Genomic DNA, 113,412 nt, shown 5'->3' with positions numbered 1-113,412 from the left:
ACGAAGACGGACGACGCCAAACCCGCCAAACCAGTCCATCGCTCGGGCTTCGCGGCCGCCGCCCGCGAGTTCGTGCTGATCGTCGTCGGAGCGCTGATCGTCTCCTCGATCCTGCGGGCCTTCGTCGGCCAGATGTTCATCATCCCGAGCGAGTCGATGGAGAACACGCTGCTGATCGGTGACCGCGTCGTCGTCGAGAAGATCACCGACGTCAAGCGTGGCGACGTGGTCGTCTTCGAGGATCCGGGCGGCTGGCTCGGCGCCGAGGAGAGCGGCCAGAAGCGCGGCTCGGTCGGCCGGTTCTTCGAGGTCGTCGGCCTGCTGCCGGACTCCAGCCACGGTCACCTGATCAAGCGCCTGATCGGGATGCCGGGCGACAAGATCGAGTGCTGCGACACCAAGGGCCGCCTGCTGGTGAACGGCAAGCCCCTCGAGGAGACCCCCTACCTGTACCCCGGTGACGCCCCGTCGCAGCTGGAGTTCCAGGTGACGGTCCCGGCCGGCCGGATCTTCGTGATGGGTGACCACCGGTCCGCCTCCGGCGACTCCCGCGTGCACCTGCAGGACGTCGACGCCGAGGGCGGCAACCCCGGTGACGCGGCCTTCGTCCCGCTGGACAAGGTCACCGGCCGCGCGATCCTGGTCGTCTGGCCGGCCGGTCGCTGGGCCAAACTCGGCGTACCGGACACCTTCAAGGACGTGCCGGCCGCGGCTGGTCCGCCGCCCGCGAAGCCCCTGATCTCGCTGACACCACCACCCAAGTAGTCCCGGCGGCACCGCGCCGACCGGGTGCGGTGTTCGTCGGTGGAAGTGCCTAGGGTGGTTCGTGTGATGCGGAGGGTTGGATGAGCGTGTTGCCCCGGGGGAGCACGGTGCGCCGTGACGCCGGGTTGTACGGGTACGAGCGGGCCTTGCGGCGCGTCGGCCTGGAGCCGATCGCCGGCGTCGACGAGGCCGGGCGCGGGCCGTGTGCCGGTCCGCTGGTCGCGGCCGCGGTGATCCTGCCGGAGGGCAAACGCGGCCAGATCCCCGAGCTGGCCGATTCCAAGCTGCTCACCGCCAAGGCCCGCGACCGCTGTTACGAGGAGATCCGCAACCGCGCCCTGGCCTGGTCCGTGGTCTCGATCGAGGCCGCGGAGTGCGACCGCCTCGGGATGCACGTGGCGAACCTGCAGGCGCTCCGCCGGGCCCTGTTCCGCCTCGACCTGCGCCCGTCGTACGTGCTGACCGACGGCTTCGGCGTCGACGGCCTCGGCGTCCCCGGCCTCGCGATCTGGAAGGGCGACCGCGTGGCGGCTTGTATCGCCGCCGCGTCCGTGATCGCCAAGGTCACCCGCGACCGGGTGATGCAACAGTGGGACCTGGAGTACCCGCAGTACGGCTTCGCCGTCCACAAGGGCTACAACACCCCCGAACACCAGGCGGCACTGGACGAATACGGCCCGTGCCCACAACATCGACGGCGGTTCGAGAATGTCCGCCGCAGTCTGCGGCCCGATATGGGACAGAATGTCACCAGTCCCACCGGAGTGGAGAGCGGTAGATGAGCGAGCGTAGCGAGCGAACAAAAGGAACAGTGCACCCTGCGCTCATGACGGAGCCGAGCGCTAGCGAGGTGGAGGCGTGAGTGCAGATGATCTCGAGAAGTACGAAACCGATATGGAGCTGCAGCTCTATCGGGAGTACAAGGACGTCGTCGGGATCTTCAAGTACGTCGTAGAGACCGAACGCCGCTTCTACCTGTGCAACGCCGTGGACCTCAAAGTCCGCACCGAAGGCGGCGACGTCTACTTCGAGGTGACGATGGCCGACGCCTGGGTCTGGGACGTCTACCGTTCCGCCCGCTTCGTCAAGAACGCCAAGGTCGTCACCTTCCGCGACGTCAACATCGAAGAACTGGCGAAGTCCGACCTGGAAGTCCCGAAGGACTCCGACTTCGGCCGCTGACGCCTCGGTTTCTGCCGGACCCTCCGCGGCCCTAGCCTTCAGTCATGAAGTCCACGTTGGCGGCTGCGGCTGCCGTGCTCCTGGCCGTGTCGGCAACGGCCTGCTCCGGCTCCTCCGAGAAGGCGTCGACCCCGCCGGCGCCCTCGACCCCACCGACCTCGGTGGAGGTCTCGGCGACTCCCGTGACAGCCACGTCCGCCCCGAGCACGGCCCCGAGCACGACGCCGAAGCCGACCCCGTCTGCCGACACGCGTCCGCTGAGCGCCTACCCGATCCTCGCGACGCCGTGCAAGTACCTCGGAAAGGTCCGCTTCATCAAGGCCGCCGGCGCCCAGAAGTGGGTCGCGCGGGAAGAGAAGAAGACACCGAAGAGCAAGGACTGGGCCGACTTCACCCTGGACGCCTCGATGGCGAAGACCGCCGTCTCCGGCTCCCGCTGCGCCGCGGTCGTCAACGAGAAGCGCGCCATCGTCCTCAACGTCTACGCCTTCGACACCGTCGCCAACGCCTCGGCCCAACTGGCCTCCGACCAGAACTGGCCCGGCCTCGGCGACCAGGCCGACCTGGGCAACGTCGCCGAAGGCGGCTCCGGCTTCGTCCGCGTCGGCCGCGTGATGATCGACGTCACCGTCCTCTACGACAAACTCGGCGGCCCCAAGGGCCGCACCACCGTCCACCAGATCATCACCGACCTCCTCCCCGGCCTCCCCAAACCCTGACCCCCCCTCGGCTGTTGATCGCGCCTTTGCGGGGACCTGCTGCCGCTCAGAGGCAGTAGATCCCCGCAGACCGGCGAATAGCCACCGCAGACGGGCCACCTGACAGGCCTCCTCGTCACTGGCGGCACCCGAAGCCCGGAACCTCAGGCAACAGGAACCTCGATCGCCGACCGCACCATCCCCCTCAGCCACAGACCACCCCAGCCACACCGCTTCAGCTAATACCGGCCGCAGCGGCGACCAGCCACTGCGTACTCCACCGGCCGAATCCGAGCGGCGGACGAGACGAGCACATTCGGGACGGCGGGGTTCCTGGCCAGCCGAAGTGCCCAGCCACCGCGACCGAACACCTGTTGCGACCTCGCTCCCGGGCTACGGCTGCCTCAGGCGCCGCGTGGTGCGGGGTGCCCAAGGGATCAGGCCACAACGTGGGGGTGCGTACCCCAGGCGGTGGGTGTGAACAGGTCGTACCGTGTTCGTGCCCACCGGTTCCTGTTCACGGCCACCGGTTCGTGTTCGTGCCCACCGGTTCGTGTTCACGGCCACTGGTTCGTGTTCACGGCTACCGGTTCTTGTTCGTGCACACCGGATTGTGTCTGGGGCGCTGGGCGGCGGCTTAGTCGGTGGTGGGGAGGGTGAGGCACCAGCCGGTGGGGCTTGGGTGGACGAGGTGGAGGGCGGCCAAGGCTTCCAGTGCGGCTTGGGTGGTGGGGAGGTCCAGGCCGGCGGTGACGGCTATGCGTTCGGTGGGGACCGGAGTGCGGACGGGGACGGCGTCGAGGGTGCGGCGGAGGTCGTGGGGGAGGTCGTCGATGGGGGATCTGGGGGAGTGGCGGTAGGAGGTGAGGCCGCTGCCCAGGGGTGACACGGCCTCGATGATCTCGGGGACGTCGGTGACCAGTACGGCGTCTCGCTCGCGGATCAGCATGTGGCTGCCTTCGGACATGCGGGAGGTGATGGGCCCGGGGACGGCCATCACCGGGCGGCCGCATTGCTCGGCCCAGCCGGCGCTGTTGAGTGCGCCGCTGCGGACGGCTGCCTCGACGACTAGGGTGCCTTGACTCGCGGCGGCGATGAGGCGGTTGCGCGCGAGGAATCGCAGCTTGCTCGGTGAGCAGCCCGGTGACAACTCGCTGACCACCAGCCCCTGCTCGACGATCCTGCTGAACAACGCCGAGTTGCTCTGTGGATAGCTTTTGTCCACCCCGCACGCCAGCACGGCGACGGTTGTCCCCGCGACCGCGAGCGCCCCACGATGCGCCGCCGCGTCGATCCCGTACGCCCCGCCTGAGACCACGGTGTACCCATCACTCGACAGCCCCGCGGCAAGCTCCCCAGCGACATGCGACCCGTATGACGAGCAGGCCCGCGCGCCGACTATCGCCACCGACCGCTCGAGGACCTTCCGCAGGTGCGCCGGCCCGCGCACCCACATCCCGAATGGCACCCCAGCGCGCCGAGTCAGTTGTCCGGCCTCTGCTAGCACCTCCACCTGCTCCGGCCACTCGTCATCTCCCGGAATCACAAACCGGGCACCGATCGCCGCGGCGCGCTCCAGATCTCGCGCGGGCTCGACCGCCGCCATCCGCGTCGCCCATCGCTCGGTCCCCGCTTCGCTCCGGCGCAAGCGCTGCCACATCTCCACCACGCCGACCCCCTCGAAGACCTTCAAGGCCGCCAGATCACCCGGCTCGATCACGCGTCCCAACCCCACCCGAGCCAACCGCTCGGTTTCGCCGCCTTCGCCGATAGCGGCGGCTGTGCTGCTGACTGCTCCGCCCGAACCGTCGGTGCTGGTGGCGGGCGGTGCAGAGCCGACCAGCGGGGTGCTGTCGTCGGCGAGAGTCGGGGTCATGAGGCACGTCCTTTGAGGGGGCGGGTGTCGGACAGAGGGGTGAGGGGCTCGCCGGTCCGGAGCTGGAAGGCTTCGTGGGTCAGCTCGAGAGTTGGTTGGGCGTGGCCACGAAGGTCGGCGAGCGTCCAGGCCAGGCGAACCACGCGGTCGAAGCCACGGCCCGTCAGCCGGCCGGTCGAGTAGTGGTCTTCCAGCAGCTGCTGGGCTTTGGAGTCGAGGGGGAAGTCCCGGCGCAGGACCGCACCAGGAACTTGGCTGTTGAGGAGCCACGGACTGTCGCGATAGCGGGCGGACTGGCGATCTCGCGCCGCCTGGACGCGCGCGGCGACGGCAGCGGTCGGCTCGGAGGATTCGGCCTCGCTCCCGCCGCGGCCGGCCGGAAGGATCTGGCGCTGGATGTCGAGGCGATCCTTGATCGGCCCGCTGATGCGCTGCCGATACCGGGCGAGCGCCTGAGGTGTGCAGCTGCAGACGGCATGCCGAACACCGGACATCCCGCAGGGACAGGGATTCGCCGCCAGCACGAGCATGAAGCGGGCCGGAAACTTCGCGACGGCCGCCGATCGATGCACCTCGACGAATCCTGACTCCAATGGTTGCCGCAAGGTGTCGAGAGTGAGCGGATGCATCTCCGGCGCCTCGTCGATGAACAGGATCCCGCGATGCGCACAGCTGATCGCCCCCGGTCGCGGGACACCCGAGCCGCCACCGACCAAACTCGACAACGAGGCGGTGTGGTGTGGCGCGATGAACGGCGGCCGCGACACCAGCTCGGCGTCGCCGGTCAGCATGCCGGCCAGCGAATGCACCGCGGAGACCTCGAGCGACTCGTCGGTGCTGAGATTGGGCATCAACCCGGCCAGCCGCTCCGCCAGCATCGTCTTGCCGGACCCGGGCGGACCGTGGAGGAACAGGTGATGACCGCCTGCGGCCGCTGCCTCGATCGCCCGGCGGCCCTCGTGCTGCCCGATCACATCGTGCAGATCGACCTCGGGCACTCTGGTCAGTGACTCCGACAGCAGCCGCGGCTCGGCCAGCGGTGGAGCCTCGTCCGGAATCTCGACCCCCCGCAGCAACGCCAGCACCTGCCGCAGGGACCGCACGCCATAGACCTCGATTCCTGGCACCAGCCGGGCCTCGCCCGCATTCAGCTCCGGGACGACGATGCGCTCGAACCCGGACCGGGCCACGGCGAGCGTCATCGCGAGCGCACCCCGAACCTCCCGGATCCGGCCGTCCAGCCCGAGCTCACCGATGATCGCCGTCCGCCGCGACGGCACGGCCTCGACCACCCCTGCGGCCGCGAGCAGGGCACAGGCGATGGCCACGTCGTAATGGGAGCCGGTCTTCGGCAGGGTCGCGGGCGAGAGGCCGATGGTGACCTTGCGGTCGGGGAACTTCTCGCCACTGTTGACCACGGCTGCCCGGACTCGGTCCCGGGCCTCCGACAGCGATGTGTCCGGCAGACCGATCAGCGTGGTCTTCGGCAGGCCCTGGGCGATGTCCGCCTCGACCTCGACCAGGTGCCCTTCGAGGCCGACGAGTGCAACCGACCACATCTGCGCGAGCGTCATCAGGCCGCCCCTCGCAGATGGTCGACCTGGGGTGGAGCGCCCTGATCGATCAGCACGGAGACGATGTCGATCCGGACCCCGGCCGGTCGGACCTGGTGGCTCCGTAGCCAGGCACCGGCCAGCTTCCGCAGCGTGGTCAGCTTGCGGTAGGTGATCGACTCCAACGGGGATCCGTAGCCCAGGCCGCGCCGGGTCTTCACCTCGCAGATGACGAGGGTGTCACCCTCCCGCGCGACGATGTCGATCTCGCCGATGTCGCAGCGCCAGTTGCGCTCGAGGACGACGAGCCCCTGGGTCGTGAGATACCTGCTGGCGAGATCCTCGCCGAATCGCCCGACGGCGTTCTTGGTCCGCATCGCTGACCACCTCCGACAGAGAAGATGCCGGGATCGGGCCTCGATTTCGGGACGACTTCGCCGCCTGTGGAAAACCACAGACGGCGAAGGTCGAGCATTGCAGGCTGAGCCAGTGCTGGTGTCAGTTGCGCATGTGTTTGCCGCGGGTGGGCTTGGTCGGGTTCTGGTTCTGCCCTGGGGTCCGGATCGCCTTCAGCTCACCGGTGCGCTCCGTCTCGGGACGAATGGCCTGCAGGCCGCCCGTCCCGGGGTCGGTGTCGCCGATGTCGAAGTCCCAGCTGTCCTCGTTGGCCAGTCGGCTGTGCCAACGGCCGTAGAGCCCGTAGATCGCCAGCCCGACCGCCATCCAGATGCCGAACTTGGCCCAGGTGCTGGTCTTCAGGTTGAGCATCAGCCAGACCGTCGCGGCCAGCGAGACGAGCGGGATCAGCGGCACCATCGGCACCCGGAACCCACGCTCGAGATCCGGTTCCGTCCGGCGCAGTCTGAGCACGCCGACCGCACAGAACGCGAAGCAGAACAGGGCTCCGATGACGAGCAGCTCCTCGAGCCCCAGCACGCTCGGATACAGCGTCAGGGCCACCGCGGCCAACCCGGCCACGCCCGCGGCCCGCGCGGGGGAGGAGTAGACCCGGCTGACCCGGCCGAGGCTCTTCGGCAGGAGGCCGTCGCGGCCCATGTTGAACAGCACTCGGCTCTGCGCGATCAGGACCACCATGATGACGGTCATCAGCGCCAGCAGAGCGCCCAGATTGACCACCTTCGCGGCCCAGCCGACCCCGACCGCCGACAAGGCGCTGGAGACCGGTGCGCTGCCGCCGAGCTGACCGTACGGCCGCATGCCGACCAGGACCACGGCCATCGCGATGTAGAGGATCGTGACGGCGCCGACACCGAGCAGCATGCCCTGCGGGACCGTCTTGCGGGGGTTCTTCGCGTCCTCGGACGCCGTCGCGATCAGGTCGAACCCGATGTAGGCGAACACGATCGTGCTCGCGGCGGTGAAGATGCCCATCGTCCCGAAGGTGCCGAACGACGAATCGAGTATCCAGCTGAGCAACGTCGGACTGGCTGTCGCCGGCGCGGCCCGGGAGATCGGCACGAACGGCGTGTAGTTGTCCCAGTTGATGTGCGTCGCGCCGACCACGATCACGAGCAGGATCACGGCGACCTTCGCGACCACGACCACGGTCAGCACCCGGGCGGACAGCTTCGTCCCGGTGACGACCATCGCGGTGAGCAGAAGCAGCAGCAGCGGCGCGACCAGGTTGACCTTGGCCTCCGGGCCGAAGTACTTCGCGACGTTGTCGGGCAGCGTCAGCCCGAACCCGTCCAGGGTGGCGAGGAAATACGCCGACCAGACCCGGGCGACGATCGCGGCGGCGGTGACGAGCTCGAGCACGAGGGCCCAGCCGACCAGCCAGGCCCACATCTCGCCGAAGGTCACGTAACTGAAGGTGTAGGCGCTTCCCGAGACCGGGATCGTCGAGGACAGCTCGGCATAACAGGCCGCGGCCAGCAGGCACACGATCGCCGCGATGACGAACGACAGGATGACGGCAGGACCGGCGGTCAGTGCCGCCTGGTTGCCGCTGATACTGAAAATGCCGGACCCGATCATCACGCCCAGGCCGAGAACGACCAGGTCGCGACGACCGAACAGGCGCGGCAGACGGTGCCGTGCATCCTCGACTCGAGTGAACGCCGACTCGACCGGCAGGCGCCGGCCTACGGTCTGTCCGTTCGCTGAGGGGGCCATGGTCAGGGGTGCCTCCGTTGCTACTAGGGCAATCGGGCCGAACAGTAGTCGACCGTCGGTCTATCGACCAGACCTCCTCTTCCCGACGTCCGCGCGGTGGCTTGCGATGCCGGTCCCGCTCCCGCATGGTCGAGGCATGACGCCGGGCGAAGTCAGCGCGAACACCGCGGCCGGACGGGAAAACCCAACCCGGCCTGAAGGTTTCACGGTGTTACTGACCGACTACGAACGGCATCTGACGGCGGAAAGAGACCTCAGCAAACACTCTGTCAGAGCCTACCTCGGTGACATCGCGGATTTACTCGATCATTTGATTCGGCTTGGTCACAACGAGCTCGAGACGCTCGACATCCGCGGCCTGCGGTCGTGGCTGGCCAAGCAGCAGAGCCTCGGCAAGTCGCGCAGCACGATGGCTCGCCGGGCGACCGCCGCGCGCGTCTTCACCGCCTGGGCGAACCGGACCGGGCGGATCACGACCGACCCGGGCGCCCTGCTGGCCAGCCCCCGCCCGCACAAGAGCCTGCCGGGCGTGCTCAACCTGACCGACACCCGAGCCGTGCTCGATGCCGCCGCGGTCGGCGCCGACGACGGCAGCCCGGTCGGATTGCGCGATCTCGCGATCATGGAGTTGCTCTACGCAACCGGTATCCGGGTCGGCGAGCTCTGCGCCCTGGACATCGACGACATCGACACCTCTCGCCGGGTGGTCCGCGTCTTCGGCAAGGGCCGCAAGGAACGCTCGGTCCCCTACGGCGTGCCGGCCTCGCAGGCCCTCGATCGCTGGCTGGCCGAGGCGCGCCCGCAGTTGGCGCGCTCCGGCAGTGGGCCGGCGGTCTTCCTCGGTGCCCGAGGCGGCCGGATCGATCAGCGCGCCGTACGGCGGCTGGTGCATGAGCGGATCGCGGTCGTCGAGGCACCGGACCTGTCGCCACACGGCCTGCGGCACACAGCGGCGACGCATCTGCTGGAGGGTGGAGCAGACCTTCGTAGCGTGCAGGAGTTGCTCGGTCACGCATCGTTGGCGACCACGCAGATCTACACGCATGTCTCGACCGACCGGCTCCGCAAGGCCTACGAACAGGCCCATCCCCGCGCCTGAATCGGAGCCTGCCGCCAGGTGTGTCTGGGCACCGGATGCGGCGACGTCCGACCCGGATACGGCAGACTGCGGACCATGCGGGTTTCGGCGAAGTCTGACTATGCGTTGCGGGCGCTGATCGAGATCACCCAACGATGGGTGGCCAACGACCCCTCGGTTGTGTCGGCCGAGGAGCTCAGTCGTGCGCAGGCCATCCCGCACGGCTTCCTGCAGGGCATCCTGGCCGACCTGCGGCGGGCCGGCATCCTGGCCAGCCAGCGCGGGCAGTCCGGCGGCTGGAAGCTCGCGGTGGATCCCAACGAGATCTCGGTCGCGGACGTGATGCGGGCCGTCGACGGCCCGATCGTGAGCATCTCCGGCGTCCGGCCGGAGAGCGTCGCCTACAACGACCGCGCGGTCGTCCTGCAGCGGGTCTGGATCGCCGCGCGGGCCAGCCTGCGCGATGTCCTCGAGCACACCACGCTGATCGACCTGGCCAAGAACAAACTTCCCGCCGGGGTCGAGCGCCGCTCGAAGGACGACGACGCCTGGCAGGCTCGCGTCCCCGGTAGCTGACAGCGGCAGCAGCCGGACCGGTCGCTCCGGGAGCAGGCTCAGCGGATCGAGATAACGCTCGCCCTCCAGCAGACCCCAGTGCAGGCAGGTCGCGGGCGCACAGTGCGAACCGGCCGCTGACAGATGCCCGATGGCCGTGCCGACCGTCACCACCGTCCCGGCCCGGACGGACGGCACGACGGGCTGGTACGTCGTACGGCGTGGGCCGGTGGCGATCGTGACCACCCCGACCCCGGCGACCGAACCGGCGTACGCGACGGTTCCGGCGGTGGCAGCGAGGACGGGCTGGCCGGGGGAGCCGGCGAGATCCAGCCCGCGATGGCCTGGCAGCCATGGCTCGGCGGGGTTCTCGAAGCCGTGGACGACGGCCGGGCGGGGAGCGAGCGGCCAGGCGGCCGACGGGGTGCTGGGAGCCGGTCCGAGGACGGTCGGCAGGGCGAGGATCAGGCAGCGAAGATTCATACCTGGAAGAATGCCGTCGGAACCGCCGATTCCGGCCGTCGAGTTGCCGCCTGTGGACAACCTGTGCCCGGTTCGCTTCCGGCGGGGTCGGTCCCGTAGACTTCCGGTGGCGTCCCACCTCGCGTGGGGCGACTACGCATGCCCGCACCACTGTGCGGCCCCCTCGGTCCAGGCTTCAACGCCCGGATGGGGCCGGACGACGGGCATCAGGCACGACGGACCGCCCGGTCCGTCGTGAAAGAACCGAGAGTGCGTTGCCCGGGGCGATACCTGGGGGCGCGACAGGAGGAACACCTCATGGCCGTCGTGACCATGAAGCAGATGCTCGAGAGCGGTGTCCACTTCGGGCACCAGACCCGGCGCTGGAACCCGAAGATGAAGCGATTCATCCTCACCGAGCGCAACGGCATCTACATCATCGACCTGCAGCAGTCGCTGTCCTACATCGACCGCGCCTACGAGTTCGTCCGCAGCACCGTTGCGGCCGGCGGCGCGATCCTGTTCGTCGGTACCAAGAAGCAGGCCCAGGAAGCGATCGCCGAGCAGGCGACCCGGGTCGGCATGCCCTACGTGAACCAGCGCTGGCTGGGCGGCATGCTCACCAACTTCCAGACCGTCAACAAGCGGCTGCAGCGCCTGAAGGAGCTGGAGCTGATCGACTTCGAGGATGTCGCCGCCTCCGGCGTCACCAAGAAGGAGCTGCTGCAGAAGCGTCGCGAGCACGACAAGCTGCTCAAGACCCTCGGCGGTATCCGCGACATGGCCCGGGTCCCGGCCGCCGTGTGGATCGTGGACACCAAGAAGGAGCACCTCGCGGTCGACGAGGCGCGCAAGCTGAAGCTGCCGATCATCGGCATCCTGGACACCAACTGCGACCCGGACGAGGTCGACTTCCCGATCCCGGGCAACGACGACGCCATCCGCTCGGTCGGCCTGCTGACCCGCGTGGTCGCCGACGCCGTCGCCGACGGTCTGATGTCGCGTGGTGGCCAGGGCGCTGCCGCGGCCGGCGAGGAGCTGGGCGCCGAGGAGCCGATGGCCGCCTGGGAGCGTGAGCTGCTGGAGAGCCAGAACGGCGCTGCGGAGGCCCCGGCCGCCGCAGTGACCGAGACGCCGGCCACCGAGGCTGTCGCCACTGAGGCCCCGGCCGAAGAGGCACCGGTCGCCGAGGCTGCTCCGGCCGCCGAAGACGCGCCCGTCGCCGAGGCTCCGGTTGCCGAGGCTCCGGCCGAAGAGGCTCCGGTTGCCGAGGAGACCCCGGCCGCCGAGGCCCCGAAGGCCGACGAGGCCTGAGATCCGCTGATCCCTGCCGCCCGCCTCGCGGGCGGCAGGGCATCGGACCGCTCCGCCCATCCAGCCGCATCGAACAGACGAGAGAACGAGGAATGGCGAACTACACCGCCGCTGACGTCAAGAGGCTCCGCGACACCACCGGTGCGGGCATGATGGACGCGAAGAAGGCGCTCGAGGCCACCGACGGTGACTTCGAGAAGGCGATCGAGGAGCTGCGCATCCACGGCGCGGCCAAGGCGCAGAAGCGGGGCGCCGAGCGCTCCGCCAGCAACGGCCTGGTGGCCGCGGCGGAGAACGCCCTGGTCCAGCTGAACTGCGAGACCGACTTCGTCGCCAAGAACGAGCAGTTCCAGCAGCTCGCGGCGGACATCGTCGCGCACGCGTCGGCCAGCAAGGTCGGCGACGTCGAGGGCCTGCTCAGCGAGAAGCTGTCCGACGGCAAGTCGGTCGCCGAGAACATCGAGGCCCTGGCCGCGGTGATCGGCGAGAAGCTCGAGCTCGGCAAGGTCGCCGTGTTCGACGGCAAGGTGACGGCGTACATGCACAAGCGCGCCGCTGACCTGCCGGCCCAGGTCGGCGTGCTGGTCGAGTTCGAGGGTGACGACGTCGAGGCCGCCCGTGGCGCCGCCATGCAGGCCGCCGCGATGCGTCCGCTCTACACCACCCGCGACGAGGTTCCGGCCGACACGGTCGCGAACGAGCAGCGGATCGCCGAGGCGACCGCCCGCGAGGAGGGCAAGCCCGAGGGCGCCCTGCCGAAGATCGTCGAAGGCCGGGTGAACGGCTTCTACAAGGAGGTCGTGCTGCTCGAGCAGCCGTCGGTCACGGAGAACAAGAAGACCGTGAAGGCAGTCCTGGACGCGGCCGGCGTGACCGTGAAGCGGTTCGCCCGCTTCGAGGTCGGCGCCTGAGGCCTGAAGGACCGACCACACACAGCACGCAACGAGGAGAGGCCGGAATCGTGACGGAAACCCTGGGTACCGAGACGAATCCGGCCTCTTCGCCGTATTCGCCCGCCTATCGGCGGGTGCTGCTGAAACTGTCGGGTGAGGTGTTCGGCGGCGGCAAGCTCGGCGTCGACCCCGACGTGGTGAACTCGATCGCCAAGCAGATCGCCGAGGTGGTCCGGGCCGGCGTACAGGTTGCCATCGTCGTCGGTGGCGGCAACTTCTTCCGCGGTGCCGAGCTGCAGCAGCGCGGGATGGAGCGCAACCGCGCCGACTACATGGGCATGCTCGGCACGGTGATGAACTGCCTGGCGCTGCAGGACTTCCTGGAGAAGCTGGGCGTCGAGACCCGGGTCCAGACCGCCATCACGATGGGTCAGGTCGCCGAGCCGTACATCCCGCGCAAGGCCGAGCGGCACCTCGAGAAGGGCCGTGTGGTCATCTTCGGCGCCGGGTCCGGGATGCCGTACTTCTCCACCGACACGGTGGCCGCGCAGCGCGCGCTCGAGGTCGGTGCCGAGGCGCTGCTGATGGGCAAGCAGGGCGTGGACGGGGTCTACGACTCCGACCCGAAGACCAACCCGGACGCGGTCAAGTTCGACCAGCTCTCGTACGACGACTTCCTGGCCCGCGGTCTGCGGGTCGCCGACGCGACCGCGATCAGCCTGGCCCGTGACAACGCGCTGCCGATCGTGATCTTCGGTCTCGAGGAGGGCAACATCGCCCGCGTCGTGCACGGGGACAAGATCGGCACGGTCGTCGCACCGGGGTAGTCCCCGATTCGGGGCCGCCGTACCACTAGGATCGTTGCAAACGGGCCGCAGGGACGCGGTCCTGAGGAAGCGAGGAATGTCGTGATCGACGAAGCACTCCGCGAAGCCGAGCAGAAGATGGCGAAGGCCGTGGAGGTCGCCAAGGACGATTTCGCCGCGATCCGGACCGGCCGCGCGCACCCGTCGATGTTCTCGAACATCGTGGCGGACTACTACGGTTCCCCGACGCCGCTGCAGCAGCTGGCCGGTTTCCAGGTCCCGGACCCGCGCACCGTGCTGATCTCGCCGTACGACAAGGGTGCGATGCCGGCGATCGAGAAGGCGATCCGCGAGTCCGAGCTGGGCGTGAATCCGGGCAACGACGGTGTCGTCATCCGGGTCACCATGCCGCAGCTCACCGAGGAGCGCCGCAAGGAGTACATCAAGGTCGCCAAGACCAAGGGCGAGGACGCCAAGATCTCGGTGCGCAGTATCCGCCGGCACGCCATGGACTCGATCGGCAAGTCGGTCAAGGACGGCGAAGCGGGCGAGGACGAGGGCAAGAGTGCTGAGAAGCGGCTGGACGGGATGACGAAGAAGTACGTCGACTCGATCGACCAGCTGCTCAAGCACAAGGAAGCCGAACTGCTCGAGGTGTGATGGGCGTCGAGAGCACGCCCCCACCGAGTCCGAAGCCGGCTTCGGATCCTGGTCGCGCGGGGCGGAATCTGCCTGCGGCGATCGGGGTCGGTGTCGGCCTCGGGATCGTGATCATCGGATCACTGTTCTGGTACAAGTTCCTGTTCATCTTCGTCGTCCTGGCTGCGGTGCTGCTGGCCGTCGACGAGATGATCAAGTCGCTGCGGACCGGCGGTGCGGTGATCCCGCGCGTCCCCGTGGTCGTCGGTACGGTCGCGATGATGGTCGCCGCCTACTTCGGCGGGCCGATGGCGCTGCTGACGGCGATGGCGGGCACGGTGCTGGCCACGATCTTCTGGCGGATGCCGGGTGGCTCGGTCGGTTTCGTCCGGGACACCAGCGCCGGCGTCTTCCTGATCGGTTACGTCCCGCTGCTGGCCGGTTTCGCGATCCTGCTGGTCCAGCCCGACGAGGACGGTGCGCTACGGGTCCTGACCTTCTTCCTGGTGGTCGTTGCCAGCGATGTCGGCGGTTACGTGGCCGGGGTCCTGTTCGGGAAGCACCCGATGGCGCCGACGATCAGCCCGAAGAAGTCCTGGGAGGGTTTCGCCGGTTCGACGGTGTTCTGTGTCGGCGCCGGTATCGCCTCCGTGGTCTTCCTGCTCGACGGGCACTGGTGGGTCGGTGCGATCGTCGGCGTGGTGGCGGTCGTGACCGCGACCGTCGGCGACCTCGGCGAGTCGATGATCAAGCGCGACCTGGGTATCAAGGACATGTCGAACCTGCTGCCCGGTCACGGCGGAGTGATGGACCGGCTGGACTCACTGCTGGCGACGGCGCCGGCGGTGTGGCTGCTACTGCATCTTCTGGTGAAGGGGTGAGGGCATGACGATCGCACCGGACGGACGTTCGCTGGTGGGAGCGGTAATCCGGCTGGATCGCCTGCAGGACAACGACTACGACGAGCTGTACGCCGCGATCGGCAACGAGCAGGTGTATGCCGGTGGCTTCGGCGGCGGCCTGATGCCGAAGAGTGCGGCGGAGATGCGGGCGACCTGGACGCCGGTGGCTGCCAGGCAGTTCGCGTACGGCGTCCGTTTGGTTGCCGACAGCCCGCTTGGAACGGCCGGCACCTTGGTCGGTACGTCGAGTCTCGCCGACGTCGACCAGCGCAACGAGCGCATCCACCTCGGCTTCACCGGCTACGCGCCCGCAGTCTGGGGCACAGCGGTGAACCCGTCCGCGAAGCTGTTGCTGCTCCAGCACGCCTTCGAGGACTGCGGTTTCGGCCGGGTCAAGATCCAGACCGGCCTGAAGAACACGCGCTCCCAGGCGGCGATCGCGAAGCTCGGTGCGACGCGTGAAGGTGTCCTGCGGCGGCACATGCTGCAGAGCGATGGCTCCTTCCGCGACACCGTCGTGTTCTCGATCCTGGCCGACGAGTGGCCTGAGGTGCGCAAGCGCCTCGAGGAGCGGATCAACCGCTAGTGAGCTCCGCCAACGCGGTGTAGGACGCGACCAGGTCACCTCGGTCATACGTGTTCGTGGTGACCAGGACCTCGTCGGCGCCAGTACGGCGTACCAGCCCGCCGAGCGTGGCGTCGATCTCGGCCGGGGTTCCGTAGAGCTGGCCGGTCAACGCGTTGTCGAAGATCTCCCGCTCCTTCGCGGTCATCTCGGCCGGGGGAGAGGACTCCAGCGGCGGGAACACCCCGCGCGTCCGCGTGTAGGCGGTCGCCCACGCTTCCGGCAGCAACAGTTGCCTGGCCTGCTCGGTCGTCGGTGCGACCGCCGCGGTCGCCGCCAGTACGACGTACGGGCGCTCGTTCGACGCGGAGGGGCGGAACTCGGCGCGGTACCGCTCGATGAGCTTCAGCAGGTCTGCCTCGCCTTTGATGCCGGCGATCACCAAGGGCAGCCCGAATGACGCGGCGAGCCCGGCGCCTTCGCCGATCGCCAGGATGAAGGCCGGGATGCGGAGTCCTTCGCCAGGGCGGGCGTGTACCTGCGGGTGTGCCTGCTGGGTTCCGTCGAAGTACCCGAGGAGTTCCTTGAGTTGGTCCGCGAAGTCCTCGGCCGCGTCCTTCTCGACGCCCAGCGCGCGACGGATCCCGTTGGTGAAGCCGACCGAGCGGCCGAGGCCCATGTCGATCCGGCCGGGGTACAGCGACTCCAGCGCGCCGAACTGCTCAGCCACCACGAGCGGCTGGTGGTTCGGCAGCATCACTCCGCCGGTGCCGACGCGGATGGTTTCGGTGCGCGCCGCAACGGCTGCTGCCAGCACTGTCGGCGCGGATCCGATCACGCCAGGCACGCTGTGGTGTTCAGACACCCAGAAACGCTTGTAGCCGAGCTTCTCGACCTCCTGCGCCAGGTCGACGGTCGCACGCAGCGTCTCCGCCTCTGACTCGCCGACGCGTCTCCGCGAGCGGTCCAGAACCGACAACGGCACTCCTGACAACAGGCCCATACCTAAGGCCAACGGCGGCCGCGAGCACCTCATTCCCCGCACTCTTCGAGCAAGATCGAAAAGATCAGAACCTTCTGCGAGCCCTGCCGACGGCCTGCCGCAGGCCGCTGACCTGCGGAAACACGCGAATGTAAGTATTCAACGGCGTGTTTGCCCAGAATGGGCAGGGGTTTACATTCTCCCGAGATGGGACTGCACTCGGTGCTGGAGCGACCACCCCGGGTCACTTCGTGAGGCTGAGGGAGTTGACATGAGACACACCCCGCCGAAACTCAAGGCCGCGCTCTGCGGTCTGGCTCTGGTCGCCGCGACCGCACTGCCGATGGCGTCCACCCCCGCCATCGCCGGGCCCGCGCCGGCGCCGGCGACCGCGGTCTCCGCCAAGGCGGCCGCGATCGCCAAGCTGGCCAAGTCCGGCTATGCGCCCCAGACCGTCAAGACGCTGAACGTCGATTTCCAGTACCAGCAGACCGGCTACTGGTGTGGCCCGGCCTCGACCCGGATCGCGCTGTCGGCCCGGATCTCGCCGCCGAGCCAGCAGCAGCTGGCCAACGAGCTGCCCACCGACGAGGACGGCACCGACTGGATCGGGCAGGTCACCCGGGTGCTCAACAACCACGTCGGCACCGGCTGGTACGAGACCAAGGAGATGCCGAACGACCCGCCGACGCAGTCGCAGCGTGACCTGCTGTGGCGCGACATCGTCCTCGACATCGACAACAACTACCCGATCGTGGCCAACATCGTCGCTCCGGCCAGCAACCACCCGCCGGGCTACCCGAACTACACGATCTACCACTACTTCACGGTGATCGGGTACGACTCCGGCAACATGACCGTACTGATCGCGGACCCGGCCGGCTTCGCCCCGACCCCGACGTACTGGCTCACCTTCAACCAGCTCGCGACCCTGATCCCCCCGAAGGGCTACTCCGCCTGAGCCAGCTCGGTGAGGATGGCGTCCACGTGCTCCAGGCGCAGGTCGCGAACCTCTCGCAAGCTGAACGCGCCACCACGGTGTGGGCTGAGCACGACATTCGGCAGCTCATGGAACGGGTACGTCGATGCGGTGACTCCGGTCACCGCATCGGCCGCCCGGGCCTCCTCCCACCAGACATCCAGCCCAGCGGCGACCCCTCCGGCGCGCAGACGCTCGTACAGGGCACGTTCGTCGACCACAGTCGCCCGGGCGACGTTCACCAGGACGCTGGGCTCCGGCAGCCGAGCTATCAGGTCGGCTCCGAACAGACCGTCCGTCGCAGGTGACCCAGGAATCGCCAGTACGACGACCCGCGATCGGCTCACGAGTTCGGGCAGCTCGGAGCGCGGGTGGATGCGGATGTCGCCGTCCGTACCCGTTTGCTCGGTCGAACGGACGACCTGAACCGCCATGCCCAGCCCGTGCAGTGCACGGGCAATCCGGCGCCCGACTTCGCCGTACCCGATGACCAGTGCGGGATGTCCGCCGAGGATCATGGTCGGATTCGGCGGAACGTAGCGGGCGGTCCAGTCTCCGGATCGCATGCCCTGGTCGGCCGGGATGATCGCCCGCGCTGCGGCGAGGACCAGTGCGACGGCGAGCTCGGCGGTCGGACCGGCGTTGTGATGCACAGTCCGCAGTCGCACGGCAGGGAACTCCTTGAGCAGGTCGCGGACCTCCTGGCGGACTCCAGCGAACGGGACAATCAGCGTCCGCAGGTGCGGGCTGGCGGCAACGAGTTCACGCGTGGGGGAGCGAGCGACCAGTACGTCGTACGCGGCATCCGCCGGTGGTGTGCCGTCGGTGAAGCGCCAACCGGGGTGCCGTTTTGTCAGACGCTCGGTGGCTTCGTCTTCGAGGACGCCCACACCGTGGACCCAGAAATGCTCCATGAGGTGGAAATGTAGTTTAAGGACGTGAGCACAGAGCCGCGGTTGGAGATCGTTTACTGCACGCAGTGCCGGTGGTTGATGCGCGCGGCATGGACCGCGCAGGAGCTGCTGACGACCTTCCCCAAGGAGCTGGGCGAGGTCGCGCTGGTGCCGTCGACCGGCGGGATCTTCGACATCTCGCTCGATGGCGAGATGCTGTGGTCGCGCAAGGCCGAGGGTGGCTTCGTCGAGCTCCCGCTCCTGAAGCAGATGGTCCGCGACCGGATCGCCCCGGACCGTCAGCTCGGTCACTCCGACCGCAAGGAGACCTGAGGCGACTCCGCGGTGGCAGGTAGTGGCCGGTTGGCTCGCCCGGACCCGGTTTGCTGAGACCCTCTACGGATGCCGAGCGTGCGCACGATCCTCAAGGGGACGGTGGGTGGTGCCGCGTTCGTCGCGTCGGTGGGGGCAATCGTCTACCTGGCGGCCTGCGACCCCTATGAGACGAAGGCTTCGGACGAGAGTCTGGCGGAGCTGTGCAAGCCGCTCAGTCGGACCCTGATCCCGAACGCGCCGCCGTACGAGGGACCTGTGCCGCACCCGATCATGCTCTTCGGCGGCGGCGCTCCGTCGCTGGCGAGCGGGAAACAAGGGTCCGCAGCCTGGGATCCGAAGCCGGCGGATGTTCAGCTGGTCGCCTGCTACGGGACGTCGACCGACGGTCGCGTAACCGAGCACATGTGCCACTTCGATCTTCCGTCACCCAAGGATCTTCGTCTGCAGGGGAAAACCGAGCACGTCAGCGTGTACGAGGTGCGCGGTCGCCGGAAGATCGGTGAAGTCGCCGTCGAGGCAACAGACTGCCCGTCCGAGGCTTTGACGATTGATGGCAGTGGTACGGCATGGGGCGTGGCGTCGTCGGCGGCTGTTCGCCGGGCGCTCAGCGCCTTTGTCGGGGACTCGGGGTGATCCTGGGCACGTTGGGGATGTGAATTTGTGAATGGTTGGGGCGGCAAGCGACAATGGATCGGTTATGACTACCTCCCTGCCTCTCGTTTTCGATGAGCCGCGCCGTGCCAAGAAGCCGCCGCGGCATCTGGCCGACCTGTCCGGGGAGGAGCGCCGGGAGGCGGTCGCCGCGCTGGGGGAGCCCGCGTTCCGGGCCAAGCAGCTGTCGAACCACTACTTCTCCCGGCTGACGTCCGACCCGGCCGAGATGACCGATCTGCCGGCCGCGAGCCGCGACAAGCTGGTCGGTGCGCTGATGCCGCCGCTGCTGACCAAGGTTCGCGACATGGAGTGCGACAACGGGACCACGCGGAAGTCGCTGTGGAAGCTGCTCGACGGCTCGCTGGTCGAGTCCGTGCTGATGCGCTACAAGGACCGCACCACGATGTGCGTCTCGTCGCAGGCCGGTTGCGGGATGGCCTGCCCGTTCTGCGCGACCGGCCAGGCCGGCCTGACCCGGAACATGACCACCGCGGAGATCGTCGAGCAGGTCGTCGACGGCGCCCGCGCGCTGTCCCGCGGTGAGATCGCCGGCGGTCCGGGGCGGGTCAACAACATCGTCTTCATGGGCATGGGCGAGCCGATGGCCAACTACAAGGCCGTCATCGGTGCCGTCCGCCGCTTCACCGACCCGTCGCCCGAGGGGCTCGGGATCTCCGCCCGCGGCGTGACCGTGTCGACCGTCGGTCTGGTGCCGCGGATCAACCAGCTCGCCGACGAGGGCATCCCGGTCACGCTCGCCGTGTCATTGCACGCGCCGGACGACGAGCTGCGCGACGAGCTGGTCCCGATCAACAACCGCTGGAAGGTCGACGAGGTTCTCGACGCGGCCTGGGGCTACGCCGAGAAGACCAAGCGCCGGGTCTCCATCGAGTACGCGATGATCCGGGACATGAACGACCACGCCTGGCGCGCCGACCTGCTGGCCGAGAAGCTCCGCGCCCGCGGCGACTGGGGCTGGGTGCACGTCAACCTGATCCCGCTGAACCCGACCCCCGGCTCGAAGTGGACCGCTTCGGACCCGGCCGACGAGCGCGAGTTCGTCCGCCGCCTGCAGGCCGGCGGGATCTCCACCACCGTTCGCGACACCCGCGGCCAGGAGATCGACGGCGCCTGCGGCCAGCTCGCCGCCGCCAACCAGGCCTGAGGTGGACCAGCCCCTCTTCACCCGCGTGCGCTGGCGTGAGGGGTACGACATGGCCGAGGTCGACGCCTTCCTCGAACGCCTGCTGGCGACCGTCGAGGGCCGGTACGTCGAGCAGCCGGTGACTGCTGACGAGATCCGCGAGGTGAGCTTCACACCGGTCCGCCTGACCCACGGCTACTCAGTCGACGAAGTGGACGTCTTCCTCGACTCAGCCGAGAAGCTGCTCCGCGGTTTCTAGCCCCCGACACGCTCCGAGGGCTCTCGAACAACTGGCTCGCTTGGTCGGGGACTAGGGAGTCTTGTCGACCTTGAGCACGGTTCAACCATGTTCCGGGACGAGAAATGGTTGATGGGTGCCCAAGGCCGAACCGGCTGGGCTGCGGCGCTAGGCAGTTCGGCGAGCTGGGTCAGGGCGGTGGGTGCGGAAGCCGTCGGTGTCAGAGTAGATCTCGTACAGCTGGAACACCCTGGGATTCGCCACCTCCCGGAAGGAACGGAACTCCACGCAGCCCGGCTCCCGTCGTACGGCGGTGGTCAGCGTCGCGATGGCGGCGGCGAGCTGCTCCTCGTGACCGGGGACCGCGTGGACGACGGCGATCATCGGTCGCTCGCCGGCTGGGAGGGTCACGGTCAACGGCGCACTCATGCCGACGCTCCAAGGTCGAGCAGGGCGCCGAGGAGTTCTTCGGGCGTCTCGAGCTGCGGCAGGTGGCCGGTGCGGGGGAGCAGCGTGAAGGTCGACAGCGGGATCGCGGCGGCGAAGGCCCGCCCGTACTCCGGTCCGGCGATGCCGTCGCTTTCGCCCCACAGGACGTGGACCGGGATGTCGACGTCACCGAGCCGCTTGACCAGCGTCGGGTCGAGCATCGCCGGGCCGGTGTAGCCGATGAGCGCCTTGACGTCGGGGCTCGGGCCGGTGGTGCCGGCCGGTGGCACGGGTGCCTTGCTCGGGTCGTGGAAGGAGAACGCCCGGAGCTCGGCGACGGATAGGCCGCTGACATCGGTGATCGGGTGGCCCTCGACCTCGATGCCGATCCCGTCGACGATCACCGCGCCGCTGACCCGCGGGCTGTGCTGCAGAGCGATCTCCGCGGCCAGCCAGCCACCGAAGGAGTTGCCGACCACGGTCACGTCGGTGAGATCGAGCTCGTCCAGCAGAGCGACGTACAGGCGAGCCAGCTCGGTGACGCTGTTCAGTCCTTCGGGCTTCGGCGTGCCCCCGAAACCGGGGTGGGTGGGCAGGAGCACTCGGGAGTGGATGCGCTCCGCGAGCAGGTCGGCGAAGCCGGCCATCGTCGCCACGCCGCCGCCGCCGTGCAGCAGCAGGAACGGCCGGGTGCGGTCGCGGTCCTGGACGGTCACCTCGACCTGACCGGCAAGCGTGTGGGTCTCGGTGTGAACCGGCCGAAGCGATCCGGCCTGGGGGAGTGTCGTCATCGTGCTGTCCTCACGTTCAGGAAGGTATATATAAGGAACCTTAGATCAGCTTCCTGATATAAGCAAGCTGGTCTAAGCTGGGGATATGACATATCGACCGGCTGAGGTCGGACTGGCCGTCAAGCGGCTGCAGTACCGCCACCACCGAGCGCTTAGCCAGGCGCTGGCGCCACTCGGGCTCTCGCTCGTGCAGTGGGACACGCTGCACCACCTGCACCGCAAGCCGGACGCCTCACTGCACGACCTGGCGGTCCTGACCTTCCAGACCGACCAGTCCTTCGGCTCCCTGGCCACCCGGATGGCCGACCGCGGTCTGATCGAACGCGTCGCCGGCCCCGGCCGCGCCGTACGCCACCAACTCACCGAGGAGGGCGCCCGCCTTCGCGCCGCCGGCCAAGACGCCGTGGACGCCGTCGTCGAGTCCTCGTTCCACGACCTGTCACCCGCCCAACTCGACCAACTGGGTGAGCTCCTGGATCTGGCTCTGGGCGCCGACCCGACTGCGTAGCTCCCGTTACGATCGATTCGTAAGTAGGAGTCCTTCGGCGCGTTGCGCACCAGGCGGGAGCGATGGAATGACCGGTACGGCGAAGTCGGCGCGACGGGTCGAGCCCGGGTCGTACGAGGCGTACATGCATGACTGTCCAGCCGTGGCGCTGCTGTCGACGATCAGCAACCGCTGGGTCAGTCTGACGGTGTGCACGCTCGGAATGACCGGCACGCCGATGCGCTACAGCCACATCAGCCGCGAGATCCCGGGGGTCAGTCAGAAGATGCTGACGCAGACGCTGCGCATGCTTGAGCGTGACGGCATGGTCGAGCGCACAGTCACACCCACCGTGCCGGTGCGGGTCGACTACGAGCTGACCCCGCTCGGACAGGGCCTGTACGGCGTGCTCTCGCACGTACGCGACTGGGCTGCGGACAAGGCCGACGAGGTCGATGCCGCGCGCGAACTGTTCGACGCGGCCAAGGTCAGTTAGCAGCCAGGGGGCGTAACGCACTTTTTAGTGCCTACTTACTAATCGATCGTAACTCACCTAGCGTTCGTAGTGTTCAGGCACTCGAAGCCGCGAGGAGAAGTACGACATGCGTGCAGCAGTTGTCAGAAAAGCTGGTGGACCCGAAGCGGTCGAGGTTCTGGAGGTTCCCCTCCCGGAGCCGGGTCCGTTCCAGCTCCGGATCAAGATCGCGGCCGCGGCGCTCAACCCCGCGGACCGGGCGGTGTGGGCCGGCGTCTTCCGCCCGGCCGAAGGGGTCGAATACATCGGCCTCGGTCTGGATGGTGCGGGGACGGTCGACGCCGTCGGGCCAGGCGTTGCCCTGCCGATCGGAACCCCGGTCATCGTGTTCGATTCGGGTGTTCTGAATGCCACGAAGACCCAGGCCGAGTATCGGGTGACCGACCTCAACTCCATCGCGCTCGCCCCGGTGGGGATGGATCTGACGCTCGCGGCGACCATCCCGCTCAATACGATGACCGCCTCGCTGGCGCTGGACTACTTCCCGTTGCACCCGCGCGACACCCTGCTGGTCACGGGCGCCGCCGGAGCCGTTGGTGGCTTCGCAGTCGAGCTGGCGCGGACGCGCGGTGTACGGATCATTGCTCAAGGGCGGTCCGGGGACGAGCAGTTCCTCCGCGACCGTGGCGCCGCCTCGTTCGTGTCGCGCGACGAGGACCTGAATGAGGCGGTGCGCCGGTTCGCACCGGACGGTGTGGACGGCGTGCTCGATGCGGCGGCACTCGGTGCGCCTGCCATGGCCGCCGTGCGCGACGGTGGCGTCTACGTGAGTGTGCGGGCCGATGTGCTGCCGCAGTCGGAGCGCGGTGTGGTGGTGCGGCTCACCACAGCTGGCCCGGAACCGACGCGCCTCTCGTACCTCTCCGCGCTCGCCGAGGTCGGCCTGCTGACCCCGCGGGTTGCGCAGACCTTCCCACTCGAGCAGGCGGCCGAAGCCCACGCCCTGCTCGCCCAGGGCGGCCAGCGCGGCCGTATCCTCCTCGTCCCGTGACCGCTGCCCCCGCAGCGACTGCCGTCACGAGAATTGCTGCGCCGATCGAGGACGTCTGGCGGGTGCTGGTGGCGTTCGACCAGTACGCCGACTGGCACCCGATCCTCGCGCTCGACGCGAAGCCGGAGCACGCCGTACCGGGAGCCGAGCTTCCCGCCCGCGTCTCCAGCCCTGACGCGCCTGACCAGCACGTCATCCTCAAGGTCCTCACTGTGGCCGCCCCGACGCAGCTGACCTGGGAGGGTGGATCACTCGACGCCGTCCTCGGCAGGCACTCGTTCACCCTCAAAACCCTCGCCGATGGCACCACCGAACTCACCGACACCGAAGAGTTCTACGGTCCCGGGGCAGCCGAGGTAGTACCAGACCTAGATCAGCTCGCGGCCGACTTCGCCCGCTATGGCGCAGCCCTCCAAGCACGCGCGACAAGCTAGCTGCAGACTGGAGGCCATGCGCGGCACAGTACGGCGGTATGTGGAGCGGGACCGGCAAGCAGTGCTCGACTTGGCGCCCAGGCTGACCGAAGGGGTGGCGCGCTGGCGTCCGCCCGCCGCAGTGCGCGCAGCCGTGATCGGGTGGGTGGCCGAGGCCGTGGAACGGGCAGGTGAACCCGACCGGTTCCTGTACGTCGCCGAGGTCGACGGCGAGGTGGTTGGGTTCGTGTCGGGCCAGGAGCGGACGCACTGGGCCGGCCAGCGGGAGGTGTACGTCGGCGAGCTCGCCGTGTCCCGCGAACGCGAAGGCGTCGGCCGTGCGCTCATTGACGCCGTCACCCAGCACGCCGCCGAGCTCGGCGTCTCCGCCATCACCCTCGACACCGGTGCCGCCAACACAGGCGCACGCGAGTTCTACCGCAGTCTCGGGTTTGCCGAGGAGGATGTGAAGCTAACGCGGTTGATCGATTAGTTCTGCGGAAGCTTAGGCTGGCCGGGTGAAGATCCTCTCCATCCAGTCCGCGGTCGCCTACGGGCATGTGGGCAACTCGGCCGCCGTTTTCCCGCTCCAGCGCATCGGAGTGGAGGTGCTGCCGGTCTACACGGTGAACTTCTCCAACCACACCGGGTACGGCGCCTGGCGCGGGCCGCTGATCAGCCCGGACGACGTGCGTGAGGTGCTGCTGGGGATCGAGGAGCGGGGAGCCTTCCCGCAGATCGATGCGGTCCTCTCGGGCTACCAGGGCGGTGAGGGGATCGCTGACGTCATCCTGGAGACGGTGCAGCGGGTGAAGGCGGCGAACCCCGCAGCGGTCTACTCCTGCGACCCGGTGATGGGCAACGCGAAGTCCGGCTGCTTCGTCGCCCCGGCGATCCCGGTGCTCCTCAAAGAGCGCGTGGTCCCGGCCGCCGACATCATCACGCCCAACCAGTTCGAGCTGGGCTTCCTGACCGACACCGAGCCAGACACCCTGGAATCCACGCTGGCGTCCGTGGAGCTCGTCCGCGCTACCGGACCGCGCACCGTCCTCGTCACCAGCGTCGAGCGACCGGACCGCGAAGAGGGCACGATCGAGATGCTCGCCGTCGATGACAGCGGCGCCTGGCTCGTCCAGACGCCCTACATCCCCATGAAGGCCAACGGCTCCGGCGACGTCACCGCTGCCCTCTTCACCGCCCACTACCGCCGCACCGGCGACCTGGCCGACGCCCTGGCCCGCACCACCTCCAGCGTCTTCGACCTGCTCACCAACACCCACCAGTCGGGTGAGCGTGAGCTGCAGCTCGTGGAGTCGCAGGAGGCCTACGCCAACCCCCAGATGCAGTTCAAGCCGCGGCAAGTCAGCTGACGAGCGAGGCCGCCTCATCGATGGTGTCGACCAGCTGAATCGATGACACCATCGGGCGGTCCGCGGCCAGGGACTGCAGGAGCGGCCAGACCGGCAGATCCACGGTCCAATGCGAGACGCCGACCAGGATGAGGGGGATCTGGGTGGCGTGGTCGCCGTAGTAGTTCGGGGTGACCGCCTGGAAGACCTCCTGCACGGTGCCGGCCGCACCGGGGAGGTAGATGATGCCGCCGCGTGCCTGGGACAGCAGCACGTCCTCACGCTGCGCATTCGAGAAGTACTTGGCGATCGAGGACGCAAACACGTTCGGCGGCTCATGGCCGTAGAACCAGGTCGGAATCGAGACTCCGCCGTTCCCCGGGAACTCCCGCCGTACGTCGAGTCCGGCGGAGGCCCAGTCCGCGATCGACGGCCGGAACGACGGTACGGCGGTCAGCGCGTCCAGTGCGCGTTCCACCGCGACATCGTCGTACGAGGCCAGTGAGGCGCCCAGGTTCGCTGCCTCCATCGCACCAGGTCCACCACCGGTCACGACAGTCAGACCGGCCCGTGACAGTCCCCGTCCGAGCAGAACAGCGGACCGGTACGTCGTACTGCCCCGGGCGATGCCATGTCCGCCCATCACGCCGACCCAGGGACCGGTGTCGGGCAGCTCGTGCAGCGCGTCCGCGATCGCATGGTCGTGCAGTGCGGCGGCCAGCGTGCGGCTGGTGTCACCGCGCTCGTCGTGCTGCCGGGACCAGGCGTAGATGCGTGCATCCGGAGTGGCGTCGTACCCGCTGTCCAGACCGGCGTACAGCTCCTCTGCGTCGTACAGGGTGCCGCGGTAGGCGTCGAACGGCAGCTCCGGGATCGCAGGGAACACCAGCCCGCCTCCGTCCCGGATCCAGCGGTCCGCCTTCTCCTCCAGCAGACAGCCCAGGAACAGCGCGCCGAGCGGGCTCAGCCCGAGCAGCGCCGCCGTACGGGAGGTCAGGTCCACGGACTGCACCCGCCACCCGGCCATGGTGGTCGCACCGGCGGCCACGACGCTGTCGAAATGGGTCAGGGACTCGATGTCCACGTGCGGGATGCTGGGCAATGTCACGCAGAGCACCCTAATCCTCAGAGGAGCCCTCTATCAGCAGGCCGCGCTTTGAGGTAATGCTTAGGACATGACACATGCGGAGCTCTGGGAGCGTCACAAGGCCGTCATGCCGGACTGGCTGTCGTTGTACTACGAAGAGCCGATCGAGATCGTGCAGGGGTCCGGCCGTCGGGTCACCGACGGTGAGGGCAAGAGTTATCTCGACTTCTTCGCCGGCATCCTGACCAACGCGATCGGCTACGACATCGCGGAGATCTCCGACGCGGTGCGCGAGCAGCTGAGCACCGGGATCGCGCACACCTCCACGGTGTACCTGATCCGCAAGCAGATCGAGCTGGCCGAGCAGATCGCCAAGCTGTCCGGGATCGAGAACGCGAAGGTCTTCTTCGCCAACTCCGGCACCGAGGCGAACGAGGCCGCCCTGCTGCTCGCCACCCAGAACCGCCGTTCCAACCAGGTCCTGGCGATGCGGAACTCGTACCACGGCCGCGCCTTCGGCACCGTCGCGATCACCGGCAACCGCGGCTGGTCCGCGAGCAGCCTGTCGCCGGTCAACGTCCAGTACCTGCAGGGCGCGTACCACTACCGCAGCCCGTTCAGGAACCTGTCGGACGCCGACTACATCAAGGTCTGCGTCGACGACCTGCGCAACGTCATCGAGACCACCACCGCCGGTGACGTCGCCTGCCTGATCGCTGAGCCGATCCAGGGCGTCGGCGGCTTCGCCTCCCCACCCGACGGCCTGTACGGCGCCTTCAAGGAGGTGCTCGACGAGTACGGGATCCTGTTCATCTCGGACGAGGTCCAGACCGGCTGGGGTCGCACGGGTGAGCACTTCTGGGGCATCCAGGCGCACGGCGTCGTACCGGACGCGATGACGTTCGCGAAGGGCCTCGGCAACGGCTTCGCGATAGGCGGCATGGTCGCCCGCCCCGACCTGATGGACAGCCTGACCGCGAACTCCCTGTCCACCTTCGGCGGCAACCCGATCTCGACCAGCGCCGCCAAGGCGACCATCGACTACCTGCTCGACCACGACCTGCAGGCCAACGCCGCCAAGCGCGGCGCCCAGCTCGCCGACGGCCTGCGCGGCATCGCCGAGGAGTTCCCCGAGCTCGGCGACGTCCGCGGCAAGGGCCTGATGCTGGCCACCGAGATCGTCAACCCCGCCGACAACACCCCCGACGCGGCGACGACGGCGAAGCTCCAGCAGGAGACCAAGAACCGCGGTCTGCTGATCGGCAAGGGCGGCCTCTACGGCAACGTCCTCCGGATGGCGCCGCCGATGACGCTCACCGAGGACGAGACCACCGAAGCCCTCGAGATCCTCCGCGACTCCTTCAACACCCTGCGCTGAAACAACTTGGGCCGAAACAACCTGCGCTGATATCTGCCGCCGGACGGCCGCCTTCGGTCGGTAGGGATTGCCGCTAATGGCAACGCGGATCTACTGACCAGCGGCCGGCCGCGGCCTAGTCTCGGCGCCATGGAATTCCAGCTGTTGGGAGACGTAGCCGGATTCAGTCGGGGCCGGTCGGTCGACCTCGGCCGGCGGCAGCAGAAACTGCTCCTGGCCGTGCTGCTGCTGGAGATCAACAAGGTGGTGCCCACAGATCGCGTGTGCGCAGTGCTGTGGCCGGACAGGATGCCCGATCGGCCGGCGCGGACACTCGCCGTCTACTCCTCCCGTTTGCGTCGTGCCCTGACTGCCGCGGACGAGGTGGACAAGGCTCCGGTGCTGCTGCGGAGTGGTGACGGCTACGTCCTGGAGTACGACCCGTCCTCCGTCGACGCCCACCGGTTGGTCGACCTGGTGGACCGGGCACGCTCGATCGCCGATCCGTTGGAGCGGATCAGACTGCTCGAATCGGCCCGGGAGCTGTGGCGTGGCAGACCGCTGGGTGCGGTTGTCTCGCCCGAGTTGGGCGAGCGGCTCGGTGCATCCTTGGTCGAGACACATCGGCTCGGCCTCGAGTTGCGGCTCGAAGCCGAACTGGCGGCGGGCCGGTACGAAAAGGTCGTTGTCGAGGGGCGGGCGCTCGTTGCCGAGCTCCCTGGCAGAGAGCGATTCGTCAGAGTGTTGATGACCGCGTTGTCGCGCACCGGCCGCAGGGGCGAGGCGCTCGGCGCCTACCGTGATCTGACCGCCGGCCTCAACGAGGACCTCGGCATCGATCCGAGCCCCGAGCTCCGCAGCCTTGCCGAGACGATAGCGGGTGGTGGTCAGAATCCGGCGAACCAGGCGCCCACCCCCTGCATGAATCAGGCTCGCCAGCTTCCCCCGGACGTGGGACTGCTGGTTGACCGCAGCCTGCTCGTGGCTCGAGGTGAGCATCACCTCATCGGCTCCGGCCGGCGGACTGCCCCGGGCGTGCTCTGTCTGTACGGCGGAACTGGCATCGGCAAGTCCGCTACCGCGATCCGGCTGGCGCATCGTGTCAGCCACGCCTTTCCGGACGGTCAGTTCTTCCTCAGGCCGGCTGATCCGGCCGGTGCTGAGCTGTCCGCCCGAGATGCCGTGGGCTGGGTCCTCCGTGGTCTGGGAGTGTCACTCGACGACGTCCCCGACTCGCTGGCGGGGCGCGTGGCGGTACTGCGCGAAAACACCGCGGACAAGGCGGTCCTGGTCGTCGCGGACGACGTCGGGCAGATGTCGCAGGTGGCACCGTTCCTTCAGCTCGGACCGCGCTGCGCGGTGATCGCGACGTCGCGTGCGGCGGTGGCGATCCGCAGCCGTGACGTCATGTGCTGTGAACTGCCTGCCCTCGGCGCCGACGCGAGCCTTGAGCTCCTGCGGGCGGTCTCGGGACGCGAGTTCGATTCCCGGCAGACCGGGGAGCTGGCGGAGATCGTGGCGGGCTGCGCGGGCCTCCCGCTTGCGCTCCGCGTCGTCGGCGCCCGACTCGGCCCACTGACCAGGACAACCGTCGCCGAGGTCGCTGCGGCGCTGGCGGACAGCGGTCGTCGGTTGGATACCTTGGCGATCGACGATCGCGCGGTGCGCGCCAGTCTTGACCTCACCCTCCGGATGGCGGAGGCCAGCACAGCGAAGCTCCTGACCATGCTTGTCGAGTTGCGGCTCGACGATTTCGCCGCCTGGGTCGCTGCGCCGTTGCTGGATGGTGATGAGGCGATGGCCGAGCGGGAGCTGGATCGGTTGCTGGCGCTCGGGCTGGTTCAGCTGCGTTCGGAGCAACCGCGCCGCTTCGGAATCCACGACATGGTCCGCGCGTATGTTGCGGAGTCGTCGGCGAGCTCGACCGGCGTACTGCGCCCTGCTGTTACCGGTGTCACCCAAGCAACCGGCCGTTACCTGACGGCGCTCGTCCGGATGGTCTCGCTCGCCGATACGGGCATCGATCACGGGTTTGTCCAGGTGGAAGGCCTGGCCGTTCCGGACGAACCGATTCTGCCGCTCACCGAGGCGGCGATCCGCGCCGCGCCCGACGCCTGGCTGGCCGCCGAAGCCACTGGTGTCCACGTAGGCGTACAGCACGCGGTTCGCCGCGGCGATGCGGCGACCGCGGCCGTTCTCGCGCTCCGCCTGCGTGGCCACTTGACCTTGCAGGACGACAGCGAACGGGCCCACGACGTGCTGCACGAGGCGATCGGCGCCGTCGAGGCCGATGACCTGCACCTGCCCGGACTCGAGGCCCGCCTCCTGCAGTCGTCCTTCACTACCATCGCGCAACACGGCGATCGGATCGATGAGCTGGCACCGCTCGCCGACCGCTCGTTGCAGCTGGCGCGCAGCAGCGGCTCACCGCTGCTGCAGATGGCGGCGTACTGGCAGGTCGGGTACGCCGCCATCGAAGCCTCCGAGTTCACCCGGGCGGCCGAGGCGTACGAGGCGGCACTCAGGCTGGTCGAATCCGACCCGAGCCTTGAACTGCACCGCGGAAAGGCGCTGTCCGGTCTCGGCGACACGGCCCGCCTGGCCGGAGATTCCGTCCGGGCGGTCGACACCCTTCGGGCTGCGCTCGAGCTGGATCGGTCCCCGACCCGATGGCGGGCGACGATCTTGTTCGATCTCGCGATGGCACTGGTCGATGCGGACCGCGCGACCGAGTCGGAGGCACCGATCGTGGAGGCTCGCCTGATCTTCGACGGGCTCGGTGACACGTTCGGAACGGCGTACATCGACATCGTGGACGCTCGGCGGGCTGTCCGGAGCCAGGACTTCACCCTGGCCAGGGTGCTGCTGGACTCCGCCGCCCAGTACTTCCTCGCGATCGACGATGTCTCGTCCTTGTCGGAGGTCCGGCTGGCGGAGGCGGAGTTGTCGATCGCTCGCGGTCGTGACGACGAGGCCGGCGTGCTGCTGACGGCCGCGGTTGCCGAGGCGCTGGCCGCGGGTGATTCGCGGAGTGCCCACCAATGCCGGAAGTTGCTGGAGTCGGTCGCCTCAGGGGCGGCGAGCCGACTCCAGCGGTCCGTCAGCTGGCGCTCATGTTGATGCCGACATAGCTACGGGTGTAGTCGGCCGGGCAGTCCTTTGTCGAGTAGAAGCCGGGCTTGACCGCCTTGCCGTAGAAGTACTTCCGGCCGGCGTAGATGTTGTAGCAGGCAACCACCACCTGGTAGAACCCGCCACCACTGGCACAGTATGCCCATCCACCGCGCGGAGCGATGATGTCGTAACTGCAGTCCTCGGGCCAGGCTGACACCGCCTGGGTACCGGGGACCGGAGTGGCGGTCGCTGGTGCGGCGTTCATAACACCGGTCAGCAACGCCGTACAGGCGAGGGTTGTCGCCAGTGCTGTTCGGCCCCTCGGCATCAGTAGCTCCGCAGGTTGATGCCGACGTACCGGAGGATGTGCGCCGGCGGGCAGTAGCGAATCGATTTCGTGCCCTTGTAGACCCATTTGCCGTAGAAGAAGTCGGTGTCGCCCGTGCGGAGGCTCCTGCAGTTGACGATCACCTGGTAGGCGCCGGTGCCGGTCGTACAGAGCGCAAAGGCGCTGGCCGGCTCGGTCCCCGGATAGGTCTCTTGGTAGACGCAATTGTCCGGGTAGCTGGCCGGTGCCGCGACAGTCTGGGCCGCGGCCGGTGCCGGACTCGCCTGTGCGGCACTGACTCCACTCAGGCCGGCAGCGATCGTGAGGATGGCGATGGCGGCGGTTCGTCGTACAGATGACATGACAAGACCCCTTTCAGGTATCCGTGAACGGTTGGCCGGACGCTCAGCTGGACTTCAGTTCGATCCCGGCGTACTGGAGCTTCTCGGTCGCTTGCGGGCAGTACCGGATGGACCACTGGCCGCGCGTCTTCCAGCTCACGCCGGTGTAGAAGGTGACCTTTCCGGTGTCACGGTCCTTGCAGTTGATGACGACCCGGTGGTAGCCCGAACCGGCATCGCAGATGGCCCATCCGGAGCCGTCGCTGGCGGTGTAGTACCGGCAGGCGTCGGGCCAGCCGGCAGGCGTCGCGGCCGCTGACGCAGCCGGTAGGGTTCCGAGCGTTGCAGCGGCCGCAACCACCAGGCCCGCCGCAATGGTGAAGATCTTCATGTGGTCTCCTCGTCGATCCGTGACGATCGCTGGTTCGGCGCGACTGTCGTTCGCCGCAGTTGACCAGGTGTCGCCTACCCGAGGACTACCAATGCGTTACCACACCGCCACCAACGACAGGGCCGCCGCAACTCCTCACATCGAGGTGTTGCGACGACCCTGTGAACCGCCGTGAACGGGGTCTTCGTCGTGGGTCAGATCGGGCCGACTCCGGCGCCGGGATCGTTGGACAGCGGCAGGGGCGGCGGGGCGCCGGTGATCTTGCGGCGGCGCCGGGAGCGGCCCTCGAGGTACTTGGCCAGGATCGACAGCAGTGAGCACAGGCCGATGTAGATGACCGCGATGACGATGTACGTCGGGATGTAGGGGAAGCCGTACTGGAGCCGGCCGCCCATCTGCTTGCCGACGTACAGCAGTTCGCTGTAGGTGATGACGAAACCGAGCGCGGTGTCCTTCAGCAGGACGACGAGCTGGGAGACGATCGCGGGCAGCATCGCGCTGACCGCCTGCGGGAGCAGGACCAGCCGGACGACCTGGTTCTTGCGCAGACCGATGGCGTAGGACGCTTCGCGCTGACCCTTCGGTACGGCGGCGATCCCGGCCCGGAAGATCTCCGCGAGCACCGAGCCGTTGTACAGCGTCAGACCGAGCACGACCGCCCAGAACGGGCCCAGGCCCCACTGGAACTGAATGTTCGCGAAGTAGAAGAAGATCATCATGATCAGCAGCGGGATCGCGCGGAACAGCTCGACGAGGTACGTCGCCGGAACCCGGACCCACTTGTGGTCACTGATCCGCGCCGCGGCGAAGACCGCCCCGAACAGGATCGCGAGGACGGCGGCCGTCCCGGCCGCGCGCAGCGTGTTGAGCAGACCGTGGAGCAACTGCTCCTGGATCGCGGTGTACTGGAACTGGCGCCACAGCCGGCCCTCGAACTGGCCGTTGACGTAGAGCCGGTTGATCAGCCAGGCGGCGACGCCGGCCACCACGATCACGACGACGACGTTGGCGATCCGGTTGCGGAGCTTGCCCCGGCGACCGGGGACCTCGTACAGCACCGAGCTCATCAGGCCACCGCCGTCCGTCGTTCGGCCCACCGCTGCAGGAACATCAGCGGGACAATGAGAATCAGGAAGCCGATCGCGATCCAGGTCAGCGTGAGCAGCTGGTTCTCGCCGCGCTCGGACATCGCGAAGGAGATCGCACCGGCCTCGGCGAGCGAGAAGCCGGCCGCGATCGTGGTGTTCTTCAGCAGCGCGATGAACACGCTGGACAGCGGCGGGACGATGGCCCGGAACGCCTGCGGCAGCACGATCAGCGTCAGCACCTGGAAGAACGTCATACCGACCGCCCGGGCGGCCTCGGACTGGCCGGGGGAGACCGTGTTGACCCCGGACCGGACCACCTCGCAGACGAACGCCGAGGTGTAGATCGTCAAGGCCCCGACGCCCGCCCAGTACGGCGACGGCAGCGCCAGGTCCATCTTGGCCGCGCCGAAGAACAGGAAGGCGAAGACCAGCGTCAACGGGGTGTTCCGCAGGGTGTTCACGTAGCCGGTGCCGACGGCGCGCAGCGCCGGGACCGGGGAGACGCGGAACGCGGCCAGGATGGTGCCGAGCACCATGCTGAGCACGGCGGAGACCAGGAACAACCTGATCGTCAGCCAGAATCCGTCCCGGAACAGATCCCAGTTGTCGGTGAGAACCGAGAGCATCGCGACCTTCCTCGTACTAAGCCTCGTACAGAGCCCGGCCGCGGCGCCGGTGAGGACGCCGCGGCCGGGGTGTTGATCAGTACTTCTCGAGCGGCGGCGGGGTGCCCGGCGAGCCGGACTTGCCGAGCGTCTCGTCGTAGATCGACTTCCAGGTGCCGTCGGTGGCCGACTTCTCCAGGATGGTGTTCACCTGGTCGCGCAGGGCCTTGTCGTCCTTGGGCAGGCCGATGCCGTACTTCTCGGTGCTGAACGGCTTGCCGACGACCCGGAGCTGGTCGGGTGCGGTGGCGGCGTAGCCCTTGAGGATCGCGTCGTCGGTGGTGACGGCGTCGGTCTTCTTGTCGAGCAGCTGCGAGACGCACTCGGAGTAGGTTTTGTACTCGGAGATGTTGCTGGCCTCGGTGAGCTGCTCGTCCTTGACCCGCTGGATCGGGGTCGATCCGGTCGCCGAGCAGACCTTCTTGCCCTTGAGCGCGGTCTTGCCGCCGTCCAGGGAGGTGTCGTCCTTGCGGACCAGAAGGTCCTGCCCGGCGATGAAGTACGGGCCGGCGAACGAGACCTGGGTCTTGCGCTTGTCGGTGATCGAGTAGGTACCGACGTAGTAGTCGATCTCGCCACCGGCGATCGCCGTCTCGCGGTTCGCGGACGGGATCTCCTTGTACTGGATCTTGTCCGGGTCCAGGCCGAGACCGGCCGAGACCATGCGGGCGACCTCGATGTCGAAGCCGCAGCGCTTGCCGTCGGCGTCCTTGTAGCCGAGGTTCGGCTGATCGGCCTTCACGCCGACGATCAGGCTGCCGCGGGTCTTGGCCTTGGTGAAGGCGGGGCTGCCGGCGATGTCGACGGCGGACGCGGTGGTGAACTTGTGCAGCGTGCCGCAGGAGTCGGACGCGGCGGGCTTGTCGCCGCCGCCTCCGCCGGCCGCAGGCTCTTCTTTACCGCAGGCAGTCGCAGTCAGCGCGAGCGCCGCGACGCCGAGACCGGCGACGAGGTGACGCATTCTCATGTTCAGGTTCCCCTTTGTGATGTGTGTGCTGGTACGGCCGCGGGCGGAGATCAGTGCTTCAGGATCTTCCCGAGGAAGTCCTGGGCGCGCCGGGAGGTCGGGCTGGTGAAGAAGGTCTCCGGGTCGGCCTGCTCGACGATCTCGCCGTCGGCCATGAAGACCACCCGGTTCGCCGCGCTCCGGGCGAAGCCCATCTCGTGGGTGACCACGACCATCGTCATCTGCTGCTTGGCGAGGTCGATCATCACCTCCAGGACCTCCTGGATCATCTCCGGGTCGAGCGCCGAGGTGGGCTCGTCGAAGAGGATCACCTTCGGGTCCATCGCCAGCGCGCGGGCGATCGCGACGCGCTGCTGCTGGCCGCCGGACAGCTGCGCCGGGTACTTCGACGCCTGGCTGGCCACCCCCACTCGTTCCAGCAGCTCCAGGGCCCGCTTCTCGGCCTGCTTCGGGTCCGTCTTGCGGACCTTCAGCGGGCCGAGGGTGACGTTCTGCAGGATCGTCTTGTGCGCGAACAGGTTGAACGACTGGAACACCATGCCGACGTCGGCGCGCAGCGTGGCCAGGGACTTGCCCTCGCTCGGCAGCGGCTGGCCGTCCAGCTCGATGGTGCCCGAGTCGATCGTCTCGAGCCGGTTGATCGCGCGGCAGAGCGTCGACTTGCCGGACCCGGAGGGACCGATCACCACGACGACCTCGCCCTTGGCGATGGACAGGTTGATGTCCTTCAGGACGTGCAGTTCGCCGAAATGTTTGTTGACGCCGGTCAGGGCCACCAGACCCGTTTGCGTCAAGGTGCCGGAATCGCTCATGTGCCAGAACCTAGCGGAGGCCGGGGGGCGGTCGCATCGCCGGTCGGTTCCGTGGTGGTAACGATCTGCGATGAACCGGCGCGTATCGTGACGGCCCGCTCACGCTGAGCATGATGCTGCGCGTCAGTGTCCGGAACCTGCCGTGCCGCAACAACCACCCGCAGGAAGTGCTGACGCCGACGCCGGGCCCTGTACGGCGGCCTCCACATCTGCCAGCATCTTCGCCCGCGCGGCCGGACCGATCACCCGTCCGCGTGTGATGACCGTGTGGATCCTCCGGGTGTTGCGGATGTCGGTCAACGGATCGGCGTCCAGTACGACGAGGTCCGCGATCTTGCCGGCTTCGACGGTGCCCAGGTCGCGCGCGAGTCCGAGGAACCGAGCAGGTTCGGCGGTGGCGGCGTACAGGGCCTGGCGTGGAGTGGCGCCGGCGGCGACGAGGTGTTCGAGTTCGTCGTGCAAGGCGAAGCCGGGGACGCTGTACGGCGTTCCGGTGTCGGTGCCGGCCAGGATCGGGACGTCGTGGGCGAACAGTTCTTTGACGAACTGCTGGTGCCAGACCCACATCTCGCGCTGGTGCGAGATCTCCTCGGCAGTCCGGTTGGCGCCGTACAGGTTCTCGATGACGTAGTCGTAGGTGCCGATCGCGTCGGGGCCGAGGTACTTGGCCAGGTTCGGGTCGAGGCGGGTGTAGTCGATCTGGTCGAGCACGTTGTGCATGGTGAGCGTCGGGGTCACGCGGGTGTTGTTGCGGCGCAGCGTGCCGAAGACGTCGGCGGCGCGGGTCTTGCTGTAGGTGTTCGCGGCGATCCACTCGATCGGGTGCATCTGGCGGAACCACGCGTTGTAGTCGCCGGCCCGCACCTTGATCTCGCTGATCATCCGCCGTACGTCGGCCTCGCGCGTCGAGACGGACAGGCCGAGCGAGTGGATGTGCTCGATGCTGCGCTGGCCGGCGTTGCTGACGTCCTTGGTGGTGATCTCGTCCGGCCCGTGGCCGTGCACGGTCAGACCGAGTTTGTGGGCCTCGTCGATGATCGCGAAGTACGCCGCCCGGTTCAGCCGCGAGTAGACCTTGACGAAGTCGGCGCCCTCGGCCTTGACCTGGCGGACGGCGGCGCGTGCCTCGGCGGCGGTGTCGACGGTCAGGACGTGCAGGAGGTTCGGGTCCCAGAGAGTCGGGTCGCCGTCGATGATCTGACTGGCCACGACCATCCGCGGACCGAGCAACGTGCCGGCGTCGATCCGGTCCCGCCAGTCGTAGACGATCGGGTTCGTCGCGGCCATCTCACGGACGGTGGTCAGCCCGTTGGCCAGGTAGAGCGGGGGAGAGACGTGCTCGTCACCGAGGCTGTGGACATGCATGTCCGCGAGCCGGTACGACGTACTTGCCGGACGCGTCGATGACCGTCGCACCGCGGGGGACCGGCAATCGGCCGACCCCGACGATCCGGTCACCGGCGATCAGCACGGTCTGGTGGTTTCGGCGCTGACCGGTCACGACGTCGATCACGGTGGCGCCGGTCAGCGCGGTCAGGGCGCGTGGTGAGCCGAGCGCCGGGCCTGCGGTGGTGAACGATCCGCCGGCGATGACAGCGGCTCCGGCGGCGGTACGGGCGAGGAACTGACGACGAGAACTGTTCATGCCCATCACTATTGTCTGCGCCGCGCTCGTCGTCAGGGGTGCAGCCCCGTCGGTCCCCGGTAGGGATTTGTCTACTTCGCGCCGTACTCTTGGTGACTGTTATGCGTACTTACGAGGTCCGCACCTACGGGTGCCAGATGAATGTCCACGACTCCGAGCGGCTGCGCGGCCTGATGGAGGACGCCGGCTACCAGCGCGCGCCCGAGGGCGACCAGGCCGATGTCGTGGTCTTCAACACGTGCGCGGTCCGGGAGAACGCCGACAACAAGCTCTACGGCAACCTCGGCCACCTGGCGCCGGTGAAGGCGAAGCGGCCCGGGATGCAGATCGCGGTCGGCGGCTGCCTGGCGCAGAAGGACAAGGCGACCATCACCAAGAAGGCGCCCTGGGTCGACGTCGTGTTCGGGACCCACAACATCGGCTCGCTGCCGGTGCTGCTGGAGCGGGCCCGGATCGCCGAGGAGTCGCAGGTCGAGATCCTCGAGTCGCTCGACGTGTTCCCGTCCACCCTGCCGACGCGGCGCGAATCGGCGTACTCGGCCTGGGTCTCGGTCAGCGTCGGCTGCAACAACACCTGCACGTTCTGCATCGTCCCGGCGCTGCGCGGCCGTGAGAAGGACCGCCGCCCGGGTGACGTGCTCGCCGAGGTCGAGGCGCTGGTCGCCGAGGGCGTGCTCGAGGTGACGCTGCTCGGCCAGAACGTCAACTCGTACGGCGTCGAGTTCGGCGACCGGTACGCGTTCTCGAAGCTGCTCCGCGCGTGCGGGGAGATCGACGGGCTGGAGCGGGTCCGCTTCACCTCGCCGCACCCACGCGACTTCACCGCCGACGTGATCGAGGCGATGGCCGAGACGCCGAACGTGATGCCCTCGCTGCACATGCCGCTGCAGTCCGGTTCGGACCGGGTGCTGAAGGCGATGCGCCGTTCGTACCGGCGGGACCGCTACCTCAAGATCATCGAGGACGTGCGCGCCGCGATGCCGGACGCGGCGATCACCACCGACATCATCGTCGGCTTCCCCGGTGAGACCGAGGAGGACTTCGAGGGCACGCTCGACGTCGTCCGCCAGGCCCGCTTCGCCGGCGCGTTCACCTTCCAGTACTCCAAGCGCCCCGGAACCCCGGCGGAGTCGATGGAGGACCAGGTCCCGCGCGCGGTCGTCCAGGAGCGCTACGAGCGTCTGGTCGCCCTGCAGGACGACATGGCCTGGGCCGAGAACAAGCTGACCGTAGGCCGCTCCCTTGAGGTGCTCGTCGCCGAAGGCGAAGGCCGCAAGGACGCCGCCACCCACCGCCTCAGCGGCCGCGCCCGCGACAACCGCCTGGTCCACTTCGCCCTCCCCGAAGGCATCGAAGCCCCCCGCCCCGGCGACCTCGCCACCGTCGAGATCACCTACGCGGCTCCCCACCACCTGGTAGCCGACACCTTCGGCTCGATCCGCCGCTCCCGAGCCGGCGACGCCTGGGAACGCCTCCAGGACGCCCCGCCGTCATCGGCCCCCGGCGTCATGCTCGGCATGCCCACCCTGGGCGCCAAGCCCCTGGAGCCGGCCGTCGGCGGCTGCTCGATCGCGTGACCCCACCCGACGCGGAGGTGCCTGGCAAGGCGGCGCCAGGCCCGGCCGCCTCCTGCACCGACTTGGCGGGGGCGGGGAAGTTGCTCCCGGAGGGCGCTGAGCCGTTCGCGGCGGGACGGGACGCGGAGGTCTATGCGCTGGATGAGCGGTGGGTGTTGCGGCGGTACCGGAACGGGTATCCGGTGCGGGACGAGGCCGACTTCATGCGGCATGTGGCGAAGTTCGGTTACCCGGTGCCCGCCGTACGGGAGGTCGACGGCGCCGACATGGTGATCGAGCGCCTCACCGGACCGACCCTCGCCGAGGCCGCCGTCGCGGGTGACCTCGACGCGGTGCGGCTGGGGGAGCTGCACGCCGACCTGCATCGTCGCCTGCACGCGATCCCCGCACCGAGCGGTACGCCGGGCCTCGTCGTCGTCCACGGCGACCTGCACCCCGAGAACGTGATCGCCACCGCCGCCGGCCCGATCGTGATCGACTGGCGCAACGCCGAAGAAGGCACCGCCGAGTTCGACATCGCGATGACCGCGGTCATCTTCGCCCAGGTCGCCCTTGACCCCGCCTGGGCCGATCTGTCCCCACTCCTCCGCGAAGCCCTGGCCGCCTACCTGGCCAACTCGATCGACCCCAGTCCCGGCCTCGCCGCCGCATTAGATGCCCGCGGCAACAACATCACCCTGACCCCCGCCGAGAAGGCACTCCTCCCCGCGCAAGAAGCCCTCATCCGCGGCCATCTCCGTCGGTAGCGACACGTACTAGTCGCCAGCCGTCGGGGGCGTCGACACCGCAGGGTGGGCTTGAACAAGTTATGACCTGTCCACCCCCACCAGTTCCTGTTCAAGCCCCCGACTGTCGACTCGGCCTGGGCCGTGCACGGTCCGAAGCGCCCGCCACGGCTGAACCACAGCCGCAGCGAGCACCACTACGTGTCCTTACCGTCAAGCATTCAGGAATTGCGACGGCTTCAGCGCGCGGCTCACGATCCGCACCTCACCGATGTGCCCCGCGAATCCTTGGTCGACCTCATTCGCGTAGTGCCCAGCACCAACGAGCCACGCCTTCCCCGCCGTCGCCAGCCCGTTCGACGCCGTGGCCGGATTGCGCAGCAGCTCCGACGAGTCGACGTACACGGTGCTGTGCCGTCCGTCGTTGACGATCGCGAGATGGAACCACCGCCCGGCCACCTGCTCGTGACCCCAGTTGGTGAACGTGTCGTTCTGGTCCAACGGGTACACCGCCCACTGCACCTGCCGTCCACCGGAGAACCCGAGCTTCACCACCGGCTCGTCCGGATCGCTCCCCGTCTTGCCCGCGTCCCGCCCAGTGCCGAGCCGCGAGATCAGGCCTTCCCACGAATGGTCCTGCCCATCGTCGGCCAGCTTCACGAACGCCTCGATCGTGTACCCGCCACGGAAGGTCGCCTTGTTGAGCGGCGCGTTGTCCGCCGTCTTCAAATACCCACCGCGCGCCGGATTCTTCCCACCCGGGAACAGCCAGCTCGCATGCCCAGGCTGCTCGGGGTGGAATTCACCTGAAGCGCTTGGTGCATCGCCGCCGAGCTGCACGCGGGTCAGATGGTTCCCCTGCCCCGACTGGTCGAGCACCTGACCGCCGACCGGCCCATCGAACCGCCAGTACGCCGCCGTCCCCGGAATCACCAACTGCTTCGCCGGCCGCGCGGGCCGCACGGCCACCGGTGCGAACCCCGCGAACCGCGCCGCGAAGTCGACCGGAACACTGAACCGATTGACGTCGTCGGTCAGCTCGATCTCGCCCTCGGCAAGCTCGTTGCGCCGAGCCGGATCCTGCCCGAGGATCCACGGGGCGATCGTCTCGACGTCGATCGTGTTCCGGGCCAGGTCGAAGTGGTACAGCCGAACCATCCCGGACCCGCCGTAGTACCGGTCCTGGTAGTTGGCCAGGTGCAGGTGCACGTCATGCCCGGCCGCGTTCTGCCGCGTGAGCCGGCCGGACGGCCAGAAGTGCCCGTTCAGCGTGAGGAAGATCTGGTCGTTCTCCTTCACCAGCTGGTCCCAGACCCGGTTCCCGTGGTCGCTCAGCTCGGCCACCCCGCCGTCGGCGTACACGAGCTCGTGCGTGGTCAGGATCACCGGCAGCTTCGGATGCGCCGCGATGACAGCCCGCGCCCATGCGAAGCTTGCGTCCGACGGCCGCCAGTCCATTGCCAGCAGCAACCACTGCCGCCCGGCCGCGCGGAACACGTGGTACGAGTTGTACCCGTTCGCCGTTGACCCGCCGTACGTCGTCATCCGCCGGAACCGCTGCGGCCCGAACGTCCGCAGGTACGGCGTGTCGCCGCGACTGTCGTCCTTGGAACCGTCGATGTCGTGGTTGCCGGCCAGCACCGAGTACGGCATCCGCGCGCGGTCCAGCACCTTGAACACCGGATCCGCCTGCGCGAACTCCGACGCCTGCGCGTTCTCCACCACGTCGCCGAGGTGCGCCACGAACACCAGGTTCTCCGCCGACCGCTGCTCGACCAGATACTCGAAGGTCGCTGTCAGCGGCGCCGGGTCGCCTCGATCATGATCGAACTGATACTGCGTGTCCGGTACGACGGCCACCGTGAACCGCGGGTGCTCGGTGTCAACGCGCCCCCCGTACGACGAGGTCGTGGCGGCCGCAGCTCCACCATCCAGCACGCCGCCCGCCACCACGGCTCCCGCCCCGAGCGCTCCTGCCTGCAAGAGCCTGCGCCGGCTCGTCCCGTCGTACTGCTGATCCATGAGCTGCCTCCACGTCGCTGCCTGACACCGCAGCGAACATTAGAGCGCAGCAACCGAAGTCACGGTGAACTCAGCCGAAACCCTGGACGATCACCGCGGGAAGCCCACCGTCGAGCCCCGCCAGCACCCGCGCCTCGTGCGGCACCGTCGGCTCGGGCAACTTGTCGAGCGCGAACCACTCCAGGCTCGCTGCCTTCCCCGGCTCCATCAACTCCGGTTCGCCCGCCCAGCGCGACGTGGTGAAGAAGAAGTCCACCCGCTCGTCGATCGGATCGCCGTTCCCGCCCGTCCGATGCATCGCTGTCAGCGGGACCAGATCGCGCGGGTCGATCTCCACCCCGACCTCCTCGCGAACCTCCCGCACCGCGGCCTCGATCACGGACTCCTCAGCCTCGACGTGACCGGCCGGGACCGCCCAGTGCCCATCCATGTAACCGGTGTTGGCCCGCAACATCATCAACACCTCGTCCCCACGCCGCAACACCACATAAGCCGCCGGCACCACCCGAAACCGATCCATGCCGTGACCCTAGCCACCCGCACCGACAAAACTTTTTTGAGAAACCTTGAGGGCACGTGTCAATTCCCGGGGGCCTGCTTCGACACATAGGCAAGAGACCGGCAGCGGGCCGGTCCACTGCCCCGGAGGTCACGATGGCTGCCACCCTCTCCACCGTCTCCACCGCCACGACCAACGCCCCGTCGGTCGGACGCCTGCTCCGTGACGGCGTCGTGGCCAGCGTCCTCGCAGCTGTCGCCACCGCAGCCGTGGCCGGCGCCGGTCAGGCCGCCGGCATCAGCCTCAACGTCTCGGGCGCCCCGATCCCAGTGGTCGGCTTCGCCGTCATGACCGCGATCTTCGCGACTGTCGGCCTGCTGATCGCCCTGGGCCTCCGCCGGTTCACCGCCCGCCCGCGCACCGCCTGGCTCCGCACGACCGTCGTACTGACCGCCCTGTCCTTCGTCCCCGACCTGCTCTCGGACGCCGCCCCCACCACCAAGGCCCTCCTGATGACGACCCACCTGATCGCCGCCGTGATCATCGTCCCCGCAGTAGCCCGTCGCCTCAGCTGACCTATCCTGCGGCGATGACCGAGTCGTACATCCAACGCATGCGGCGCCTGGTAGGCCACGAACCACTGACGGGCGCCGGCGTAGGTGTCCTGGTCTGGGACGACCAGGGCCGAGTCCTCCTGCAACAACGCTCGGACGACCACACCTGGTGCATCCCCGGCGGTGGAGTAGAGCCCGGCGAGCACCTGGAAGACGCAGCCCGCCGCGAACTTCAAGAGGAGACCGGCCTCCAAGCCGCCGACCTCACCCTGCTCTCAGCCCGCTCCGGCCCCGACTGCTTCATCACCTACCCCAACGGCGACCAGGTCCAAGTCATCTCCCTGACCTACCGAGCCGAATCCTGGACCGGCACCCTGGACCCAGCCAACGAAGAAACCACCGCCCTCAACTTCTTCGCTCCACAAGCCCTACCCGCCATGAACCCCTACAACCAGGCCCTCTTCACCCACCTGGCAGCAGCCGGTCACCTCTCACCCCGGCCCGACTAGCTGCCCACCAGCATCGATGGTGAGGAACCGCAGCGAATCGTCGTGGCGCCCGACCGTCAACCAATGGGCAAGCGCGACAGCCGCCGTCGGCGGCATCTCCAACGCCGCCGGATCCAGCGTCAGGTCGAACCACTTCAAGTCGCCTTCGGCACACGACGAAGGAACCAGTACGTCGTCCCGCAGCACAGCCGTGAAGTAGTACGTGTGCCGGAGCTCGTCGCCGGTGTCGCGCAACGCGACGTAGCGCAGCGCCAGCCCCGAGATCTGATCGGCGACCACGCCGATCTCCTCTTCCACCTCACGAACAACCCCAGCCGCCGGATCATCCATCTCCGCAGGCTCGAGGTGACCGCCGATCCCCACCCACGAGTCGGTGATCGCACGGGAGCCGCGCCGATACAGCAGCAGCACCCGATCTCGGCGTACCAGGAACAGCGACGTCATCAACCGGCTGGACCTCATAGGCCAGGCAGCCTACCGGGGCGGTGACATAGCGAAAGGGCCGCGAGCGGGTGCTCGCGGCCCTTCGGGATCGCGTTCAGGCGGGCTTGTCGGCGTCCGGGATGTCGTCGTTCTGGCCGTCGAGGCCATCGAGGCCGTCCTTGGCCTTGCCGACACCCTGGTCGATCTTGTCGCCGTACTTGCCGCCGGTCTTCTCGTCGACGAAGTCACCGGCCTTGTCCAGACCCGCGCCGACCTTGTCGCCATGCTGGTCGACCAGGTCGCCGGCCTTGTCCTTCAGGTCCTCGGCCTTGTCCTTGAACTTGTCGAAGATGCCCATCTCAGGGGCTCCCATTCCTGCGTAGTGAACTGCTTACTGACAGCTAGCGGTCAGATGATTGCACCTACCGGCCCCGAACGCCTAGGACCGCCGCGAGCTGTCGGACAGGAATTCAGACAGTGTTACTCGACGTCGCCGCCGGAGTCCTGGCTGCCGCCGCCGGACTCGACGTCGCCACCCGACTCCACGTCGCCGCCGGACTCTTCACCGCCACCGCTGAACTCCACGTCGCCACCACTGTGCTTGAGCTCGACGTCACCGCCGCTGCGCTTGGCAGCGTCCAGCTCGTCGTCCCCCAGGCCCAACGCGTCGCGTGCCGCGTCGGACTCTCCCTCGAACGGATTCGTCACAGCTACATTCCTCCCGTAATCCGATGTTGCGAACTGCCGTCGTGTCTACCCGTCGCACGGGGTCATCCACAAGGCCGCCCCCGGCCTCTTTGTGGAGACTTGACGACCCGGTACGGCGGGGGACGGGGCCGGTGCAGCGGGCCGAAGGGCAAAACTGTCACACTGGAGCGATGGCCGAACCCCTCCTCGTCGCGGTCGTCGGCCCCACGGCGGCCGGCAAGTCCGACCTGTCCGTTGCCCTGTGCAAACGCCTGGGCGGCGAGGTCGTGAACGCCGACGCCATGCAGGTCTACCGCGGCATGGACATCGGTACGGCGAAGATCACGCCGGCCGAGCAGAGCGGCGTACGGCATCATCTGCTCGACATTCTCGACGTGACCGAGACCGCGACCGTCGCCGAGTTCCAGCAGCTGGCGCGGGCCGCGATCGACGACTGTGCGACCCGTCAGGTGGTTCCGGTCCTGGCCGGAGGGTCCGCGCTCTACGTCCGCGCGATCCTCGACGACTTCACCTTCCCCGGCACCGACCCCGCCGTACGGGAGCGTCTCGAGGCCGAGCTGGAAGCTGTCGGGTCCGGAGCGCTTCATCAGCAGTTGGCAGCCGTCGATCCCAAAGCGGCTGACCAGATCCTGCCCAGCAACGGCCGCCGGATCGTCCGGGCCCTGGAGGTCGTCGAGATCACCGGCGCGCCGTACAGCGCGACACTTCCGGATCATCGCTACGTCTACCCGGGCGCCGTACAGATCGGTCTCGACGTCCCGCGGCCCGAGCTCGACGAGCGGATCGGGCGGCGGGTGGACCGGATGTTCGACTCCGGTTTCGTCGACGAGGTCCGCGAGCTCCTGAAGCACGGTCTGCTCGAAGGCCGGACGGCGAACCGCGCCCTCGGGTACTCGCAGGTGATCGCCTTGCTGAACGGCGAGATCGACGAGACCGAGGCCCGGGAGCGGACCGCGCAGTCGACCCGCCGGTTCGCGCGGCGGCAGGATTCGTGGTTCCGCAAGGATCCGCGGATCACCTGGCTGCCGTACGACGATTCCGCCTTGCTGGACAAGGCACTCGATGTGCTGGCTGCAGGCAACCGAACCGGGGCCGGCGGCGTAGTCGGGGTAGAAACCGGCCCCGCACCCAGGGGGCCTGTCGATGCGAGGGGGTGACCGTGAGGCGGAGTTCCGTGAGTACCTACTCGCGGATCGCACCCGACTGATGAGAACGGCGCTGTTGCTGACCGCGGGGGATTCGCACACCGCGGAGGATCTGGTCCAGACCGCCTGTACTCGGGTCTACGTGCACTGGCACCGGATCCGGCACGAGGGCGCCGGGCCGTACGCGCACCGCATTCTGGTGAACGCGTTCCTGGACGAGCGCCGCCGGGCCGGCCGCCACCCTGAGGTGGTGACCGCCGACACGCTCGAGCCGAGGCTGGCCGACGAGACGGATCCGGTGGACACGATCGCGGTCCGGCGGGCGCTGCTGGAGCTGGCGCCCCGCCAGCGCGCGGTCCTGGTACTGCGCTACTTCCAGGATCTCGACGTCGCGACCTGCGCACGGATCCTGGAGTGCACCGAGGGCACGGTGAAGAGCCAGACCGCCAAGGCTCTCAAGCGTTTGAAGGACCTGATGACCGACGAGCAGTCGGATCAGGCGACGGGGAGTGGCTGACATCCCGCGCGAGCAGTGGGCCGGGAGAGGGACGGAGTAGTGGACGAGCTCAAGAAGTTGCTGGAGGGGTTCGCCGAGGAGGCTGCCGAGGGGCTGCCCGCGGCGGATATCGACGCGGACGTCGCGCGGGGGCGACGGGCACTGCGCCGGATCAAGCGGCGCCGCCGGGTGACCGGGGTGCTCTGTGTAGCCGCGGCGTCGGCCGCGGTGCTCGCGTTCGGCAATCAGGTGAAGTGGTGGGGGAGCAACGGCAATCCACCGGTCGCTGCCGGCGGGGAGAACGAGGCCTCCGTCTCGGCGAGCGGAGTTCCGGCCGGATCGACCGCGCCGAGCGCGAAGGACAGCGAAGGCACGATCTCGACGTACTCCAGCGGTGTCGAGCTGGTGGCCAACCAGCAGACCTGGAACACGATCGGCTGCACACTCGCGCCGGTCGGCTGGGCCCCGGAGAAGCCGATCGCGACGAACCGCGTCGTGCTGGCGCAGCCGGAGATGCGGACGGCGGAGGTCGCCGCGAAGGTCGTGCTGGAGCGCCGGGACACCGCTCAGACGCTGGCAGGGCTTCAGGTGACCACCACGGCCGGCAAGACGCTTCACATCGGGACGCTGGACGGTCGGCTGGCCGGTCAGGTGAAGCTGGCCGACACCTGGCTGCTGGTCGAGACTCCGGCCGGGAACGGGGCCTGGACGGACGAGACAGTACGGCGCTTCCTGGCGTCCTGCACGGTGAAGTAGCGCTCGAACGCGCGTTTTGACTGGCGGCCGGGGCGAGTTCGGGGTAGGCAGGGGGCAGTTCCCTGCCGCCTGAGCTCCTGGAGACCCGATGAAGAAGCTGGTCGCGTCCCTGTCCGCGAGTGCGCTCGTCCTGTCCGGATTCGGTCTGAGCGGCGCGTCCGCGAGTCCACCGAAGCCCACCGCGCCGGAGCTGAGCCACGATTCGGCGCAGGCCCGGACCAAGTACCCGACTGCGATCGGGTACGGCGGCGCGGTCGCCTCGGTCGACGAGAACGCCACGAAGATCGGCCTCGACGTACTGCGCCGTGGGGGCAACGCGGTCGACGCGGCAGTGGCGACCGCCGCGGCCCTCGGTGTCACCGAGCCGTACTCGGCCGGCGTCGGTGGTGGTGGTTACTTCGTGTACTACAACGCCAAGCAGCGCAAGGTCATGACGATCGACGGCCGCGAGACCGCACCGGCCACGATGCCGTCGAACGCGTTCATCGACCCGGCGACAGGCGCGCCGTACCGGTTCTTCCCGGAGCTGGTCACGTCTGGGGTCTCGGTCGGTATTCCGGGGACGCCGGCGACCTGGGACCGGGCGCTGCGCCAGTGGGGCACGCTGTCGTTGGGCAAGGCCCTGAAGCCGGCCGCCGATCTGGCCCAGCACGGCTTCGTCGTCGACTCGACGTTCCGCAGCCAGACGCTGGACAACAAGGCGCGGTTCTCCGCGATCGCGCCGACCGCGAAGCTGTACCTGCCCGGTGGTGACGCGCCGCAGGTCGGGACTGTGTTCAAGAACCCGGAGCTGGCCGACACCTACCGGTTGCTCGGCGCGAAGGGCCTCCCGGCCTTCTACAGCGGCAAGCTGGCCGCCGAGATCGAGGCGGCGGTCAAGAACCCGCCGAAGACGCCGGGCGCGACCCTGCCGGTGATGCCGGGCTACCTGACCACGGCCGACCTTGCGAAGTACAAGGTGATCGACCGCGCGCCGACCAAGGTCCGGTACGAGGGCCTGGACGTGTACGGGATGGCGCCGTCGTCCTCCGGCGGTACGACGGTCGGCGAGGCGCTGAACATCCTCGAGCCGCTGCACCTAGGTCGGATGCAGACCCCGCAGGCGCTGCACACGTACCTCGAGGCTTCGGCGCTCGCGTTCGCTGACCGTGGCGCGTACGTCGGCGATCCGGCGTACATCGACGTACCGACGAAGGAGCTCCTGTCGGACGGCTTCGGTGCTGAGCGCTCCTGTCTGATCGACCCGGCCAAGGCCTCGGTCAAGCCGCTCAAGCCGGGTGTGCCGGACGGCAAGTACGGCGCCTGCGGCGGGACGACGGCGACCAAGGAAGGCCCGGACACCGAAGGGTTGTCCACCACGCACCTGGTCGCCGCGGACAAGTGGGGCAACGTGGTTTCCTACACGCTGACGATCGAGCAGACCGGTGGCAGCGGCATCATCGTCCCGGGTCGTGGATTCCTGCTGAACAACGAGCTCACCGACTTCTCCGCCGTGTACGACGCCGCCGACCCGAACCGGATCCAGCCGGGCAAGCGTCCGCGCTCGTCGATGTCGCCGACCATCGTGCTGCGCAACGGCAAGCCGTTCCTGGCGCTGGGTTCACCCGGTGGCTCGACGATCATCACCACCGTCCTGCAGACCCTGACGAACCGCGTCGACCGCGGCATGACGCTGCCCGAAGCAGTAGCCGCACCGCGCGCCTCGCAACGCAACACCGCCACCGTCAGCGCCGAGCCCCCGTTCATCGACGCCTACGGCACCGCCCTCAAGCCCTTCGGGCACACGCTCGTCCCATCCGGCGACGCCCTCACCTCGGCCGCCGAGATCGGCGCCGTGGCCGCCCTGGAGTTCCTCCCCAACGGCGGCTACCTGGCCGCCGCCGAACCCGCCCGCCGAGGCGGCGGCTCCGCCGGCACGGTCTTCCAACTCTGGCCGACGAACTAACGCCTGTCAGATCGTGGTGATGATGGCTGCTACGAGGGTTGCTCGGTCGGTGAGGGTGGTGGCTACTGCTTGTTCGTGGACGGCGTGGGCGCCTTTGCCGATCGGGCCCAGGCCGTCGAGGGTGGGGACGCCCAGCCAGCCGGTCAGGTTGGTGTCTGCGGCGCCTGAGGCGGCCGCACCACCAACCTGCTGACCGATCGACTCTCCGGTCGCGATCACCTTGGCGAGCAGCTCGGCTGTGGCGGGGGACGGTTGCCAGGCCGGGCGGTTCGACATCACCTGTACGTCGACGACGGCGCCTGCCCGGATAGCGGGCAGGGCCTGCACCGCCTCCAGTACGGCGCTCTCGGTCTCGGGGTCGAGGAACCGGAACCCGACATCCGCCCACGCGGAACCGGCGACCACGTTCGTCCGGCCGCCGCCCTCGATCGTGCCCACGTTGCAGAGGACCTGCTTGTTCCCGGCCACGACCGAACGCACCGCGATCAGCTGATCGACGAGCTCGTCGATCGCCGAGATACCGCTCTCCGGGTCCAGTCCCGCGTGCGCTTCGCGGCCGGTGATCGTGATCCGGATCCGCGTGCTGCCCCACCGCGAGGTCTTCAGGTCGCCGTTCGGATGCGGCGGCTCGAACCCGAATGCCGCGACCACCCCGGTCGACTGCGCCGTCACGAGCTCCCGCGCGGTCGGCGACCCGACCTCCTCGTCCGCGACCACGACTACCCGGACCGGCCGATGATCTGATCCGGACACAGCCTCGAGAGCGCTCTCCAGGATCACCAGCCCGCCCTTCATGTCGAACACGCCGGGCCCGTGGATGATCCCGTCCTCGATGCGCCACGGCATCGCGCCGGCGAGCTGCCCGACCGGCCACACGGTGTCGTGGTGCGCCAGGAAGAGCACCGGGGCGGCATCAGAGAGCGCTCCCCGGCCGGGGAAGTCGGCGACCACGTGGTCACCGGTGGCGGCCGCGACCCGGCGGGCGGTGCCACCGAGGTCGGCGTACCGCTGGACGAGGCGGTCGGCGAACGCGTTCAGCGCCGCGGCGTCACCGGTCGGCGTCTCGTCCTCGACATAGCTGCGGAGGCGATCGATCATGAGCGGGAGGGTCATGGATAGGGAACGTATCATCATTCGATCGAGGATTGACTAGCTTGATCGCGAGGAGTTTTACTCGTACTGCGGACATGATCCGTTCCGTATCTTCGAGAGGAGCGCATCGTGGCCGACGACTTCCGAGCGGTTTCGCTGGACACTCCGGCGCAGTACGCCGACGCTGCCGCGCTCTACCGCGAAGTGTTCGGCTACCAGCAGCCGGACCACGGCGTGAACCCTCGCCTGCTCGCCGCCCTGGCCGGGAACGGCGGATCCGTGGTCGGCATCCTGGACGCGATCGACCGCCTGGTCGCCTTCGCCTATGGCTTCCCGGGAACATCAGAGAGCGCTCTCTACCACTATTCCCAATCAGCCGTCGTGGCCGCCGACCTCCAGGGCCGCGGCCTCGGCCGGATGCTCAAGTACGCCCAGCGCGACGTCGCCCTCGCCCACGGCATGACCCGGATGCGCTGGACCTACGACCCCTTCCAGCTCCGCAACGCCCACTTCAACCTCAACGTCCTCGGCGCCCGCGCCCGCTGGTACACCCCCGACCTCTACGGCCCCGGCACCGATCGCCTGGTCGTCGAATGGGACCTCGCGCCCGGCCAGGCCGCCGTACCAGCTGTGGACCGCGTTCCCGTCGCCCGGATCGAGATCCCCGCGGATCGCGCTTCCGTCACCGAGCTCGTGATCACTCGGGTGCGCGAGGAGTTCGCCGAGCTGTTCGCCAAGGGGCTGGTCGCGACCGGGATCCGCCGTACCGGTGACGGCACCGCGTCATACCTGTTTGGATCTCCTGCATGACCGGCGACGAACAGCGCAACCGCGAACTCTCCAGCCCCCAGGACCGGTACGACGCCCGGCTGCAACGGCGGTCGTCGACCATGCTGCAGCGCCGGGTGATCGAGCAGGAGCGGGCGTCGATCGAGGAGGCGCTCGACAAGATCCTGGCCGACGACTCGATCGCGCTGGCGGCGGCCCGGATCGTGGCGGCACGGCGGCGGTTCGTGGTCGGGTCGGCGAAATCGTTCTCCTACGCGTCGCTGCTCGCCTTCGACCTGAGCGCGGGCCTGTCCCAGGTGACGCTCGTCGACGGGACGGTGGTGCGGGCGGTCGACGTACTGTCCGATGTCCGGGCGAACGACCTGATGGTCGCGTTCTCGCTGCGCCGCTACCGCCGCGACACGGTCGAGATCGCGCGCTCGTTCAAGGCGGCCGGCGGCGAACTCGTCGTGGTCACCGACTTCGAGGACGCTCCCTTGGCCGCGGTCGCGGACCAGTGCATCTACGTCGCGACGGGGAGTGCGTCGTACGTCGACTCGCCGACCGTGATCGCCGCCGTCCTGCACGTGCTCGCGACGCTCACCACGGCCAGCGCCAAGGGCGCCCGGCGTCGCCTCGGAGAGCGCGATCGCCTGAATACCGAGCTCGGTCTGTATGTCAGTTGAGAGGACTCCAATGAAGATCGTCGCCGCCCGTCTGCACCGGGTGCGGTTGCCGTTGGTGCACGAGTTCCGCACCAGCTCGCACGGCAAGAGCATGCTCGACCACATCCTGGTCGAGCTGATCGATGCCTCGGGCGCGGTGGGCTGGGGCGAGATCGCTTCGCCGTCCGATCCGTTCTACGCACCCGAGACCGTCGAGTCCTGCTGGCACATCGCAGAGCGCTATCTCGTGCCCGCGATCCTCGGCAAGGAATGGGATCGGCCTGAGGAGCTGCCGCGGCTGTGGGCGAAGGTGCGCGGCAACCAGTTCGCCAAGTCCGGCCTGGACACGGCCGGATGGGTGCTCTGGGCAACCATCAACGGCACCCCGCTGGCCACCGCCCTCGGCGGGACCCGGAGCGAGGTCGTGGCCGGCGTCTCGCTCGGTATCGAGCCGAGCATCGACGCCCTGCTCACCGAGGTCGGCCGCCATCTCGCCGCCGGCTACCCGCGTGTGAAGCTGAAGATCGCCCCGGGCTGGGACGTCGAACCGGTCCGCGCGGTCCGCTCCGCACACCCCGACCTGGATCTCCATGTCGATGCCAACGGCATCTATACCGCGGACCAGTCGGATCAGCTCAGGGCGCTCGACGAGTTCGGCCTGACGATGATCGAGCAGCCGTTCGCCCCGCGGGACCTGCTCGCCCACGCGAAGCTGCAGCGCGAGATCGCGACCCCGATCTGCCTGGACGAGAGCGTCGAGACCCTCGAAGATCTCGAGATAGCGCTCTCTCTGCAAGCGATCCGCGTTCTCAACATCAAGGTTTCCCGGATGGGCGGCCTCACCGCGGCCCGGGCCGCGCACGACCTCGCGCACGAGGCGGGGATCCCGGTCTGGTGCGGTGGCATGCACGAATTCGGGATCGGCCGGGCCGCGAATGTAGCGCTCTCCAGCCTGCCCGGTTTCTCACTCCCGTCCGACGTCTCGGCCTCCGCCAAGTACTACGCCCAGGACGTCATCACGCCACCCGTCGTCGCCACGCAAGGCGTCGTACAGGTCCCGACGACCGCAGGTCTGGGTCACGAGGTCGACACCGACTTCATCGCCCAGAACACGGTCGTCAGCTCCGAGCTGCGAGCCTGATCACGGTGACACGTCTTCCAATGAGCGGCGAGCGGTCTCGATCCCGAAGAGCGCGACGGTGAGGCAGCCGATGATGCTCGCCACCGCCAGTACGCCGAAGACCGGGGCGATCCCGCCGTTGGCGCCGACCGCTACTCCGGTCACGATCGGCCCGACAATCACACCGAGCCGGGCGAACACGCCACCGATGCTCGCACCGGCCGCGCGGGATCGCGTCGGGTACAGCTCGGGGCCGTAGAGGTTCAGCGCCAGGTTGACCGCGTAGATGAAGAGCGCGGCCGCCGATACGAACACCATGACGCCCAGAGCGGTCGCCGGCGCGACCAGTGCCGCCGCTCCAAGGATCACCGCTCCACCGAGTAGTCCCACGACCAGTCCGGTACGGCGGCCGTAGCGGTCGACCGTTGTGGCGATCACGATCGCACCGATCAACCCAGCGACCGTAGTGACCATGCTGTAGACCAGCGCCGTACTCACATCGAGGTGGAAGACCTTCGTGTAGATCGTCGGCAGCCAGGAGGCCAGTCCGTAGTTCACCAGGAACGAGGTGAACCACAGCACCGAGACCACGACGGTACGGCGCAGGTAGCGGCCGCGGAACAGATCCCACACGCTCGCCCGCCCCGCAGTAAGTGTGGACGCGATCGGCGCCACCTCCGGCAGCGGACCGAACTGTTGATGCGCCGCAGTCTCGAATCGACTCACCACCTCATCGGCCTGGTCCAGCCGGCCGCGCGTAGCTAACCACCGCGGCGATTCCGGCACGGTCCGGAGCAGAACCACGAGCACCAACGGCAGAGCGCCCACTGTGAACAGAATGCGCCAGCCGAACGCCGGTACCACCCAGGCCGACACCAGCGAAGCCATAGCAAGCCCACCGACGAACGCCAGCTCGTACAGCAGCACGAACTTGCCCCTGGCCTTCGGACCGATGATCTCGCTGATGTAGGTCGCCGCCACCAGTACTTCGCCGCCGATCCCGATGCCCTGCAGGAATCTGGCCCCCTGCAGCCATCCGATCCCCGGTGCGAACGCGGCGAGCAGACTGCTCAACGAATACAGCACCAGGCAGCACATGACGACCCGCACCCGACCGAACCGGTCCGCCAGCCCACCGGTGAGCAACGCACCGATCAGCATGCCCACAGCGCCAACAGTGATGGTGAACGTCGTCGCTGCGGTGTCCAGGTGGTACTGAGTCCGCAAGGCAGGCAGTGCATAGGCGATCAGCAGCTGGTCGAAGCCGTCGAAGAACGTGACCGCACCGATGATCAGCCGGGCCCGGACGACCAGTCTGGACGCCGGCAACCGGTCGATGCGCGCTGCGATCTCTGCGCTGCGGAGTTCGACGGTGGTCACTGACGCACACCGCCCGAGAGGATCCCGAGCTGCTCAGCCGTCTTGTTGAGCATCCCGGAGATGCGCTCGGCGGCAGCACGACGCTGCACCGGATCGGACAGCCAGGCGAAGTCACGCAGTACATGCGCATCCACCTCGGGCCCAATGGCGGTCTGAACCAGCGTCTGCTCGTGTGAGGCCGCCAGCACGATCTCGTTGGCCGGGCGCCGCAGCTCGTCGTACAGCTGAAGCCCACCGACGAGGTCACCGTCGTCGAGGCCGCGCCGGATGACAGCCGCCAGGATGTCGGCGTCCAGCATGGCCATGAACATCCCCTGGCCCAGCGTCGGCGGAACCACATGTGCCGCATCACCGACCAGACAGACGTTGGCCTTCACATAACGCTCCGCATGACCGAGGTGGATGCGGTAGATGTGCATGCCACCCTCGATCAGGCCCGGCACGCTACCCAGGACCGGTGCGCGCTCCACCATGCGCTGCCACAGCTCCTGTGGTTCCAGTGCGCGCCAGTACGTCTCCTCGGCCAGTGGGATCTGGAACGGCACCCGCACCTCGCGACCGCCGTCCAACGGAATCAGCATGGTGAGTCCGTCCGCACCGACGTACCGCATGTTGCGATGCTCGAGCTCTGGCACGTTCGGACGCGGGCACGTGGGCATCAGGTACGCGTGGTCGTACGTGTGGCGCTGGTCGTACCCGATGCCGATTGCCTTGCGTATCCGCGAGGCAGGGCCATCGGCTGCCACTACGACCTTTCCGACGGCCTCGAACGGTACGCCGCCGATTCTGCCGGCCACTCCGCGCGCCCGCATGCCACTGTCATCGAAGAGCAGCGAAGAGACCTGCGCACCGCGTTGCACCGACACCAGCTCACCGTGCGATGCGAAAGCGGCGTACAGGGCGCGGTGCAGGTTTGTATGCCGCAAGACGGTCTGATGCGGATGCGGCATGTCGAGGTCGGCGAAACCCCACTCGCCGAGGAATCCGTGCACACGGTGGTAGAAGCCCGAGGCAACGACGTCATAGCCGCCCATAGCCTTCACATGAGGCAGTACGCCCCACTTCTCAAGTAGTCCCAGCGACAGTGGCTGCAGGATGTCCCCGCGGTTGAGCTCCGGGAAGGTTGCGGTCCGCTCCAGCACGATGGAGGACACTCCGAGCGTGGCCAGCGCATGCGCCGTACTGGCACCGCCGACAGCGCCCCCGACGATCACTACATCGGCTTCCCAGCGAAGAGGTGTGGTCTGCATAGCAGGACCACGCCAAGCGCCTGCTGAAGGGTTCACACCCTTCTTGAACCGCTTAGGCCCACTGGGCAGGGGCGGTGGGGGAGCAGCTACCGGCTCGGCGACCGCAGTCTCCAGCCAACCGTCGTACTCGGCCAGCAGTGCGTCCAGTGCCTCGCGGTCCACCGCCCCCAGTACGACGACCCACGGGTGGTCTTCGTCGTCATCCTCTCCCTGGAACCGCTCCCGCCGTACGGTGCCGTCCAGCTGCGCGGCCACCGACTCGGCGTCCTCCTGCTCCCAGAAGTAGGCGATCAGCTCCATAACCCCACACCGTACGATGACGTCATGACAGTATCCATTGCCACGCTCCGCGCGGCAGGTCCTGAGGTCTAGTTCCCTTTCTTCCCTCGTCACTCCAGTCGCTTCGCTCCCTCCGCTCCTCAGTCCAGAAAGGGGACCTCATGACCGGCACCACGTTCCCCTGGCTGAAGGGCCACGGCACGGAGAACGACTTCGTGATCCTTCCCGACCCCGATGGCACCGTCCACGGGGAGCTGGATGCGGAGCTGGTGCGGTTCCTCTGCGACCGCCACGCGGGTCTTGGCGCAGATGGCGTGCTGCGGGTCCTCAAAGGCACCAGCCAGCCGTACGTCGAGGACGGCGGCGACTGGTTCATGGACTACCGCAACGCCGACGGGTCGATCGCCGAGATGTGCGGCAACGGCGTCCGGGTGTTCGTCCGCTACCTCGCCGACGCCGGACTGATCGACGACAAGCCGGTCCGCGTCGGTACGCGCGCAGGCGTCAAAGAGGTCACCCAGAACGACGACGGCACGCTCACTGTCGACATGGGCGAGCCCACGCTGCCTGGCCCGGCCGGAGTGGTCGTAGCCGCCAACGGCCACCAGTGGCCGGCTCTGCACGTCGACATGGGCAATCCGCACGCAGTGGCCTTTATCGACAACCTGAGCGAGCCCGGCAACCTGTGCGACCAGCCGAGCTGGTCCCCGGAAGAGGCGTTCCCGCACGGCGTCAACCTGGAGTTCGTCGTACGGCGTGGTCCGCATGACGTGGACATGCGCGTCCATGAACGTGGTTCGGGGGAGACCCGGTCCTGTGGGACGGGGACCTGCGCAGTGACCGTGGCAGCGGCGAAACAGGCCGGTCAGGCGCTCCCAGTCACCTACCTCGTCGGCGTACCGGGTGGTGAGGTGACGGTGACTTGGCGGGCCGACAACCACCTGGAACTGACCGGTCCGGCGGTTCTGCACGCTCGTGGAGACTTCGACCGCTCGTGGCTGAACGGGAATTCAGGCAGCCGCTGAGGCGTTGACGTCGGTAAACGGGTCGCCTGTACTGGGGGCCCGTGCCAACATGGAAGGTATATGACGACCCAATCGAACGCATACGAAGAGACCTCCGACGTCGAAACCGACCTGATTCAGGGCGATGACTCCGGCGCTTCGTTGACGGGTCACGACGACTACGACGACGACCGCGAGGGCACTACCGAGGGCCTTGAGCTCGAGGAGCGCCAGGCGCTCCGCCGCGTGGTCGGGATGTCGACCGAGCTGACCGACATCAGCGAGGTCGAGTACCGCAAGCTGCTGCTGGAGCGGGTGCTGCTGGTCGGCGTCTGGACCGAAGGCAGTGCCGAGGACGCCGAGAACTCGCTGGCCGAGCTGAAGCTGCTCGCCGAGACCGCCGGTTCCGAGGTGCTGGACGGAGTGATCCAGCGCCGGAAGAAGCCGGATGCCGCGACCTTCATCGGTTCCGGCAAGGTGGCCGACCTGCGCAACCTGGTCGCGTCCACCGGTGCGGACACGGTGATCGCCGACGGTGAGCTGGCCCCCGCGCAGCTGCGTAACCTCGAAGACAAGCTCAAGGTCAAGGTGGTCGACCGGACCGCGCTGATCCTGGACATCTTCGCGCAGCACGCGAAGAGCAAGGAAGGCAAGGCTCAGGTCGAGCTGGCCCAGCTGCAGTACATGAAGCAGCGCCTGCGTGGTTGGGGTGGCAATCTGTCCCGCCAGGCCGGTGGCCGCGTCGGTGCGGCCGGTGGCGGTATCGGTGGTCGTGGTCCTGGTGAAACCAAGATCGAGACCGACCGGCGCCGGATCAACACCAAGATCGCCAAGCTGCGCCGAATGCTCAAGGACCTGAAGAGCACCCGCTCGACCATGCGTCAGGAGCGTCGCCGCAACCTGATCCCGTCGGTCGCGATCGCGGGCTACACCAACGCGGGCAAGTCGTCGCTGCTCAACCGGATCACGGGCGCCGGCGTACTAGTCGAGGACGCGCTGTTCGCGACCCTGGACCCGACCACCCGGCGGACCACGACGGCCGACGGCCGCGTCTACACCCTGACCGACACGGTCGGTTTCGTCCGGCACCTGCCGCACGACATCGTCGAGGCCTTCCGCTCGACGCTGGAGGAGGTCGGGGACGCCGACCTGATGCTGCACGTCGTCGACGGGTCGCACCCGGATCCGCTGTCGCAGATCCACGCGGTCCGGGAGGTCCTGGGCGAGATCAACGCCCTCGACGTCCCCGAGATCATCGTGATCAACAAGGCTGACGCCGCCGACCCGCTCGTCCTGGCCACCATCCTGACCCGCGAGCCACGCGCGGTCGTGGTGTCGGCCAAGACCGGCGAAGGCATGGACAAGCTCCGCGACATCCTCGAAGGCGCGCTGCCGCAGCCGCACATCTCACTGGATCTGCTGCTGCCCTACGACCGCGGCGACCTGGTGTCCCGCATCCACTCCGAAGGTTCCGTCGAGCAACTCGAGCACACCGCCGACGGCACCCGGGTCACCGCCCGGGTCCACCCGGCCCTGGCCGGCGACCTGACGCCGTACGCGGTGGCCTGACAGACCACAAGAAACAACCCCCGAGGATCAGCTCCTCGGGGGTTGTTCTTGTCTCAGGTCAGGTGACTACTTCCGCTTCGAGACCTGCACCTTGATGGAGGTGCCGGTGCGCGAGACGACCTTGATGTTGACGCCGTTGTTCGGGACCTTGACGCCGGCCATCGGCTGCTCGGCGAACCAGTACGGCTTGGAGTCGTTGAACGTCGGTACGGCGTCCTGGCCACGGATGTAGCTGGCGGAGCCGTTGATGTGCAGGGTGACGTTGTCCGCCTTCTCGAGGCCGAACGGAGCGTCGTACCCGCCGACCCGCGGCCGCCAGAGCTGGCCGTCGAGGCGGTTGATCGGGACCGGGTGGCTGTCTACCGGCAGCACCAGACCCGCACCGGGGTGCTCGTTGGTGTTGTTGTCCTCCTGCGAGGTGTCCCAGTACCAGACGAGCAGCCCGTCCTGGTACGGGAAGTGCTCGACCTTGTCCGGCGCCGTGTTGCCGAAGCCGTAGTTGTACGGGCCGGTCTTCAGGTTCGCGTCGTAGTCCACGTAGTTGATGTGCGACGCGAGGTAGTAGTTGTCGTGCTGGCTCGTGTACGTCGCACCGACCGTGCTGAAGCCGTTGAGGGCCCAGCCGTCCGGCGTGGTCTCCGCACCGGAGCTGACCACCGCGGTGGTACCCGAGGTGACCTTGATGTCGTCGGCGAAGAAGCCCTTGCCGCCCGCGGCCGGGTCAGTGGCGTAGCGGAACTGCAGTCCGACCGTCTTGCCGGCGTACGCCGACAGGTCGAACGTGGCGGGGACCCAGCCGGTGCTGGTGCCGTCGATGCCGTTGCCTTCGGCGGCCTTGGTGATGCTGCCGGCGATCGGCTTGTAGCCGGTGCCGTCGTTCACCTCGACGTAGGCGTAGTCACACGGGTCGGGTCCACAGTCCTCGATGTCCCAGTTGGCCTGGAAGGTGAGGCTCGCGGCCGCACCGGCCGGGAGGGTGACCTGACGGTTCATCGTGTGGGTGAACGCGTTGCCCTGACCACTCCACCACGACTTGGCGCCGGCGGCCGGAGCCACCAGGTCATGCGTGACCTGCTTCTTCGGCAGCGTCACGACCAGGCCCTGGGCCTTCTTGGAGTTGTACTCGTGCGGACCGAGCTCCAGCGTCCGGTTCTGACCGGCGGCCACGATCTCGTAGTCCAGCCAGCCCAGCTGCAGCTTGTCCCAGGCGCCCATGTCGGCCGCCTGCTCGCCGATGCCGCCGTCGGTCGGCTTGCCGACCCGGCTCTGCGCCATGATCGTCCACCAGTTCACGCTGTTCTCGACAGCGGCACCGGAGGTGTCGTAGTGGTCCGGCAGCCCCAGGTCGTGACCGTACTCGTGCGCGAAGACACTGACCCCGCCGTTCTCCGGCTGGATCGTGTAGTCGGAGACCCACAGGCCGGTGTCACCGATCTGCGAGCCACCGCGCGGGTTGGCCGTCGGACCGCCCGGGTACTGCACCGACCAGCGGTGCGACCAGACGGCGTCCTCGCCCTGCCACGGGTCGCCGTCGGCCTGGTCGCCACCGGCGTGCACGATCTGGAAGTGGTCGATGTAGCCGTCCGGCTCGTTGAAGTTGCCGTCACCGTCGAAGTCGTAGCGGTCCCAGACGTCGAACGACTTCAGGTCGGCCTTGATCTGCGCGGTCGTCCGGCCCTTGGCCTTCTGGTCCGCGACCCACTGGTTGACCGAGTCCGAGATCAGCGCCCACACGTTGTTGCAGTTGTTGGCGTTGCAGGGGTTGCCGTTCGAGCGGCCGTAGCGGGCCTCGTTGTACTTGACCTTCACCCAGTCCGTGACCATGCCGTCCACCGAGTACCGGCCTGAGGACTGCTTCTCGTAGTACTTCTTGACCGAGTTGCCCTTGCCGAAGTACAGGTTCTGGAAGTACTTCTGGCTGTAGTCGGCCTGCCAGACGGTGCTGTTGTCCACCGCGCGGTCCGGCTCCGGGATCGCGTTGTGCAGCGGCCCGTCCCAGGTCGCCGGGCCGGGGAAGTTCGGCGAGGTGTCGACGTCGGGGAAGCTCGGGTGCCGCTCGTTGCCGAACTCGGCGAGCACGACGAAGATCTTGTCGCTCTTCTCCCGGCTCAGCTCGACGTACTGGTCGACCTTGCCGGACTTGTTCTTGACGCCCTTGACGCCGGCGGCCTTGGTGCCGACCTTCACGACCTTGCTGCCGTTGCGCAGCTCCGGTGTGGCCTTGCCGCTCAGCACGCTGGTGAGCGCCTCCTGGCGCAGCTCACGGCGCTTCTCCTCGAGCGGGTTGGACAGCTCGTCCGGACCCGGCGCGACCTCACTGGCGGTCGGCGCGGTCGCGCTGGTAGGCGGTGTCACGGCGTTTCCGGCCTGGGCCCATCCGAGCCCGGCGGTCGCCGCTAAGGCCAGGCTGAACAGCCCAGCGGGTAGCTTGCGCACGATTCCCCTCCATAGCTTTCTCGACTCCGTCGCGATGGTGACGCGACGTGTTCGTAGCTCCCCCGAGCGTGTTTTGCGCGAGAGTACGGTGAAATCCGGGGCCTTCGGAAGCAGATGGCGGAAAAAACCGGTAAACGTGCGGGGAAACCTGCACCATGAGTGGTCTTACTCAAACAGCCGAGTACGACGCCTCGGTCGCACCGGACCGGCTTGTTGACAGACTGTGCCGGTGGAACGCGATTCGGTCGACCTGCTGCAGCCGCTGTGGCGTGCGCTGGTCGTGTTCCGGCTGATCACCTTCGGCTTCGCCTGTTTCGGTGTCTGGATCCGCTGGGACGGGATCGTCCGGCCGTCCGGTGCCATCCTGCAGCTGGTGATCATGGGGGTCTGGACGATCGTCTCGTCGATCGGCTACAGCCGGCGCTGGGGACGCCGGAACACCCGGCTGGCCTTTGCCGACCTGATCATCACGGCCGCCTGTATGTACGCCACGCTCCTCGCGCAGCCGCTGATCCACATCCGCGGTGGTGCCTCCGTACTGACCTCGGTCTGGGTAGCCGGCCCGGTGCTGGCGCTGGCGATCTCACGTGGTCGAGACGGAGGTCTGCTGGGCGCAGCGGCCATCAGCCTGGTGCTGCTGTCGCTACGGGGGGTCGACCATGCGGCAAACGTCCTCAGCAACGTCCAGCTGCTGCTCGTCGCCGGACTGGTCGTCGGGTACGCCGCCTCCACGATGCGGCGAGCCGGGGACCGGCTGCGGGAGGCGATCGCGGCCGAGAGCGCTACCGCTGAGCGGCTGCGGCTCAGTCGGTCGATTCACGACGGAGTCATGCAGGTGCTGGCCCAGGTTCAGCGCCGTGGCAACGACATCGGTGGTGAGGCGGTGGAGCTGGCCCGGATGGCCGCTGAGCAGGAGGTTGCGCTGCGCAGCTTGATGGCCGCTCGTCCAGTGGCAGTAGAGGGCGGCCGGACAGACCTGTGCAGTCAGTTGTTGCCGTTGGCAACCACTAAGGTCGATGTGGTGGTACCGGCCGTACCCGTCCTCCTACCGTCCGCTGCGGCCGACGAACTGGTCGCCGCGGTGAAGGAGGCCCTCAGCAACGTTGCGAAGCACGCGGGCGAGGCACGCAGCTGGGTGGTCGTCGAGGACCTCGACGACGCAGTGCTGGTGTCGATCCGCGACGATGGCATCGGTACGACGGTCGCCCAGCTGGAGCAGGCCCGAGTCGACGGACGCCTCGGTGTGAGCGAGTCGATCCGCGGCCGCATCACCGACCTGGGTGGCACCGCCACCGTCCGTACCGCGCCAGGCGAAGGAACCGAGTGGGAGCTGAAGGTGGACCGAGCATGACCCGAGTGATGATCGTCGACGACCATCCGATGTGGCGCGAAGGGGTGGCGCGAGACCTCGGCAGTCGTGGGTACGACGTCTGCGCGACCGCTCAGGACGTTGATAGTGCGGTGAAGATCGCACTGGCGACCCGGCCGGATGTCGTGGTGATGGACCTGCAGCTGGGGGATGGGTCCGGGGTTGATGCGACGCGGGAGATCACAGCGGCGCTGCCCGACACCCGTGTGCTCGTTTTATCGGCCAGTGCGGAACAGAACGACGTACTGGCTGCTGTGAAGAACGGTGCGTCGGGGTATCTGGTGAAGTCGGCGTCGCTGGACGAGTTCGACGACGCAGTACGGCGTACTGCCGAAGGGGACGCGGTTTTCAGCGCTGGGCTGGCCGGACTGTTGCTGGGGGAGTACCGGCGGCTCGGGGCGGGTCCCGAAGTACCGCATCTGACTGAGCGGGAGACCGAAGTACTCCGGCTGGTCGCACGTGGGCTGACTGCTCGCCAGATCGCGACCCGGCTGGTGCTGTCGCACCGCACCGTGGAGAACCACGTGCAGAACACACTACGGAAGCTGCAGCTGCACAACCGGGCCGAGCTGGTCCGCTACGCGATCGAACACGGGATCGACGCCCCCGAGTAGTCCTCGGGGACGCCGCCGGGCTGGCTTACAGGCCGTTCGTGAACAGCAGGCGGTTGACCGTACCGCCGGTCGCACCACCGGTGACCTTGTTCGGGGTCGCGTTGGTCTCGATGTACGACTTCACCGTCGCCGGGGAGGCCGTGGTGTTGCTCTGCAGGTAGAGGGCCGCGACACCGGCGGTGTGCGGCGTCGCCATCGAGGTCCCGCTCATCGGGCCGGTACCGCCGGTGCGCAGGGTCGAGATGATGTCCGTGCCCGGGGCGTACACATCGACGCACGCGCCGGTGCTCGAGTACGACGCCCGCGCGTCGTTGCGCTCCGACGCCGCGACGACCAGCGCGGTCTCGATCTTGCGGGGCAGCCGGTCACAGGAGTTCCCGCCGGTGTTGCCCGCCGAGGCGGCCAGGAAGACACCGGAGTTGATCATGGCGCGCAGCGAGTTCTCCAGTGTGGTGTTCGCGCTGAAGTTCCACGAGGCGTTGGCCACGGCGGGCTTGACCGCGTTCCGGGTCACCCAGTCCACCGCGGCGATCGCGGAGGACGCCGTGCCGCCACCGCTGCAGTCCAGCCACTTGACGCCGTGCAGACGGACACCCTTCGCCACGCCGTAGGTGTTGGATCCGATGGTGCCGGCGACGTGGGTGCCGTGGCCCATGCAGTCGGTGTTGTTGGTGTCGATGCCGTTGAAGTCGAACGTGGCGCGGCCACCGAAGTCCGGGTGTGACGGGGTGACCCCGGTGTCGATGATGTAGGCGTGCACGCCCTGGCCGGTCCGGGTGTAGGTGTAGGAGGCCGACAGCGGAAGGTTGCGCTGGTCGATCCGGTCCAGGCCCCAGGTCGGGTTGGCCTGGGTGGCGTCGACCGCGTTCTCGATCCGCACGTCCTGCGAGATCGCGACCACGTCAGGGTTCTTCTGCAGTGCGCTCAGCTGGGCGGCGGTGAGCTTGGCGCTGAAGCCGTTGACGGCGGTGCTGAACTGACGCTGCGGAGCGATCCCCAGACCGCTCTTCAGCTTCATGCCCTTCTTCAGCTCGACGATGTAGGTGTCCTTGATGGCCGAGACACCGGGCTCCGCCGGGGCGACCTGGACGATGATCCGGTCCGGGGCGGGAGTGGCGGCGCCGGCGGTACCGGCAGTGGCGAGGGCGAGGGCCGGGGCCAGGCCCACGGCGAGAATCAGCGAGACGGTACGACGCACGGGTTCCTCCTCAGGAACTCATCACCCACCGGGGCGGAGGGGTGATCACCGTCGGTCCGGAGTCGATCACGGACCGGGGTGGGGGAGAAGTTAGGCCGTGCTCACCTGACGCGTCAATCAGTTCTGGGGTGCGCTGATGTCATGGCACAGCGCTGCCGTGGGGTGGCCGTTTGTTCACCCCCAGAGCGGTGCTAGTCGCGACGCGGTCGCTTGTGAGATTGTTCCGCCAAGGCTTGAACCGTGTCCGTACACTGAGCGTCCACGCTTGCCGTGACTGCTCTGTGTCACGACACCCGTACTGCGGGTGCCCATCCCCGGAGGCTGTAGTGAACCGGTCGTCCCTCGTGCGCGGAGTCCTCGCGTTCGCCGTACTGGCCCTGTCGACGTTCGTCGTCCTGACCGCGAAGCCGGAGCTCGGGCTCGACCTGCGCGGCGGTACGCAGATCGTGCTGGAGGCCAAGGACACGCCGGAGGTGAAGGTCTCCAAGGAGATCACCGACAAGGTCACCCAGGTGCTGCACCGCCGCGTCGACGCCCTCGGCGTCGCCGAGCCGAACGTGACGCGCCAGGGCGAGAACCGGATCATCGTCGAGCTCCCCGGCGTCCAGGACCCGCGCGAGGCGGCGAAGGTGGTCGGCAAGACCGCCCAGCTGACCTTCCACGAGGTGCTGAACCAGGTCGCCGAGAAGCCGGCCAAGACCGCCAAGGGTGAGCTCTGGCTGCCCAGCGACGTCGGCGGAGGTGTCCTCCAGCTGGCCAAACCGGCGATGACGGGTGAGCTCGTCAGCGGCGCCGACGGGATGATCGACCCGCAGCAGGTCGGCCAGGGCTGGTTCGTCCAGATGAAGTTCAAGGGCGACGGCGGCAAGATCTGGGCCGACATCACCGGCAAGGCCGCCTGTGAGCCGGTGAACACCCCCAAACGGCAGGTCGCGATCGTCCTCGACAACGAGGTGATCAGTGCGCCGCAGGTCGACCCGGACGGCGGGAACCAGCTGTGTGGCAGGGGGATCGCCGGCGGCACCAGCACGATCAGCGGCTCCTTCACCGAGGCCGAGGCCAAGGATCTGGCCGCGCTGATCGAGGGCGGCTCGCTGCCGGTCCCGGTCGAGATCATCGACCAGCGCTCGGTCGGCCCGTCGCTCGGCAAGGACGCCATCCGGGCCAGCGCCGAGGCGGCGATCATCGGCCTCGGACTGACCGCGATCTTCATCATCTTCGTGTACCGGCTGGTCGGCCTGATGGCCGTGCTCGGCCTGATCGGGTACGCCGGGATGTCGTATGCCGCGTTGACCGTGCTCGGTGCGACGCTGACGCTGCCCGGTCTGGCCGGTTTCGTGCTCGCGATCGGGATGGCGGTCGACGCGAACGTCCTGGTCTTCGAGAGAGCCCGGGAAGACCACATAGGCGGGCGGACGGACGGCCTGCGTCGTTCGCTGCGCAGCGGCTTCCAGAACGCGTTCTCCGCGATCGCGGACTCCAACATCACCACCCTGCTCGCGGCCGGGCTGTTGTTCTTCCTGGCGGCCGGGCCGGTGCGTGGATTCGGTGTCACGCTGAGCATCGGTGTGCTGGCGTCGCTGTTGTCCGCGCTGGTCGTGACTCGCGTGCTGGCCGAGTTCTTCGTGTCTCGGAAGTTCGTGCTGAAGCGTCCCGGCCTGAGCGGCATCAACGGTCATGGTCGAGTGCGCATCTGGCTGGAGAATCGTCGGCCGGCTCTGATGAGTCACAGTCGGCGTTGGCTGCTGATCAGCGTCGTCGTGATCGCGGTCGGTGTCGCGGGCGTCGTCGTACGGGGTCTGAATCTTGGGATCGAGTTCACCGGCGGGCGGTTGCTGGAGGTCAGCACGGCGCAGCGGATCACGCCGGACCAGGCGCGCGCCGCGGTCGGCGAGGCCGGGTATCCGACCGCCATCGTGCAGGCGACCGACAACGACAACGTCACCGTGCGGACCGGGACGATCTCGGACGACGAGGCGGAGAAGGTTCGCGAGTCGATCTCGCGGATCGGTGGAAGTGCCGAGCTGGTTCGCAACGAGAGCATCGGTCCGTCGCTCGGTGAAGAGCTGCGCAACAAGGGCCTGATCGCGCTCGGGATCGCGCTGCTCGCCCAGCTGGCCTACCTGGCTGCACGCTTCCGATGGACGTTCGGCGCGGGCGCGGTGCTGGCGCTGGTTCAGAACGTCGCGGTCGTGGTCGGCGTCTTCGCCTGGACCGGGAAGCCGGTCGACGGCATCTTCCTCGCCGCGATCCTGACCATCATCGGCTACACGGTGAACGACTCGGTCGTCGTCTTCGACCGGATCCGCGAGACCCGGAGCGCGCGAGCCACCGAGAACCTCGGACCGGTCATCGACACCGCGATCGTCAACGTGCTGCCACGGACCGTGAACACCGGTATCTCGACGCTGTTCATCCTGTCCGCCCTGCTGATCCTGGGCGGCGACTCGCTGGGCGACTTCTCGCTGGCGCTGCTGCTCGGCATCCTGGTCGGCACCTACTCGTCCAACCTGACCGCTGCGCCGCTGCTCCTCGAGCTCGAACGCCGCTACCCGGCCCCGCCGCCCCGCCCGAAGCGGGCCCAGGTCGATCGGGACGCCGCCCCTGACCGCGGAGCCGTCGTCTGATCCGATGAATAGACAGTGTCTACGCTCGTGGTGTAGACACTGTCTACGTGATCGCTCTCGCCTTGCTGACGGCCTCCGCGTGCTGCCATGCAACGTGGAACCTGCTGATGAAATCCGTCAGCACCAAAGGCCCTGCCTTCGTCTGGGTCTGCGGCGTCGTCACGCTCCCGGTCTCCGTCGTGCTGCTTCTGCGCGCGTCGTCCATCACCTGGTGGCCGGCGCTCATCAGCATGGCCCTGCACACGCTGTACGCCGTCACCCTCCAGAAGGCGTACGCCGTCGCTGACTTCGCCACCGTCTACCCGGTGAGCCGAGGCTCCGCGCCGGTGCTCGTCGCTCTCCTTGCGGAGACGTCGAACTGGCACGTCTACGCGGGCGCTGCTCTGGTGCTCTGCGGTGTCCTGGTCATGGACCGCCTGCAGTTGCAGGCTCGCGGCATCACGCTCGGGCTCGTCGTCGCGATCTGCACAGCGGCGTACACGCTGTGGGACGCCTATGCGATCACCACACTCCACGCCGACCTGCTGACCTACCTGGCCGTCGGCAACCTCGCCCAGGTTGCCGTGCTCTCGGTGTTGGTCCGCGGTCACCGCGCAGCGTTGGGGGAGTGGCGGCGAGCGCTCCCGATCGCCGTCCTCACCCCGGCCAGCTACGGCCTGGTCCTCCTGGCCCTCTCCTTCGCCTCCGTCAGCACGGTCGCCGTCGGCCGCTCCCTGAACGTCGTCATCGGTGCCCTCGTCGGCTTCGTCGTACTCCATGAACGCGTCACCCGCGCCCGCCTGGCCGGACTAGCAGCGGTCGTCGCCGGCGTCGTACTCGTGAGCACCTGAAGGGATTCCCATGAAAGACCTCGTCCTCCTGCACGCCGGCACCAGCAGCCCCGCCACCTGGGACGCCCTCACTCCTCCCCTGACCGAACTCGGCTACCGAGTCCACACCCCGACTCTTCTCGGCCACGCGGGCGCCGAACGCCGCCGTACCTATGCGCTGGACGCCTTCCGCGACGACGTCCTCTCGCAACTCGACCACCTGGACGACTTCGCCTTGGTCGGCAACTCCCTGGGCGCATTCGTCGCCTCCGCCATCGCCATCGAGCAGCCGACCCGGGTTACCCGCCTGGTCCTCGAAGAACTCCCCGTCCCGCCCCGAACTCCCGACGACAACGGCCCCGTCCGGATACCAACCCCCGCTCTTGTCCTCAGGACCCTAGGCCTCCTGATGCGTGGCTGCGACCACCGTCTCCTCCACGACGTAGTCATCGCCCTCCGCCGGCCCAATCCGACTTGGTGGGAAGGCCTCCCCAGGGTCCCCGCCCCCACCCTCCTCCTGGCCGGCGGCCCCACCAGCCACCTGGACCAATCCCGCTTCCCCCTGGTCACTGCCGCCCTCCCCGCAGCCACCCTCACCGAAATCCCCGCCGGCCACCGCATCCACACCAAGTCCCCCACTCCCTGGCTAACCGCCGTAACCACCCACCTCGCCTAACCCATCCACCGCCACCCCATCTCCCGCCGAACCGGTGCCCCTTTACGCCGAACCGGTGGCCCTTTACGGCGAACCGGTGGCCCTTTACGGGGTGGTACCGCCTCCCACCGCCTGTTGCTATCGCTCCCCAAACCGTTTTGGGGAGCGATAGCCCTCCCACACAGCGATCTGGGGAGCGTTCACCCCCCGATTCGGTCCGAAATCCTCCCCGGACCGTCTCGGCACCGCACAGGTGCGTCCCAGCTGGACCCAGCGCGGTACTGCCCGCTGCCCGCCGCCGTTGCCCGCTGCCCGCCGCCGCGCCCGTTGCCCGCTGCCCGCCGCCGTTGCCCGCTGCCCGCCGCCGCGCCCGTTGCCCGCTGCCCGCCGCCGTTGCCCGCTGCCCGCCGCCGCGCCCGTTGCCCGCTGCCCGCCGCCGTTGCCCGCTGCCCGCCGCCGCGCCCGTTGCCCGCTGCCCGCCGCCGCGCCCGCTGCTCGCTGCCCGCCGCCGCGCCCGCTGCCCGCCGCCCCCGCCCGCCATCCGCCGCCCCCGCCCGCTGCCCGCCATCCGCCCCCGCGCGCTGCCCGCCTTCCGCCGTCCGCCTATGCACTGCCTCTGCTGTCTCGCCCACATCCCGTGGGTCGGCATACCCGGTGGGGGCTGTGAACAGGTAATTCCTTGTTCAGGCCCACCGGTTCTTGTTCACGCCCACGTGTTGTGGCGCTTCGCCGGTTGTCCCGCCGCTGGGATGCGGGCGGGGTATGTGGTGGCTGGGCACTTTGTCTGGGCAGGAACCCCGCCGTCCCGAATGTGCTCGTCCTGTCCGGCCGCTCGGATTCGGCCGGTGGGGTAGGCGGTGGCTGGTCGCCGCTGCGGCCGATGTGACTGAAGCGGTGTGGCTGGGGTGGTCTTCGGCTGAGGGGGATGGTGCGGTCGGTGACCACGGTTCCGTTGCTTGTGGCTGACGGGCTGTGGTTGCTCCCGACAATGAGGAGGCTTGATGGCTTCCCGTCGCGGTGGCGAAGGGCTATGTTCCGGTGGTCTGCTGGCTCGTTGTATTTGACCGGATATCCGGTCAAATGGCCCTTCTCTGGTCGAATATTGAGGGGAGATCCCCTCGTTTTCCAGACGGCAAGGGCGCTCTCAGTCACAGGCCTGGCTAGCGACCTGCTTCTCGGTTTATCGGCCGCAGCGGCGAGTACCCCGCACCCACCCCTCGGGCCGCGTCCCGGCGAGTCGAATTCCGGCTTTGCGGGGATCTACTGCCACCCAGCGACAGCAGATCCGCGCAAAGGCGAGCTCCAGCCCCGCAAACCGGGTCCCCGCCCTCGGCGAGCGGTGCGTCACCGGATCGAGCCCGGCGATCGCCGTGAACGACCATCGCCGGTGGTTATCCACAGGCGGAATCGGCGAGGCGGAAAGTGTCGGTGGGGCGGGCTAGGGTGTGGCGGTGGGTGTAGACGTACGCGAACTGCTGGAAGCCGCTGTCTCTGGGATCGCCGGGCAGACACGACCTGGTCAGGTGGAGATGGCCGAGGCCGTCAGCACCGCGATCCATGAAGGCTCGCACCTGCTGGTCCAGGCCGGCACCGGGACGGGCAAGTCGCTCGGGTATCTCGTGCCCGCCCTGCTGCACGCGATCGAGGACCGCCGGGTCGTCGTCTCGACCGCCACCCTGGCGCTCCAGTCGCAGCTCGTCGACCGCGATGTCCCGGCGCTGCTCGACGCGACCGAGAAGCTCCTTCCGCGCCGCCCGAAGTACGCGATCCAGAAGGGCCGCAACAACTACGCCTGCCTGCATCGGATCCGCGAGGGTGCGCCGGACGAGGACGGCATGCTGATCGACATGCCGCCGGCCGGCCCGGTCGGCCAGCAGGTCCTGGAGCTGCGCGACTGGGCCGAGCAGCAGTTGCTCGACGGCGAGGCCGGCGACCGCGACCACGCGCCGTCCCATCAGTACCAAGCCTGGCAGCAGGTCGCGATCGCGGCCCGGGAGTGCCTCGGCGCGCAGAAATGCCCGTACGGCGACGAGTGCTTCGCGGAGAAGGCCAAGGAGCAGGCCCGCAAGGCCGACATCGTCATCACGAACCACGCACTGCTCTCGATCGACGCCTTCGAGAATCGCACGGTCCTCCCCGAGCACGACGTGATCATCGTCGACGAGGCCCACGAGCTGCCGGCCCGCGTCACCGGAGCGGCCGGCGACGAGCTCTCGCCCCAGATGATCGAGCGCGCGGCCAAGCGTGCCCGCCGATTCGTGGACGACGACAAGGCCGACGACCTGATCGACGCCTCGGACGCTCTCCGCGCAGCCCTCGAAGGCACCCGCGAGGGCCGGATCGAGCCGTCGAACGCGCCTGTCCTCGAGGCGGCCGGCCTGGTCCGCGACGCCGCCCGCGGGCTGTATTCCGACCTGAACAAGAAGTCCGACGACAAGGACGACGACCCGGACGGCGCCAAGCGCCAGGCCAAGGGTGCGGTGAAGGAGATGTTCGACGTCGCCGAGCGGGTCGCGGCGCTGAACGATCTCGACGTCGTCTGGATGGTCGACCGCGAGCGCTTCGGCCGTGAGCTGCGGATCGCCCCGCTCACCGTCGCCGGCCTGCTCCGCGAGCTCGTCCTCAAGGACCGGACAGCGATCCTGACCTCCGCGACTCTCTCGCTCGGCGGAGACTTCGATTCGATCGCGCGCCAGGTCGGCCTGCGCCCGGCCGACAAACTCGAGGACGGCGACGAGATGCCGGAGCTCGACGACAGCAACGAGACCGGGCCGCTGCCGTGGCGCGGCCTCGACGTCGGTTCCCCGTTCGAGTACGAGAAACAAGGCATTCTGTACGTCGCCAAGCACCTCCCGCCGCCGCATCGCGACGGGCTCGGGCAGAAGCAGTTCGACGAGATCATCGACCTGATCACCGCGGCCGGTGGCAGGACGCTCGGCCTGTTCTCGTCGCGCCGTGCTGCCGAGGCGGCGACCGCGGCAGTTCGTGAGGCGACCGATCTGACCATCCTCTGCCAAGGCGATGCGCAGCTGGGCGAGCTGGCCAAGGAGTTCGTCGACAACCCCGAGACCTCCCTGTTCGGGACTCTCTCGCTCTGGCAGGGCATCGACGTACCGGGCTCGACCTGCAACCTCGTCATCATCGACCGCGTCCCGTTCCCGCGTCCCGACGAGCCGCTGATGGCGGCCCGCCAGCGAGCCGTCGACGAGGCCGGCGGCAACGGCTTCATGGCCGTCGCCGCGACGCACGCCGCGCTGTTGCTTGCCCAGGGCACCGGCCGTCTGATCCGCCGCAGCTCCGACCGCGGCGTGGTCGCGATCCTCGACCCCCGCATCGTCACCCAGCGGTACGGCGGTTTCCTGCGCGCCTCCTTGCCTCCGATGTGGCCGACGGCGGATCGTGAGAAGGTGCTCGGCGCCTTGAAGAGACTCCAGACGGTATGAGCCCGTCGGGCGGTCCGCCGGTGCTGCCGATGATGGCTGCGCTGGGGGAGATGCCGTCCGGGGCGGACTGGTCGTACGAGCTCAAGTGGGACGGCATCCGCGTCGTCGTCGAGGTCGACGACGGTGTCTGCCGATTGTGGTCACGCAACAGCCGTGATGTCTCCGGCGGCTATCCCGAGCTGATCGGTCTGGCCGAAGCGCCCGGTCTCCGGCTCCCCGCCGTACTGGACGGGGAGATCGTCACCCTCGACGAGCACGGTGCGCCGTCGTTCGGGCTGCTGCAACGGCGGATGCACGTGCGGGATCCGCGGCAGTTGCGGCACCTGATCACCGAAGTACCGGTCTCGGTGCGGCTGTTCGACCTGCTCCGCTTCGACGGCAAGTGGTTGCTTGAGGCAACGTACGACGATCGCCGCGGTCTGCTCGAGTCGCTGGAGCTCGGGGATCCGTTCTACGAGACGCCCGCCGCGTACACCGATGGCGCCGAAGCTCTCGAGCTCGCCATGACCACCGGGCTCGAAGGCGTGGTAGCGAAACGGCGTCGTTCCCGTTACCTGCCTGGCCGACGCAGCGCCGACTGGATCAAGGTCAAGCCGGTCCAGACCCGCGACGTCATCCTCTGCGGCTGGCATCCGGGGGAGGGGAACCGGGAAGGCAAGATCGGTTCCTTCTACTGCGCCGCGTACGCCGAAGCCGGCGGCGAACTGCTTCTGATCGGCAAGGTCGGCTCGGGGCTCGACTTCGCGACCCTCGACATGCTCGGCGCCGAGCTGGCTGGTCTGGAGGTCGACCGGCCGGCCTTCGACCCGGCCACGATTCCGGGCCCCGATCGCCGCCGCGCGCACTGGCTGGATCCAGTGCTTGTGGCCGAGGTCACCTTCTCCGGCTGGGCGGCCGACGGCCGCCTCCGGCATCCGGTCTGGCGTGGTCTCCGTCTCGACATCGACCCCGGCGACGTACTGCTCTCGTCCTGAATCACGGCGCGCCGATTCATGAGACAAATGTCCGGAATACGGTCGGATTTGCGCTGCGCTGCGACGCCGGATGTTCAGGTGTTGCAGCCACTGGGTGACGAAGTCGTTGCGCTCGGCATCGATCGCCGAGGGTGCCCGTTCTTGGGTCAGTCGTTCGATTCCCGCGAGGTGGCCGGTAACGCCAGCGCCGCCTCGATCTTGTCGGACAGCTTCTCCGGCGTGTTGGTCGGCGCGTAGCGCGCGATCACCGCGCCGTCGCGGCCGATCAGGAACTTGGTGAAGTTCCATTTGACCCGGCCGCCGAGCAGGCCGCCCGCCTCGCGTTTCAGCCAGTTGTACAAGGGAATCGTCCGCGATCCGTTCACGTCGATCTTGGCGAACATCGGGAACGTCACGTGGTAGATCGTCGAGCAGAAGTTCGCGATCTCGTTCTCGTCACCGGGCTCCTGGTGGTTGAACTGGTCGCAGGGGAAGCCCAGTACCGAGAAGCCCTGCCGACGGTAGGTCTTGTAGAGCTTCTGCAGTCCCGCGTACTGCGGGGTCTGGGAGCACTGCGAGGCCGTGTTCACCACCAGGAGCACCTGGTCGCGGAAATCGGCAAGAGACTGTTCATTGCCTTCGATCCGGCGCGCGCTGAAGTCGTAGACAGTCGTCATGAGAACAATGCTGACACGCCGCGCCCGACTTCGCTCGCCGTCTGAGATGTCAGACTCGCCGCAGAACTGTTACGACCTTTCCGAGGATCACCGCGTCCTTGCCGTCGATCGGCTCGAACGCTGGGTTGTGCGGCATCAGCCAGATCTCCGACTTGGTCTTCTTGAACGTCTTCACGGTCGCCTCGCCGTCGATCATGGCAGCGACGATGTCACCGTTCTCCGCGGTCTGCTCCTGCCGGACGACCACCCAGTCGCCGTCGCAGATGGCGATGTCGATCATCGACTCACCCTTGACCTTCAGCATGAACAGCGTGCCCTCACCGACCATTGCCTTGGGCAACGGGAAGACCTCTTCGACCTCCTGCTCGGCGAGGATCGGGTTACCGGCCGCGATCTGGCCGACCACCGGCACGTAGACCGCGTCCGGGTGCGCGTCGCCGGCGCCGGTCTCGTCGTACGCCGTCTGTCGCACCGAACCGAGCGCGTTGCGCCGCGCGGCCGCGTCGACCTCGCCGGGGTAGCGGACCTCGATGGCACGCGGCCGGTTCGGGTCGCGGCGGAGCAGGCCCTTCTGCTCGAGCACCCGCAGCTGGTGCGACACCGACGACGAGCTGGTCAGTCCGACCTTCTCGCCGATCTCGCGCATCGAGGGCGGGTAGCCGCGGCTGTCCACCGAATCACGGATGACGTCCAGCACCCGGCGCTGCCGCGGCGTCAGTCCGGTCGCGTCGGCCGGCCCGTCGGGCAGCTCGCTCACGCTCCGGTTCGCCGCGCCGGTCGCGTTCGCGGCGCGGTCCTCGTTCTTGCTGGAACCGCTCGGCGTCCTGGCCATCGGTGATCCGCTCCTCTGGTCGGGCCGGCGAAAACGCACCGGCCAGGCTGTCGTCAGTTCGAGCTCCACCCCACCGCCTCGGACAGGCTCGACTGAGATGACCGTAGACCGAATCCTGAGATTCTTCAAACATTTGTTCGAAGGCGTGTCGGTTCGCACGTTTGTTCGTGTGTCAGGTTATAGGGCGGGAATTCTCCTGGCGTGTCGCTGTTGGAAGTAGTTGCGTCCGCAGGGGTGATGGGTTAATCATTCGTACAGACGTTCGATCGAACAGGTGTTCGTCTGATGGTCTCCATGAAAACTGTCGGAGGCTGCCGGTAGACAAGGAATCACAGCGAACGACGTGGTCTGGAGGATCTGATGAGCACAGCGGCACTCGCACCGGATGCAGTGGCTGGGCGCCTGGCACCCGAGGTTGCGCCCGCTCCCCAGGGGGCCCCGCGCCGTCGCCGGATCCCCGGCGCCACGACAGAGCCGCTCCCGATCCGCGGCTGCGCCGGCGAGGTCCTCGGTCGCCACGTGGCCGAGCCGGCCGCTCTGCGGCAGGTCGCACGCCGCGAGGAGCTGCGGCGCCCGCACGAGCTCGAGGCTCCGGCCCTGCGCCTGACGCGGCGCGGCCGGATGCTGGTCTCCTTCGTGTCGGTGCTGGTCTTCGGCTCCGCCATCGCGGTGCTCGGGTTGCGCATCGCCGGTGTCCTCGACTCCGGTCCCGACTTCAGCAGCACCGTCCCGGTGCAGGTCACGCCGGGCCAGAGCCTGTGGTCGATCGCCCAGGAGACGAATCCGGGTCAGGACCCGGCCGTCGTCATCGAGAAGATCGCGGAGCTCAACAAGCTGACCGGCCCCGCGGACCTCATGCCTGGCCAGACGCTGCAGATCCCGATCGCCCGCTGAGCCATTCGGCCTTGAGCAATGCGTAGACGTACTCGTTGCACCACTCGTCCTTGAACCACAGAGCCTGTAGGTGATGGGCCTCGCGGCGCATGCCGAGTCGTTCCAGCAGTTGCGCGGACGCCGAGTTCCGATCGTCCAGCAGCGCGACGATCCGATGTAGCCCGAGCTCTTCGAATCCCAGCCGCAGCATTTCCCGCGCGGCCTCCGAGGCCAGCCCCTTGCCCTGGTAGTCCGGGTGCAAGGCGTAGCCCAGCTCGCCCAACTGATCGCCCTCGCTGGCCCATTTCAGCAGGACCTCACCGATCACGGTCCCGGTCTCGCGGAGTTCGATCGCCAGCACCAGCCACTGACCTTCCTCGGTCAGCCGATCCTGCGTGAGCTTCGCCTCCAGGGCCACCCGGGTCAGTTCCCGGTCCCGCACCGGCCATGGCACGTACCGCACGACATCCGGGATCGAGTGGAACGCGAGCAGGTCGTCGAGGTCCTCCCGCCGATGCGCGCGCAGGTCCAGCCGCTCGGTCCGCAGTGGATAGGTCGGGTGCAATCCGGTCACGACGCCGTCCTCACGAGTAGTCTGTCTAACAGCATTAGACAGTAGCTCCTCCGACCGAGCCCGCCAATGAGGTTTCCGTGCCTGATTCCAGTGAGTCGAGCGGCCGTCCGCCTTCGTCACATGCGGCGGCCGGGATCACGGTCTCGGCGATCGCCGATGCCGCGCTGGCGATCATCCGGGCCGTGGGCGTCGACGGGCTCACCATGCGTGGAGTGGCTGAGCGCCTGGGGGTTCGGGCGCCCTCCCTCTATCACCACGTGCACAACAAGGCCGACCTCCTCGACCTGGTCGCGCGCAATGCCTTCGACGAGTTCGAGGAGGACGAGGCGGCGTACGACGAGCTCCGCAGCATCGACGAGTGGATCGAGCTCACTCGGACCGGTTCGCTGGAATTCCGCGCCTTCTATGCCGACCACCCGGGGCTGGCCGCGCTGATGCAGGCGAAGGCGACTCCGGATCGGGATCAGGGCGCCGGTTCGCGCGCGCTCCTGGTCCGGGTGCAGATCGAGTCGCTCGTACGGCTCGGTGTCCCCGAGCCGCAGGCGCGCCACCTCTTCGAAGTGGCCGCGCGCTGGAGCCTGGCCGCCGTGGTCGCCCAATCGACAGTCACGACCGAGCTCTTCGCCGACGGCCTGGACATCTTCCTGGCCGGGCTCAGGGCCCGCCTGCTCGAGCTGACTACCTGACCGCGTCCAGCCACAGTTCGGCGTACCGCGAGCCCTCCACGGCCGTCGCCACGTCCACCACGGTCGGCGAAATACCGTGCGGATCGCTCGACCGATCCGACGACCAATCCCGGGTGTCCACAATCGTCCGCCCGCGCGACCAGCTCCCGGCCAACTCCACCCGGAGCGGGAATCGCTGGGTGGTCAGCCCATCTGGATCGATCACCGCGCACACCGCGCCGCCATCACCGATGCTCGCGCCGTCGCGGCCGTACAGCTCGCTGCGCCGCTCGATCAGCTTCCGCGCCAGGTCGGCCGATGGCGAACCAGACAATGCCCGGGCCTGTTCGAGCGTCACGACCACGTCGTAGAAGACATCCAGCCCATACATCGTCACCGGTACGTCGAGCTCCCCGGCGGCCGCGAGAACGATCGCCGCCGCTTCCGGGTCGGTCCAGATGTTGAACTCGGCCGACGCCGTCGCATTCCCGATCCCGGCGGCTCCACCCATGAACACGATCTCGCGCAATCCGGCCGCGGCTTCGGGATACGTGCGGAGCAGCAGGGCGATGTTCGTCATCGGTGCGAGCGGGATCAGCGTCACCGGCTCGCCCTTCGCCGCGCCATCCAGTAGGACGTCGCGGAGCAGTTCGAGAGCCGGCGTCGTACTGGGGGAGCGGCTGGATCGTGGCCAGTCGAGATCGCCGAGCCCGTCCACGCCATGCACGTGGGGCGCGGTGCGCATCGGCTGCAGCAGCGGGAGCGCAGCGCCGCGCCCGACCGGTATGTCGGTCCGCCCGGCGGCCTCCAGGACGGTCAGCGTGTTGATCACGACGTCGTCGAGACCGACGTTCCCGCCGACGCAGGTGACGGCCCGGAGATCGAGCTCGGGGTGACGGGCGGCGAGGAGCAGCGCGCAAGCATCGTCCAGCCCGGTGTCGACGTCCAGGATCACCGGTTTCATGTCCCCATCCTCACCTATCGGCCAAGCCGTCGAGCGGGCGGGGGAGGGCCGAAGTGTCCTCCCGATCGGGGTCCATTCGGTGGCGCCACGCGGGACTACACGGGCCCGCGCGAGTGTTGGAATCAGGTGCGGGTCAGACCGACTCCGAAGCGACGCGCGCGAGATCCGGCCGTTCTTGCAAACTGTCGGAGCAGCGATCTAGGATCCCTAGATGTAGTGGTTACACGGGTGTAATTTTCCACAGGTAGTGGTTGGTTACGCACAGGCCATACACAGGTTGTCCCCAGATCCATCCACAGCCGGAGTTCAGAACCCGCCCCTGAGGCGGCCTACGGGAGGAGTGATTCGCCGTGCACTGTCCGTATTGCCGGCACACCGATTCCCGTGTGGTCGACAGCAGGGTGGCCGAGGACGGCGGAGCGATCCGCCGCCGGCGCCAGTGCCCGGTCTGCGAGAAGCGGTTCACCACCGTCGAGCAGATGCAGCTGACGGTCGTGAAGCGCTCCGGCGCGACCGAGCCGTTCAGCCGGGAGAAGGTCGTCAACGGCGTGAGCAAGGCCTGCAAGGGCCGGCCCGTCGGTGTGGATGCGCTGTCCCGGCTGGGGCAGAAGGTCGAGGACGCCCTGAAGGCGAGCGGTTCGCCGGAGGTTCCCGCGCACGAGGTCGGTCTAGCCATCCTCGGGCCGCTGCGGGAGCTGGACGAGGTCGCTTACCTGCGGTTCGCCAGTGTGTACCGGCAGTTCGAGTCGGCGGACGATTTCGAGACCGAGATCGCCCTGCTGCGCGCGGAGAAGGAGCCCGAGGGCACCGAACCGCCGCCGCTGACGCCGACCCAGCAGACATAAATCGGGGATTCGCAGTACCAGTAACACCAACGGCCGGTACGGCGTTGACGCAGTACCAACGGGGCGGTCCCGGGCAGGCCGCGGCAGGGCTAATTGCGAGGAGCAGAAATGACAGAGACGGTGACCGGCCACTCGGGGTCGACCAAGAGGTCGCCGGCCGGGTTCCGCGGGCGGAAGAACGCGCCGGCGGGACTCACCATCGAGCGCATTTTCACCACCGAAGGCGTACACCCGTACGACGAGGTGACGTGGGAGCGCCGCGACGTCGTACAGCAGAACTGGAAGACGGGTGAGACGGTCTTCGAGCAGCGCGGGGTGGAGTTCCCCGACTACTGGAGCGTGAACGCGTCCACCATCGTCACCACCAAGTACTTCCGTGGAGCGGTCGGGCACGACAACCGCGAGTGGAGCCTGCGCCAGCTGCTGGACCGGGTCGTCAAGACCTACCGCAAGGCCGGCGAGGACCACGGCTACTTCACCACCCCGGCCGACGCCGAGGTCTTCGAGCACGAGCTCACCTGGATGCTCCTGCACCAGTACTTCAGCTTCAACTCGCCGGTCTGGTTCAACGTCGGGACGACGTCGCCGCAGCAGGTCTCGGCCTGTTTCATCCTCGCCGTCGACGACTCGATGGACTCGATCCTGAACTGGTACAAGGAAGAGGGGCTGATCTTCAAGGGCGGCTCCGGCGCCGGCCTGAACCTGTCCCGGATCCGTTCCTCCAAGGAGCTGCTGCAGTCCTCCGGCGGCACCGCCTCCGGCCCGGTCTCCTTCATGCGCGGTGCCGACGCGAGCGCCGGGACGATCAAGTCCGGTGGCGCCACCCGGCGGGCGGCCAAGATGGTCGTGCTGGACGTCGACCACCCTGACATCGAGGAGTTCGTCGAGACCAAGATGCGCGAGGAGGACAAGATCCGCGTCCTCCGCGACGCCGGGTACGACATGGACCTCGGCGGCCGCGACATCACCTCGGTGCAGTACCAGAACGCCAACAACTCGGTCCGGGTCACCGACGAGTTCATGCGCGCGGTCGAGGAGAAGGGCGAGTTCGGCCTGCGGGCGCGGATCGACAACTCGATCATCGAGACCGTCGACGCCCGTGAGCTGTTCGACAAGATCAGCCACGCCGCCTGGGCCTGCGCCGACCCGGGCATCCAGTACGACGACACGATCAACGACTGGCACACCACCCCGGAGACGGGCCGGATCACCGCGTCCAACCCGTGCTCGGAGTACATGCACCTGGACAACTCGTCCTGCAACCTGGCCTCGCTGAACCTGATGAAGTTCCTCACCGACGACGACAAGTTCGACTCGGTCAACTTCGTCAAGTCCGTCGAGCTGATCATCACCGCGATGGACATCTCGATCTGCTTCGCCGACTTCCCGACCGAGGCGATCGGCGACACCACCCGCGCGTACCGGCAGCTGGGCATCGGCTACGCCAACCTCGGCGCGCTGCTGATGGCGACCGGGCACGCCTACGACTCCGACGGTGGTCGCGCGCTGGCGGGCGCTATCACCTCGCTGATGACGGGGACGTCGTACAAGCGCTCGGCGGAGCTGGCCGGCATCGTCGGCGCGTACGACGGCTTCGAGCGGAACAAGGACGCCCACACCCGGGTGATGCGCAAGCACGCCGCGGCCAACGACGCGATCCGGACCGTGCACGAGATCGACGCGGACGTGCAGAAGCACGCCACCGCCGCCTGGGAAGGCGTGCTGAAGATCGGCGCCAAGAACGGCTGGCGGAACGCGCAGGCCTCGGTGCTCGCGCCGACCGGCACCATCGGCTTCATGATGGACTGCGACACGACCGGGATCGAGCCGGACTTCTCGCTGGTCAAGTTCAAGAAGCTGGTCGGCGGCGGTTCGATGCAGATCGTCAACCAGACGGTCCCGCGGGCGCTGCGGCAGTACGGCTACACCGAGGAGACGATCGAGGCGATCGTCGAGTACATCTCGGAGAACGGCCACGTCGTCGACGCACCCGGCCTGAAGACCGAGCACTACTCGATCTTCGACACCGCGATGGGTGAGCGCGCCATCAAGCCGATGGGCCACGTCCGGATGATGGCAGCGGCCCAGCCGTTCCTTTCCGGCGCCATATCGAAGACCTGCAACGTTCCTGAGACCGCAACGGTCGAGGAGATCCAGGACATCTACTTCCAGGGCTGGAAGCTCGGCCTCAAAGCGCTCGCGGTCTATCGCGACAACTGCAAGGTCGGACAGCCTCTGTCCGGCTCGAAGGCGGCGACGACGACGGAAGCGCCGACCGCTGAGCCCGTCGTCGAAAAGATCATCGAGTACCGCCCGACCCGGAAGCGCCTGCCGAAGTCGCGGCCGTCGCGGACCACGTCGTTCGCGGTCGGTGGCGCCGAGGGCTACATGACGGCGGGTTCCTACCCCGACGACGGCCTCGGCGAGGTCTTCCTCAAGATGGGCAAGCAGGGTTCGACCCTCGCCGGCGTCATGGACGCCTTCTCGATCGCGATCTCGATCGCCCTCCAGCACGGTGTCCCGCTGGAGACCTACGTCCAGAAGTTCACCAACCTGAAGTTCGAGCCCGCCGGTCTGACCGACGACCCGGACGTCCGGATGGCGCAGTCGATCATGGACTACATCTTTCGTCGGCTTGCTCTGGATTACCTGCCCTTCGACGAGCGCGCGGCCCTCGGCATCTACTCCGCCGACGAGCGCTCCCGCCAACTCGACACCGGCTCCTACGAACCGGCCCCGGTCGAGGTCTCCGAGGCCGAGTCCCTGAAGTCGGTCGAGCCGATCGCCGAGGTCACGGACAAGCCCGCCGAGGCAGCCGCGGCCAAGCCGGTCGACACCAGCGCGGTCCGCACCACCGCCGAGATGTTCGAGCTCATCACGGGCACCTCGGTCGACGCGCCGCTCTGCTTCACCTGCGGCACGAAGATGCGCCCCAGCGGTTCCTGCTACGTTTGCGAAGGCTGCGGCAGCACCTCCGGCTGCAGCTGACCAGCACTGTAAGCACTCCGGCCCCCGGGAACTTCCCACTTCCCCCGGGGGCCGCGGTGCGTCCGGATGACACGGCGTCCGGACAGCGAGTTTCTTACGGCTACACCAACCAGCAGACCCAGGTTGTGTCCTATCCGGGGGACACACTGCCATGGGTTCCGACCGCTCAGCAGCAGCTCGGCGGTGCTGGGGACACCGACCTGTTCATCAGCAGTGAGCTCGTCACCCATCCGACCGACGGCTACATCTATGCGCTGGAGCGCCGTGGTGAGCGGACCGATGGAGTCTGGAAGATGGTCCGCAACGAGACCATTCGGCTCACGTCGGGCTAAGCCGGTACCCGCGTCCTCGCCTACGGCTACCCGCACCTGGACCGCGTCGCCGGTACGTCGCTCTACCTGCACGAAGTCAGCTACTCCAATGGCACGTGGGTGGTGTCCGCGCCGGTGCAGCTCGCGGCGACCAGTTGGGACGGCGTGAAGACCTTCACCTTCGAGCGCACCGAGGGGACGGGTGCCGCGGCCGCTGACGTCCTGGTCGGCACCAAGAGCAACGGCGAGCTCAAGGAATGGCGCGGCAACCGGGCGACCCCGACCAGCATCACGTCGACGGTCCTGAAGACGACCGGTTTCAGCACCTTCGGCAGCCTCAGTACCGGCTACTGCCAGAACCACCCGACCGGTCGACCGCTGCTCGGCATCACCCCGGCCGGCGCGGCTTCGGCGTACTTCGACGCCACCGCGACCGACCGCAGTGGCGCCGACATCACCGGAGGCACGCTCGGCTCACTCGGCTGGACGGGCCGGGCGTAAGGTCAATAGACCTCAGGTGGTGAAGGATCCGGTCACGACGGGGTAGGACTCGACGCCGTTGCGCGAGGACCAGAGGCGGATGCGGACCAGGGTGCCGTCGGGCACCGAGAAGTTGCAGAACGACCAGCCCTGGTAGTCGGCCACTGAGGTGTCGTCGAAGCACTCGTGCGCGTCGTACCAGAAGCCGACCTGGCTCTGGTAGAGCTGAATCGCTGCCCGTGCGCTGTAGCCGTCGGCCTGGTCGTCGTGCACGCCCAGCCACTCGCCGTCGGTGCAGTAGATGGCAGCACTGAGCCGGGAGTTGGCCAGCTCCTTGGATGGATGGTGGTAGCAGTTCGCCGGCGTGTTCGCGTATGCGGGCGCAACGGTCAGCAATGAGGTGGCCAGCAATCCGGTGGCGAGCCCGGCTGCAGCGCGTCTGACGGAGAAGGACATGGGGCGGCTCCCAGTCGTCGTGATCGGAACGCAGATCATAGGACGACAGCTGGGAGCGCTTTCAACGCGTTACTGCATGTTGGTCAGATGCGGGTGCTCGGGCGAGGTGGGGCAGACGTAGACCTGCAGGTTGTAGCCGCGGCCGACCACCACCATCGGTGGATTGCCCGGACGCCGGAGGCCCACCGGTCGCGATCCTCAACGGGCGTCCAGCTGTCGTCACTCGCAACCGCTTCGCCCGAAGCGATGGTCAGCAGTGGCCGGTACGGCGTACCGCAGGTCTCGCAGTTCATCGGAAACGGATCGTTGAAACTCCAGGGGCCCCAGCCGCCGACCTTCCAGCCCGGCGCGATGCTGTGCTCGCGGCCTGCCGTGCCAGCGGAGCAAGCTCCGGGAACACGGCAGCGACGTCGACCGGGCGAGGAGGAGTGGTCCTCGTCATGGCGAACTCCTAGTGGCCGAAGCGGTCCGAATCTGCCGCTGCCTTGGCAGTGCCGTCGAGGGCGGTCAGGGCGGCGAGCTGCTCGGGAGTCAGGTCGAAGTCGAAGATAGCGAGGTTCTGGGCCAGCCGGTCCCGGTCAGCGGACTTCGGAATCGGTACGACGTCCTGCTGCGACTCCCAGCGCAGGACGACCTGGCCCGGCGTCCGGCCGTGCTCCTTCGCGATCTCCTGCAGGACCGGGTTGTCCAGCAGATCGGTGCCCTTGCCCAGCGGGCTCCAGGCCTCGGTCACGATCCCGTGCTCGGCGTGGAACTCGCGCTCGGCCGACTTCGCCCAGACCGGGCTCAGCTGGATCTGGTTGACCTCCGGGGCGACGCCGGTCTCGTCGATCAGCCGCTGGAGATGGGTCGGCTTGAAGTTCGACGTACCGATGGCTTTGACCAGCCCGGCCTCACGCAGCGCGACTAGCCCCTGCCACGCGTCGACGTACTGGTCCTGGTCCGGATTCGGCCAGTGGATCAGCAGCAGGTCGAGGTACTCGACGCCGAGCTTCTCCGCACTCGCCTCGAACGCGGTCCGGACGCCGTCGACGCTGTGCCACCGCTTGTTGAACTTCGAGGTCACGAACAGCTCGTCGCGCGGCACCTGCCGCAGCGCCCGGCCGACGCCGGTCTCGTTGCGGTAGTTCTCGGCCGTGTCGATCAGCCGGTAGCCGACCTCGAGGGCCTGGACTACGGCGCGTTCGGCATCCGCGTCGTTCATCGGCGACGTTCCCAGACCGATCCTCGGCATCGCCGTTCCGTGACTCAAAGTGACCGTCGGGACCTGGTTCATCGTGCTCCTCCTCGGCAGGGACTGTCCCGACACGGTACGCCGAACACCCTCTGCTCCCATGGTGGGACCCGGGCCGGATCCCGCCGTACGCCGTACGGCCGGGTCGGTGTCTCAGCCTCCGTATCCGGCGCGCAAATTGTCGGAGCCGAGGTGCATGATGGGATCCGGCGGGGAACGAAACGCGTTGGAGGGTGGGCGAATGCGCAATCGGCTGATCACTCTGGTGGACCTCGGACTGGACAGCTCGTTCGACGCCTCGATGACGTTCGTCCAGGGCATCACGGGCAATATCAACGCCGGCTGGGACGAGCCGGTCATCGACGTCAACTTCGTCCGCACCCGCGACCACGAGACCGCCTTCTCCGCCCTCACCACCCCCTCCACCGTCCTGCACGTGATGGCACACGGTGACCACAGCGAGGAGCCGTCCTTCCTCTCCACCGACGGCCGCACCCAGGTCTCCCTGCGCTCCCTGGCCGACTGGTTCCTCGACCGCCAATGGGGAATCTCCAGCGGCGTCGTCATCGCCGACGGCTGCAAGACCGGCATCGGCAAATGGCAGCGCGCCATCCGCGACTGCCTCCAGGACGACATCACCTACATCGGCACCAGCACCGTCGTCGGCTGGTACGAAGCCACCGTCTTCTGCTCCGCCTTCTACGGCGCCCTGGTCCGCAACCGCGGCCTGGGCCGCACCCCCGCCGAGCAAGGCTGGGACGCCGCCAACCGAGCCATCAGCGCCTACGAAACGCTCACCGACGCCCGCTGCCCCTACAAACCGGTCCTCCTCACCCCCTCCCGCCGAGCCCTCCGCTCCCTCACCGGCTGACCGACACGCAGCGTCAGCACCACCGTCCGTCACCCGTGTGAAACTTTCTGTGGGTCTGGCAGCGGGGACGCGGGGGTGGTTCAGCTTGGTTTCGCCGCAGACGTTCCAGGACCTGATCGGCCCGTCAGCCTGGCAACTCCTGCTGGCCGAAGGGAACCTGCGCAGCTATCGCCCAGGCCAAACGATCCTCCGCCAGGCCGATCCCGGCGGCTTTCTGCTCGCACTCGACCACGGCCGGGTCAAACTCCTCGCCTCCGCCGAGGACGGCGCTCAGCTCCTCCTCACTATCCGCGGCGCCGGACAGCTCCTCGGCGAACTGGCCGGCGCGGAAGGCCGCCGTACGGCGACTGTCGAGGCATTGGACCGGTGTACGGCGCACTACCTTTCGACGGCGCAGTTCGATCGTTTCCTGGCCAAGCACGGCTTGACCCAGGAGTTCCATCGCTACGTGACCGGGAAGTTCGATCAGGCCGTCTCTCGGCAGGTCGACCTGGCGCATCGCTCCGCACTCCGCCGGATCGCCCGGCTGCTGCACGACACAGTCGTTCTCGCTCCCGCCACCGCGGCCAACCCGCAGCGGGTTCCGTTCACCCAGGAGGAGCTGGCCGGCTCGCTCGGTCTTGCTCGCAGCACGGTCGCCGACCAGCTGACGACCCTCCGCGCTTCGGGTGCGCTGACCCGGGGACCGCAGTTGGTCGTCGCCGACCTCGGCAAGCTGGCCGAGGCCTTTCGCGTCTGAGTCCTGCATCACCTCGCGGCTGTCCGATTCCGGACAATCCGCTCGGCCGATCTCGCCGACTCTGAGTGGACCGACCCGTCCACGAGGAGGCCACGATGAGCACACCGATGGACCCGCGCTACACCGGCGTTTCCGCACTCCCGCCCTACCGAGCACTGCTGGTCGTCGACATGAAGGACTACAGCGGCAACGCCGGCCGCTACCAGACCGAGCTGACCAAACTGATCCCAGAGATCATGCAAGCGGCCTTCGAGCGGGTGGGTCTGGGATGGATCTGGGACCGCAAGACCGCCCACAACGGCACCGGCGACGGCTATGCCATCGTGCTGCCACCCGAGCTACTCCCGCACCTGCTGAACCCCTACCTGGCCGCCCTGCAGGAGGAACTCGAAGTCCGCAACCGGAACCGTCCCCACACCTGGAACGGCCCGATCCGCTTCCGGGTGAGCGTCAATGTCGGCCCGATCTCGGACTCCGGCGACAACGAGATCGGCGACGGCAGCGGCGCCGAACGCGTCGTCCTGCACCGCCTTCTCGACAGCAGCCCCGTTCGCCACCTGCTCACCGGCTCCGATCCCGAGGTCACGCAGGTCGCCGCCATCATCTCGCGCCGTGTGTACGAAGACGCAGTCGAGGCCCGCTTCGCCGACGACCCACCAACCCTGTACGTCGTCGCCGGCGCCGAGGTGAAGACCTATCAAGGCCAGGCCTACCTCCGCGTCCCCAAGCCGTCCGGGCAGCTGCTCGTCCAAGGATTTCTGAAGCCTGACAGCGGTCCCGAGCCTGGTTCGTCGGGGAACGGGGCGACGCCACCTCCGCCAAGCCCGCCGTCCGGTGGGTTCGGCGTTCAGATCAACGGCGCCAGCGGGCCTGTGTACACGGGCAGCGGGACGCAGAACAACACGCTCCATCAAGGGCGCGACCGATGACCGAGGCGGTCGCAGTTGCCCAGCCTGACCTGGCGCAACCTGCGGTGCGGCAGCCTGACGTGGAGCCTCCTCGGACGGAGGTCAACGACAGCAGCGGACCGGTGCACACCGGCACGGGCAACCAGCTGAACGACATCCGGTTGTATCTGAACCGGTCTCGGAAACCCCGAACCAGAGACATCACTCAGCACACCCTGCGACAGCTCTGGTCGAGCTTCGTGCCGCCGGCGGGCTTCGACCGCGCGGCACGCGTTCTGGCCGCACCGGACGGCCTGGTGATCCTGAGCGGAGCAGTCGGCACCGGCCGCAGTACGGCGGGGCTCATGCTCCTGTACGCCGACATCGCACCGGACACGGTGGTTCGATTTGTGGCGGCCGACCTGGAGAAGTCGGCGGTCGAGGCCGAGCGCCGGATCTTCGAAGGAACGGATGTTCGCGAGAACGACCGGCTGGTGCTCGACCTGTCCGAGGCCGACGGCGAATCGTTCGGTGAGCTCCAGGACTACCTGCACGCGTTGCAGCCGGCCCTGCGAGAGCGCGGGGCCAAGCTCGTCGCGATCCTGCCGCATCTGCATGGCGAGCAGCTGAAGGTCGACCTGCTGTCGTTCATGGTCGAGATCCGCCGCCCGGACAGCTTCCAGGTACTGCAGCGTCGCCTTGCGGCCGAGGGGATGCCTGCCACGGACTTGTCCGCGTACCGTGAGAGCTTCGCCTCGTCGAGCATGGACGGCCTGGTCCGGGTGGTCTACCAGGTGCGCGAAGCCTGGCTGGAACGTCCAGGAGCTGCGATCGATGCCTTGCTCGCCGAGATTCTCAACTCCGCCGAGAAGCGTGAACAGAAGATCGCCAAGGTCGTGCAATCGGCCGACGGCGCGCGGCCCCGAGCCCTCCTGATCGCCGCGGCGCTGCTGCACGGTTTGTCCACGCACACCGTCTTCCGCGGACAGGAGCGCCTGCTTGAGCTACTCCGGGGTGCGGACGACGACGGAGATCACGTTCTGGAGGTGGCGGGTGTGGCGGAGGCGCTGGCCACGCTGGGGCTGGATCTGTCCGTCACACCCGAGCCTGGACAGCGGTTGCATTTCGCGGATCAGGAGCTGCCGGCCGAGGTTCTACGGCACTTCTGGGACGACATGCCGTGGCTGCGGGCCCGCTTGGCCGATTGGGTCGCTGAGCTGGTCGGGTCGGGGACCGGGTCGCTCGACCGGTTCGACATGGCCACTCTCGCCCGTCGGTTCGGTGCGCAATGCCGCCGGACCCGGGACACCGACTTGGCGCTGCGGCTGGTGGAGGAGTGGTCCGGCGACAGATACCAGTCGCAGCGGTCGGCGGCCTACACCCTGCTCGAGGATCTTCTCGACGACGACGGGACCGCGTCGGCGGCTCGGCAGAAGGTCTACAACTGGACACGCGACACGCATCTGCCGGACGGCCGAGTCGCGATGGTCGTCGCGGCCTGCGTCAACATGCTCGCCGATCGCTATCTCGATCAGGCGGTGGTGCGGCTGTCCTGGCTCGCCGAGCATGCCGAGTACGGCGTTCGCCTCGCCGCGCGTGAGGGACTCGGGGAGCTGGTCCAGGATCCGGATCGTCGGCTGGAGGTGATCGACCTCGTGCTGGACCGGTCGCGGTTCAACGCGGCCAACTTCGCTGCGGTCGCGGCACCGGCTGGGCTGCCTCTGTTCCTCGGGACCGAAGCTCTCGAACGGCTCGTCACCGGCTGGCAGCGTGCGTTCCAGGAGACCGATCCGTTGTACCGCGATCCACTGTTCCGGCGTTGGCTCACAGCACATACCGAAGCGCTGGAGGATGACCGGCCGAACGATGCGCACGGCGTGCAGCAGGTGCTGGCGATGGTCTGCGCACACCAGCACGAGCTGCTCGACGGCCTGTTCAACACGATGCTCGACTGGCTCGAAGCGCGCAGCGACGATCCGTTCCGCCTGCAGACCGCACAGATCATCGAACAGGTCGTCCGGCGTGGCCGGCGATCTGGGGCAACTAGCTTGTCGGAGGCCGGGCAATGACCATCCATCGCAAATCGCTGTCCATCGCAGTAGCCGTCGTTCCGCTGGTGGCCGTCGCCGTCTGGCTGATCGTCGAGCTTGACTGGCTCGGAATCCTGCTGGCCGCGGTGCTGGCCATCGGGTGTCTTGCGGTCTATCGCCGGGCGGGTGCACAGCTGTTCGCCGGCACCACGACCTCCGCGTCGTCGGAGCTGTCCACCAGCGGGCTGCCAACTGCCGACGAGACCGTCTTCCTCGCCGTCTCGGCGACCGTGCACTGGCAAGCAGTCAAGGCCGAGAGCTATCACGCTGACCTGGCGCGCGAGTTCATCCTCCAGCAGGCGCGGGAGGTGACCGGCAAGTGGCGTCCGGCGCAGCATTCGCTGGCTCAACACGAGCTCGCTGCCAAGGTCGGTCGTCCCTCGACCCTGGACACCGGCGAACTGGAGGTCTGGGCGACAGATCTCCGCCTGGTGCTTCCCGAAGCTGTCGAGCAGCACCTCGCGAAAATGGACGAGGCACATCGGCACGGCCTCTTGTGGGAGGTCAGCGCCGTCAACGAGAACCGCAGACGCACCTACCTGCGTGACGACGCCTTGCGGACGCCGGCTTCGGCGGTCGTGTGGTGGCTCGCGCAGCATGACGGCTCGGTCGAGCGGGCGGTCGACCTCGCCGAGGTCCTCACCAAGCTGTCCCAGTTGGCGAACGGTGGTAACGAATCGGACGGTTCCGCGGTCGACAGCCAGCAGTTGATCGATGCGATCGAGAAGCTCGGCCAGTCCGCTCGCAGACCAGCGGCACACAATCTGGCGGAGGCCTTCGACCAGGCCGGTGTGCCGGCAGTCGCGCTGGCTCTCCGCGAGAAGTACAACTTGCCGACGCTGCGCCCGATCGCTGATGCCACACCGGCGTCGGCTGCCGACGCGGAGGGCGGCGCCAGGGCGAGTCGTTCTGTTGGGTAGTGCCTCGGAGCAGCCGGACTCGCCTCCGGCTGCTCCGGGCGATGGATGGCGGCCGTAGGTCTTGAGTTTGGCCGGGGTGGTGACGGGACACCGACACGCTTGGGGCGGCTGTGGTGGGTTGGGCGTGTGAAACTTTTGGGGGGCTTGTCGTGAGGTGAGCCTGTGGTCTGGGTTGCCGGTGACCTGGACGGCGTGCGAACGGGGAGCCGTTCGGTACGCATGGGTCGCCCTGCTGACGTCCGCCCGACGCGGTGAAGGAACACCACCATGAAGCTGCACCGGAACAGCCTTCTGACGGCTGCCGCGATTGTTGTGGTGCTGTATGTCGTGTCGTTGGTGGTTGGGTTGCCGGCGTGGGCGGCGGTGGTGCTCAGCGTCGTGCTGCTGGTGTTGCTGGCGGTGGTGTGGAAGCAGCCCGATGCGCCGAAGCCCGTGGTGCAGAAGGTGCAGGCTGCACCGGCGCCCGTCGTACTGCCGGATCCTGTGTTCACAGGGCCGCCGACGAGGACTGTGGTGGATGTGCGGTTGCCGTCTGCCTCGGCTGACTTCCAGTTCAGCTTCTCGGCGATCGTGCAGTGGTCGACGGTGTTGTCGGGGTCGCGGCATGCGGATCTTGGCGCCGTAGCGGTCGATGCGTTGCTGAAGCGCGCGCGTGCGCTGGCGGTGGGACTGCAGGTGACCGAGGAGGCGCTGAACCAGCAGCATCTCGCGGCGATCCTTGGGGAGCCTGCGCTGGATGACAAAGGGCAGGTGCGTTGCTGGGCTACTGAAGTGCGGTTGCGGTTGCCTGATGCGGATCACAAGCATCTTCAGCACCTGGCCGCCCTGCACCGCCTTGAGCAGACGACCTTGATCGAACGCCGGATGGAGCAGGACAAGCGCGCCTATCTCAAGGACGACGTGTTTGCCACGCCGGGATCGGCCGCCGTCTGGTGGCTGGCCAATCATCCCGGCGACGTCGAGAACGCGCTGGGCCTGCTGGACACCCTCGCCGAGCTTTCCGCGGCAGCCAACGACCTGCCGGTACGGCGTACGTCGGCCGAGGCGATCGCGCAGCCGAAACCGACCCGTGCCGAACTGGACTTCACCAGCGCGGTCGACGACCTGGTCGATGCCGATCGGCCGGAGCCGAAGCGACCACCACGCACCACGCCGCGAGAGGTTGAGGGCCCGGCGAAGCGCAATGGAGCGCAGCCCGCCGAAGAATCCAACGGTGAGTATCGCGAGCAGTTCTATTCGGAGTAAGCCGGCGCGGCGGGCGCTGTGCAGGGTTGACCCGCCGCACCGGGGTCGATGCGCGCTCACTCGTCCAGCCAGCGGATGGTGGTCGAGCCGTTGTGGCCGTGGATGGTCAGGAGCGCCTCGATGCCGTCGGCCCAGACCGTGGTGGTCGGGTAGCGGCCGCCCCAGTGCAGCGCGACCGACCCGTCGGCCCACTCGACTCCTTCGGCGACGACGCCCGTACCGCTGATGCCGGAGACGTCGACGTGCCGCACGAGCTGGAAGCAGCGCGGTCCTGCCTCGCTCGCGACCTCCAGATGACGTCGTCGCGAAGATCTTCGCGGCAGCGTCGCGGTCCTACCGCTGATCTCGTCCATGGCCCAAGTCAACGGGCCGGACCCCGTCCTCACCAGGAACTCAACCGGTATCCACAGGGCACAAATTAGGCACTCCGACGGTCACCCGATCGCCGTACTCTGATTGCAAGGAGTGACCAACGCCCAGGAGAGTGAGAGCGATGACAGTCATCGACGAATGGACCGGCCGGCATGCGAATGCCTTGCGGGCGGCATTGCGGCTGACCAACGAGGCCTTCGCCGAGTACCTCGGGATCTCGCCACGCACGGTCACGAAGTGGCGGGAGAGACCGGAGATGGTGCCGAGCCCACCGCTGCAGGAGGCGCTCGACACCTCGCTGCGGAATGCCGCGCCTGACGCCAGACTCCGGTTCGCCGCCAACCTCGGCCTCGATCAGCCGGTTCCGATCGACCAGGATTCGTTGACACAGCTCAACACCGCGATCGGGGACCTCGCGCGCGTCCTGGCACGCCTGCAACCAGCCGACCCGCAGGAGTCGCCTACGCACTGAGAGCGTTTGCGGGCGGGCACTGGATAGACGTTCCACACGGGGGTTCGCCCAAGCCCAGGAGGGGACATGCGTACTCGCACTGCATCGAGGACAGGTTCGCGGACGCTCGCGATCATCGTGGTCGTCTGGTTGCTGATCGGTCTGGCCGCGGCCGCCCAGCGGAGCTACTTCTCCGGCTCCGACGCGACCTGTGCCAAGGTCGGCACGACTCTCGTCACCGTGGTGGCCGGCCCGTTGAACTACATCGGGGCCAACCCCAAGATCGACTGCACCGCGCCCCAGCCGTCGAAGTAGCCCGCGATCCGACGTGGCGTAGCGTTCCCGGTAGGTCGTCGAGGAGGGGAACGTGGACGTACTGCGGGACGGGATCGAAGCGGATCGCGAGGAGCTGCGGGTGCCCGGCGTCAGCTGGGCGGTGATCGAGAACGGCGAGATCACCCACACCGGGACGGCCGGGGTCCGGACGGCGGATACCTCGGCGGCGGTTGAGCCTGACACGCTGTTCCAGGCCGCTTCGATCAGTAAGCCGGTCGCAGCGCTCGCGATGCTGCGGTTGGTGGATCGAGGCATGCTCGACCTGGACGAGGACGTCAACAACCGCCTCAAGTCATGGCAGGTGCCACCAACCCGGGCTTGGCAGCCTGTCGTCACATTGCGGCAATTGGCGAGCCACAGCGCAGGGATGACTACGCCCGGGTTCCCGGGCTACCGCACAGGTGCTCCGTTGCCGACAACTGTCGAGATCCTGACCGGTGCGGCGCCGAGCAACACCGTCGGTCCGCGCGTGGAGCGAATCCCGGGCGTGCAGTTCGCGTACTCAGGTGGCGGTACGACGGTTATCCAGCAGCTGCTCGAAGACGTGACCAGCACACCGTTCCGCGATCTGATGCGTGAGCTGGTGCTCGATCCGCTGGGGATGACTGACAGCGCCTACGCCCAGCCGCTACCACCGGACCTGGCCTCACGAGCCGCCACCGGTCACAGCGAGAAGGGCGAACCGGTCGACGGCGGCTGGCACGTGTACCCGGAGCTGGCCGCAGCTGGGCTGTGGACCACCCCGACCGATCTGGCCAGATTCGCGATCGGAGTCCACCAGTCGTACGCCGGCGCCCACGGTGCGCTCCTGTCCCCAGAGCTGGCGCGGCAGATGCTCACGCCACTGATCCGGCTGGATCCACCGATCGCCGGCCTGACCCACGTCGGCATCGGCCCGTTCCTGAACGCGTCGGGTCAGTTGTTCGGGCACAGCGGTGGGAACCTCGGGTTCCGCTGCAATCTGCTCACCGATCGGATGACCGGGTACGGCGCGGTAGTCATGACGAACTCGGACGGCGGCAACCGGCTTTCCCTCCGAGCCTTCGCGGCGGCAGCGTCGGCGTACGGGTGGGAGAACTATCGGCCGGTGGACGAGCTGTTCGACCTGCCTGCGCCAGAGGTACTGACCGAGCTCGCCGGCGACTACAGGCTCGGAGACAGGACGCGGCTTGCTGTTCAGCCATGGGGGAGTGGCCTGATGGTCACGTTCGAGGGGCAACCGCCGTTGCGGTTCATCCCGCTGTCGGACGCTCGATTCATGGCGTCGGCCACGCAGGCGCAGCTGGAGCTTCGGGACGGTCGACTGGTCTTCGAGCAGGCCGGCTTCGAGCTCGACTGTGTGCGGGAATAGCCGGCCGACCGGCCCGGTTACATCTGGTGCCGCCCGGTACAAGACCCCCGGGCCTCAACCTTCGCCGCTACGAGCGGCCACTCGCCGAGAGGCGTCTGCCGGGCGGCATCAGTACGGCGATATAAGGGCTGGAGCAAGCTGCCAGACCCCGATTTGCATCTAGCGGGTGAACATCAGTATTGTTCTTCTTGTTGGGAGCGAGTGCAGGACGCGGAAGCGGCCGGACCTCCTGACCATCCTCTAAGTAAGTGTTGCTGAAGCGTGTCTTCGGATACGGTTCGGCCGCTGAAACACGGGTGACTGGGACGAAAGTGGCCGATTTGACCGGCTGGGTTCGAAACAGTAATGTTTGGCGGGTTGCCCCGGGAGCTTGAATCGAAAGGTTCGGCTGCGGTGTGCGTCCGATTCTTGAGAACTCAACAGCGTGCCGAAAGTCAATGCCGAAATTTAGCATTAACCCCGTACATGGGCATCGGCGATTCTTTCACCCGGTCTATTCGGATGCGGGTGGGGGTTTTGTTTTGTCTGTGTTCGGATTCCTTTGAATGTAATTTATGGATTCAGTCAGTTTGATTGTCTCTGATGTTCAAAGGGTCAGTTCGAAGTTGTTGACTGTCCGGGAGCCTTCGGGTTTGCGGTTTGTCTATATTTTTCAACGGAGAGTTTGATCCTGGCTCAGGACGAACGCTGGCGGCGTGCTTAACACATGCAAGTCGAGCGGTAAGGCCCCTTCGGGGGTACACGAGCGGCGAACGGGTGAGTAACACGTGAGCAACCTACCCTCAACTTCGGGATAAGCCTCGGAAACGGGGTCTAATACCGGATATCATCTTCTGCTTCATGGCGGAGGGTTGAAAGTTCTGGCGGTTGGGGATGGGCTCGCGGCCTATCAGCTTGTTGGTGGGGTAATGGCCTACCAAGGCGTCGACGGGTAGCCGGCCTGAGAGGGCGACCGGCCACACTGGGACTGAGACACGGCCCAGACTCCTACGGGAGGCAGCAGTGGGGAATATTGCGCAATGGACGAAAGTCTGACGCAGCAACGCCGCGTGAGGGATGACGGCCTTCGGGTTGTAAACCTCTTTCAGCAGGGACGAAGCGAAAGTGACGGTACCTGCAGAAGAAGGACCGGCCAACTACGTGCCAGCAGCCGCGGTAATACGTAGGGTCCGAGCGTTGTCCGGAATTATTGGGCGTAAAGGGCTCGTAGGCGGTTCGTCACGTCGGGAGTGAAAACTCGGAGCTTAACTCCGAGCCTGCTTCCGATACGGGCAGACTAGAGGTAGGCAGGGGAGAGCGGAACTCCTGGTGTAGCGGTGGAATGCGCAGATATCAGGAAGAACACCGGTGGCGAAGGCGGCTCTCTGGGCCTTACCTGACGCTGAGGAGCGAAAGCGTGGGTAGCGAACAGGATTAGATACCCTGGTAGTCCACGCCGTAAACGTTGGGCGCTAGGTGTGGGGGACATTCCACGTCCTCCGTGCCGCAGCTAACGCATTAAGCGCCCCGCCTGGGGAGTACGGCCGCAAGGCTAAAACTCAAAGGAATTGACGGGGGCCCGCACAAGCGGCGGAGCATGCGGATTAATTCGATGCAACGCGAAGAACCTTACCTGGGTTTGACATATAGGGAAATCCTCCAGAGATGGGGGGTCCGTAAGGGTCCTATACAGGTGGTGCATGGCTGTCGTCAGCTCGTGTCGTGAGATGTTGGGTTAAGTCCCGCAACGAGCGCAACCCTCGTCCTATGTTGCCAGCACGTTATGGTGGGGACTCATAGGAGACTGCCGGGGTCAACTCGGAGGAAGGTGGGGATGACGTCAAGTCATCATGCCCCTTATGTCCAGGGCTTCACGCATGCTACAATGGCCGGTACAAAGGGCTGCGATACCGCAAGGTGGAGCGAATCCCAAAAAGCCGGTCTCAGTTCGGATTGGGGTCTGCAACTCGACCCCATGAAGTCGGAGTCGCTAGTAATCGCAGATCAGCAACGCTGCGGTGAATACGTTCCCGGGCCTTGTACACACCGCCCGTCACGTCATGAAAGTCGGCAACACCCGAAGCCGGTGGCCTAACCCTTGTGGAGGGAGCCGTCGAAGGTGGGGCTGGCGATTAGGACGAAGTCGTAACAAGGTAGCCGTACCGGAAGGTGCGGCTGGATCACCTCCTTTCTAAGGAGCATTGGCAGGCAAGCCCGCAAGGGGTGCCTGTCTACTCGTCGTTTCCTGGACATCCGTTCCAGGGCGACGGTGCTTCGGAATGTGGAACATTGACCATTAGATGAGCAAGCAGAACCGAGTGAGTTAGTACTGCGAGCATCCACTTGTGGGTGTGAGCGTGGAAAGCGAACGACGTCGAGTGGATCATCGAGGCGCGCTGTTGGGTCCTGAGGAATCGGGCCCAGCCAACGGACCTACGGGTTCGGGGGTTGGGACTTTTTCTTCTGGGTCACGGAGACACTGGATTCTTGCGAATCGTTGGTGTCTTGGGTGGCTGGGGCCGGCTCTCACCAAACTTCTGGTGGTGGCGGATTTGAGGGTGTTTTGTTTCCCTTCTGGTCTGTCTCCCGAGGAAAGTGGTGGACATGGGCTGGTGTGCCTGGTCGTATTTTGAGAACTGTATAGTGGACGCGAGCATCTTTGTAGCGAATGTATTTTTTGTTGTTTTTTGACAAGCTACTAAGGGCAATCGGTGGATGTCTTGGCACCAAGAGCCGATGAAGGACGTTGGAGCCTGCGATAAGCCCCGGGGAGTTGGCAACCGAGCTGTGATCCGGGGGTGTCCGAATGGGGAAACCCAGCTGGCATTCTAAAGCCAGTTACCAGTGCCTGAACACATAGGGTTCTGGAGGGAACGCGGGGAAGTGAAACATCTCAGTACCCGCAGGAAGAGAAAACAATAGTGATTCCGTGAGTAGTGGCGAGCGAAAGCGGATGAGGCTAAACCATGTGCGTGTGATAACTGGCGTGTGTTGCGCATGTGGGGTTGTGGGAGCATTCAGGTCTTAACGCCATTGGACCGGGGAGTTATAAATCACTGTTGAAGTCGAATCTTCTGGAATGTTGAGCCGTAGTGGGTTATAGCCCTGTAGGCGTAAGACAGTGACTTCCGAGTGTTTTCCCAAGTAGCACGGGACTCTTGAAATCCCGTGTGAATCTGGCGGGACCACCCGCTAAGCCTAAATACTTCTTGGTGACCGATAGCGGACTAGTACCGTGAGGGAAAGATGAAAAGTACCCCGGGAGGGGAGTGAAATAGTACCTGAAACCGATTGCCTACAATCCGTCGGAGCATGTTCTTTGGAATGTGTGACGGCGTGCCTTTTGAAGAATGAGCCTGCGAGTTAGTGGTGTGTGGCGAGGTTAACCCGTGTGGGGTAGCCGTAGCGAAAGCGAGTCTGAATAGGGCGCTTTAGTCGCATGCTCTAGACCCGAAGCGGAGTGATCTATCCATGGGCAGGTTGAAGCGCGGGTAAGACCGCGTGGAGGACCGAACCCACCAGGGTTGAAAACCTGGGGGATGACCTGTGGATAGGGGTGAAAGGCCAATCAAACTCCGTGATAGCTGGTTCTCCCCGAAATGCATATAGGTGCAGCGTCGCGTGTTTCTTACCGGAGGTAGAGCACTGGATGGTCTAGGGGGCTTACCGGCTTACCGAAATCAGCCAAACTCCGAATGCCGGTAAGTGAGAGCGCGGCAGTGAGACTGCGGGGGATAAGCTCCGTAGTCGAGAGGGAAACAGCCCAGATCACCAGCTAAGGCCCCTAAGCGATTGCTAAGTGGAAAAGGATGTGGAGTTGCCCAGACAACCAGGAGGTTGGCTTAGAAGCAGCCACCCTTGAAAGAGTGCGTAATAGCTCACTGGTCAAGTGATTCCGCGCCGACAATGTAGCGGGGCTCAAGCAATCCGCCGAAGCTGTGGCATTTACACTATTACTCGGCCCAGACTTGATTTGGGTCCAGGTGTGTGGATGGGTAGGGGAGCGTCGTGCAGCGTGTGAAGCAGCCTAGTGATGGAGTTGTGGATGCTGCACGAGTGAGAATGCAGGCATGAGTAGCGAATGACGGGTGAGAAACCCGTCCGCCGGATGATCAAGGGTTCCAGGGTCAAGCTAATCTGCCCTGGGTAAGTCGGGACCTAAGGCGAGGCCGACAGGCGTAGTCGATGGACAACGGGTTGATATTCCCGTACCGGCATTAACACGACAAGACCGAACCCAGAAATGCTAAGAGCTCTGAGCTAGGCGGCCTTCGGGCCAAGTGGTGAGGATCTCGACCCGATTTGGTATTAGGTGCACTGAGGAGTGACGCAGGAGGGTAGTCCAACCGCGGCGATGGTAGGCGTAAGCTGATCCGCGGGCAAGGTGGTAGGGCGAGGCATAGGCAAATCCGTGTCTCATGTAGCCTGAGAGCCGAGGCGGACCCGTTAAGGGGAAGTGGATGATCCCATGCTGCCGAGAAAAACTTCGTAGTGAGTGTTAGAGCCGCCCGTACCCCAAACCGACACAGGTGATCAGGTAGAGAATACCAAGGCGATCGAGTGAACCATGGTTAAGGAACTCGGCAAAATGCCCCCGTAACTTCGGGAGAAGGGGGGCCGGATGCGTTACATCCTTCTCGGGTGGAAGCGTTGATGGCCGCAGAGACCAGGCCCAAGCGACTGTTTACTAAAAACACAGGTCCGTGCGAAGAAGTAATTCGATGTATACGGACTGACGCCTGCCCGGTGCTGGAACGTTAAGGGGACAGGTTAGCTGGTTTAGGCCGGCGAAGCTTTGAACTTAAGCGCCAGTAAACGGCGGTGGTAACTATAACCATCCTAAGGTAGCGAAATTCCTTGTCGGGTAAGTTCCGACCTGCACGAATGGCGTAACGACTTGGGCGCTGTCTCAACCGTGGACTCGGCGAAATTGCATTACGAGTAAAGATGCTCGTTACGCGCAGCAGGACGGAAAGACCCCGGGACCTTTACTACAACTTGGTATTGGTGGTCGGTACAACTTGTGTAGGATAGGTGGGAGACTGTGAAGCTCGGACGCCAGTTCGGGTGGAGTCATCGTTGAAATACCACTCTGGTTGTTCTGGCTGTCTAACTTAGGTCCATTATCTGGATCAGGGACAGTGCCTGGTGGGTAGTTTGACTGGGGCGGTCGCCTCCTAAAAGGTAACGGAGGCGCTCAAAGGTTCCCTCAGCCTGGTTGGCAATCAGGTGTCGAGTGTAAGTGCACAAGGGAGCTTGACTGTGAGACAGACATGTCGAGCAGGGACGAAAGTCGGAACTAGTGATCCGGCGGTGGCATGTGGGAGCACCGTCGCTCAACGGATAAAAGGTACCCCGGGGATAACAGGCTGATCTTCCCCAAGAGTCCATATCGACGGGATGGTTTGGCACCTCGATGTCGGCTCGTCGCATCCTGGGGCTGGAGTAGGTCCCAAGGGTTGGGCTGTTCGCCCATTAAAGCGGCACGCGAGCTGGGTTTAGAACGTCGTGAGACAGTTCGGTCCCTATCCGCTGCGCGCGCAGGAGACTTGAGAAGGGCTGCCCCTAGTACGAGAGGACCGGGGTGGACGAACCTCTGGTGTGCCAGTTGTTCCGCCAGGAGCACGGCTGGTTGGCTACGTTCGGGAGTGATAACCGCTGAAAGCATCTAAGCGGGAAGCACGCTTCAAGATGAGGTCTCCCACCGGGTTAACCGGGTAAGGCCCCCAGTAGACCACTGGGTTGATAGGCCAGAAGTGGAAGCACCGTAAGGTGTGGAGCTGACTGGTACTAATAGGCCGAGGGCTTGTCACACACTCATCATTGATGAGGCAACATGACTTGCTGTGCTACAGGTAACGATGTTCGCGTCCGCTGTACGGTTCCCAGAATATGAACAGGACCCCCAGCACCAACCCCCAGGCATCACGCTACGGGGTTGTGATTTGCAGGGTTGGTTGTTGATATTTTGATAGAGTTTCGGTGGTCATAGCGTAGGGGAAACACCCAGTCTCCATTCCGAACCTGGAAGTTAAGCCCTTCAGCGCCGATGGTACTGCGACCGGTAGGTCGTGGGAGAGTAGGACACCGCCGGACATTCACACTGTTAAGGGCCACCCCACTAGGGGTGGCCCTTAACATTTCCCCCAGAACACCGAAGCCCAGACAGAACCTGTCTGGGCTCCTGACTTCGGTCAGCCTCGCCGGACTGGAAGCACCGCATGGCGCTGACCTGCGAGGATGCCTGTCCGAGCGGGCGAGTTCAGGCACTAACGAGATCGGATACCGCTCTTGTGCCGGGAGACGTAGGTCCGGTCCTGGGGTACCGCGAGCCGCCGCGCGTAACGCCCGAACGATCGGAGGGCGTGTCTGGTTTGGGGAAGGTAGTGAACCAGAATCGGTTGGTTGTGCTCCCCAAACGGTTTAGGGAGCGTCCGGGCCGGACCCGATCGCTGTTCCTAAACCGGTTCGGGGAGTCCTGGCCCCCTGAATCGGGCGGTTTTGCTCCCCAGCACCCGCGACCGTGCCCAGCAGAGACCCCTAGGGGCGCGACCCAGGGCGGGAGCGCACACTTCTCACACTCGCCGGGCGCACGGGCGGCCGCGCGTCGACCTGCTGTCACCGGTTGCCGACTCAGGCACTAACCCAAATGACCGAAGTCAGGCCAGACAGAACCTGTCTGGGCTTTTGTTATTTCCAGGAGGCCGATCAGGCTTCCGGAGCGATGCCCACCAGAGCGGCCGCGGCACAGATGTGGACCGGAGTAAGGTCTGCCGGCGAAACCGGAGCCTGGAGCAGGGTTCCCCGCTCGAACGGCGTCAGTTGGATGTCGATGCCATGCGCGCCGGTCACCATGCCACGCACATAGGTGAGCCATCCCATCATCGGAATCCCTCGACGGAATACCCCAGCGGCCGCGGCAAGCTCGGTGTCGGCGATGCTCGCCCACTCCGGCTCCCAGATGGACACCACTGCCCGCAAGACCTGCGCGAAGCGTTCAGGCTGCGCGAGCGCGTCGTCGTCGCTCCAGTGCAGCGTCACCTGGTCCGACACAGTCGTGAGCGTCCCGCCCATCGACAGATCGAAGAGCCACGGCAGCTCTCCAGTGCTCTGAAGGTGCAACCGAGTAGTGCTGGAGCCGTTGGCGAGCACCTTCGTGGTCGCCTCGACCATCTCCTCGAGCGGAATCGAGCCATCCGCTTCCAGAACGTGGTACCCCCAGCGTTCGTCCTGAGTCCACGCGTGGACATCGGGAAACGCGACCGCAACCGCTGTCAGCGTGCGATCCACCCGCAGCGCGCGGTGCTCTACGGTCTCGTCACGGTGAGCCCACTGGGCGCGCAGCAGCCATGATGCCATCACGCCCTCCGATCGTGAGCCGGCCGATCCCGCGCAGCAGACGGTACGCCGGTGGCCGGATGGTTGGCCAGAGTTCCGCCTACTCGGCGTGAAGAGCCCGTGCGGTTCTCTGGAAGTTCCACCTGACCAGTCTGCGACACCGATGGGTCGGAGGCGACCACCGGGGTCCGGTTTTAGTAAAATAAGCGTCCGAAGTACCTCAGCTCTTCGGCGTCGCCGCCAGCAGTCCACCGAGCGCACTGGCCTGTGTCCGCCAGTCCCGGACGCCCCCGGCAGCCCAGCGCTGGCCGAGCCGGTTGAGCGAGTCGCGATCGCTCAGCCAGATCGAGTCCGCCTGCCGCTGCGCATAGGTCTTGTACGACGCGTCGCCGGTGCTGTCGGCCAGATCCATCAGGTATCGCATGAAGATGCCCTTGAACTGCTTCTGGTTGTCATCGCAGTTGCCCGCGGCATCACACGACTCCGTCAGGATCCCGCCCGGACTGAGCAGCATCGACGACATCGCCGCATCACCCAGTTGCCGAGCCTTGGCCAGTACGGCGCTGTCCCCGGTTGCTCGCCATAGTTCGAGCGCGCCGCCGATCGCGAGACCCTGGTTGTAGGTCCACACCGTCTGACCGTTGTTGGTGCACGAGCCGTTGATGCCGTCGTTCACCAGGCCGGCCGAGTTGATCATGCCGCTGTTCTTGAACCAGTTCCAGCCGGTCGTCGCTCGCTGCAGCCACACTGAGTCACCGGGCAGCCGGTTGTGCAGTGCGGCGGTCATCCGGACATACAGCCCGTTCGTGATCGCGTTCTTGTAGGTCCGCTCGCGATCCCACCACACGCCACCGCCACACGAGCCGGTGTCCCAGTAGCCCTGGACGTAGTTCGCGATCGTCACCGCCATGTCCAGGTACTTCCGCTCACCCGTCAAGTCATAGGCCTGGATCCACGCGATCGCCCACCACTCGGTGTCATCGATCGCCCGGCTGATGAAGTTGCCCTCCAGCGCGTCGCCGCTCTTCACCCCGGCCGGGAAGACGCCCTTGTTCTTGTCGAACATCTCGTTGACCATCCAGCGCAGATCGGTACGCCGGGTCCGCTGCTGGTAGTCCATCACCGTGGTGAGCGCGACCGCGGAGTTCCACCAACTCGACAGCCACCACGCGGTAGACGGTTGGTACGAGTACATCAACGCATCAGCCGCGGCCGATGTCCGATCCGCGGCCGGCCGCGCCCACGTCGTACAGGCTCCGTTTTGGCCTTCGACAGCTCGGCCGCAGGCACGGACGGCGCCGCCGTACAGCTTGGAGCGTGGGTCGACGCTGGCGAAGAGCTTTGTCTTCACCGTGGTGGCGCCCGCGCCAACGGAGACGCGGCCGAGGGAGGAGCCGCCGGGCCAGGAGGCGCCTTCGTTCCAGGAGCGGTCGAGCCAGACCTCGTCGCCGGCACGGCCGGTGTCGATCGTGCCCCAGGCCATCCCGCGGTTGTCGATGTGCAGCGCGATCCGGCGACCGGCCAGAGCCGCCGAGGGGACCGGCTGGTTGTCGCCGGACGGACCGTCGCTGCCATCACAGGCCGCGGCACAGACAGTCGGATAGGCCCACGCGGTGCAATCCACTCCAGCAGCGTCGCCACAGGCTCGGATCATCCCGCGCCGGTGTCCGGCTGGGTCGGCGAGGTTGTACATCAGCGTCCGAGTGCCGGTCCAGCCGTTGGGGATCGAGGCCTTGCCGAGCAACCCCTCCCACGTCGCACCGCCGTCCCAGCTGCGGTCGAGCCAGACCGCGTCGTTGGTGACGCCGTTGTCGATGCTTCCCCAGGCCATCGAGTCCTTGTCGGACACATGCAGTACGACGCGGCGTCCGTTGATCACCTTCTCCGGCACTGGGAAGGTCTCCTCCTGCGCCCGCGACGGGTCGAGCGTGTCGCACGACACCGAACAGACCTGAGCCAGCGGAACCTGCCGCGCCTGCGCAAATGTCGGTACGACGAGTGTCGAGCTCAGCAACGCCAGTGCGATGATCAGCGGGCGCATGTCAGCCTCCCAGCCCAGACTGGTTGTTCCAGGTCGCGTCGGCGTTGTAGCTGCTGCCACCGTCCCACGCGTTCGCCCCGCTCGCCGTAGCGATGTACACCAGCTCACTGGAGTGGCGGACGTAGTAGGTGGGGTAGTTGATCGACTGCAGGGACACGTTCCCTGCTCCACCAGCCAGCGGAGGCTGTGCGCAGAACGTCGCATCTCTGCGGAAGGTATCGCTGCCGTCGCTGGTCGCCTTCTGCAGCCGGTAGTTGCTGTGCCGCAGGTACTGACCAGGGAAGTTCACCGACTCCAACGAGTAGCAGGTGCTCTCTGCCAGACCCGCCCGTACGACGAAGGTGGAGTCCTGCCGGTCAGCCAGCGCGGAGCCCGCGTCCACGATGTCAGTCCGGGCCAGGCTCTCCCGGTGTCGCAGCACCCGGTTGGTGTAGCCGGAGGTGGTCACGCGGAAGGTACGGGCCTGACCGACACTCAGATCCGCACCGCTCTTCCACCAGGCCGGTATGAGGTTCCAGGTGGAGTCATCGCGGAAGGAACCACCAGTGTCGCCGTCCACCCACACCTCGGAGTTCCGGTGCCGCAGGTACTGGCCGGGTCGTGCAGCGGACTCCAGTGACGTACCGCCGCCGCTGAGACCGGGACGGGCACAGAAGGTGGCATCAGCCGCGAAGGTGCCGCCGGTGTTGGCCTCCTTGTAGACCCGCTGATCACGCTGACGCAGATACTGCCCGGGGAAGTTGCGGGACTCGAAGGAGAAGCAGCTGCCGTTCGACAAGCCAGACCGAACCCAGAACGTCGCGTCCTGCTTCAAACCCTGACTGCTCCCGGCGTCGACCACCTCGGTGTTCGCGACTCCATTGGTATGGCGGAGGTAGCGGTTGGTGTAGTTGGGCGTCGTGACGCGGAAAGACACCAGCTTCCCGGTCGGCAACGCCGTACCGTTCGCGGCGGCCAGCACCTGTTGATGGACGGCACGCACCCGGGCGAAGTCCATCTTCTGCACCTGCCGGTCATAGGTGAAGAAGCCGTTGATCTCGTCTTCCACGTCCGTCGGCTCGGTGTAGACCGAGCCGGACAACCCGGAGCCGTTGATCAGATCCGGCAGCTGACTGGTGATCTGGATGTACCGATTCGTCAGTGCCTCACTGGTCGGTAGCATCTCGTAGGCGAAGCTGTTGCCGCTCGGCCATTCGTGGCCGGGGACGTGCAGGCCGAGCCCGCCGTACTCGCCGAGCTGCAGCACCCGGGTTGCCGATGGCGCTCGCGCGATCCCGGGACCGACGTACATGTGGTCGTCGATGATGTCGCCGTTACCGGGATCCGGATCGGAGTCGCAGCAGTTCGACCCGGAGTTGTGGTTGACCAGCCGGCTCGGGTCGAGGCTCTTCACCAGATCGGCGATCCGGCCGGCCTGGAACTCACCCCAGCCCTCGTTGAACGGGATCCACTGCACGATCGACGTGATCTGCTTGTGGTTGTCGATCATCCGGCGCAGCTCGGACTCGTACCGCGCTTCACCGGTCGCGGACGCGTTGCGGCCGGCCACCAGCGACGGCATGTCCTGCCACACCATCAGCCCGAGTTTGTCGGCCCAGTAGAACCAGCGCGCCGACTCGACCTTGATGTGTTTGCGGACCATGTTGAAGCCGAGCGACTTCTGCTGTTCGAGATCGAAGCGGAGTGCCGTGTCGGTGGGTGCGGTGTAGAGGCCGTCGGGCCAGTAGCCCTGGTCGAGCGTGCCGAGCTGGAAGACGAACTTGCCGTTCAGCGTCGGGCGCATGAAGCCGCCGATCATCGCCTTGCCGACCGAGCGCATCCCGAAGTACCCACCGACCGCATCGCTGCCGAGGGTGACCTTGAGGTCGTAGAGGAACGGGTCGTCGGGGGACCAGAGCCGCGCGTTCGGGACCGGGACGCGGAACGACGTACCGCTGACACCGGTCGCTTCACCGACGACCTGGCCGCCGGACAGCACCTGTGCGCGAACCGGTTGCCCGGCGGATGAGGCTTGGACGTTCAGATCGAGTCCGCCGGCGGCGACGTTCGGAACGGTGTCGAGGCGCTTGATCCAGGTGGCCTCGGTCGGTTCGAGCCAGACGGTCTGCCAGATACCGGACGACGGGGTGTACCAGATGCCGCCGCGGTTGAGGCGCTGCTTGCCCGACGGGATGTCCTCGGCGTCGACCGGCGCCCAGACGCCGACGATGATCTCGTTGCTTCCGGCCCGGAGCGCCGACGTGATGTCGTACGAGAACGCGTCGTACCCGCCCTCGTGGGTGCCGAGTAGTACGCCGTTCACCCAGATCTTGGACTGCCACATGACCGCGCCGAAGTTCAGCTGCACGTGCCGCCCGGACCAGCCGGCCGGGACGGCGAAGTTCCGCTTGTAGTACATGCGGTTCTCGTGCCGCTGGATGCCGGACAAGGCCGACTCGATCGGGTACGGGACCAGCACCTCCTCGGCCAAGGTGCCACCGATCGGTGGGTTGTTGAGGTTGCTGGTCGGGGCGAACTGCCAGACGCCGTTGAGGCTCTGCCAGTCCGTCCGGGTCAGCTGCGGCCGGGGATATTCGGGGAGCGGGTTCGTGACCGAGACCTGGTTGGTCCAGGGGGTGGTCAGGGGTGGCGGCTTCGGGGCGAAGGCCTCGGCCGGCGCTGAGACCAGCGCACTGCTGAGGATCGCGAGAACGATCAGCAGAGTGAGCCGTACGGAGGCATGACGGAGCAGGCCGGAGGTCATCTGTAGTCTCCCTGGGGCGGTAGGAGAGAGCGCTCTCACCCGTCAGTATGAAGACCGGACCGACTAAATCAAGACTCTGGATGATTGTTTCTGTCGGAAAGTGTTGTCTGGGTTTGGGTTTGTCTACGTGAGAGTAGGCGACACCATCTCGAGCGTCGGCGTCTTGCCTCGATACGACTCGAGCCACGACCGCAGCAGCTCCACCCGAGCGGCGTACTCCTCGTTGCCCTTGACGACCGGTGCCTGGTTGTAGGCCATGGTGTCCGAGCTGCGCCGCAGCTTGACGTACAGCCGCGACGACGCGAGGGCGTAGCGCTCCATGTCGTCCTGCAGCGCGCCGATGACCGTGATGTTGCGGTCGCGGCCGATCTGCTCGAAGAGCGCCACGGCCTCTCGGCGGTGCTGCGAACCCAGGTTGCGGCCGAGCTCGTCCAGGATCAGCAGCAGTGGCCGGTCGGATCCGCCGGCGAGTGCGGCGGCACACACGAGCTTCACCGCCTTCTCGTCCATCTGTGCGGTGTTGCCCTTGACGTTGAACGCCGAGAACGGGCCGCCCTCCGAACGTCGCCACTTCGGAGTGACTGTCCAGCGCCACGGCTTGTCCGGCTCGGCGGGCGGGTCGGGCTCGGGGAATTCGAGCTTCGCGCCATACCCGCCGTACTGCTGGTCGAGCCGGTCGAACTCCTGCGACACCAGGCGAAGCCGGGCTTTGATGCCGTCGGCAAGAGATGCGCGGTGGGCGCGGGCCGTGCTCTCGGCCTCGCCGAGACCTTCGCGGGCCCGCTCCAGCGCGGCGTTGCGCTCGGCGCGCTGGTTGGCGATCTGCTGTTGCTGCAGGCTGTCGAAGGTCTCGTGCTGCGCGAGGTGGCTGCTGAGTGTCCGGTGCAGCGCGGGGACCAGGCCGACGCGCGCGCCGAGAGTCCCGTTGGACCAGCCGTCCGGACCGTTGAGAATCTCCCAGAGCTCGGCCGGGATCTCCTCGCGGGAGCGGGCGTTCGGGAAGCAGCGGCGGATCACGTCGTCGAGCTGCGTGCAGGCCTGGTGGTTCCAGTCGGCTGTCGTCCGGCGCTGGGCGTCGTCGGGCAGCCCGAGCAGGAACTCCTCGGCCTCGGCCGGAGTCGTGCCCCAGGCGGTGATCCGGCTGGTCAGGTCGAGAGCGGTCTGCTCCTCAAGCAGCCGCAGCCGCCGGCCGGTCAGATCGTCGAGGACCCGATCGTGGTCGCGGCGGGTGGATTCGAGGTTCTTCAGCCGCTCGTCCCGGACGAGCTGCTGACCGGCCGCGGCCTCGGCGGATTCCTTGGCTGCTTGGAGTTGCGGGGCGAGCGAGTCGCGATCGTTCTCGTGTCGGTCGATCGTTTCACGGAGCGCGAGGATCTGCTCCTGGACCGACTCGGCGTCGGCCAGCGCGCGGGCGGCCGCCGTCCGGCGCTCGGCCTGGTCGACGCGTGCCCGGGCCTGCTCCAGCGCGGTTGATGCTGCGGCGCGGGCTTCGGCGGCGGCCTCGACCCGGCGGCGCGCCGCTTCGATGCGCGCCGTCCGACCGGTCAGCGGCTCGTCGAACTGGCCGACCGCGACAACGCCGGCGACGTCGTCGATGTTCTCCTTGGTCGCGCGCTCGGCGAGCGTGGTGAAGAAGGCATCGAGCGCGAAGCGTTTGTCGGCAGAGGCCGGAACACCCTTGGCGCGCTTGGCACCGGGCCGATTCGCCAGCACCAGAAGGAATCCGGCGTACCCGGCGTCAGCCAGCGCCGCCGAAGCAACGGCCGCGTCACCCGCATCGATGACAACGGCTTCCCGGTACGGCGCCAGCCGCGGCTCCCACTCGGATCGAGCCGAGGCAGGCAGGTCGGTGATGTCGGTAAGCGCGCCGCACTCGAGCCCGGCGTTCTCCAGCACCTGCTGCTGAGCAGCGGAAACCGTCTGACCGCTCTCGGCCTCACGCAGCTCGGCGGACGCGAAGTCGACCGCTGACCGGGCCGCGTGGTCGCGACCGATGTGCTCCTCAAGCGCTTCGCGTGCTTCGGTCTGCTCCGCACCCGCTGCGGCCAGGTCGCGGCCGTCCGCAGAACGGCCCGCGTCCAACAACCGCCGGTGCTCCTGGCCGAGCCGCTCCAGCTGCTCGCGCACCGAGCGCTGGGCCAGGTCGAGATCGCGGTCGCGGGCATCCAGCTTGTCCCGCTCCTGCCGGGTCAGCTGGACGTCGCGTAGCAAGACCTCTTCGTTGCCAAAGGCATCGATTGCCGCGTCGACGGCTTCCCGGCGAGCCTCCTGCTCGGCGACTCGTTCCGCAAGCTCGCCGAGCTCATGCAGGATTTCGGCGTTGCGCGCATCGCCATCGATCAGGTGCCGCGCGCACCTGGCCTGCCAGGACTCCTTGGCCGCAGCCAGCGCGTCGCGGGCCGCGCCGCGCTGCAGGATGCCGGCCTCGACCGCGGCCATCTCCTGCTCCCAGCGCTGCAGGTCGGCGGTCGCCTGCTTGGTCGCCTCGCGCTGCGTGTGCTCGGCCGAGCGGTGTGCCTGCTCCTGCTCGAGCTCGTGATCGAGCCCGGTCAGGGTCGCGATGGCGTTGAAGATCCGGGCCGGGCCCAGCTCATTCAGCGGTTCGGCGAGCAGGTTCGCGGTTGGGCTTGAGCGCACCGAGGTCGACAGGAACGAGACGCAGCGGACCTGGCCGCCGTACAGGACGCTCGACAGTTTGTTGGCGTGGAAATCGGTGCGGCCGTTGGAGTGCGGGAGCGCGGCCCACAACGCGTCGGCTCCGGCGGCCCGCTCGGCCTCGGTGACGCCGTACGGGACGTGGAGTCCGTTCTTCCAGCGCAGATCGAGGTACGACGCCTTGCGGTTGATGCGGATCCAGACGGTGATCGCGGCCGCCTCGATCTCTTCGAGCTCGGTCAGATCGGGATCGGAGAAGACACCGACGATGTAGCCGCGGTCGACGTTCGACCAGTTGCCCTCCTGGCCGGCCGCTTCGGCGGTGAACAGGAGCTCGGCCGCACCGGGCGCGCCACTGGTGAGCCGCCACTGGTCGTCCGCGTGCAGAAGACTGAGCGCTGCGATCCAGGACGACTTGCCGGCACCGTTCGAGTCGGTCGGGCCTTGGCCCGCGACTGTGACGAGACCCTGGCCGACCATCGGAATCGGGTGCGTGGACAGCCGGGACAGGTCGACGACCTGGACACCGAGCAGCACCTTCGACCCGAGGATGTCGAACGGACCGTCCTCCACCGTGCTGCTCATGCGACTCCTTCTTCTTGTTCTGCACTACTTGATGCGTCGTCCAGCGCGGTCGCCGTCCCGTTGCGGGCCCGGATGGCTTCGGCGATCGGACTGGCCGGGGCCGCGGCCAGGATGAGTTGGTCCTGCAGCCTTCTTCGCGCCGCTGGAGTCAGCCGCTGCAGTTGTGGGCCCGGGATGTAGCTGGGTCCACCGGAGTGATCACCGGAGAGTTGGATCAGCCCGGCCGCGCGCAGTCGTTGCAGGGCGAGCCGTCGCTCTTCACCACTGATCCTGGTGGTCCGGAGCTCGTCCACGGTGGTGGGCCGCGCCGACTTCCAGCTGTCGCCGGTGAGGATGCCTTCGCTGCGCGGAATCGCGACCGAATGGATGAGCACCAGCACCAGGACAGCGCGGTCGACGACCGACAACGGTTGCCACCCCTGCGCGGTGAGCGCTTCGGCGATGTCATCGGCGTACCCGGACGTCCAATGCGTGCCGTCAACCTGAACGAGCACGCGCCCGATCAGCTTCAGCATCTTCTGCACCTGCCGCCGCAGCGTCACATCCCGCAAGCCGGCCAACTGCACCTCGGCCACCGGATGCGCCGCATACTGCACCGCACTAAAGGCAGCCAGCACCTCGTCCCGCGCCCGGTCGCTCAAATCCTGCAAGAGCGGATCGAACAACGCATGCTGCAACTCACTCATCCCCAACCTCCGGTACGCCGTCGCTCGCGGGAAGCGGATCGGACTCGGGGACGTCGGGGGTGGTGATGAGGACCGCTGGGGGTGGGTCTGGAAGGTGGCGGCAGAGATCGCGGAGGGTGGCTTGGTCGGCGGGGCTCCAGTTGATGACGCGGGGTCCGAGACGCACTTCAGCCGCCTTCTCGTCCCAACGGATCCAGTGAGTAGCGTGCAGGCGGCGCAGACTGCCGATGATCAGAGTCAGGTCACTCGACTGCTCGGCCCGCCCACGCATCCCGGCGTACACGGCTCGAACCTGGGTGAGGGTGCCGATCGCGCCCGGCCAGGCCGAGCCGCTGCGGTCGGTCCAGCAGCAGGCGACCACGATCGCCAGCACCCGCGCTGTCTCGTTCGGCTGCTCGACAGCGACCGGGGGAGTACCAAGCTCATCCAGTACGGCGTGGCCCGCGCCCGAGGGCATCGTCGGCACCAGCCAGACCGTGGAACCGTCCGGCTCAGCCGCGCGCGTCAGCCCAGCCACGGCTGGGGTATCCGGATCGACCGCGATCGGACCGCCGGACTGCACCTTCGCCCACCACAGCGCGTTGTAGAGCCGTCGCTCGACGGCCTCGGACGGCGTGCTCATCGGGCCACCTTCCGAAACACGCCTTCGGTCGCCCACGGCGTCCCGGCTTCGGGATCGATTCGCATCCCGTCCGACCAGACCAGCTCGTAGTCCAGCTCGTCATGCAGGTGCGCCGCGGTCAGCTCGGCCAGCACCCGTCGTGCGGTGACCCAGTCGCCCGCATCATCGATGACCTCGACAATGTCCACGGACGGCCGCCCGGCCAGCACCCGCTCAGCCTCCGACCGCAGCTCTTCGCGATCCGTCGCAGCAGCCGACTCCGGAGCATCCACATCCGCTGTCGGCCGGGGTGGCGCCATCCGCGCCGTACCGGATCGGCGACCGGTCTCGACCGCCTCGACCATCGTCTGCGGTGAGAAGTCCGGCGCGGCCGCGTCGAAGATCAGTCCGTCCAGGACCGCGGCCAGCACATCCGGCTCACTGCCCCGGGTGAACGTCACCCAGGTCTCCATCGGCAGCAGCCCGAGCGCACGCGTCGTACCGGCTCGTTCCACCAAGCGCCCCGCCGCGAGCTGCACAGCATCGGCGTACGCCGCGAGTGACATCCGCAGCGAGGTGCAGGCGCGATGCAGCGTCGGCCAGCGCTCGAGGACGATCCGGTGCACCTTCTCGGCCTGCTCGATCAGCCGCTCGTTGCCCCAGGCGAGCTGGGCGTTCTCCCGGAGCTGAGCGGTCGTGCTGGTCGAGACGAGAATGGCCAACTCGTTCCCCAGGAGCCGGAAGACCTTGGTCAGCCGCTGGATCGAGGCGAACCCTTGGTCCTCGGTCGCGCTCGGGTCGCTGACGCTGTGTGCCTCGAGGGTCAACAGTTGGTGCAGCTCACCCTGACCGCCCTGCACCGACATCCGCCGCAGGAACATCAGCATCACGTACGGCGCGAAGGCGGCCCGGTGGCGCAACTCGTTCGGACGGTCGACCAGCTTGGTGATCGCGCCGTACTGCCGGAGCACCTCGAACCGGCGGACGATCACGTCGTGCGGATAGGCGCGGCAGGCCAGCGTCGCCTGCTCGACGGTCAACCCGTCGCTCCCGGCCTCGGCGAACGCGTCGAGGATGGCCTGATCGGCGTCCAGCAGCTCCGGATCGACGATCATCGCCCCGGCCTCACGGGCGAGCACGGCGAACACCTGCCGGTAGACGCGCAGCACGGCCGCTTCGGCCTCGGCGTCCAGCAATGTCGCGTCCATGCGTACTCCTCCCGTGTGGTGCCGCTCCCGCGAGCGAGCGGCGACCAGGAAAAGGACTCTAGCCATCGACCCCGACAGACCAAAACCGGGCCCGCCGAGCCTGTGGAAAACCTGGTGACGAGCGTGGCCGGCGCTGCCTACCATCGCGATTATGAAGCAGCCTCAGCGTGGCTGACGCGGTCCAGGTAGACCGCGTCAGGACCACAACGCCCCACTGACCTCGGTCAGGGCGTTCACACACCGGTGCGCGACCCGCGACAGGGTCCCCGGTGCGCTGCTCAGTTCTCCAGTACGGAGTCCCGCACATGACTGTGCATCCTGCTGCGCCGGCCATTGGCGCTCAGCACCCGGCCGTCCGCGACCTGCTCACCGTCCGCAAGGACGCCGCTCCCGGCCGGATTCTGGTCGAAGGCGCGTGGGAACACGACCGCCTCCTCGCCACCGACACTCAGCTCGAAGCCTTCTTCTGGTGCCCCGAAGCCGGTACGACGTACCCGGTCGACCGGATCGCCGAGCGTGCGACCGGGGTCTACCGGATCTCGGCCAAGCTGCTCGACCGGTTGTCCCGCAAGACCCGCTCCGACGGTCTGCTCTCGATCGCGCGCCTCCCGGTCTGGGAGCCGAGCGAGCTCCGCTTCACCAGCTCGTCGCTGGTCCTCGTCGCGGACGGAGTCGAGTACGCCGGCAATCTCGGCACCCTGATTCGGACAGTCGACGCAGCCGACGCCGACTGTCTGATCCTCACCAGCAGGCGGGCCAGGCCGAGCCATCCGGCCGTGTACTCCGCCAGCCGCGGCACGGTCCTGTCGACGCCGGTGCTGGAGTTCGACGAGATCGCGACCGCCGCGGACTGGTTGCGCTCGAACGGTTTCGCCGTGCATCTGGCCGATCCAGCGGCTCAGGGGAGCTACCGCGAGACGCCGTACGACGGACCGACCGCGTTCGTGGTCGGCTCGGAGGGCTCGGGGCTGTCGGCCGAGTGGCACGCACAGGGCTTCAACGGGGTCTCGATCCCGATGCTGGGCCAGGCGGACTCGCTCAATGTCGCGCTGTCCGCCGGGATCCTGCTGTTCGAGGCGCGGGCCCACAAGAGCGGGTGGTGAAAGAATGGCGCTTCCCCAAGGACAAGGAGTCGGAACGTGCCGTTCGAGCCGGGCGAGGTTGTCGCCCCGTCAGACCCGCGGATCGTGCTGGAGGGGCAGTGGGGTCACCAGCCCGGCGTCGCGATCACGGTGAACTCCGGGTCGCGGCTCACGTTCTCCTTCGCGGGGGAGCGGGTCCAGCTGCTCTTCGACATCACCGGTCTGACGGTCGCTCCGCACCTGTGGATCACGCTCAACGACGGTGAACCTGCGCTGCACGTGATCGAGGAGTCGGTCGTCGACCTGTCCCTGCCTACCGGTCGCCACACGGTCGAGGTGGTCGTCAAGGACGTCAACGAGCACGCCAACCGGTGGAACCCGCCGTTCGAGAGCGCGGTCGTGTTCGCCGGTCTGGTGCTCGACGTGAACTCCCGCCTGCGGCTCAGGGGCCGCCCAGGTGGACCGCGGCTCGAGTTCTACGGCGACTCGATCACGCAGGGCGTGCGGGCGATCGGCCCGGAGATCGAGTCGGAGGGAGTGGACGGTGCGGTGTCCTACGCGTACCTGACCGCCCGCGCCTTCGGAGCGACGTCGTACCAGGTCGGTTTCGGCAGCCAAGGCATCGTGAAGCCAGGGAACGGCGAGGTGCCGTCGGGGCTGGAGTCCTTCGGCTGGAACTTCGCCGGCTCGCCCGCCGAGCGGATCGAGGCGCCCGACGTGGTGATCGTCAACCTCGGGGTGAACGACGAGACGCTGACAGCGGAGCACTACGGCGAGTACGTCGGCCGCGTGCGATCGGCGTACCCATCGACGACGGTGGTCGCGCTCACGCCGTTCAACGGCAAGCACGCGGACGTGATCGCTTCCGCCGTGAAGTCACTCGACGACGAGAACGTCGTACTGATCGATTCCACTGGCTGGATCACCGAAGACGACTGCACCGACAACATCCACCCGTCGGTCGCCGGTCATCGGAAGATCGCGGACCAGCTGATCCCGGCGCTGGAGGCGGCGACGTCGCTGCGCCTTCCCTCTATTTAACACAGAATCGAGCACCAAGAAACAGACTGTTTCTTTTTCTCCCGGCGGCCCACACTCGGAGACGCCGCAACGGGAGGAGAACCCTTGATCACCGCGGACGACCTCGACACGGCAGTCACCTGCGTCGTCGATGCTCTACGCCCAGCCGCCGACCAGGACTGGTCCGTACTCGCAGGCTCCCTCGACTGGACCTGCCGCACCACCGCCGAACACATCGCCCAGGCGCACCTCCACTGGGCGACCCAGCTGGCCGTCGCTGCCCCCACGCAGTACGTCCGCTGGTCAGCCAGCGCCCAAGAGCTGGCACCACCCGCCGGCGTCCTCGACTTCCTCGAAGCCGCCGGCCGCATCCTCGCCCTGGTGGTCCGATCGACTCCACCAACTGTCCGCGCCTTCCACCCCTGGGGCATCGGCGACCCCGAAGGCTTCACCGCCATGGCCTGCACCGAGTCCCTCATCCACGGCCACGACCTCACGGTGACCCTCGCGGCCCCCCTCACCCCACCCGCCGACCTCTGTACCCGCCTCCTGGCCAGAGCCTTCCCCCACGAACCCCACCCCACCGACGACCCCTGGCTCAACCTCCGCTGGCTAACCGGCCGAACCCAAATCCCCAACACCCCCACCCCACCAACCTGGCGCTGGCGCCCCACCCCCCTCACCGAACCCTGGAACCGCACCCCCCAACCAGCCCCCATGCCCTTCACTCCCGTCGGTAAGCACACGTAGTAGTACCCACCAACCGATCCGGCCGCCCGTTCGCAGGCGTGCGCCGCCGTCCGCAGGTCGACCATTACATGTCGTTCCCGACGGATCGTCCGAGGAACAGGACGTATACGTCTGCTGGATCCTTGGGCCGCCGACGGTGAGCGTGATGATCGCGGTCGGTAGAGCTATACGTCCTGTCCTTCGGAGGGGCGGCCCGGCATCCGGCTCGCCGTCGGCAAGGACACGTTGTAGTACTCCACGAGGCGATCCGGCCGCGCGTCCGCAGGCGCGAGCCGCCGTCTGCAGGTCGACCACTACATGTCGTTCCCGACACTGAGGGCATGCATCGACGCGTGCGGCACGGCTGGGGACGGCGTCGAACGGCCGGCCGCCGCGCTGACGTCCGAAAGATCGGAGCGCGGGTCTACGGTTCTTCGGACGTTGGGGTTTGCGGGGATCTGCTGCCGCTCCGAGGCAGTAGAGCCACGCAAAGGTCCACCGGTAAGCAGCTCGGCCACCGAGGCGAGCGGGTGACGCCTTCGGGCGGGCTGATC

105 protein-coding genes, 3 rRNA genes and 1 pseudogene (1 of these 109 running past the window's edge) are annotated in these 113,412 nt (G+C 67.4%); 66 read left to right on the top strand and 43 right to left on the bottom strand.

Going from position 1 to position 113,412, the window contains the following annotated elements; translation table 11 throughout:
- The 4 genes from lepB to OG474_RS02140 all read left to right on the top strand — a co-directional run.
- Positions 1-765, top strand: the 3' portion of a protein-coding gene (gene lepB / locus OG474_RS02155; protein ID WP_405060458.1) for a signal peptidase I. It extends 15 nt beyond the left edge of the window; 765 of the gene's 780 nt are visible here — the last part of the coding sequence; the start codon falls outside the window, past its left edge; the stop codon is at positions 763-765.
- An 80-nt stretch (positions 766-845) separates the two neighbouring features.
- Positions 846-1,547 (top strand): ribonuclease HII, encoded by a 702-nt coding sequence (locus OG474_RS02150; RefSeq protein ID WP_405060457.1) that lies wholly within the window; start codon positions 846-848, stop codon positions 1,545-1,547.
- Positions 1,548-1,623: 76 nt separating this feature from the next.
- Positions 1,624-1,947, top strand: a complete 324-nt coding sequence (locus OG474_RS02145) for a DUF2469 domain-containing protein (protein ID WP_012922325.1) — start codon at positions 1,624-1,626, stop codon at positions 1,945-1,947.
- Between the two features lie 44 nt (positions 1,948-1,991).
- Positions 1,992-2,666, top strand: a complete 675-nt coding sequence (locus tag OG474_RS02140) for a hypothetical protein (protein ID WP_405060456.1) — start codon at positions 1,992-1,994, stop codon at positions 2,664-2,666.
- Between the two features lie 616 nt (positions 2,667-3,282).
- On the opposite strand, the gene dprA is transcribed toward OG474_RS02140, so the two are convergent.
- From dprA to OG474_RS02120, 4 genes are all read right to left on the bottom strand, one after another.
- Positions 3,283-4,521 carry a DNA-processing protein DprA gene (dprA, locus tag OG474_RS02135; protein ID WP_405060455.1) on the bottom strand — a complete coding sequence of 413 codons (1,239 nt, stop codon included), beginning with the start codon at positions 4,519-4,521 and terminating at the stop codon, positions 3,283-3,285.
- On the bottom strand, positions 4,518-6,095 hold the full coding sequence (locus tag OG474_RS02130; protein ID WP_405060454.1) for a YifB family Mg chelatase-like AAA ATPase: 1,578 nt from the start codon (positions 6,093-6,095) through the stop codon (positions 4,518-4,520). The genes dprA and OG474_RS02130 overlap by 4 nt, the downstream gene beginning before the upstream one ends.
- A complete protein-coding gene (locus tag OG474_RS02125) occupies positions 6,095-6,451 on the bottom strand; it encodes a YraN family protein (protein ID WP_405060453.1) in 357 nt (118 codons plus the stop codon). Before OG474_RS02125 ends, OG474_RS02130 begins: the two co-directional genes overlap by 1 nt.
- 121 nt (positions 6,452-6,572) lie before the next feature.
- Positions 6,573-8,210: an APC family permease gene (locus OG474_RS02120; protein WP_405060452.1), complete on the bottom strand. Its 1,638-nt coding sequence runs from the start codon at positions 8,208-8,210 to the stop codon at positions 6,573-6,575.
- 136 nt (positions 8,211-8,346) lie between these two features.
- On the opposite strand from OG474_RS02120, the gene OG474_RS02115 reads away from it, so the two are divergent.
- Both OG474_RS02115 and OG474_RS02110 read left to right on the top strand, forming a co-directional pair.
- The gene (locus OG474_RS02115) at positions 8,347-9,309 is read left to right on the top strand and encodes a tyrosine recombinase XerC (protein WP_405060451.1); all 963 of its coding nucleotides are present in this window, start codon (positions 8,347-8,349) and stop codon (positions 9,307-9,309) included.
- 75 nt (positions 9,310-9,384) lie between these two features.
- Positions 9,385-9,864: an RrF2 family transcriptional regulator gene (locus tag OG474_RS02110; RefSeq protein ID WP_405060450.1), complete on the top strand. Its 480-nt coding sequence runs from the start codon at positions 9,385-9,387 to the stop codon at positions 9,862-9,864.
- A gap of 102 nt (positions 9,865-9,966) precedes the next feature.
- On the opposite strand, the pseudogene OG474_RS02105 reads toward OG474_RS02110, so the two are convergent.
- Positions 9,967-10,326 (bottom strand): annotated as a pseudogene (locus OG474_RS02105) (peptidoglycan DD-metalloendopeptidase family protein); the annotation flags it as partial.
- Positions 10,327-10,623: 297 nt separating this feature from the next.
- On the opposite strand from OG474_RS02105, the gene rpsB reads away from it, so the two are divergent.
- From rpsB to OG474_RS02075, 6 genes are all read left to right on the top strand, one after another.
- Positions 10,624-11,619 carry a 30S ribosomal protein S2 gene (gene rpsB / locus OG474_RS02100; protein ID WP_405060449.1) on the top strand — a complete coding sequence of 332 codons (996 nt, stop codon included), beginning with the start codon at positions 10,624-10,626 and terminating at the stop codon, positions 11,617-11,619.
- A gap of 92 nt (positions 11,620-11,711) precedes the next feature.
- Positions 11,712-12,530: a translation elongation factor Ts gene (tsf, locus tag OG474_RS02095; RefSeq protein ID WP_405060448.1), complete on the top strand. Its 819-nt coding sequence runs from the start codon at positions 11,712-11,714 to the stop codon at positions 12,528-12,530.
- Positions 12,531-12,580: 50 nt separating this feature from the next.
- Entirely contained in the window at positions 12,581-13,339 is a 759-nt protein-coding gene (pyrH, locus tag OG474_RS02090) for a UMP kinase (protein ID WP_405060447.1), read from the top strand.
- 81 nt (positions 13,340-13,420) lie between these two features.
- Complete coding sequence (gene frr / locus OG474_RS02085; RefSeq protein ID WP_132173079.1) at positions 13,421-13,978, top strand: ribosome recycling factor; 558 nt, start codon at positions 13,421-13,423, stop codon at positions 13,976-13,978.
- Positions 13,978-14,838, top strand: a complete 861-nt coding sequence (locus OG474_RS02080; RefSeq protein WP_405060446.1) for a phosphatidate cytidylyltransferase — start codon at positions 13,978-13,980, stop codon at positions 14,836-14,838. Before frr ends, OG474_RS02080 begins: the two co-directional genes overlap by 1 nt.
- Before the next feature lie 4 nt (positions 14,839-14,842).
- Positions 14,843-15,445, top strand: a complete 603-nt coding sequence (locus tag OG474_RS02075; protein WP_405060445.1) for a GNAT family N-acetyltransferase — start codon at positions 14,843-14,845, stop codon at positions 15,443-15,445.
- On the opposite strand, the gene OG474_RS02070 is transcribed toward OG474_RS02075, so the two are convergent.
- Positions 15,435-16,409, bottom strand: coding sequence for an MsnO8 family LLM class oxidoreductase (locus OG474_RS02070; protein WP_405064533.1), 975 nt, complete (start codon positions 16,407-16,409; stop codon positions 15,435-15,437). The two genes, OG474_RS02075 and OG474_RS02070, sit on opposite strands and share 11 nt — an antisense overlap.
- 268 nt (positions 16,410-16,677) lie before the next feature.
- Here OG474_RS02070 and OG474_RS02065 point away from each other — a divergent pair, with 268 nt between their 5' ends.
- Positions 16,678-17,367: a C39 family peptidase gene (locus OG474_RS02065; RefSeq protein ID WP_405060444.1), complete on the top strand. Its 690-nt coding sequence runs from the start codon at positions 16,678-16,680 to the stop codon at positions 17,365-17,367.
- Here OG474_RS02065 and OG474_RS02060 read toward each other — a convergent pair.
- Positions 17,355-18,299 carry an NAD(P)-dependent oxidoreductase gene (locus tag OG474_RS02060; RefSeq protein ID WP_405060443.1) on the bottom strand — a complete coding sequence of 315 codons (945 nt, stop codon included), beginning with the start codon at positions 18,297-18,299 and terminating at the stop codon, positions 17,355-17,357. The genes OG474_RS02065 and OG474_RS02060 overlap by 13 nt on opposite strands.
- A gap of 24 nt (positions 18,300-18,323) precedes the next feature.
- On the opposite strand from OG474_RS02060, the gene OG474_RS02055 reads away from it, so the two are divergent.
- The 4 genes from OG474_RS02055 (at position 18,324) to OG474_RS02040 (ending at position 20,671) form a co-directional block, all read left to right on the top strand.
- On the top strand, positions 18,324-18,611 hold the full coding sequence (locus tag OG474_RS02055) for a SelT/SelW/SelH family protein (RefSeq protein WP_405060442.1): 288 nt from the start codon (positions 18,324-18,326) through the stop codon (positions 18,609-18,611).
- A gap of 69 nt (positions 18,612-18,680) precedes the next feature.
- Positions 18,681-19,247: a hypothetical protein gene (locus tag OG474_RS02050; protein WP_405060441.1), complete on the top strand. Its 567-nt coding sequence runs from the start codon at positions 18,681-18,683 to the stop codon at positions 19,245-19,247.
- 64 nt (positions 19,248-19,311) lie between these two features.
- Complete coding sequence (gene rlmN / locus OG474_RS02045; RefSeq protein WP_405060440.1) at positions 19,312-20,433, top strand: 23S rRNA (adenine(2503)-C(2))-methyltransferase RlmN; 1,122 nt, start codon at positions 19,312-19,314, stop codon at positions 20,431-20,433.
- A 1-nt stretch (position 20,434) separates the two neighbouring features.
- Positions 20,435-20,671 (top strand): DivIVA domain-containing protein, encoded by a 237-nt coding sequence (locus tag OG474_RS02040; RefSeq protein ID WP_405060439.1) that lies wholly within the window; start codon positions 20,435-20,437, stop codon positions 20,669-20,671.
- 147 nt (positions 20,672-20,818) lie between these two features.
- Here the strand turns inward: OG474_RS02040 and OG474_RS02035 are convergent, their stop codons facing one another.
- Both OG474_RS02035 and OG474_RS02030 read right to left on the bottom strand, forming a co-directional pair.
- Positions 20,819-21,079, bottom strand: a complete 261-nt coding sequence (locus tag OG474_RS02035) for a putative quinol monooxygenase (RefSeq protein ID WP_405060438.1) — start codon at positions 21,077-21,079, stop codon at positions 20,819-20,821.
- Positions 21,076-21,870 carry an alpha/beta fold hydrolase gene (locus tag OG474_RS02030; RefSeq protein WP_405060437.1) on the bottom strand — a complete coding sequence of 265 codons (795 nt, stop codon included), beginning with the start codon at positions 21,868-21,870 and terminating at the stop codon, positions 21,076-21,078. Before OG474_RS02030 ends, OG474_RS02035 begins: the two co-directional genes overlap by 4 nt.
- An 85-nt stretch (positions 21,871-21,955) precedes the next feature.
- Here OG474_RS02030 and OG474_RS02025 point away from each other — a divergent pair, with 85 nt between their 5' ends.
- The 6 genes from OG474_RS02025 to pdxY all read left to right on the top strand — a co-directional run bounded on the left by OG474_RS02025 (position 21,956) and on the right by pdxY (position 25,666).
- Positions 21,956-22,378: a MarR family winged helix-turn-helix transcriptional regulator gene (locus OG474_RS02025; RefSeq protein ID WP_405060436.1), complete on the top strand. Its 423-nt coding sequence runs from the start codon at positions 21,956-21,958 to the stop codon at positions 22,376-22,378.
- Positions 22,379-22,445: 67 nt separating this feature from the next.
- Entirely contained in the window at positions 22,446-22,853 is a 408-nt protein-coding gene (locus OG474_RS02020; protein WP_405060435.1) for a winged helix-turn-helix transcriptional regulator, read from the top strand.
- Between the two features lie 106 nt (positions 22,854-22,959).
- Positions 22,960-23,883: an NADP-dependent oxidoreductase gene (locus tag OG474_RS02015; RefSeq protein WP_405060434.1), complete on the top strand. Its 924-nt coding sequence runs from the start codon at positions 22,960-22,962 to the stop codon at positions 23,881-23,883.
- Positions 23,880-24,317, top strand: a complete 438-nt coding sequence (locus OG474_RS02010; RefSeq protein ID WP_405060433.1) for an SRPBCC domain-containing protein — start codon at positions 23,880-23,882, stop codon at positions 24,315-24,317. Before OG474_RS02015 ends, OG474_RS02010 begins: the two co-directional genes overlap by 4 nt.
- A 16-nt stretch (positions 24,318-24,333) precedes the next feature.
- On the top strand, positions 24,334-24,789 hold the full coding sequence (locus OG474_RS02005; RefSeq protein ID WP_405060432.1) for a GNAT family N-acetyltransferase: 456 nt from the start codon (positions 24,334-24,336) through the stop codon (positions 24,787-24,789).
- A 25-nt stretch (positions 24,790-24,814) separates the two neighbouring features.
- Positions 24,815-25,666 carry a pyridoxal kinase PdxY gene (gene pdxY / locus OG474_RS02000; protein WP_405060431.1) on the top strand — a complete coding sequence of 284 codons (852 nt, stop codon included), beginning with the start codon at positions 24,815-24,817 and terminating at the stop codon, positions 25,664-25,666.
- Here the strand turns inward: pdxY and OG474_RS01995 are convergent.
- Positions 25,659-26,753, bottom strand: coding sequence for an LOG family protein (locus OG474_RS01995; RefSeq protein WP_405060430.1), 1,095 nt, complete (start codon positions 26,751-26,753; stop codon positions 25,659-25,661). The genes pdxY and OG474_RS01995 overlap by 8 nt on opposite strands.
- A gap of 67 nt (positions 26,754-26,820) precedes the next feature.
- Here OG474_RS01995 and OG474_RS01990 point away from each other — a divergent pair, with 67 nt between their 5' ends.
- Both OG474_RS01990 and OG474_RS01985 read left to right on the top strand, forming a co-directional pair.
- Positions 26,821-28,110, top strand: a complete 1,290-nt coding sequence (locus tag OG474_RS01990; protein ID WP_405060429.1) for an aspartate aminotransferase family protein — start codon at positions 26,821-26,823, stop codon at positions 28,108-28,110.
- Between the two features lie 129 nt (positions 28,111-28,239).
- Positions 28,240-31,209, top strand: a complete 2,970-nt coding sequence (locus OG474_RS01985; RefSeq protein WP_405060428.1) for a BTAD domain-containing putative transcriptional regulator — start codon at positions 28,240-28,242, stop codon at positions 31,207-31,209.
- Here the strand turns inward: OG474_RS01985 and OG474_RS01980 are convergent.
- From OG474_RS01980 to OG474_RS01940, 9 genes are all read right to left on the bottom strand, one after another.
- Positions 31,190-31,531 carry a hypothetical protein gene (locus tag OG474_RS01980; protein WP_405060427.1) on the bottom strand — a complete coding sequence of 114 codons (342 nt, stop codon included), beginning with the start codon at positions 31,529-31,531 and terminating at the stop codon, positions 31,190-31,192. The genes OG474_RS01985 and OG474_RS01980 overlap by 20 nt on opposite strands.
- Positions 31,531-31,893, bottom strand: a complete 363-nt coding sequence (locus OG474_RS01975) for a hypothetical protein (protein WP_405060426.1) — start codon at positions 31,891-31,893, stop codon at positions 31,531-31,533. Before OG474_RS01975 ends, OG474_RS01980 begins: the two co-directional genes overlap by 1 nt.
- Positions 31,894-31,936: 43 nt before the next feature.
- A complete protein-coding gene (locus OG474_RS01970; protein WP_405060425.1) occupies positions 31,937-32,263 on the bottom strand; it encodes a hypothetical protein in 327 nt (108 codons plus the stop codon).
- 194 nt (positions 32,264-32,457) lie between these two features.
- Positions 32,458-33,330: an amino acid ABC transporter permease gene (locus OG474_RS01965; protein WP_405060424.1), complete on the bottom strand. Its 873-nt coding sequence runs from the start codon at positions 33,328-33,330 to the stop codon at positions 32,458-32,460.
- Positions 33,330-33,977 carry an amino acid ABC transporter permease gene (locus tag OG474_RS01960; protein ID WP_405060423.1) on the bottom strand — a complete coding sequence of 216 codons (648 nt, stop codon included), beginning with the start codon at positions 33,975-33,977 and terminating at the stop codon, positions 33,330-33,332. Before OG474_RS01960 ends, OG474_RS01965 begins: the two co-directional genes overlap by 1 nt.
- A 76-nt stretch (positions 33,978-34,053) precedes the next feature.
- Positions 34,054-34,983: a glutamate ABC transporter substrate-binding protein gene (locus tag OG474_RS01955; protein WP_405060422.1), complete on the bottom strand. Its 930-nt coding sequence runs from the start codon at positions 34,981-34,983 to the stop codon at positions 34,054-34,056.
- 50 nt (positions 34,984-35,033) lie between these two features.
- Positions 35,034-35,762, bottom strand: coding sequence for an amino acid ABC transporter ATP-binding protein (locus tag OG474_RS01950; protein WP_405064532.1), 729 nt, complete (start codon positions 35,760-35,762; stop codon positions 35,034-35,036).
- Positions 35,763-35,918: 156 nt separating this feature from the next.
- Positions 35,919-37,160 carry an amidohydrolase family protein gene (locus OG474_RS01945; RefSeq protein WP_405060421.1) on the bottom strand — a complete coding sequence of 414 codons (1,242 nt, stop codon included), beginning with the start codon at positions 37,158-37,160 and terminating at the stop codon, positions 35,919-35,921.
- On the bottom strand, positions 37,138-37,440 hold the full coding sequence (locus OG474_RS01940) for a twin-arginine translocation signal domain-containing protein (RefSeq protein ID WP_405060420.1): 303 nt from the start codon (positions 37,438-37,440) through the stop codon (positions 37,138-37,140). Before OG474_RS01940 ends, OG474_RS01945 begins: the two co-directional genes overlap by 23 nt.
- A gap of 101 nt (positions 37,441-37,541) precedes the next feature.
- Between OG474_RS01940 and miaB the strand changes: the two genes are divergently transcribed.
- Both miaB and OG474_RS01930 read left to right on the top strand, forming a co-directional pair.
- The gene (gene miaB, locus OG474_RS01935) at positions 37,542-39,017 is read left to right on the top strand and encodes a tRNA (N6-isopentenyl adenosine(37)-C2)-methylthiotransferase MiaB (RefSeq protein WP_405060419.1); all 1,476 of its coding nucleotides are present in this window, start codon (positions 37,542-37,544) and stop codon (positions 39,015-39,017) included.
- Complete coding sequence (locus tag OG474_RS01930; RefSeq protein WP_405060418.1) at positions 39,014-39,763, top strand: phosphotransferase; 750 nt, start codon at positions 39,014-39,016, stop codon at positions 39,761-39,763. Before miaB ends, OG474_RS01930 begins: the two co-directional genes overlap by 4 nt.
- A gap of 192 nt (positions 39,764-39,955) precedes the next feature.
- Here OG474_RS01930 and OG474_RS01925 read toward each other — a convergent pair whose 3' ends face one another.
- Positions 39,956-41,764, bottom strand: a complete 1,809-nt coding sequence (locus tag OG474_RS01925) for a LamG-like jellyroll fold domain-containing protein (RefSeq protein WP_405060417.1) — start codon at positions 41,762-41,764, stop codon at positions 39,956-39,958.
- A gap of 70 nt (positions 41,765-41,834) precedes the next feature.
- Positions 41,835-42,284 carry an NUDIX domain-containing protein gene (locus OG474_RS01920; protein ID WP_405060416.1) on the bottom strand — a complete coding sequence of 150 codons (450 nt, stop codon included), beginning with the start codon at positions 42,282-42,284 and terminating at the stop codon, positions 41,835-41,837.
- A gap of 134 nt (positions 42,285-42,418) precedes the next feature.
- On the opposite strand from OG474_RS01920, the gene OG474_RS01915 reads away from it, so the two are divergent.
- Both OG474_RS01915 and OG474_RS01910 read left to right on the top strand, forming a co-directional pair.
- A complete protein-coding gene (locus OG474_RS01915) occupies positions 42,419-42,838 on the top strand; it encodes a DUF6069 family protein (RefSeq protein ID WP_405060415.1) in 420 nt (139 codons plus the stop codon).
- Positions 42,839-42,852: 14 nt separating this feature from the next.
- The gene (locus OG474_RS01910) at positions 42,853-43,326 is read left to right on the top strand and encodes an NUDIX hydrolase (protein WP_405060414.1); all 474 of its coding nucleotides are present in this window, start codon (positions 42,853-42,855) and stop codon (positions 43,324-43,326) included.
- On the opposite strand, the gene OG474_RS01905 is transcribed toward OG474_RS01910, so the two are convergent.
- The 3 genes from OG474_RS01905 to OG474_RS01895 form a co-directional block, all read right to left on the bottom strand.
- Complete coding sequence (locus tag OG474_RS01905) at positions 43,309-43,788, bottom strand: NUDIX domain-containing protein (RefSeq protein ID WP_405060413.1); 480 nt, start codon at positions 43,786-43,788, stop codon at positions 43,309-43,311. The genes OG474_RS01910 and OG474_RS01905 overlap by 18 nt on opposite strands.
- 76 nt (positions 43,789-43,864) lie before the next feature.
- On the bottom strand, positions 43,865-44,122 hold the full coding sequence (locus OG474_RS01900; RefSeq protein ID WP_405060412.1) for an antitoxin: 258 nt from the start codon (positions 44,120-44,122) through the stop codon (positions 43,865-43,867).
- A gap of 107 nt (positions 44,123-44,229) precedes the next feature.
- Positions 44,230-44,457, bottom strand: coding sequence for a hypothetical protein (locus OG474_RS01895; protein ID WP_405060411.1), 228 nt, complete (start codon positions 44,455-44,457; stop codon positions 44,230-44,232).
- 170 nt (positions 44,458-44,627) lie between these two features.
- On the opposite strand from OG474_RS01895, the gene miaA reads away from it, so the two are divergent.
- From miaA to ggt, 4 genes are all read left to right on the top strand, one after another.
- The gene (gene miaA / locus OG474_RS01890) at positions 44,628-45,614 is read left to right on the top strand and encodes a tRNA (adenosine(37)-N6)-dimethylallyltransferase MiaA (protein ID WP_405060410.1); all 987 of its coding nucleotides are present in this window, start codon (positions 44,628-44,630) and stop codon (positions 45,612-45,614) included.
- A complete protein-coding gene (locus OG474_RS01885; RefSeq protein WP_391546380.1) occupies positions 45,601-46,119 on the top strand; it encodes a sigma-70 family RNA polymerase sigma factor in 519 nt (172 codons plus the stop codon). The genes miaA and OG474_RS01885 overlap by 14 nt, the downstream gene beginning before the upstream one ends.
- A 39-nt stretch (positions 46,120-46,158) precedes the next feature.
- Entirely contained in the window at positions 46,159-46,854 is a 696-nt protein-coding gene (locus tag OG474_RS01880; RefSeq protein ID WP_405060409.1) for a hypothetical protein, read from the top strand.
- An 88-nt stretch (positions 46,855-46,942) separates the two neighbouring features.
- Positions 46,943-48,799, top strand: a complete 1,857-nt coding sequence (gene ggt, locus OG474_RS01875) for a gamma-glutamyltransferase (RefSeq protein WP_405060408.1) — start codon at positions 46,943-46,945, stop codon at positions 48,797-48,799.
- Positions 48,800-48,805: 6 nt separating this feature from the next.
- Here ggt and OG474_RS01870 read toward each other — a convergent pair whose 3' ends face one another.
- Positions 48,806-49,912 carry a M20/M25/M40 family metallo-hydrolase gene (locus OG474_RS01870; RefSeq protein ID WP_405060407.1) on the bottom strand — a complete coding sequence of 369 codons (1,107 nt, stop codon included), beginning with the start codon at positions 49,910-49,912 and terminating at the stop codon, positions 48,806-48,808.
- 108 nt (positions 49,913-50,020) lie between these two features.
- Between OG474_RS01870 and OG474_RS01865 the strand changes: the two genes are divergently transcribed.
- From OG474_RS01865 to menC, 3 genes are read left to right on the top strand one after another with little or no spacing between them, the layout of a single operon-like run.
- Positions 50,021-50,701 (top strand): GNAT family N-acetyltransferase, encoded by a 681-nt coding sequence (locus tag OG474_RS01865; protein ID WP_405060406.1) that lies wholly within the window; start codon positions 50,021-50,023, stop codon positions 50,699-50,701.
- Positions 50,698-51,345 (top strand): MurR/RpiR family transcriptional regulator, encoded by a 648-nt coding sequence (locus tag OG474_RS01860; RefSeq protein ID WP_405060405.1) that lies wholly within the window; start codon positions 50,698-50,700, stop codon positions 51,343-51,345. The genes OG474_RS01865 and OG474_RS01860 overlap by 4 nt, the downstream gene beginning before the upstream one ends.
- A gap of 10 nt (positions 51,346-51,355) precedes the next feature.
- A complete protein-coding gene (gene menC / locus OG474_RS01855) occupies positions 51,356-52,465 on the top strand; it encodes an o-succinylbenzoate synthase (protein ID WP_405060404.1) in 1,110 nt (369 codons plus the stop codon).
- Here menC and OG474_RS01850 read toward each other — a convergent pair whose 3' ends face one another.
- Both OG474_RS01850 and OG474_RS01845 read right to left on the bottom strand, forming a co-directional pair.
- Positions 52,466-53,824, bottom strand: a complete 1,359-nt coding sequence (locus tag OG474_RS01850; protein ID WP_405060403.1) for an MFS transporter — start codon at positions 53,822-53,824, stop codon at positions 52,466-52,468. It abuts the gene before it with no gap.
- A complete protein-coding gene (locus OG474_RS01845) occupies positions 53,821-55,374 on the bottom strand; it encodes an FAD-dependent monooxygenase (protein WP_405060402.1) in 1,554 nt (517 codons plus the stop codon). Before OG474_RS01845 ends, OG474_RS01850 begins: the two co-directional genes overlap by 4 nt.
- 140 nt (positions 55,375-55,514) lie before the next feature.
- On the opposite strand from OG474_RS01845, the gene dapF reads away from it, so the two are divergent.
- Both dapF and hflX read left to right on the top strand, forming a co-directional pair.
- Positions 55,515-56,378: a diaminopimelate epimerase gene (gene dapF / locus OG474_RS01840; RefSeq protein ID WP_405060401.1), complete on the top strand. Its 864-nt coding sequence runs from the start codon at positions 55,515-55,517 to the stop codon at positions 56,376-56,378.
- A 60-nt stretch (positions 56,379-56,438) separates the two neighbouring features.
- Positions 56,439-57,926: a GTPase HflX gene (gene hflX, locus OG474_RS01835; protein WP_405060400.1), complete on the top strand. Its 1,488-nt coding sequence runs from the start codon at positions 56,439-56,441 to the stop codon at positions 57,924-57,926.
- A gap of 66 nt (positions 57,927-57,992) precedes the next feature.
- Here hflX and OG474_RS01830 read toward each other — a convergent pair whose 3' ends face one another.
- Positions 57,993-60,362 (bottom strand): immune inhibitor A domain-containing protein, encoded by a 2,370-nt coding sequence (locus OG474_RS01830; RefSeq protein ID WP_405060399.1) that lies wholly within the window; start codon positions 60,360-60,362, stop codon positions 57,993-57,995.
- Between the two features lie 229 nt (positions 60,363-60,591).
- Here OG474_RS01830 and macS point away from each other — a divergent pair, with 229 nt between their 5' ends.
- Positions 60,592-61,713 carry a MacS family sensor histidine kinase gene (gene macS, locus OG474_RS01825; protein ID WP_405060398.1) on the top strand — a complete coding sequence of 374 codons (1,122 nt, stop codon included), beginning with the start codon at positions 60,592-60,594 and terminating at the stop codon, positions 61,711-61,713.
- Positions 61,710-62,345, top strand: a complete 636-nt coding sequence (locus OG474_RS01820) for a response regulator (protein WP_405060397.1) — start codon at positions 61,710-61,712, stop codon at positions 62,343-62,345. The genes macS and OG474_RS01820 overlap by 4 nt, the downstream gene beginning before the upstream one ends.
- Positions 62,346-62,370: 25 nt before the next feature.
- Here the strand turns inward: OG474_RS01820 and OG474_RS01815 are convergent, their stop codons facing one another.
- A complete protein-coding gene (locus tag OG474_RS01815) occupies positions 62,371-63,543 on the bottom strand; it encodes a S8 family peptidase (protein WP_405060396.1) in 1,173 nt (390 codons plus the stop codon).
- A 326-nt stretch (positions 63,544-63,869) separates the two neighbouring features.
- Between OG474_RS01815 and secD the strand changes: the two genes are divergently transcribed.
- From secD to ligD, 5 genes are all read left to right on the top strand, one after another.
- Positions 63,870-66,170 (top strand): protein translocase subunit SecD, encoded by a 2,301-nt coding sequence (gene secD / locus OG474_RS01810; RefSeq protein ID WP_405060395.1) that lies wholly within the window; start codon positions 63,870-63,872, stop codon positions 66,168-66,170.
- Positions 66,171-66,217: 47 nt separating this feature from the next.
- Positions 66,218-67,000, top strand: a complete 783-nt coding sequence (locus tag OG474_RS01805) for an EamA family transporter (protein ID WP_405060394.1) — start codon at positions 66,218-66,220, stop codon at positions 66,998-67,000.
- Between the two features lie 10 nt (positions 67,001-67,010).
- Complete coding sequence (locus tag OG474_RS01800; RefSeq protein WP_405060393.1) at positions 67,011-67,655, top strand: alpha/beta fold hydrolase; 645 nt, start codon at positions 67,011-67,013, stop codon at positions 67,653-67,655.
- 1,424 nt (positions 67,656-69,079) lie between these two features.
- A complete protein-coding gene (locus tag OG474_RS01795; RefSeq protein WP_405060392.1) occupies positions 69,080-71,077 on the top strand; it encodes an ATP-dependent DNA helicase in 1,998 nt (665 codons plus the stop codon).
- A complete protein-coding gene (gene ligD, locus OG474_RS01790; RefSeq protein WP_405060391.1) occupies positions 71,074-72,051 on the top strand; it encodes a non-homologous end-joining DNA ligase in 978 nt (325 codons plus the stop codon). The genes OG474_RS01795 and ligD overlap by 4 nt, the downstream gene beginning before the upstream one ends.
- A 146-nt stretch (positions 72,052-72,197) precedes the next feature.
- Here the strand turns inward: ligD and OG474_RS01785 are convergent, their stop codons facing one another.
- Positions 72,198-72,707 (bottom strand): glutathione peroxidase, encoded by a 510-nt coding sequence (locus OG474_RS01785; protein WP_405060390.1) that lies wholly within the window; start codon positions 72,705-72,707, stop codon positions 72,198-72,200.
- A gap of 49 nt (positions 72,708-72,756) precedes the next feature.
- On the bottom strand, positions 72,757-73,539 hold the full coding sequence (gene lexA / locus OG474_RS01780; protein WP_405060389.1) for a transcriptional repressor LexA: 783 nt from the start codon (positions 73,537-73,539) through the stop codon (positions 72,757-72,759).
- 360 nt (positions 73,540-73,899) lie between these two features.
- Here lexA and OG474_RS01775 point away from each other — a divergent pair, with 360 nt between their 5' ends.
- Positions 73,900-74,433 carry a LysM peptidoglycan-binding domain-containing protein gene (locus tag OG474_RS01775; protein ID WP_405060388.1) on the top strand — a complete coding sequence of 178 codons (534 nt, stop codon included), beginning with the start codon at positions 73,900-73,902 and terminating at the stop codon, positions 74,431-74,433.
- Here OG474_RS01775 and OG474_RS01770 read toward each other — a convergent pair.
- The gene (locus OG474_RS01770; protein WP_405060387.1) at positions 74,393-74,986 is read right to left on the bottom strand and encodes a GNAT family N-acetyltransferase; all 594 of its coding nucleotides are present in this window, start codon (positions 74,984-74,986) and stop codon (positions 74,393-74,395) included. The genes OG474_RS01775 and OG474_RS01770 overlap by 41 nt on opposite strands.
- Before the next feature lie 77 nt (positions 74,987-75,063).
- Here OG474_RS01770 and OG474_RS01765 point away from each other — a divergent pair, with 77 nt between their 5' ends.
- Positions 75,064-75,672: a TetR/AcrR family transcriptional regulator gene (locus OG474_RS01765; protein ID WP_405060386.1), complete on the top strand. Its 609-nt coding sequence runs from the start codon at positions 75,064-75,066 to the stop codon at positions 75,670-75,672.
- On the opposite strand, the gene OG474_RS01760 is transcribed toward OG474_RS01765, so the two are convergent.
- Positions 75,665-76,615 (bottom strand): nucleoside hydrolase, encoded by a 951-nt coding sequence (locus OG474_RS01760; protein ID WP_405060385.1) that lies wholly within the window; start codon positions 76,613-76,615, stop codon positions 75,665-75,667. The genes OG474_RS01765 and OG474_RS01760 overlap by 8 nt on opposite strands.
- A 350-nt stretch (positions 76,616-76,965) precedes the next feature.
- On the opposite strand from OG474_RS01760, the gene nrdR reads away from it, so the two are divergent.
- The 4 genes from nrdR (at position 76,966) to OG474_RS01740 (ending at position 81,260) form a co-directional block, all read left to right on the top strand.
- Entirely contained in the window at positions 76,966-77,460 is a 495-nt protein-coding gene (gene nrdR, locus OG474_RS01755; RefSeq protein ID WP_396380018.1) for a transcriptional regulator NrdR, read from the top strand.
- Between the two features lie 108 nt (positions 77,461-77,568).
- Positions 77,569-80,448 carry a vitamin B12-dependent ribonucleotide reductase gene (locus OG474_RS01750; RefSeq protein ID WP_405060384.1) on the top strand — a complete coding sequence of 960 codons (2,880 nt, stop codon included), beginning with the start codon at positions 77,569-77,571 and terminating at the stop codon, positions 80,446-80,448.
- 56 nt (positions 80,449-80,504) lie between these two features.
- The gene (locus OG474_RS01745) at positions 80,505-80,780 is read left to right on the top strand and encodes a hypothetical protein (protein WP_405060383.1); all 276 of its coding nucleotides are present in this window, start codon (positions 80,505-80,507) and stop codon (positions 80,778-80,780) included.
- A gap of 102 nt (positions 80,781-80,882) precedes the next feature.
- Positions 80,883-81,260, top strand: a complete 378-nt coding sequence (locus OG474_RS01740) for a hypothetical protein (protein ID WP_405060382.1) — start codon at positions 80,883-80,885, stop codon at positions 81,258-81,260.
- Positions 81,261-81,272: 12 nt separating this feature from the next.
- Here the strand turns inward: OG474_RS01740 and OG474_RS01735 are convergent, their stop codons facing one another.
- The gene (locus OG474_RS01735) at positions 81,273-81,695 is read right to left on the bottom strand and encodes a hypothetical protein (protein ID WP_405060381.1); all 423 of its coding nucleotides are present in this window, start codon (positions 81,693-81,695) and stop codon (positions 81,273-81,275) included.
- Positions 81,696-82,146: 451 nt separating this feature from the next.
- The gene (locus OG474_RS01730) at positions 82,147-82,971 is read right to left on the bottom strand and encodes an aldo/keto reductase (protein WP_405060380.1); all 825 of its coding nucleotides are present in this window, start codon (positions 82,969-82,971) and stop codon (positions 82,147-82,149) included.
- Between the two features lie 199 nt (positions 82,972-83,170).
- Between OG474_RS01730 and OG474_RS01725 the strand changes: the two genes are divergently transcribed.
- The 6 genes from OG474_RS01725 (at position 83,171) to OG474_RS01700 (ending at position 89,681) form a co-directional block, all read left to right on the top strand.
- A complete protein-coding gene (locus OG474_RS01725) occupies positions 83,171-83,800 on the top strand; it encodes a hypothetical protein (RefSeq protein ID WP_132406442.1) in 630 nt (209 codons plus the stop codon).
- Between the two features lie 85 nt (positions 83,801-83,885).
- The gene (locus OG474_RS01720) at positions 83,886-84,539 is read left to right on the top strand and encodes a Crp/Fnr family transcriptional regulator (protein ID WP_405060379.1); all 654 of its coding nucleotides are present in this window, start codon (positions 83,886-83,888) and stop codon (positions 84,537-84,539) included.
- A 95-nt stretch (positions 84,540-84,634) separates the two neighbouring features.
- Entirely contained in the window at positions 84,635-85,468 is an 834-nt protein-coding gene (locus OG474_RS01715) for a hypothetical protein (protein WP_405060378.1), read from the top strand.
- Entirely contained in the window at positions 85,465-87,495 is a 2,031-nt protein-coding gene (locus tag OG474_RS01710; RefSeq protein WP_405060377.1) for a hypothetical protein, read from the top strand. Before OG474_RS01715 ends, OG474_RS01710 begins: the two co-directional genes overlap by 4 nt.
- The gene (locus OG474_RS01705) at positions 87,492-88,436 is read left to right on the top strand and encodes a hypothetical protein (protein ID WP_405060376.1); all 945 of its coding nucleotides are present in this window, start codon (positions 87,492-87,494) and stop codon (positions 88,434-88,436) included. The genes OG474_RS01710 and OG474_RS01705 overlap by 4 nt, the downstream gene beginning before the upstream one ends.
- A gap of 267 nt (positions 88,437-88,703) precedes the next feature.
- On the top strand, positions 88,704-89,681 hold the full coding sequence (locus tag OG474_RS01700) for a hypothetical protein (protein WP_405060375.1): 978 nt from the start codon (positions 88,704-88,706) through the stop codon (positions 89,679-89,681).
- A 56-nt stretch (positions 89,682-89,737) separates the two neighbouring features.
- Here the strand turns inward: OG474_RS01700 and OG474_RS01695 are convergent, their stop codons facing one another.
- Positions 89,738-90,034, bottom strand: coding sequence for a hypothetical protein (locus OG474_RS01695; RefSeq protein ID WP_405060374.1), 297 nt, complete (start codon positions 90,032-90,034; stop codon positions 89,738-89,740).
- Between the two features lie 140 nt (positions 90,035-90,174).
- Between OG474_RS01695 and OG474_RS01690 the strand changes: the two genes are divergently transcribed.
- The 6 genes from OG474_RS01690 (at position 90,175) to rrf (ending at position 98,266) form a co-directional block, all read left to right on the top strand.
- Positions 90,175-90,525, top strand: a complete 351-nt coding sequence (locus tag OG474_RS01690; RefSeq protein ID WP_405060373.1) for a helix-turn-helix domain-containing protein — start codon at positions 90,175-90,177, stop codon at positions 90,523-90,525.
- A 66-nt stretch (positions 90,526-90,591) separates the two neighbouring features.
- Positions 90,592-90,819: a hypothetical protein gene (locus OG474_RS01685; protein ID WP_405060372.1), complete on the top strand. Its 228-nt coding sequence runs from the start codon at positions 90,592-90,594 to the stop codon at positions 90,817-90,819.
- Positions 90,820-90,871: 52 nt separating this feature from the next.
- Positions 90,872-92,191, top strand: coding sequence for a serine hydrolase domain-containing protein (locus OG474_RS01680; protein ID WP_405060371.1), 1,320 nt, complete (start codon positions 90,872-90,874; stop codon positions 92,189-92,191).
- 652 nt (positions 92,192-92,843) lie between these two features.
- A 16S ribosomal RNA gene (locus OG474_RS01675) occupies positions 92,844-94,361 on the top strand.
- 497 nt (positions 94,362-94,858) lie between these two features.
- Positions 94,859-97,984, top strand: a 23S ribosomal RNA gene (locus tag OG474_RS01670).
- Between the two features lie 164 nt (positions 97,985-98,148).
- Positions 98,149-98,266 (top strand): 5S ribosomal RNA (gene rrf, locus OG474_RS01665).
- The 16S, 23S and 5S rRNA genes sit together here, the layout of an rRNA operon.
- A 612-nt stretch (positions 98,267-98,878) precedes the next feature.
- On the opposite strand, the gene OG474_RS01660 is transcribed toward rrf, so the two are convergent.
- The 7 genes from OG474_RS01660 to OG474_RS01630 all read right to left on the bottom strand — a co-directional run bounded on the left by OG474_RS01660 (position 98,879) and on the right by OG474_RS01630 (position 110,027).
- Positions 98,879-99,529: a hypothetical protein gene (locus OG474_RS01660; protein WP_405060370.1), complete on the bottom strand. Its 651-nt coding sequence runs from the start codon at positions 99,527-99,529 to the stop codon at positions 98,879-98,881.
- A 199-nt stretch (positions 99,530-99,728) separates the two neighbouring features.
- On the bottom strand, positions 99,729-101,549 hold the full coding sequence (locus OG474_RS01655; protein ID WP_405060369.1) for a glycoside hydrolase family 76 protein: 1,821 nt from the start codon (positions 101,547-101,549) through the stop codon (positions 99,729-99,731).
- 1 nt (position 101,550) lies between these two features.
- Positions 101,551-104,292 carry an AbfB domain-containing protein gene (locus tag OG474_RS01650; protein ID WP_405060368.1) on the bottom strand — a complete coding sequence of 914 codons (2,742 nt, stop codon included), beginning with the start codon at positions 104,290-104,292 and terminating at the stop codon, positions 101,551-101,553.
- Positions 104,293-104,415: 123 nt separating this feature from the next.
- The gene (locus tag OG474_RS01645) at positions 104,416-107,532 is read right to left on the bottom strand and encodes a chromosome segregation ATPase (protein WP_405060367.1); all 3,117 of its coding nucleotides are present in this window, start codon (positions 107,530-107,532) and stop codon (positions 104,416-104,418) included.
- On the bottom strand, positions 107,529-108,218 hold the full coding sequence (locus OG474_RS01640; protein WP_405060366.1) for a hypothetical protein: 690 nt from the start codon (positions 108,216-108,218) through the stop codon (positions 107,529-107,531). Before OG474_RS01640 ends, OG474_RS01645 begins: the two co-directional genes overlap by 4 nt.
- Positions 108,211-108,840 (bottom strand): hypothetical protein, encoded by a 630-nt coding sequence (locus OG474_RS01635; protein WP_405060365.1) that lies wholly within the window; start codon positions 108,838-108,840, stop codon positions 108,211-108,213. Before OG474_RS01635 ends, OG474_RS01640 begins: the two co-directional genes overlap by 8 nt.
- On the bottom strand, positions 108,837-110,027 hold the full coding sequence (locus tag OG474_RS01630) for a hypothetical protein (RefSeq protein WP_405060364.1): 1,191 nt from the start codon (positions 110,025-110,027) through the stop codon (positions 108,837-108,839). Before OG474_RS01630 ends, OG474_RS01635 begins: the two co-directional genes overlap by 4 nt.
- Positions 110,028-110,332: 305 nt before the next feature.
- Here OG474_RS01630 and OG474_RS01625 point away from each other — a divergent pair, with 305 nt between their 5' ends.
- From OG474_RS01625 to OG474_RS01615, 3 genes are all read left to right on the top strand, one after another.
- Positions 110,333-111,130 (top strand): TrmH family RNA methyltransferase, encoded by a 798-nt coding sequence (locus tag OG474_RS01625; RefSeq protein ID WP_405060363.1) that lies wholly within the window; start codon positions 110,333-110,335, stop codon positions 111,128-111,130.
- Between the two features lie 36 nt (positions 111,131-111,166).
- Positions 111,167-112,150: a GDSL-type esterase/lipase family protein gene (locus OG474_RS01620; RefSeq protein ID WP_405060362.1), complete on the top strand. Its 984-nt coding sequence runs from the start codon at positions 111,167-111,169 to the stop codon at positions 112,148-112,150.
- A gap of 84 nt (positions 112,151-112,234) precedes the next feature.
- A complete protein-coding gene (locus OG474_RS01615; protein WP_405060361.1) occupies positions 112,235-112,879 on the top strand; it encodes a hypothetical protein in 645 nt (214 codons plus the stop codon).
- Positions 112,880-113,412 lie beyond the last annotated feature (533 nt).

The organism is Kribbella sp. NBC_01505 (assembly GCF_045040285.1).
Lineage (GTDB): Bacteria > Actinomycetota > Actinomycetes > Propionibacteriales > Kribbellaceae > Kribbella.
The sequence above is the reverse complement of the archived record's forward strand: the minus strand, read 5'-3'. Positions and strand labels throughout refer to the sequence as shown.

Bases quoted from the DNA above. Each gene is read 5' to 3' on its own strand.
- OG474_RS01695 (WP_405060374.1), bottom strand. From the start codon at position 90,034: ATGGACGAGATCAGCGGTAGGACCGCGACGCTGCCGCGAAGATCTTCG.
- OG474_RS02080 (WP_405060446.1), top strand. From the start codon at position 13,978: ATGGGCGTCGAGAGCACGCCCCCACCGAGTCCGAAGCCGGCTTCGGAT.
- OG474_RS01705 (WP_405060376.1), top strand. From the start codon at position 87,492: ATGACCATCCATCGCAAATCGCTGTCCATCGCAGTAGCCGTCGTTCCG.
- OG474_RS01715 (WP_405060378.1), top strand. From the start codon at position 84,635: ATGAGCACACCGATGGACCCGCGCTACACCGGCGTTTCCGCACTCCCG.
- OG474_RS02125 (WP_405060453.1), bottom strand. From the start codon at position 6,451: ATGCGGACCAAGAACGCCGTCGGGCGATTCGGCGAGGATCTCGCCAGC.
- dprA (WP_405060455.1), bottom strand. From the start codon at position 4,521: ATGACCCCGACTCTCGCCGACGACAGCACCCCGCTGGTCGGCTCTGCA.
- tsf (WP_405060448.1), top strand. From the start codon at position 11,712: ATGGCGAACTACACCGCCGCTGACGTCAAGAGGCTCCGCGACACCACC.
- OG474_RS01985 (WP_405060428.1), top strand. From the start codon at position 28,240: ATGGAATTCCAGCTGTTGGGAGACGTAGCCGGATTCAGTCGGGGCCGG.
- OG474_RS02005 (WP_405060432.1), top strand. From the start codon at position 24,334: ATGCGCGGCACAGTACGGCGGTATGTGGAGCGGGACCGGCAAGCAGTG.
- OG474_RS02120 (WP_405060452.1), bottom strand. From the start codon at position 8,210: ATGGCCCCCTCAGCGAACGGACAGACCGTAGGCCGGCGCCTGCCGGTC.
- OG474_RS01655 (WP_405060369.1), bottom strand. From the start codon at position 101,549: ATGCGCCCGCTGATCATCGCACTGGCGTTGCTGAGCTCGACACTCGTC.
- OG474_RS02115 (WP_405060451.1), top strand. From the start codon at position 8,347: ATGACGCCGGGCGAAGTCAGCGCGAACACCGCGGCCGGACGGGAAAAC.
- OG474_RS01990 (WP_405060429.1), top strand. From the start codon at position 26,821: ATGACACATGCGGAGCTCTGGGAGCGTCACAAGGCCGTCATGCCGGAC.
- OG474_RS02060 (WP_405060443.1), bottom strand. From the start codon at position 18,299: ATGGAGCATTTCTGGGTCCACGGTGTGGGCGTCCTCGAAGACGAAGCC.
- OG474_RS02025 (WP_405060436.1), top strand. From the start codon at position 21,956: ATGACATATCGACCGGCTGAGGTCGGACTGGCCGTCAAGCGGCTGCAG.
- OG474_RS01640 (WP_405060366.1), bottom strand. From the start codon at position 108,218: ATGAGTGAGTTGCAGCATGCGTTGTTCGATCCGCTCTTGCAGGATTTG.
- OG474_RS01925 (WP_405060417.1), bottom strand. From the start codon at position 41,764: ATGGATCAGCAGTACGACGGGACGAGCCGGCGCAGGCTCTTGCAGGCA.
- OG474_RS01660 (WP_405060370.1), bottom strand. From the start codon at position 99,529: ATGGCATCATGGCTGCTGCGCGCCCAGTGGGCTCACCGTGACGAGACC.
- OG474_RS01980 (WP_405060427.1), bottom strand. From the start codon at position 31,531: ATGCCGAGGGGCCGAACAGCACTGGCGACAACCCTCGCCTGTACGGCG.
- dapF (WP_405060401.1), top strand. From the start codon at position 55,515: ATGACCGGCACCACGTTCCCCTGGCTGAAGGGCCACGGCACGGAGAAC.
- OG474_RS01900 (WP_405060412.1), bottom strand. From the start codon at position 44,122: ATGGGAGCCCCTGAGATGGGCATCTTCGACAAGTTCAAGGACAAGGCC.
- OG474_RS01800 (WP_405060393.1), top strand. From the start codon at position 67,011: ATGAAAGACCTCGTCCTCCTGCACGCCGGCACCAGCAGCCCCGCCACC.
- OG474_RS01700 (WP_405060375.1), top strand. From the start codon at position 88,704: ATGAAGCTGCACCGGAACAGCCTTCTGACGGCTGCCGCGATTGTTGTG.
- hflX (WP_405060400.1), top strand. From the start codon at position 56,439: ATGACGACCCAATCGAACGCATACGAAGAGACCTCCGACGTCGAAACC.
- OG474_RS01690 (WP_405060373.1), top strand. From the start codon at position 90,175: ATGACAGTCATCGACGAATGGACCGGCCGGCATGCGAATGCCTTGCGG.
- OG474_RS01970 (WP_405060425.1), bottom strand. From the start codon at position 32,263: ATGAAGATCTTCACCATTGCGGCGGGCCTGGTGGTTGCGGCCGCTGCA.
- rlmN (WP_405060440.1), top strand. From the start codon at position 19,312: ATGACTACCTCCCTGCCTCTCGTTTTCGATGAGCCGCGCCGTGCCAAG.
- OG474_RS01860 (WP_405060405.1), top strand. From the start codon at position 50,698: ATGACCGGCGACGAACAGCGCAACCGCGAACTCTCCAGCCCCCAGGAC.
- OG474_RS01730 (WP_405060380.1), bottom strand. From the start codon at position 82,971: ATGAACCAGGTCCCGACGGTCACTTTGAGTCACGGAACGGCGATGCCG.
- OG474_RS01750 (WP_405060384.1), top strand. From the start codon at position 77,569: ATGACAGAGACGGTGACCGGCCACTCGGGGTCGACCAAGAGGTCGCCG.
- OG474_RS01650 (WP_405060368.1), bottom strand. From the start codon at position 104,292: ATGACCTCCGGCCTGCTCCGTCATGCCTCCGTACGGCTCACTCTGCTG.
- OG474_RS01630 (WP_405060364.1), bottom strand. From the start codon at position 110,027: ATGGACGCGACATTGCTGGACGCCGAGGCCGAAGCGGCCGTGCTGCGC.
- OG474_RS01940 (WP_405060420.1), bottom strand. From the start codon at position 37,440: ATGAACAGTTCTCGTCGTCAGTTCCTCGCCCGTACCGCCGCCGGAGCC.
- lexA (WP_405060389.1), bottom strand. From the start codon at position 73,539: ATGGCCAGGACGCCGAGCGGTTCCAGCAAGAACGAGGACCGCGCCGCG.
- OG474_RS01915 (WP_405060415.1), top strand. From the start codon at position 42,419: ATGGCTGCCACCCTCTCCACCGTCTCCACCGCCACGACCAACGCCCCG.
- miaB (WP_405060419.1), top strand. From the start codon at position 37,542: ATGCGTACTTACGAGGTCCGCACCTACGGGTGCCAGATGAATGTCCAC.
- OG474_RS02030 (WP_405060437.1), bottom strand. From the start codon at position 21,870: ATGACGACACTCCCCCAGGCCGGATCGCTTCGGCCGGTTCACACCGAG.
- OG474_RS02065 (WP_405060444.1), top strand. From the start codon at position 16,678: ATGAGACACACCCCGCCGAAACTCAAGGCCGCGCTCTGCGGTCTGGCT.
- OG474_RS01975 (WP_405060426.1), bottom strand. From the start codon at position 31,893: ATGTCATCTGTACGACGAACCGCCGCCATCGCCATCCTCACGATCGCT.
- ggt (WP_405060408.1), top strand. From the start codon at position 46,943: ATGAAGAAGCTGGTCGCGTCCCTGTCCGCGAGTGCGCTCGTCCTGTCC.
- ligD (WP_405060391.1), top strand. From the start codon at position 71,074: ATGAGCCCGTCGGGCGGTCCGCCGGTGCTGCCGATGATGGCTGCGCTG.
- OG474_RS01625 (WP_405060363.1), top strand. From the start codon at position 110,333: ATGACTGTGCATCCTGCTGCGCCGGCCATTGGCGCTCAGCACCCGGCC.
- OG474_RS01735 (WP_405060381.1), bottom strand. From the start codon at position 81,695: ATGTCCTTCTCCGTCAGACGCGCTGCAGCCGGGCTCGCCACCGGATTG.
- OG474_RS01905 (WP_405060413.1), bottom strand. From the start codon at position 43,788: ATGAGGTCCAGCCGGTTGATGACGTCGCTGTTCCTGGTACGCCGAGAT.
- OG474_RS02020 (WP_405060435.1), top strand. From the start codon at position 22,446: ATGACCGGTACGGCGAAGTCGGCGCGACGGGTCGAGCCCGGGTCGTAC.
- OG474_RS02035 (WP_405060438.1), bottom strand. From the start codon at position 21,079: ATGAGTGCGCCGTTGACCGTGACCCTCCCAGCCGGCGAGCGACCGATG.
- OG474_RS02015 (WP_405060434.1), top strand. From the start codon at position 22,960: ATGCGTGCAGCAGTTGTCAGAAAAGCTGGTGGACCCGAAGCGGTCGAG.
- OG474_RS02140 (WP_405060456.1), top strand. From the start codon at position 1,992: ATGAAGTCCACGTTGGCGGCTGCGGCTGCCGTGCTCCTGGCCGTGTCG.
- OG474_RS02150 (WP_405060457.1), top strand. From the start codon at position 846: ATGAGCGTGTTGCCCCGGGGGAGCACGGTGCGCCGTGACGCCGGGTTG.
- OG474_RS01955 (WP_405060422.1), bottom strand. From the start codon at position 34,983: ATGAGAATGCGTCACCTCGTCGCCGGTCTCGGCGTCGCGGCGCTCGCG.
- OG474_RS02130 (WP_405060454.1), bottom strand. From the start codon at position 6,095: ATGACGCTCGCGCAGATGTGGTCGGTTGCACTCGTCGGCCTCGAAGGG.
- OG474_RS01920 (WP_405060416.1), bottom strand. From the start codon at position 42,284: ATGGATCGGTTTCGGGTGGTGCCGGCGGCTTATGTGGTGTTGCGGCGT.
- OG474_RS01845 (WP_405060402.1), bottom strand. From the start codon at position 55,374: ATGGAGCTGATCGCCTACTTCTGGGAGCAGGAGGACGCCGAGTCGGTG.
- OG474_RS01870 (WP_405060407.1), bottom strand. From the start codon at position 49,912: ATGACCCTCCCGCTCATGATCGATCGCCTCCGCAGCTATGTCGAGGAC.
- OG474_RS01725 (WP_132406442.1), top strand. From the start codon at position 83,171: ATGCGCAATCGGCTGATCACTCTGGTGGACCTCGGACTGGACAGCTCG.
- OG474_RS01885 (WP_391546380.1), top strand. From the start codon at position 45,601: ATGCGAGGGGGTGACCGTGAGGCGGAGTTCCGTGAGTACCTACTCGCG.
- OG474_RS01645 (WP_405060367.1), bottom strand. From the start codon at position 107,532: ATGAGCAGCACGGTGGAGGACGGTCCGTTCGACATCCTCGGGTCGAAG.
- OG474_RS01685 (WP_405060372.1), top strand. From the start codon at position 90,592: ATGCGTACTCGCACTGCATCGAGGACAGGTTCGCGGACGCTCGCGATC.
- OG474_RS01635 (WP_405060365.1), bottom strand. From the start codon at position 108,840: ATGAGCACGCCGTCCGAGGCCGTCGAGCGACGGCTCTACAACGCGCTG.
- OG474_RS01945 (WP_405060421.1), bottom strand. From the start codon at position 37,160: ATGCATGTCCACAGCCTCGGTGACGAGCACGTCTCTCCCCCGCTCTAC.
- menC (WP_405060404.1), top strand. From the start codon at position 51,356: ATGAAGATCGTCGCCGCCCGTCTGCACCGGGTGCGGTTGCCGTTGGTG.
- OG474_RS01785 (WP_405060390.1), bottom strand. From the start codon at position 72,707: ATGACGACTGTCTACGACTTCAGCGCGCGCCGGATCGAAGGCAATGAA.
- OG474_RS01775 (WP_405060388.1), top strand. From the start codon at position 73,900: ATGAGCACAGCGGCACTCGCACCGGATGCAGTGGCTGGGCGCCTGGCA.
- OG474_RS01965 (WP_405060424.1), bottom strand. From the start codon at position 33,330: ATGAGCTCGGTGCTGTACGAGGTCCCCGGTCGCCGGGGCAAGCTCCGC.
- OG474_RS01960 (WP_405060423.1), bottom strand. From the start codon at position 33,977: ATGCTCTCGGTTCTCACCGACAACTGGGATCTGTTCCGGGACGGATTC.
- OG474_RS01760 (WP_405060385.1), bottom strand. From the start codon at position 76,615: ATGAAACCGGTGATCCTGGACGTCGACACCGGGCTGGACGATGCTTGC.
- OG474_RS02050 (WP_405060441.1), top strand. From the start codon at position 18,681: ATGCCGAGCGTGCGCACGATCCTCAAGGGGACGGTGGGTGGTGCCGCG.
- rpsB (WP_405060449.1), top strand. From the start codon at position 10,624: ATGGCCGTCGTGACCATGAAGCAGATGCTCGAGAGCGGTGTCCACTTC.
- OG474_RS02075 (WP_405060445.1), top strand. From the start codon at position 14,843: ATGACGATCGCACCGGACGGACGTTCGCTGGTGGGAGCGGTAATCCGG.
- OG474_RS02110 (WP_405060450.1), top strand. From the start codon at position 9,385: ATGCGGGTTTCGGCGAAGTCTGACTATGCGTTGCGGGCGCTGATCGAG.
- OG474_RS01910 (WP_405060414.1), top strand. From the start codon at position 42,853: ATGACCGAGTCGTACATCCAACGCATGCGGCGCCTGGTAGGCCACGAA.
- OG474_RS01820 (WP_405060397.1), top strand. From the start codon at position 61,710: ATGACCCGAGTGATGATCGTCGACGACCATCCGATGTGGCGCGAAGGG.
- OG474_RS01710 (WP_405060377.1), top strand. From the start codon at position 85,465: ATGACCGAGGCGGTCGCAGTTGCCCAGCCTGACCTGGCGCAACCTGCG.
- miaA (WP_405060410.1), top strand. From the start codon at position 44,628: ATGGCCGAACCCCTCCTCGTCGCGGTCGTCGGCCCCACGGCGGCCGGC.